The following is a 112,192-nucleotide window of genomic DNA, read 5'->3' as shown; positions in this document are numbered from 1 at the left end:
CCGGCGCCGTGATCACCGGGAAGACGACCACGCCGGAGTTCGCCTGGAAGGGCGTCACCGACTCGCTCCGCCACGGCTCCACCGGCAACCCCTGGGACCCCGGCCTGACCTCGGGCGGCTCCAGCGGCGGCGCCGCGGCGGCGGTCGGCCTCGGCATGGGCCCCTGGGCGCTCGGCACCGACGGCGGCGGGTCGGTGCGGATCCCGGCATCCTTCACCGGCACCGTGACGATCAAGCCGACCTACGGTCTGGTGCCGCTCTATCCCGCCAGCCCGTTCGGCACCCTCTCCCACGCCGGCCCGATGACCCGGACGGTCACCGATGCCGCCGCGCTGCTCGACGTGATCGCCGGCTTCGACTCCCGCGACTGGTCGGCCATGCCCACGCCGCGGACCTCCTTCCTGGCCGGGCTCGACGACGGCGTCGACGGGCTGCGGATCGGGTTCTCACCCACGCTCGGGTACGTGAAGAACGACCCGGAGGTCGAGCGGCTGGTCCGCGCGGCGGCCACGGTGCTGGAGGCCGAGGGCGCCCAGGTCGAGGAGGTCGATCCCGGCTTCGCCGACCCGGTCGAGGCCTTCGACGTGCTCTGGTTCTGCGGCGCCGCGAAGGTGCTCGACGCCTATCCGCCCGGTGCCATCGACAGGATCGATCCGCTGCTGCGCGAGGGCATCGAGACCAAGGGCCGGGGCTCGGCCGCCGACTACCTGGACGCCACCGCGGTCCGGATGGACCTCGGCCGGTCGATGGGGCGGTTCCACGAGACGTACGACTTCCTGATCACCCCGACCATGCCGATCACCGCCTTCGAGCGCGGACTGCAGGCGCCGGAGGGATGGCACTCGCCGTGGTGGCCGAGCTGGACGCCCTACACCTACCCCTTCAACATGACCCAGCAGCCGGCGGCGAGCGTCCCGTGCGGGACCACCGACGCGGGCCTGCCCGTCGGCCTCCAGATCGTCGGCGCGCGCCACGACGACGCTCGCGTGCTGCGCGCGGCGCGGGCCTACGAGCGGGCCGGCGGTGAGCTGTTCGTCCGACCTGTCGACAATCCTCGAGGAGCCCGATGAGCCGCTACATCACCGTCACCCTGGAACGCCGCGGCGTCTCCTGCCTCGCCCGGCTGCTCGACGAGGAGGCACCACGCACCGCGGGCGCCGTCTGGGACGCGCTGCCGCTCAGCGGTCAGGTCTTCCACGGCAAGTACGCCCGCAACGAGATCTACCACCTGGTCCCCGCCTTCGCCGCGAAGGAGCCCGGCAAGGAGAACACCACGGTCACCCCGATCCCGGGCGACCTGTGCTACTTCGCCTTCTCCTCCGACGACCTCGGCAACCCGTCCTACGGCTACCCGGAGGACCGCGGCCCGGGGGAGCTGACCGAGATCGTCGACCTCGCCCTCTTCTACGGCCGCAACAACCTGCTCATCAACGGCGACCAGGGCTGGGTGCCGGGCAACGTCTTCGGCACGATCGTCGACGGCCTCGAGGAGATGGCGCAGGCCTGCCAGGACGTCTGGATGAACGGCGCAACCGACGAGATCCTGACCTTCGCGCGCTCCCACGAGGACGCTCCGTAGGCATGTCGTTGAGGCCCTGGTCGATAGGGTTTGAACATGTCGTGGTCGGAGCGAAACACCCATCACTGGGACGACTGGTCGCTGGCCGAGCTCGTCGAGGCGAAGCAGGGGCAGCGGGTCAGTCTCGTCGTCCCCGCGCGCAACGAGGCCGCGACGGTCGGCGACCTGGTCAGCACGCTGCGCAGCAGCCTGATGGAGACCTCCGACCTGGTCGACGAGCTCGTCGTCATCGACTCCGACTCTTCCGACGACACCGCGCGGATCGCCTCGGACGCCGGCGCCGACGTCTACGCCTCGGCCGCGATCCGTCCCGATCTCGGCTCCTACCCCGGCAAGGGCGAGGCGATGTGGAAGTCGCAGTTCGTGACCACCGGCGAGCTCATCGTCTTCATGGACGCCGACCTGACCGACTGGGACACCCATTTCGTACGCGGCCTGGTCGGCCCCCTTGTCAACAATCCGACGATCGAGCTGGTCAAGGGCTTCTATCGGCGCCCGGGGGAGCACGGTCTGGACGGCGGTCGGGTCACCGAGCTCGTCGCCCGACCGCTGCTGGCACTCCATCGCCGGCCGCTGCGCGACCTCATCCAGCCGCTGGCGGGGGAGTGGTCGATCCGGCGCTCGCTGTTCGAGCGGCTGCGGGTCCCGACCGGCTACGGCGTCGAGCTCGCCGCACTCGTCGACACGCTCGACACCCGCGGGATGGACGCGATCGCCCAGGTCGACCTCGGCCAGCGCGACCACAGCCACCAGGATCTCTTCGACCTCGGTCTGATGGCGACGCAGATCGTGGGGATGATGTCGCGCCGCCTCGGCACCGGTCCGGCGGGCGATGATGTGGAGATGCGTCAGTACATCCCGATCGACGGCTCGACCAAGGTCGTCGACCGGAGCGTGAGCCTCCTGGAGCGGCCGCCGGTGCGCGACGGCTCGGGCGGTATGGTCGCCTGATGCTGCGCCTCGGACGACACGACTTCGGTGATGACGACGCGCTGATGATGGCGATCGTCAACCGCACCCCGGACTCGTTCTTCGACAAGGGAGCGACCTGGGCCGAGGATGCGGCCTTCGAGCGCGTACGCCTGGTGGCCTCCCAAGGCGCGGAGATCGTCGACATCGGCGGGATCAAGGCGGCCCCCGGGGCAGAGATCGACGCGGCGGAGGAGAAGGCCCGGGTGGTCGACTTCGTCGCCCGGGTGCGGGAGGAGTTCCCCGCGCTGGTGATCTCGGTCGACACCTGGCGCGCCGAGGTCGGCGACGCGGTGTGCGCCGCCGGTGCCGACCTCATCAACGACGCCTGGGGCGGGGCCGACCCGGAGCTCGTCGACGTCGCCGCCGCCCACGGCGCCGCGATCGTGTGCACCCACACCGGCGGCGTGACGCCGCGGACGCGGCCCTACCGGATCGAGTACGACGACGTGGTGCGCTCGGCCATCGACGACACCCTGGGCTATGCCCAGCGTGCCCTGGACGCCGGCGTCGCCAAGGACTCGATCGTGATCGACCCCGCCCACGACTTCGGGAAGAACACCTTCCACTCCCTCGAGATCACCCGCCGGCTGGGCGAGATGGTCGCGACCGGCTGGCCGGTGCTCGTCTCGCTCTCCAACAAGGACTTCGTGGGGGAGACCCTCGACCTGCCGGTCGGGGAGCGCCTGCTCGGCACCCTGGCGGCGACGACCGTCTGCGCGATGGCCGGCGCGCGCATCTACCGGGTCCACCAGGTGCCGGAGACCCGGCAGACCGTCGACATGGCCTGGACGATCGCCGGGAGACGGCTACCGGCGCGAGCGATCAGGGGGCTGCAGTGACGCGAGTGGCGCTTGTTCCGGGATGTCTTGCCCTGCTGCCGGAGTACTCCTCGCTCGACGATCCTGTCGACGAGCTCCGCGCGGCCTGCCTGGCCGCGGTGGCCTGGCTGGGGGAGGACGTACGTGTCATCGCCGGTGCGCAGGGCGCCCGGGTGGCCGCCGCGCTGCTGGCCGAGGTCGGCACGGCTCCGGTGAGCAGCGGCGAGGCGGCCCATCTCATCGTCGGCAACGGTTCGGCCCGCCGCAGCGAGAGGGCGCCGGGGCACCTCGATCCGCGGGCCGCCGGGTTCGACGACGTGCTCGGCAAGGCGCTGGCGACCCCCGACCCCGACGCGCTGGGCGCGATCGATCTCGGGCTGGCCGATGAGCTCTGGGCCGACGTCGGCCCGATCGTGGAGGCCGCCGATCTGCTGCGCAGTGTCAGGACGGTGGCGGTCGACTACGACGACGATCCGTACGGCGTGCGCTACTGGGTCGCCCGCTGGGAGTGAGGGTCAGTCGAGCAGGTCGGCGAGCCCTGCCGCGTAGATCTTCGGGGTGACGTCACCCAGCATGATCCGCTGCAGGATGAAGCCCGGCAGCAGGCCGGTGAGGACCATCGCGATCCGTTCGGGGTCGGCGCCTCGGCGGAACTGGCCCGCGTCGATGGCCTTCTCGGCGTAGTTGCGCCAGGCCTCGCGGATCCGGTGGGCCTCGGGCGCCATGATCGCGTGGATCTCCGGGTCGCGCGCGGCCTCGGCCCAGGTCTGCAGGGCGATCCGGGGGAGATCGACGCCCAGCTCGGTGCCGAGATCGAGGAGATGCTGGGTGGCGGCCTCGATCGCCCACTCCGGCGGGGGAGCGTCCATGCCCGAGCCCTCTTCGGGGATGAGGCGGTTGATCGCGGCGGTGACACCGGTCAGGCCGGACTGGGCGATCGCGTGGATGATCTCGTTCTTGCCGCGGAAATAGGTGTAGACCGACCCTGCCGAGAGGCCGGACTCCTTGACGACCGCGGCCATCGTCGTCTTGTGGAAGCCGTCGCGCTCCACGCAGCGCAGCGTCGCCGCGATGATCTGCTGGCGCTTCTCGGCACGGTGTTCGTCGCTGACCTTGGGCATGTGACGAGGATACCTCAAAAGAAAACGAACGTTCATTCTTGATAAATCGGCGGGGAGGGAGGAGAGTTCTCTCAAAGAGAATGAACATTCGTTTTTTTAAGAAGGAGCCGACATGCCGAAGTCAGCGAAAGCCGTGATCAGGGTCAGCCTCGGTCTGGTCACCCTGCTCACCCTGCTCATCACCGCATTCGCCTGGCCCTCCAGCGAGATGGAGCCACGGGAGCTGCCGTTGGCCGTCGCCGGTCCGGAGCAGGCGGTCGCCCAGATCGAGACGCAGCTCGCCACCACCGCGGGCGAGGACGCCTTTGACGTCATCGCGGTCGCCGACCGGGACGCGGCGGTCCAGGCGATCGAGGACCGCGAGGCGTACGGCGCGATCGTCGTCTCCGCGGAGGGTCAGGAGGTGCTGACCGCTACCGCCGCCAGCGCCAACGTCGCCCAGCAGCTCACCGCGATGGCGACGGCGATGGGCGCCGAGACCGGCACCGCCCCGAAGGTGACCGACGTCGTCGCCGCTCCTGAGGACGACCCGCGCGGACTCGTCTTCGGCACCGCCGCGCTGCCCCTCGCGCTCGGCGGCATCATGGCCGGGGCGATCACCTCGCTGGCGCTCAGGCGCACCCGCGACCGCGTCGCCGCCGCGTTCCTGATCGCGATCGGAGGCGGGCTGGCGATGACCGGGATCATCCAGGGCTGGCTCGGTGCCCTCGAGGGCACCTACCTGGTCAACGCGGGTGTCGTCACCCTGGGCATCCTCGCGGTCGCGCTGCCGATCGTCGGCCTGCGCCACTTCATCGGCATGGCCGGCGTCGGGATCATGGCGCTGCTGGTCATGTTGGTCGGCAACCCTCTCTCCGGCATCTCCTCGGCCCCGGAGATGATCCCGTTCGGCTGGCTCGGCCAGCTCCTGCCCCCGGGCGCGACCGGCGCGGCGCTCCGCGGCCTGTCCTTCTTCGACGGTGCCGGCTCCACGACCCCGCTGATCGTGCTCGCCTGCTGGGCTGGTGCGGGTCTGCTCCTCACCCTTCTCCCGCACCGTGAGAAGAGTGGCTCGGAGACCGAGCAGAAGGCGGGTGACCTGGAGCCTGTCGCAGGGTAGAACTGTAGGGATGACTCATCCACACGAGCCGGCCGGCGAGTGGTGGCGCGACCAGGTGGTCGCGCTCCACCGTTGGGGCCGGCTCGTGCTGCGTGGCGAGGACGACTCGGTCCACCAGATGCGCGTGACCGTACGCAGGCTGCGCAGCGTCCTGGCGACGTACCGCAAGTTCCTCGACCCGGAGCGAGTCGAGTCGCTCCGGGTCGAGCTGAGGTGGCTCGCCGACCTCCTCGGAGAGGTACGCGACACCGAGGTGCTCCGCAAGCGGCTGCGCGGTTGGGCGGCCGAGCACGGTCCGGGCCCCACAGGTGTGGACGCGCTCCGGACCGCGCTGGCCGAGCGCCAGGCCCAGGGTCTTGCCCGGCTGCTCCCGGAGCTGGAGGGGGAGCGTTACCGCGCCCTGATCGCGGCCTTGGCCGCCACCGACGGTCTTCCCTGGTCGGACGGTGCTCCCGGCAAGAAGGCGCTGCGCAAACGGGTCCGCCGCACCTGGCGGCGCCTGGCAGCAGCGGTCGATGCCGCCGAGCTCGCCGAAGGTGCCGGTGAGCGCCGCCGACAGCTCCACGAGGTGCGCAAGAAGGCCAAGCGCACCCGCTACGCGGCCGAGTCGCTGCACGAGCTCTTCGGCAAGGATGCCGAGCGCCTCGCCGCTGCCGCGAAGTCGATCCAGTCGACCCTCGGTGACCTCAACGACGCCGCCGTCATGATCCGGACGATCGAGACGGTCCCCGGTCCCGATGACGCGATCCGTGAGCTCCGGGCCGCCGAGGAAGCGGCCGCCGAGGACGCCGAGGAGCGGTTCGCCTCCGTCTGGAAGAAGGCGAACCGCTCGAAGGTCCGCGGCTGGCTGGGCTAGTGGCTAGCCGATGGGGCTCTATTCGACAGGAAAGGCGAAGTAGGTGTCGGGGTAGGGCTCCTCGATCAGCGAGTAGTGCCACCACTCGCTGTCGTAGCGGCTGAATCCGCACGACTCCATCACCGCGCACAGCTGCGCCCGGTTGCGGGCTGCCTCCTCGGAGACCCCCGCGGCGCCGTGGTGGGAGATCTCGTCCATCAGGTCGTGGGGGCCGCCCATGTCCAACAGCTCGCCCGACGCCAGGGAGAAGAGGGTCAGGTCGACGGTGCTGCCGCGGCTGTGGCCGGACTTCCTGGCGACGTACCCCTTCTCGAACATCTCCGGGCGGGTGATCGCGGGATAGTGGACGGCCTTGCGTGCGTCGTCCGGCCCGGAGGGCTCCTCGGCCCAGCGCAGGAACGCGTCGACCGCGCGCTGGGGGCGGTAGCCGTCCCACAGCAGGATCCCGAAGCCGAGGGTGGCGGCCTTGTCGCGCGCCTGGGCGAGCGCGGCGCACAGCTCACGGGTCCCGACGATCCGGTTCACCAGGTAGCCATCGACCGGCTTGCCGGTGAAGTTGTCCCAGGTGGCGTACTTGCTGTCCCAGCGGATGCCCGGCACCAGCTCGTCGACGAAGGCGAAGCCCTCCCTCATCGGGCCGCCTCCTCCAGCGCGAGCGTGACCGCACGGTCGAGGAACTCGGTCATCGAGATCCCGGCGGCCGCCATCATCCGCGGGTAGCGGCTGTAGGAGGTCAGCCCGGGCAGCGTGTTGACCTCGTTGAGCACCACGGTGCCGTCGGCCTTGAGGAACATGTCGACGCGCGCCAGCCCGCGGCAGCCCAGTGCGCGGTAGACTCGCTGCGCCTCGGTCTTGACCAGCTCCTGCGCCTCGGCCGGGATGTCGGCGGGCACGATGAAGGTCGCGTTCTCCGAACCGGTCTCGGGCGCGTCCTCCTGGTGGATCTTGAAGAAGCCGTGCGAGAGGGCGACGTGGTCGACCTCTCCGGTGACCAGCTCGGCACCATTACCGAGGATCGCGCAGCCGATCTCCTCGGCGACGACCCCCTCCTCGACCAGCACCTTCTCGTCGTACTGCCGCGCCGTCGCCACCGCCTCGGACAGCTCCTCGGCCGAGGTCACCTTGCTGACCCCGAACGACGACCCGGAGCGGGCCGGCTTCACGAAGACCGGATAGGGGAGTACGCCGGGATCGATCTCCTCGCCCGGCGACAACGCCCAGAACGTCGGCGTCGGGATCCCGGCATCGGCGACGACGGTGTAGGCAAGCGACTTGTCCATGCACAGCGCCGAGCTCTGCACGTCGCAGCCGACGTAGGGGATCCCGGAGAGCTCGAGGAGCCCCTGGATCGCGCCGTCCTCGCCGAGCTTGCCGTGCAGGACCGGGAGCACGGCGTCGAGCCGGATGGTCTCGTAGCTGCCTTCGTCCAGGACGAGCAGCCCGTGGACGCTGCGGTCGGGGGAGAGCACGACCGGGCGGTGTGCGCTGTCCTCCCAGCTCGGGTCGGGTCCGTCGCACAGACGCCAGTCACCGCTCTTGGTGATGCCGATCCAGTAGGCCTCGTACGCGTCGGCGTCGAGGTTCTTGGCCACCTCCTGCGCCGACTTCACCGAGACGGGGTGCTCCTCGAAGACGCCTCCGAAGATGATGCCGACCTTGCGCTTAGACATGCTGCAACCTGCTTTCGAATTCACGACAGTTCACGATGGAGTTCTCGACCGTGTCCCGCAGGGCATGGTCGGTGAAGTAGGCGATATGCGGGCTGACCAGCACGTTCGGCATCTCCTGAAGCCGTGCCAGCCAGCCGTTCGGGATCTCGCGTCCGCGGAGATCGGCGTAGAAGATGCCCTCCTCGCCCTCGATGACGTCGAGGGCCGCGCCGCCCAGACGGCCCTCCTCGAGGGCGGTGATGAGTGCCGGCGTCTCGATGAGCGCGCCGCGACCGGTGTTGATGACGTACGCGCCGGGGCGCATCCGGTCGATGCGCCGCCGGTCGAGGAGGTGGTGCGACTCGGCGCTGAGCGGCGCGTGGAGCGTGACGATGTCGCTGCGCCCGACCAGCGTGTCCAGGTCGACGTGCTCGACGCCCTCGGCGGCGGGCCGAGGCCGGATGTCATAGGCGAGTACGTCGCAGCCGAAGCCCCGCAGCCGGGCGATGACCGCCGCGCCGATCCGCCCGGTCCCGACGACACCGACGGTCAGGTCACGCAGCTCACGGCCCCGGGTGATCGCCGGGCGGTAGTCGTGGGCGTCGGTGCGACGGATTGTCGACTTCGCCTGGCGCACCGACATCAGCATCAGCATCAACGTGTAGTCGGCGACCGAGTCGGGTGAATAGGCGACATTTCCGACCGTTATCCCGATGCTTGCCGCGAAGTCGACATCGATATGGTTGAACCCGACGCTTCGCGTCGAGATATACCGGGTTCCGACCTTTTCCAGAGCGAGAAGCGTGTCGTTCGATATCGGCGTCTTGTGGCTGACGCTGATGCACCGGTCTCCCTGTGCGAGATCGGCGTTGTGCTCGGAGACGGCCTCGGTCGTCGTGGTCAGCGAGATCCCGAGAGTGGGTGCCAACGAGTCGAAAAGAAGCTTCTCATCAGGGGCGCAGCCGTAGACCGTGATCCCGACGGTCGGCGTGATCACGGGGTGCTCCGACGGCTGGGTCGCTGCCGTCAAGGTCGGCTCTTGGTAGATCATCCACGCCAGCAAACCGCAGGAGCGGTTGCCGGCCCGTATGGAATTTCCGATATGCCGACGATAGGCGGTTCGCCGATCCCGAACAGAGTTATCGTCCGCATATCGATTAGCGCATACACGTCGGCAACGTGGAATTTCGAAGACTGATGGGATGATTCCCCTCAGCTTGGACGAAATCGCCTCGTTGGTCGGCGGGAAGGTCATCGGCGACGGTTCGGTGACGGTGAGCGCCCCGGCCGTGATCGACGGCCGCGAGGCCCACCCGGGCGGACTCTTCGTCGCGTTCGCGGGCGAGCACACCGACGGCCACGAGTACGCACCACAGGCCGCCGAGGCCGGCGCCGTCGCCGTGCTCGGCTCGCGCCCGACGGCGCTCCCGACGGTCGTCGTCGACGACGCACAGGCTGCGCTGCAGCGGTTGGCCGCCCATGTCGTCGCGCTGCTGCGCGACGGGCTGACCGTGGTCGCGGTCACCGGCTCCCAGGGCAAGACCAGCACCAAGGACATGATCGAGGCGGTGCTGGCGAGCGCGGCACCGACCGTCGCGACCTCCGGCTCGTTCAACAACGAGCTCGGCGTACCGCTCACCATGCTCCGCGCCGACGCCACGACCAGGTTCCTGGTGCTCGAGATGGGCGCCCGGCACATCGGCGACATCGCCGAGCTGACCGGCCTGGTCGCGCCCGACATCGCCGTCGTCACCAACGTCGGCCAGGCCCACCTGGGCGAGTTCGGGTCGCGCGAGGCCATCGCCGTTGCCAAGAGCGAGCTGGTCCGCGGCTTGGCGAGCGGTGGCACCGCCGTGCTGCACGCCGACGACCCGCGAGTGCTCGCGATGGGCGACCTCGCCGAGGGTCCGGTGCTGGCCTTCGGCGCCGGTGAGCGAGCGGCCGTGCGTGTCCGCGACCTCGCCCTGGACCGGCTGGGCCGTCCCTCGTTCCGTCTCCAGCACGGCGACGAGAAGGTGACGGTGACGCTCCCGTTCGTCGGCGCCCACTGGGCGCTCAACGCCGCGGCCGCCGCGGCGGCGGGCCTGGCCGCCGGTGTTCCCCTCGAGCAGGCCGCGACCGCGCTGAACACCGCCTCGATCTCCAAGTGGCGCATGGAGCTGAGCGCCCTGGCCAACGGCGCGACCCTCATCAACGACTCCTACAACGCCAACCCCGAGTCCACCCGCGCCGGCCTCGACGCGCTCGCCTCGATCGAGGCCAGGCGCCGCATCGCCGTGCTCGGCGAGATGCTCGAGCTCGGCGAGACGAGCCGCGACGCGCACCACGAGATCGGGACGTACGCCGCTACCCGGGCCGATCTCGTCCTCACCGTCGGCGACGCCGCCGCCGTCATCGCGGACGGCGCGGGCGCGACGGCGGTGCCACTGCCCGACAACGCCACCGCGATCGACTGGCTGCGAAGCCACCTCGCCCCCGGCGACGTCGTGCTCGTCAAGGCCTCACGCGGAGCCCGCCTCGACAAGGTCGCCGCGGCGCTGGTCTGAGGTCGGCGGAACTGATCGCCTGCGGCGCCACCACGGCCACGACAGGATCGCGGCGGCGGTGGCGCCGCCGGCGTTGAGGATGACGTCGTCGACCGAGGAGACGCGGCCGAGGGGCAGAAGGTGCTGCAGCATCTCGATCGACACCGAGGCCGCGCCGGCCAGGATCAGGACCCGCCACACCGAGCGGAGCACCGGGAAACGGATGGGGCCGAAGAAGCCCAGCGCGGCGAAGAGCAGCAGGTTGCCGATCAACCCGAGGGGGCCCATGGTCGACATGTCCTCGAAGGGCACCAGGCTCACGTTGCCCGAGAGGATGCCGTTGTTGCCGGGCAACAGGGTCAGCAGCACACCCGGCACGGTGCCGTAGACGATGGCGACCTCAGCCAGCGAGTGGCGCCAAGCCGGCCGCCACGCGACCCCGAAGACCCGGCGCAGCACCGCCAGCATCGGCACCGCCAGTACCGCCACGGGAAGCGCCAGCACGGTCAGCACGACGATGCCGGTCTCCGTCAGCGAGCCCGATTCGTTCACGATCATCATCCGAGGCCACCTTCCCTGATCTGCCTGATCTTCTTGTTCGACATCTGCTTCATCGACTCCGCCGTCTCATGTAGAGATCGAACGCCCGGTAGAGGATCGGCCGCAGCGGCAGGTCCCACTCGCCGACGTACCTCACCGCCTGCCCGCCGGTGCCGACCTTGAACTGGATCAGCCCGACGTGCGGGTCGTCGGCGGACAGCGTCGGGGTGATCCCGCGCAGGTCGTAGACGTCGCAGCCGCCGGCCAGCGAGTCACGGATCATCGCCCACTGGAGGGCGTTGGAGCCGCGTACGTCCCGCTTCTCGGTCGAGGAGGCGCCGTAGACGTACCAGGCGTGAGCGCCGACGCGGACGTAGATCGTCGCGGCCACCAGGTCGCCGTCGTGGCGCGCGAGATAGAGCGTGATCCGCTCCGGGTCCTCGGCGGAGAGCGCGGTGAACATCTTCTCGAAGTAGGCCAGCGGCCGCGGGGTGAAGTGGTCGCGCTCGGCGGTGTGGACGTAGAGGTCGTGGAACGCCTTCAGGTCCTCGCCGCCGGTGGCGGTGGTGACCTCGACGCCGGCCTTGGCGGCCTTCTTGATGTTGCGCCGCCAGAGCTGGTTCATCCCGGCGAGAACCTCGTCCTCGGACCGGGTGGTCCGATCCGGGTGCCGCAGCCGGATCTCGTACGTGAACTGCGGCTGCCCCGCCCCGAACCCGTCCTCCGGGTTCTGCGGGATCCAGCCGGAGTCGCGCAGGTAGCGGGTCACCTCGGCGCCGACCGGGTCGGCCCGGCCGGGGATGTCGGTGAGCCGCCCCACCTCGGGGTCGGCGATGCCCTCCTTGACCTGTGCGGCGCTCCAGGTGTCGGTGGGCACCGGCGGAGCGACCCGGATCGCGAACGCGCCCTGCGACCGCAGGTAGGCGACGAGCGGCGGGAACCAGACGGTGAGCCCACCGGCCCAGTCGATGTCGGGGCCCCACGGCAGGTACGCGAGCGTGCAGCCCAGCCGCGGCACCGGCCGGTGCAGCACGAGCCCGGTCGCGGCGAGCCGGTCGCCGGCGTACCAACCCAGCGACTCGCTGCGCCACTCGGTCTTGACCTCCGCCCAGGCCGGGGTCTGCAGGAAGCTGACCGACCGCCGCGACCTGACATGGTCGAGGTGCTCGGCGGGGCTGATCGGTCGGACGGTGAAGGTCACCGTGCCAGTCAACCCGAGCAGATGTCGCCAGGGCGTATGGCCTTTCGGATACGTCCGCGATATGTCATCGACACCTAGGATCAGAGCATGCGGGTGCTGGTGGTCGAGGACGAGCCGTTGATGGCCGGGGCGATCCGGGACGGGTTGCGGCTGGAGGCGATCGCCGCCGACGTCGCCGGTGACGGTGATACGGCCCTGGAGCTGTTGAGCGTCAACGCCTACGACATCGCCGTGCTCGACCGCGACATCCCGGGCCCCTCGGGGGACGAGGTCGCGAAGCGGATCGTCGCCTCCGGCACCGGGATGCCGATCCTCATGCTCACCGCGGCCGACCGGCTCGACGACAAGGCCTCCGGGTTCGAGCTGGGTGCCGACGACTACCTGACCAAGCCGTTCGAGCTGCGTGAGCTGGTGCTGCGGCTGCGGGCTCTCGACCGGCGGCGTGCCCACAACCGGCCGCCGGTGCGGGAGATCGCGGGCCTGCGGGTCGATCCGTTCCGCCGGGAGGTCTACCGCGACGGCCGCTACGTGGCGCTGACCCGCAAGCAGTTCGCGGTGCTCGAGGTGCTCGCCGCCGCCGAGGGCGGCGTGGTCAGTGCCGAGGAGCTGCTGGAGCGGGCGTGGGACGAGAACGCCGACCCCTTCACCAACGCCGTACGCATCACCGTCTCCGCCCTGCGCAAGCGGCTGGGAGAGCCGGCGATCATCGCGACCGTGCCCGGTGTCGGATACCGGATCGATGTCGATTCCTAGACGCCCGGGGATGAGCGTCCGGCTCAAGCTCACCCTGAGCTACGCCGGAGTCATCGTGGTCACCGGAGTCCTGCTCCTCGCGGTGGTGTGGGTCTTCCTGCTGCGCTACGTCCCCGACGGGGTGTGGATGGAATGGCCGCAGCAGCCGGGGAGGCCGAGCGCTCCCTTCGTCCCGAACCGCTCCGACCTCGAGCGCGCCTTCGTCCCGCGGGCGGCCACGATGATGGGCTTCCTGCTCGTGTTCGGGCTGTTGGGAGGCTGGATCCTGGCCGGCCGGATGCTGGCGCCGCTGCGGAAGATCACCGAGGCCACGCGTACGGCCGCGACCGGTTCCCTCTCGCACCGGATCGAACTCGAGGGCCCCGGCGACGAGCTGCGCGAGCTCGCCGACGGCTTCGACGACATGCTCGAGAAGGTCGAGTCGCAGGTGGCCGAGCAGCAGCGGTTCGCGGCCAACGCGTCCCACGAGCTGCGCACCCCGCTCGCCATCACGCAGACGCTCCTCGACGTCGCCGGCAAGGACCCGAACCGCGACGTCGACGAGCTCATCGGCCGGCTGCGCCTGATCAACTCCCGCGCGATCGACCTCACCGAGGCGCTGCTCGTGCTCAGCCGCGCCGACCAGCGCTCGTTCGTCCGTGAACCGGTCGATCTGTCGCTGGTCGCCGAGGAGGCGGTCGAGACGCTGCTGCCTCTCGCCGAGCAGCGCGGAGTGCGGATCGAGACCTCCGGCGACCAGGCCTCGGTCAGCGGCTCGCCCGCCCTGCTACTACAGGTCGCGACCAACCTGATCCACAACGCGATCGTCCACAACCTGCCCGAGGGCGGGCCCGAGAAGGGGTCGGTGTCGGTCACCGTCGCCACCGGCGAGAGGAGTGTCGTCCTCACCGTCGCCAACACCGGCGAGAAGCTCTCCCGTGACCTCGTCGCCACGCTCACCGAGCCGTTCCAGCGAGGCACCCAGCGCATCCACGGCGACCACGCCGGCGTCGGTCTGGGCCTGGCGATCGTCAAGAGCATCACCCATGCCCACGACGGCAACCTCGCCGTCCTGGCCCGTCCGGGCGGTGGCCTGCGGGTCTCCGTCGAGCTTCCCCGCGCCGTCTGACCCACGCGTCAGCGCCGCGCCGCTCCGGTGCGCAGCAGGTCGAGGGTGCGCGGCTCGATGAGCGTGGAGAGGGTGACCACGCTGGTCGAGCGGACGACCGCATGGGACTGGTCGATGCGGACGAGCACCTCCTGGAGCTTCGCGTGCGACCCGGTCGCCACCTTGCAGAACACGTCGAAGGAGCCGGTGGTGACGTACGCCTCCAGCACCTCGGGGATCTCGGCGAGATCACGGCGTACGTCCTCGAGCGCTCCCTGGGAGATCTCCAGGGTCACGAACGCCTGGACGGTGTGGCCGGCTGCGGCCGGATCGATCGTCGGCGCCCAGTCGCGGATCACGCCGGCCTCGGCCAGCTTGCGCAGCCGGCTCTGCACGGTCGCGCGGGCGACGCCGGCGACCCGGGAGAGCTCGAGGTCGCCGACCCGCGGGTGGGTGTGCAGGGTCTCCAGGAGGGTGACATCGAGGTCATCGAGGTTCATGGCTCGATGGTAGTCAGATTGCCTAGCCGACGGGAGTGAATGCTGGTCCGATCTGACAGATTGACCAGTGCCCGGTGGTCAACTTGTTTGGTGTGATCCGGCCCACTTGACTTGCCCGCATGACGCTTGCAGACACCCTGACCAACCAAGAGAAGCTCGCCGGACTCGGGCTGGCCGAGCTGGAGCAGCTCGTCGGCCTCGTGGCCTACGACGACACCTCCGACCCCTTCCCGGTCACCGGCTGGGACGCGGTCGTGTGGGCCGTCGGCAACGCCACCCAGACCGCCCACTTCTTCCAGAGCGCCTTCGGCATGGAGCTGGTCGCCTACTCCGGTCCCGAGACCGGCAACCGCGACCACCACTCCTATGTGCTGCGCAGCGGGGGAGTGCGGTTCGTGATCAAGGGCGGCGTCGCGCCCGAGAGCGAGATCATCGCCCACCACGCCCGCCACGGTGACGGCGTCATCGACATCGCCCTCGAGGTGCCCGACGTCGACCGCTGCATCGAGCACGCCCGCAAGCAGGGCGCCCGTGTCGTGGAGGAGCCCCACGACGTGACCGACGAGCACGGCACCGTACGCATCGCCGCGATCGCCACCTACGGCGAGACCCGCCACACGCTGGTCGACCGGTCCGGCTACGACGGCCCCTACCTGCCCGGTTACGTGACCCGCACCTCGACGCTGAAGAAGCCCGAGGGTGCGCCCAAGCGGCTCTTCCAGGCGCTCGACCACGTCGTCGGCAACGTCGAGCTCGGCAAGATGGACGAGTGGGTCGACTTCTACGGCCGCGTCATGGGCTTCACCAACATGGCCGAGTTCATCGGCGACGACATCGCCACCGACTACTCCGCGCTGATGTCGAAGGTCGTCGCCAACGGCAACCACCGGGTGAAGTTCCCGCTCAACGAGCCGGCGATCGCGAAGAAGAAGTCGCAGATCGACGAATACCTGGAGTTCTACCAGGGCCCCGGCGCCCAGCACCTCGCGCTGGCCACCGGCGACATCCTGGCCACCGTCGACGCGCTGCGCGACGCCGGCATCGAGTTCCTCAACACCCCCGACTCCTACTACGAGGACCCCGAGCTGCGCGCCCGGATCGGTGAGGTGCGGGTGCCGATCGAGGAGCTGCAGAAGCGCGGCATCCTGGTCGACCGCGACGAGGACGGCTACCTGCTGCAGATCTTCACCAAGCCGATCGGCGACCGCCCCACGGTCTTCTTCGAGATGATCGAGCGCCACGGCTCCCTCGGCTTCGGCAAGGGCAACTTCAAGGCCCTCTTCGAGGCCATCGAGCGCGAGCAGGAGCGCCGCGGCAACTTCTGATCGCCGAATCTGTAGTTGTGGGCGACGAAACTGTGGTTTCGTCGCCCACTTCTACGGTTTCGGCGGCTGGGACTGGCTGACCAGGCGGACGGGGGCGTTGCCGGCGCCGTAGCCGTCGTAGCGATCCCGCCGCTCGACGAGCTCGAAGAAGACCTCGCCGACGGTCTCGGTGTAGCAGTGCAGGTACTCGCCGTCGGCGTCGCGGTCGTAGAGCAGGTCGAGGTCGCGCAGGGTGGCGACGAGGTCGTCGGGCAGGCCGAAGCGGGCGATGAGGTCGTCGTAGTAGTTGCCCGGCACCTTCAGCGGCCGGAGCCCGCGCTCGCGGGCGGCGGCGACGACGCCGATGATGTCGGGACAGGCGAGCGCGATGTGCTGTGCCTGGCCCTGCTGCCCGGTCGGGAGCAGGTTGAGCGGCAGCCGTACGCCGCCGGCCGGCGAGCTCATCACCTGGCTGCGGACGAGGCCGGAGGGGCCGGCGACCTCCTGGGTCGGTTGCGGGGTCAACGACAGCACGCTGGTGTAGAAGAGGACCGCCTCGTCGAAGCTGTGCCACGGCTGGACCAGGTTGACGTGGTCGATCCGCGCGGCGTGTCCGTCGGGGCTCGACACGCCGCCGTCGAACTCGCCGATCCAGTCCTCGGCGTGGGAGAGGAAGACCTCGGTGCCGTCGGGGGAGGTGAAGGCGCGCAGCGCCTGCTCCCCGGCGTACGTCCGGCGGTGGACCGGCGGCGCCATCAGCCGCGCAGCCCGCTCGGCTGCCGGGTCCGAGTCGGCGACGTCGAAGCCGACGGCCGCGATCCGCGGCTCGGGGGAGGCGCTGGGGACGTCGTTGCAGACGATCCGGGCCGCACCCCAGGTCCACAGGCGCACCTGCTTGCTCCGGTGGCGGCCGCGGAAGTCGAAGCCGAGCTGCTCGAGCAGCACCTCGACACCGGAGGTGTCCGGCGCCTTGATCTCGACGAAGTCGAAGGCCTCCGGCGCGGCCACCTCGGGCAGCCGGGGGAGGGGGCCGGCGGGGAGACCGGCCTCCTCGCCGAGCAGGTCGGCGGTGCGGTCGGCGAGCCAGCGCAGCGAGCGCTGGGCCTGGCGGGCGGTGCGGACCGGATCGGTCTGGCGGAAGGTGTCGTTGAATACCTCCAGCGAGAGCGGTCCGTCGTAGCCGGCGCGCAGCACGTGACCCAGGAAGGCCGGCAGGTCGAAGCTGCCCTCGCCGGGGAAGAGCCGGTGGTGGCGGCTCCAGGAGAGGACGTCCATGCTGAGCGCGGGGGCGTCGGCGAGCTGCAGGAAGAAGATCTTCTCGGCCGGGATCTCCTCGATCTGCTTCGGGTCGTGACCGCGGGAGAGGATGTGGAAGCTGTCCAGGCAGATCCCGACGCCTGCGTGGTCGGCGAGCTCGACGATGCGCCACGAGCGCCGGTAGTCGTCGACGAACCGTCCCCAGGCCAGCGCCTCGTAGGCGAGCCGGATCCCGTACGTCGCCGCGAGCTCGCCCAGCCGCCGCAGCTGTCCCGCGGAGACCTCGTCGTCGTCGACGGTCGCGGTGCCGACGTTGCTGCACACCAGCATCAGGTCGATCCCGAGTCGCCGCATCAGCCGGAACTTCGCCTCGGCCCGGTGCAGCACGTCGGCGAAGGCCGATTCGTCGACGCCCTCGGCGTCGCGGAAGGGCTGGTAGAGGTCGAGGGTGAGCCCGAGCCGGTCGGCCAGCGCCCGGATCTCCTCGGGGGACTGGGGTGCGGCGATGAGGTCGGGCTCGAAGATCTCGATCGCGTCGAAGCCGGCCTCGGCCGCGGCGTACATCTTCTGGACCAGGCCGCCGCTGAGGCAGACGGTGGCGATCGAAGTGCGCATGGGTCTCCGTTCGTCGCTAATGTACGAAACGGTACATACATCGCTGCGCGAAGGGAAGCGGGCCGTGCTCTAGGCTCGGAGCATGGTTCAGTCGCGTGATGCCGAACGCACCCGGTCCGAGCTGCTCGAGGTCGCGACCGAAGTGTTCTCGGAGCAGGGCTACTCGGGCGCCCGCGTCGACGAGATCGCCGAGCGCACCCGCACCACGAAGCGGATGATCTACTACTACTTCGGCGGCAAGGAGGGGCTGTTCCTGGCGGTGCTCGAGGCGGCCTATCGCCGGATCCGCGAGCTCGAGCAGGGTCTGCACGCCGGCGATCTCGAGCCGGTCGACGCGATCCGTCGTATCGCCGAGCTCACCTTCGACCACCACGTCGATCACCCCGACTTCATCCGCCTGGTCTCCGTCGAGAACATCCATCGTGGCCGGCACATGGAGAAGGTCGAGTCGCTGCGTGAGCTCGGCGCCCCGGCCGCCACCGTCCTCGAAGACGTCCTCGCCCGCGGCCGCGCCTCGGGTGAGCTCCGCGCCGACGTCGACGCCGTCGACGTGCACATGATGATCAGCGCCTACTGCGTCTTCCAGGTCGCCAACAGCGCCACCTTCGGCTTCCTCTTCGGTCGCGACATGCTCGCTCCCGACGTGCGTGAGCGCAACCGCCGCATCCTCGGCGACATCGTCGTCGGCTGGCTCACCGCTCGCTGACCTCCGGCCGCAAGAGCCCGTCCCCGCGCCGCGGGGACGGGCTCTTTTCTGTGCAGGGGTTGACGAGCCGGGGTGGAATGTGATGCCCTTCACTCTCGTAACGTACTAGTTCGTACATTAAGGACCATCTGGATGAAGTCTTCGTTTCTTGTCGGCCTGATCGGCGCGGGCGTCGGACCCTCGCTGAGTCCGGCGCTGCACATGCGCGAAGGGTTCGAGCACGGGTTGTCGTACGTCTACAAGACGCTCGACATCACCGCTCTGGGGGTTCCGGCCAAGGGCGTGGGCGACCTGATGAGGGAGGCCCGGCGCCTCGGCTTCGACGCGCTCAACATCACCCATCCGTGCAAGGAGCTCGTGATCGAGCACCTCGACCGGCTCGACGAGACCGCGGCCCGGCTCGGTGCGGTCAACACCGTGGTCTTCACCGAGGAGGGTGCGGTCGGCCACAACACCGACACCACCGGGTTCGGCCACGCACTGCGCACCGGGATGCCGGACGCCCCGCTCGGCACCGTCGTCCAGCTCGGCGCGGGCGGGGCGGGCTCGGCCGTCGCCCACGCGCTCGTGGGCCAGGGCGTCGACCGGCTGGTCATCGCCGACATGGACCTCGACCGTGCCCAGATGCGGGTCGAGGAGATCCGGCGCCACCACCCGGACAGCGCCGTCGAGGCGAGCCACGTCGACAAGCTGACCGCGCTCGTGCCCGAGGCCGACGGACTGGTCAACTGCACCCCGATGGGCATGGCCGATCACCCCGGCACGCCCCTGGACACCAGCCTCCTCCGCCCCGAGCTGTGGGTGGCGGACATCGTCTACCGGCCTCTGGACACCGCGCTGCTGCAGGCCGCGCGTGAGGTCGGCTGCCGGACGCTCCACGGAGGCCATATGGCGGTCTACCAGGCCGTCGACGCCTTCCGGCTGATCACCGGCATCGACCCCGATGCCGGGCGGATGCTCGCCCACCTGCGCGAGCTGGCCGCGGCCGGCTGAATCTCTGAACACATTCATCCCCCCCCACATCCCGCGGTCAGGACCGCGGGACAGACCCCGAGGAGGACCCGATGGCGGGACCTGACACCGAGAACCGAGAAGGCAAGACCCCGGTCCGGGCCGCACTGGCCAGCTTCATGGGCAGCGCGGTCGAGTACTACGACTTCTTCGTCTTCGGCTCTGCCGCGGCGCTGATCTTTCCGCACGTCTTCTTCCCCAGCGCCGGTGACGCCGCGCTGGTGATGTCGTTCGCGACCTTCGCCTTCGCGTACGTCGCCCGTCCTGTCGGCGCGATCTTCGTCGGTCACTTCGGTGACCGGATCGGTCGCCGGAAGGTCCTGCTGTTCACCCTCCTGCTGATGGGCGGCGGCACGTTCCTGATCGGCTGCCTGCCGACGTACGACCAGGCGGGCTGGATCGCGCCCGCACTGCTCATCGTGTGCCGCCTGCTCCAGGGTCTCTCGGCCGCCGGCGAGCAGGCCGGCGCCAGCTCGCTCACCCTCGAGCACGCCCCCGACGACAAGCGCTCCTTCTACACCTCCTGGACGCTGACCGGCACCCAGGGCGGCCAGATCCTGGCCGCGCTCGTCTTCATCCCGGTCGTGGCGCTGCCGGACGAGATCAAGTACGGCATCGGCTGGCGGATCCCGTTCTGGCTCTCCGCGATCGTGGTCGTGGTGGCGTTCTTCATCCGCAGCCGCCTCAACGAGACCCCGGAGTTCGAAGAGGCCAAGGCCAACAACGAGGTCGCCAAGCTGCCCCTCGCGGTGCTGCTGCGTGACCACTGGGTCGACGTGCTGCGGGTCATCTGCTGCGCCTTCATCGCGGCCGTCTCCACGGTCTTCGGCAACCTGGCCATCGCCTACGGCGTCGCGGTCGGCATGGTCGACTCGATCACGCTGTGGCTGGTCGTCGCGGCCAACGTCGTGGCGCTGTTCACCCAGCCGATGTTCGGCCGGCTCGCCGACCGGATCGGGCGCAAGCCGGTGTTCATCTACGGCGCCGTCGCCAGCGCGGTCCTGATGCCGTTCTACCTGCTCTCGATGAGCCAGGGCAGCGAGCTGCTCGTCTTCGCGCTCGCGATCCTCACCTTCTCGTTCGGCTACGCGGCCGCCAACGCGACCTGGCCGTCCTTCTACGGTGAGATGTTCTCGACCCCGGTGCGCTTCTCCGGCGTCGCGATCGGCACCCAGATCGGCTTCCTGCTGGCCGGGTTCACGCCGTCGATCGTCACCGCTCTGGGTGGCGTCCAGGAGGGTGGCTGGGTCGTCACCGCGGGCTACACCGCCGTCGTCTGCCTCGTCGCCTCGGTCGCCGCCCTGACCGCCCGCGAGACCAAGGACGTACGCACCGCCGACCTCGGTCTGCGGACGGTGGCCCCGCAAGGCGCGACGGTCTGACCAGAACCCGCCGAGTCGGCGCGTCATGACGCGCCGACTCGGCGGGATTCTTGGTCAGGATGAGCCGACTCGGCTAGGTCACTGCCCGCGGCGGTGGCGGTTGCGGCGGCGGACGACGTCCTTCAGATCGGCCACCGGGCCGAGGTGGCCGAGCTTCTCGGGGTTGGTGACCGAGCGGATCCGCTGGATCTGGCCGTCGAGGATGTCGAGGGTCCAGGTGCCGAGGATGGCGCCGTCGGCGTCGCGCAGGATGGCACCCGGTTCGCCGTTGAGCTCGCGCTGCTCCAGGCGGGCGCCGATGGCGAGCAGCGGCGGCACGGCCGCGATCAGGATGCGGGCGGCCTTCTCCGCACCGAACCGGCCACCGACCCCACCGGCCACGCCGCCGCCGTCGTTGACGGTCTCGACATCGGCCGCCAGCAGGGCCTGGAGTCGGTCGAGATCGCCGTCGCGCAGCGCCTCGAAGAACCGCGTCGACAGCTCGACCCGCTTGCGGCGATCGGCCTCGAACCGCGGCTTGCCCTCGTCCATGTGCCGTCGCGCCCGGGAGGCGAGCTGACGGCAGGCGGCCTCGGAACGGTCCACGGCCGCGGCGATGTCGGCGAAGCCGAAGTGGAAGACCTCGCGCAGCACGAAGACCGCCCTCTCCAGCGGGCTGAGCCGCTCCAGGAGCAGCAGCGCGGCCATCGACACCGAGTCGGCCAGCTCGGTCGCCCGCTCCGGGCTCGCGTAGATGTCGACCGGCTCGTCGATGTGGGTGTCGGTCGGCAGCGGCTCGGGGAACCACGGCCCGACGTACGTCTCCCGCCGGACCCGCGCGGAGCGCAGCACGTCGAGGGAGATGCGGGTGACCACGGTGGACAGGTAGGCCTTGAGCGACTCGGGCTCGGTCGAGGTCCCCTCCAGCCGGATCCAGGTCTCCTGCACGGCGTCCTCGGCCTCGCTCACGCTGCCGAGGATCCGGTAGGCGATCGAGAACAGCAGCGGTCGCAGCTCCTCGAACTCGATCTCGGTCTCAGGTGTCACGTTCGTCCTCCCTCAGGTCACATCTTCCACCCCTGGGACGAGACGGCGCCCGAGACTGTGACACCGGACGGGAAGTTTCTGGCGGCCTGCACCCGTCCGGCGCGCGAACGGTCCTTGAGGCCGAACGCGGATCCGGGCCGACGCGCCTCCATCCCCAGGGCCCAGACCGTGCTGCGGCAGACCAGCTCCTTGGCCTTCGCCGCGGGCGCGCCACGAAGCCGGGCGCCCACAGCGGAGTCGTCCCGGCGCGAGAAGTTCACCAGCCCCAGCCCACGGCCGATGCTGATGCACTGGCCCACGAACCCGATGCTCACCGGCTGCGGTGTCGCACCGGCGAGCCGGGCGAGCACCGTCTCCGCGGCCAGCGGCCCGAGCTGGTTGGCGGCCTGGCAGCTCATCCGGTACGCCAGTCCCGACGGTGCCGCGGCGTCGCCGGTCGCGACGATCCGGTCGTCGTCGACGCTGGTCAGGGTCTCGTCGGTGAGCAGCCGGCCGAGCTCGTCGGTGGACAGCCCGCTCGCGCGGGCCAGGTCCGGCGCGGCGAAGCCGGCGGTCCAGATGGTCACCGAGCTGGGCAGCTCGCGGCCGTTGTCGAGGCGTACGCGGCCGTCCATCACCTCGGTCACCCGGGCGCCCTCGACGATGTCGACGCCCAGCCGCCGCAGGTCACGTTCGGCAACCGTCCGGCCCTTCTCGTGCAGCCACGGTCCGATTCTGTCTCCGCAGATCAGAGCCACGTTCCGGCCTGTCTCGGCCAGCTCGGAGGAGACCTCGATGCCGGTCGGCCCGCCGCCGACGACGACCACCGGGGCATCGGCCGGAGCCGCGTCCAGCACCGACCGCAGCCGGGTCGCCTCCTCGTAGGTCGAGACCCCGTAGGCGTGCTCCGCCACGCCTGGGACCTGAGCCGTGCCCGCGCTGCCGACGGCGTAGACCAGATAGTCGTACGCCATCTCCTGCCCGCTCCCGAGCGCGATCGTCCGCGCACCCGCGTCGATGGAACCGACGGTGTCGGCCACGAGACGCACCCGCTCGCCGAGCACGTCGACGTAGGCCACCACGGCCTCCGAGGACCCGGCGGCCAGCTGGTGGAGCCGGATCCGCTCGACGAAGTGGTCGCGCGGGTTGACCAGGGTGATCGCGACGTCGTCGCGCTTGGTGAGCCGGTTGGCGGCCATCACGCCGGCGTACCCGCCACCGATGACCACCACGTGGGGCTTGCTCATGGGTTCCTCCTGCTTGTCGAGGTTCATACCCATGGGACACCGGCGGTGCGCTGGTTGTGACAACGCACCGTCGCGGATGATGAGGTCAGCGGAGCAGGTCGGTGACGTCGATCTTGACCGGGAACGGCACCGGGACGTCGAGCCGGTCGCGGAAGATCCCGGTCGCGACGTAGGCGTTGGTGAGGTCGTCGCGCTCGTAGACGTGGATCGCGGGCGCGCCGTCCTCGTTCTCGATGAGCCAGTAGTGGGAGATGCCTGCCTCGGCGTACTTCTGCGGCTTGATCGTCCGGTCCCGGTGCTCGGACTCCGGCGAGACGACCTCGACCACGAGCACCACCGAGTCGGCGTCATAGAACGAAGCCTGCTCGGAGATCCGCGCGGTGCTCACCAGCACGTCCGGCTCGGGCCGGTTTCGCCGGTCGAGCACCACCGTCAGCTCCCGATCCACCTCGAATCCGTCGGGCGCCTGCGCCGTCAGTGCGTTGGTCAGGGCGGTGACGAGCCGACTGTGCCAGCGGCGCTGGGGTGACATGTTGAAGACCAGGGCTCCGTCGATGAGTTCGGTGTGGGGAGGCGCCTCGACAAGCATGTCGAGGTCTTCGGAGTACCAACCCTCTTCACGGGGCGGTTGCATCCAGTCGGGCAACGCGGTCATGTCTTGAGGATACCTGCCTGTCTCGTGCTGGATCTCGCGTAAGCGACTGTACATTCGTGGGGTCGTGCGGGCATCGGCCTGCCGTCCTGAGTCAGGAGGACATGTGCAGCGTGGCGAAGTCTGGTGGGTGGAGTTCGACGAGCGGCGGCCGGTCGTGCTGCTGTCGGGAGACGACCCGTCCGGGATCCAGGTGATGCAGGTCGTCCCGCCGGCGGGCGTCGACATCACCGGTCTGGGCATCGAAGTGGCAGTGGGCACCCCGGAGGGCCTGCCCTTCGAAGGCGTGCTCCGGTTCGCGCTCCCGCGTCCGGGCTTCACCCCGTGCACGTGGCTGACCACGCTGTCCCGGGACGACCTGATCGAGCGCGCAGGCACGCTGACCACCGCGAAGATGAGCGAGATCGACGACGCCCTCAGCCGAAGTCGATGAGTCGCCCGTCCTCATGCATGACGCACCCCCGGCCGATCCAGGCGACAGCGTGCTCCTTGTCGCCCACGGCGATGTGCGAATAGCTGGGCGGAACCCAGACGAGCTCGTAGTCGACATCGCCGAGAGCCTCCTCGGTGGCACGGACGGCGTCGTCGGAGGGGTCGAGGGTGCGAACGGCCTGCTCGACGGAGTCGAAGTATCTTCGGCCGGCCTCGGAGAGCTCCTTCGCGCACCACGCGCAGGTGCCCAACGACTCGATCTGCGCGGGAGTGGCCTTCAACGGGGCGTCGAGGCCGAGGAGCTGGGGGCAGGCCCGGACGTGCAGGAGACGACCCGTCGCGTGTGCCACGAAAAGGGTCTCGGGGGTCTCGGAGGGCATCTGAGGAGCCTAGGGGAAGTGAGGCATGCCCCGGGAGGTACCTGGGGCGAAGTCAGGACGTTCGGCCCCCATGATCGGTGTGGTCAAGGTCACGTACGATCCGGGGTATGGCGCATTACCAACAGCGCGGGCACATCCCGCCCAAGCGGCACACCCAACACCGCGACGGAGAAGGGAATCTCTACTACGAAGAGCTCATGGGCGAGGAAGGGTTCTCCTCGGACTCCTCCCTGCTCTACCACCGCCACATCCCCTCGGCGGTGAAGGACGTACGCATCTGGGAGCTGCCCGACCATGGCACCACCCCCAACCATCCCCTGCGCCCGATGCACCTCGGGCTGCACGACCTCTTCCCGGGGGAGGAGTGGAAGAGCGCCGATGCGATCACGGGCCGCCGGTTGGTGCTGGGCAACGGCGACGTCCGGCTCCACTACGCCGTGGCGGGGGAGGCCTCGCCGCTCTACCGCAATGCGATCGGCGACGAGTGTGTCTACGTCGAGTCCGGGACAGGTGTCGTCGAGACGGTCTTCGGCGACCTGATGGTGGGAGAGGGCGACTACGTGGTGATCCCACGCGCCACCACCCACCGCTGGGTGCCCGTCGGCGACGCTCCGCTGCGGGTCTACGCGATCGAGGCGAACTCCCACATCGCCCCGCCGAAGCGCTACCTCTCCCGGTTCGGCCAGTTCCTCGAGCACGCCCCCTACTGCGAGCGGGACCTCCGGCTCCCGACCGACCCGCAGACGGTCGACGCGAGTGAGGCCGAGGTCTACATCAAGCATCGCGGCCCGGGCGCCGGCGGCATCGCCGGCTCGGTCCACGTCCTCCCGCACCACCCGTTCGACGTGGTCGGCTGGGACGGCTGTCTCTACCCGTACGTCTTCAACATCGCCGACTACATGCCGATCACCGGCAAGGTCCACCAGCCGCCGCCGGCCCACCAGGTCTTCGAGGGCAACAACTTCGTGATCTGCAACTTCGTGCCCCGCAAGGTGGACTACCACGAGCTCGCGGTGCCGGTGCCCTACTACCACTCCAACGTCGACTCCGACGAGGTCATGTTCTACGTCGGCGGTGACTACGAGGCCCGCAAGGGCTCCGGGATCGGCATCGGCTCGATCACCCTCCACCCCGGCGGCCACGCCCACGGTCCCCAGCCCGGCGCCATGGAGCGCAGCCTGGGCGCGGAGTTCTTCGACGAGCTCGCGGTCATGGTCGACACCTTCCGGCCTCTCGAGGTCGGCGAGGCCGGCGCCGCCGTCGACGACGGCAAGTACGCCTGGACCTGGGCTGGGGGTCGCCAGTGACCGGGTGGCTGGACATCGGTGACAGTCAGTTCGGCCTCGAGGCGCTTCCGTACGCCACCTTCCGCACCGCCGCGGATCCGACCCCGCGACTCGGGGTGCGGATCGGTGACCTGGTGCTCGACGTCGCCGCCGTCACGGGCGTCGGCGCAGGAGGCCTCGACGCGCTGCTCGCCGCCGGACCGGCCGTCTGGAAGGACGTACGCGCCGAGGTGACCCGGCTGCTCAGCGACCCGGCGAGTGAGGACCAGGTGCGACCGCACCTGGTGCCGCTCGAGGACGCCGATCTGCTGCTGCCGTTCACGGTGGCCGACTACGTCGACTTCTACGCCTCCGAGCACCACGCCTCCAACGTCGGGAAGATGTTCCGCCCCGACTCCGAGCCGCTGACGCCCAACTGGAAGCACCTGCCGATCGGCTACCACGGCCGCTCCGGCACCGTGGTCGTCTCCGGCACCGATGTCGTCCGGCCGGCCGGGCTACGGAAGACCCCCGACGGGATCGTCGACGGCCCCTCGATCCGCCTCGACATCGAGGCCGAGCTCGGGTTCGTGGTCGGCGTCGCCTCGGAGCGGGGCACCCCGGTCCCGCTCGCCGAGGCCGCCGACCACATCTTCGGGGTCACCCTCGTCAACGACTGGTCGGCGCGGGACATCCAGGCCTGGGAGTACGTCCCGCTGGGCCCGTTCCTCGGCAAGTCGTTCGCCACCTCGATCTCGCCGTGGGTGCTCCCGCTGGCGGCGCTCGAGGCGGCCCGGGTGAGCCCGCCGGAACGAGACGTTCCGCTGGCCGGCTACCTGAACGACTCGTCGCTGGAGCCGTGGGCGCTCGACCTCGCCCTCGAGGTCCGGCTCAACGGAACGCTGGTCGCCGAGCCGCCGTACGCCACCATGTACTGGACCGCCCCGCAGATGCTCGCGCACATGACGGCCAACGGTGCCTCGCTGCGCGTCGGCGACCTGTTCGCCAGCGGCACGATCAGCGGCCCGGAGCCGGGCCAGCGCGGCTCGTTCCTCGAGCTCAGCTGGTCGGGCGCCGAGCCGTTCAAGCTCGACGACGGGTCGGTGCGTACGTTCTTGAAGGACGGCGACGAGGTCACCATCACCGCCACCGCGCCCGCGCCGGGCGGCGGCCGGATCGCCCTCGGCGAGGTCAGCGGGCGGATCCTGCCCGCGAAGGAGCGGCCGTGACGACGGTCTACGAGTTCACGCCCCGCTATCTCGAGGTGGACATGCAGGGGGTGATGTTCAACGGCTGGTACCTCGCCTACGTCGACGAGGCGATGACCCACTTCATCGAAACCTGTGGGGTGCCCTATGCCCGTTGGCAGGAGCTCGGCGTCGACGTCCAGCTCGCCCACGCGGACCTGGACTGGAAGGCGGGAATCGGCCTCGGCGAACGGGTCCAGGTGCCGGTGCGCACCACGCGGATCGGCACCAAGAGCTTCACCCTGGAGTTCGAGTTCCGCCGGGGCGAGGAGGTCGCCTGCGCCGTGTCGGTCGTCTATGTGGTCGTCTCCACCGACGGGTCGGGCTCGACCGCCATCCCGCCGGAGATCGCCGCCGCGATCGGCTGAGCCCGAGCAAGAACGGTCAAGCAACCCGGAGGACGTCGGGGTGAGACTCGTCGGGTGCACGAGACAGACGAAGAGATCGCCGACCTGCAACGCCTCCTGGACGCCTCGATCGGCCGCGCGAGCGGCCATCTGACCGGCATCGTCAACGACGAACGACGCCTGAACGCCCGTCAGCTCGTCACGGAGCTGACGGGCATGAAGGTGCTGGTGCTGGCCACCGTGACCGCCCGGGGCGAGCCGCGGACGAGCTGCGACGACGGCCACTTCCGCCACGGGCGCTGGCTGTTCGGGACCTCTCCCACCGCCGTCAAGGCCAAGCACATGCTCGCTCGCCCGGCTGTCAGCGCGACCCACGTCGACGGTGAGCGCATCGGTGTCTTCACCCACGGCGCGGCGCACGTCGTCAGCGAGGGTCCGGAGTTCGAGGAGCACAACGCCTACTTCACCGAGTTCTACGGCTCCGACCCCCAGACCTGGGAAGGGCCTGGTGTCGTCTACGCCACCATCGAGCCGAGGTGGATGGTGGCATACGCCGCGGATCCGGCCGCCTTTCCGGAGCAAACGAACGCAGACTGATGGTAGTGACAGAAAACGGTGAGTGATGGGGGACATTTCTGACAGCGGCGAGGCGGAGCGTGGTGGGTGTCCGACAGGAACACCAACCAAGGAGATCATCATGAAGCTCATCCGAATCGCTGCTGCCGCCCCGCTCGCCGCTGCCCTGATCGCCGGCGGTGCCCTGGCTACGTCGGCATCCGCCTCGACCGCCGAGGGCGGCTGGGAGTACACCGGCCGCGACTTCTACTGGCAGGACGACTGTGCCGCTGCCGGCGCGGAGATGCTGGAGGACGGCGACATCACCGCATGGCGGTGCGACGGCTCCGAGTCGCCGTTCGACGACTACTCGCTGTTCGTGATCTGGGCGGGCTGAGGGCTTTACGGCCCGAGTGCTTTACGGCCGAGTCGGCGCATCTGCCCCCTCCCGCTCGCTTCGCTTCGCGAGACACGGGGGCAGATCCGCCGACTCGGCCCCATGAGACAGGCTTTTCTTGATCTCGGTCTTGAGCACCTTGCCGACCTTCGAGCGCGGCAGGTCCGGCCAGACCTCGATCTGCTTGGGGGTCTTGACGGCGCCGATCCGCTCCTTGACGTACGCCTTCAGGTCGCCGACATCGACCGAGGCGCCCGGCCTGGGCAGGATGACGGCGGTGACGCGCTCGCCCCACTTCTCGTCGGGGAGCCCGACCACGGCGCAGTCGGCGATGGCGGGGTGGGTCATCAGCGCCTGCTCGACCTCGGTCGAGTAGACGTTGAAACCACCGGTGATCACCATGTCCTTGGCGCGGTCGACGATGTGCAGGAAGCCTTCCTCGTCGAGGAAGCCGATGTCGCCGGTGTGGTGCCAGCCGTGCGCGCTCGCCTCGGCGGTGGCCTCGGGGTTGTCGAGGTAGCCCCGCATGACCAGGGAGCTGCGTACGACGATCTCGCCCCGATCCCCGGAGCCGAGCAGCGCGCCGCGCTCGCCCATGATCGACACCGTTACCAGCGGTGCCGGACGACCGGCCGAGGAGAGCCGCTCGGTGGCGACCGTCCCGTCCGCGTGGAAGTGGTCGGCGGGCGACATGGTCGCGATCATCATCGGCGCCTCGGTCTGACCGAACAGCTGCGCCATCACCGGTCCGATCCGGATCAGCGCCTCCTCCAGGCGGGTCGCCGACATCGGCGCCGCGCCGTACCAGAAGCAGCGCAGCGACCTCAGGTCCGTCGACGGCAGCGCCGGGTGGTCCAGCACCAGGTAGATCAGCGTCGGCGGCAGGAACGTGTGGGTGACGTGGTGGCGCTCGATGTGCTCGAGGAACGACCCCACGTCCGGCGTACGCATCACCACGATCTGGCCGCCCAGGCACATCACCGGGAAGCAGAGCACCCCGGCGGCATGGGTGAGCGGCGCGAGCGCGAGATAGGTGGGACGTTCAGGCGCGCCCTGCCACGGGTAGGCCATCAGCGTGATCGCCGACATCGTCTCCAGGTTGGTGCCGGTGAGCATGACGCCCTTGGGCCGCCCGGTCGTCCCGCCGGTGCCGACGACCATGGCCAGGTCGTCGGTGACCTCGACGGGCTCGAACGCGTCGGGGGAGCCGAGGAAGTCGTCCCAGCCGATCGCCCAGTCATAGGTCGCGTCGAGACAGACCAGGGTGGTCAGCTCCGGGAGGTCGCCGCGGATCTGGTCGACCAGACCGGCGAAGGCCGACTGGAAGATCAGCGCCGAGCAGCCGAAGAGGTCGAGGAGCTCCCGGTTCTCGGCCGCCTCGCTGCGCGGGTTGATCGGGCACCAGACGCCCCCGGCGCGGCTGATCCCGAAGACGGAGGCGAAGGCGACCGGGTCGTTGGCCGAGAGGATGGCGACCTTCGCCCCCGGCGCGACGCCGCGGGCCTGCAGGCCCGCGGCGACGCGCACCGAGAGATCGACGACCTCGGCGTACGTCCAGGTGTCCTCGCCGCAGACGAGACAGGGCGCGTCGCCTCCCAGCGAGGCACCCTTGTCCAGATAGTCGACGAGCCGCATCGGGCCGCCCTCAGCCGCGCTGCCGGGTCACGACCGGCTCCGAGACCAGCCCGAAGGCCTGCAGCTGGCCGAGGAGCTCGCGGTGACCGAACGCCTGGCAGCCCGAGGCGAAGCCCACCCGGCGAGGCGGCTGCTGCAGCAGCGAGTAGGCGACGTACGCCTGCAGCAGCCCGGTCTGCTTGTAGTTCTGGTTGCCGTGGATGACGCAGTGCGCGCGTCCCAGCGGGCCGGAGGCGTGGACCGAGTCGAGCGACTTGTTCAGCCGCGGGTTCTCGCGCGGCGGCATCTGGTTCATCACCTGGGCCGCCGTGGCGGTCAGCGCCTCGTCGCGCTGCTCGGGGTCCATGTCCTTGGTCGCCTCGAGCGCGCCCGCGACGATCTGCGGCACCCCGTTCATCAGCGCGGCGTTGAAGACGCCGCCCTGCGCCTTGCAGCTGGCCACCTTCGGGTCACGGCGGTACCAGACCGGGTGCGAGGTGCCGCCCCACGGCAGCGAGAGCGCCAGCTCGTGCTGGCCGGGGACCACGAGCGGGACCAGTCCGGCGGTCGGGTCGAACTCGACGTACGCGTTCTGCTCCAGGTAGTGCGCCTTCGAGGTGGCCGCGTTGACCAGGATCGTCCGCGTCGAGGCGATCGTGGGGGAGCCGCCCCAGAAGACCGCGATGTCGAGGGTGTCGAGGCCGGGCTGCTCGAGGCAGATCTCGGCGGCGATCTCACCGGTGGTGTACATCTGCGCGATGCCCGGGGCCAGGAGCAGCCCCTTGGCGGCGTAGTCGGCGCCGTACGTCTCGTCGCAGGTGATCAGCCAGTCCTGCTCGCCGGTGGTGTCGGTGTAGTGGACCCCGGCGGCCAGCGCGGCCTCGACGACCTCGGGCCCGTGCTTGGAGAAGGGGCCGACGGTGTTGAGCACGACCCGGGCGCCGGTGAGCAGCTCGGTGAGCGCCTCGACGGTGTGCTCGACCTCGGCGATCTCGTAGTCGGCGGTCTCGATGCCGGGGACATGGGAGGTCATCGAATCGACCAGCTTGTCCTTGGAGCGGCCGGCGGCCACGAACGGCACCCCGAGCTCGCGCAGGTATTCACACACCAGCCGGCCGGTGTAGCCGGAGGCGCCGTAGACGACGACAGGCTTGTTCTCGCTCATCTTCACATCCCCATTCCACCGTCGACCGGCAGGCCGACTCCGTTGATGAACTTCGCCTGGTCGGAGGCGAGGAAGACGACCGCGTCGGCCATGTCCTCGACCGTGCCGAGGCGTCCCGACGGGGTCAGCTCGACGACGCCGGCGACGGCTGCGTCGGGCGACTCGAAGAGCCCGAGGTTGGCGCAGTCGACGGCGAGGCCGACGCCCATCTCGGTCGGCACCAGCCCGGGGTAGATGCAGTTGACGCGTACGCCGTAGCCGAGCTTGCCGCTCTCCATCGCCGCGACCCGGGTCAGCCGGTCGACGGCGCTCTTGGTGGCCGAGTAGACCGAGATGCCGGGGAAGGCGATCGTGGCCGCGACCGAGGCGACGTTGACGATCACGCCGCCGTTGCCGGCAGCGCCGTCGGGCCGCATCGCACGCAGGCCGTGCTTGAGGCCGAGGGCCGTGCCGAGCACGTTGACCTCGAGCATCTTCTTGACGTCGTTCGGGTCGAGCTCGGTGACCAGGCTGGTGATCTCCACGCCGGCGTTGTTGACGAGCACGTCGAGTCCGCCGAGGCCCTCGACCGCGGCGGCGACCCCGGCTTCCCAGGAGGCGTCGTCGGTGACGTCCAGGTGCACGAAGGTGCCGCCGATGGACTCGGCCACCTTGGCGCCCTGGTCGTCCTTCACGTCCGCGACGGCGACCTTGGCGCCGGCCGCGGCGAGTGCACGGGCCATCCCCTCGCCCAGGCCTTGGGCTCCGCCGGTGACGAGTGCGGTGCGTCCGCTCAGATCGGTCATCTGTGACTCCTTCGTCGCTGTGATGTCGCTGTGATCCGGCTCACAGACAATCGCGTATCTTGACGACTGTCAAGATTTCTTTTGACGATTGACCAGAAAATGGTCCGGATGGCGCGAAGGAGCGCACGGGAGGGGGTATCGTTGCGGCCCATGACCCAGGTCGCCGCTCCGAAGGCGTCTCGCCGCACGCCCGCCGACAAGCACGACGAACGCCGCAAGGCGCTCGCCGAGTCGGCGCTGCGTACGTTGGGGGAGCTGGGCTACGCGCGCGCCAGCCTGCGCGAGATCGCCAACAACTCCGAGTTCAGCCACGGCGTCGTGCACTACTACTTCAACGACAAGCTCGAGCTGATCGTCTTCTGTGTGCGCTACTACAAGGAGACCTGCGTCCACCGCTACGACGGCGTGGTGGCCGATGCGACCTCGGCCGAGGACCTCGCCGAGAGGTTCGGCGACAAGCTGGTCGAGACGATCGTCGAGGAAGCGCCGATGCACCGGCTCTGGTACGACCTGCGCTCGCAGTCGATGTTCGAGGAGAGCCTGCGCGAGGCGGTCACCCAGATCGACCAGAGCCTGGAGGACATGATCGCGAGGATCGTGGACCGCTACGCCACGCTCTCCGGCGTCGAGCCCGCGATCGCCGCGCCGGTGGCGTACGGGATGTTCGACGGCATCTTCCAGCAGGCGCTGCTGGGTCACCTCAACGGTCGCGAGGGTGCCCTCGAGGACCTGCGGGCCCAGGTGATCGGGCTGATGCCGATGCTGCTGGCTCGGCCGAAGGGTTAGGGCTCTCGCCCCGTCAGGGCGCGGGGTGCCAGTCCTCCCGGAGCGAGACCAGCGCCTCGCTGATCAGCCGGGTCGGGCGAAGCCCGGTGGGCAGCGAGGCCATCACGGCGTTGCGCGGCGTCCCGTCGGCGAGGGGGCGGTAGGTCAGCGGGCGGCCTTCGGGGCTGTTGCTGGTGGGCTGCATCAGCAGGGAGTAGGCCAGGTTGCGGCCGACGACGTTCTGGATCGCCTGGACGCTGGCGGAGCGCCACACCACCTGCGGGGTCACACCGGCGGCCTCGAAGGCCGCCAGGGTGCGCTGGAGGGCGGGTTCCTCGTCCACCAGGATCGCCGGGTGGCGGGCCAGCTCTGCCAGCGGCACCCGGTCGAGCCTGGCGAGCTCATGGTCCGGGCTGACCGCGACCATTCGCCGGGCGTCGTGCAACAGGGTTCCGGCGCATCCGGCGGCGAGCTGGGCCTCGTAGATCGCGCACAACTGGACGCGGCCGGCCAGCATCTCGTCCTGGATCTTCGGGCCCGAACCCTCGACGAAGTCGAGGTCGACTCCTGGGTGGTGCCGGGTGAACCAGTCGATGAGATGCGGGATGGCGTACATGGCCAGGGTGCGGAAGACGCCCACCACGATCCGCCCCGAGAGCCGGCCGTGGAACTCCTCGACCACCGTCGCGATGTCGGCGACCTGGTCCGTGACCTGGCGCGCACGGGCGGCGACGATGGTGCCCTCGGGGGTCAGGGCCACGCCCTTGCCCCGACGACGGATGACCAAGGTGGCTCCGACCAGCCGCTCGAGCTCGGCCAGTGCGAGGCTCACGGCCCCTTGGGACACGTTGCATCGCTGGGCTGCCGCGGTGACCGTCCCGGTCTCGGCGATCGCGGCGAAGTATTCGAGCTGGCGCAGTGTGACCTCGTGCATTAGCCCAACTTATATGAAACCCAAAGATCTCTAGTTAGACAAATGATGTGGCCGACGTCACGCTGAAGAGGACCTGATCCGAAAGGAACCTCCGTGACAGAACCCATCCCCTACGTCGTCACTCTCGGGACGGCTGGTGGCCCCCGCTGGTGGAGCGACCACCGCGGCGAGCCGCGCGCCGGCATCGCCACGGCCGTCGTCGTCGACGGCGCCTGGTACCTCGTCGACTGCGGCTATGGAGCCGGCCGCCAGGCCAGCCGGGCCGGGCTGTCGATGACGGGACTGCGCGGCGTCTTCATCACGCACATGCACTCCGACCACGTCGTCGACCTGCCAGCGCTGCTGCTCTTCGGCGCCTTCGAGCTCAAGGACGCTGCCCCGGAGGCGATCCCGGTGATCGGTCCCGGCGACCGGGGCAAGCTGCCGCCGCTCTCGCCGCGCGCGGTGCGTACACCTGATCCGATCGCGCCCGATCACCCGACTCCCGGGGTGGGGGGCCTCCTGGACGGGCTGCTGGCTGCGTACGCCACCGACGGCAACGACCGGATCTTCGACTCGCTGGCCAAGTCACCGGCGGACCAGTTCCGCGCCGAGGAGATCGCGCTTCCGGCCGGGTGCGGGTTCGACCCCGACGAGCGAGTGGCGCCGTCGATGGAGCCGATCGTGGTCCACGCCGACGAGCGGGTGACCGTGCGGGCGATCCTGGTCTCGCACCACCCGACCGCTCCGGCCTTCGCCTACCGCTTCGACACCGCGGCCGGCTCGGTCACCATCTCCGGTGACACCGCGCCGTGCGAGAATCTGGTGCGGCTCGCCGCCGGCACCGACCTGCTGCTGCACGAGGCGATCAACCTGGAGTCGCTGGCCCGGCAGTACACCGACGCGGAGATGCTGCAGGCCACCATGGACCACCATCGGCGTGCGCACACCACTCCGGTCGAGGCTGGGGAGATCGCCACCCGGGCCGGGGCGCGGCATCTCGCCCTCCACCACCTGGTTCCCAGCCATGACTCGCCCGACGTGTGGGAGCGAGCCACGGAGACCTACGACGGCATCCTGACCGTCCCCGACGACCTCGCCATCATTCCCTTCGGCCAGCCCGCCGCCGCCACGGCGGTGTCGGCCGCCGCCGGACGTTGAGGAGAAGCCATGACTCAGAACACCTCCAGCTCGGCCGGACCGGCCGGCTACCACGCCTCGCCGGCGGAGATGCGCCGGATCCTCGTCTCCAGCGCGATCGGCACCGCGGTGGAGTACTACGACTTCATCCTGTACGCCACCGCCGCCGGAATCGTCTTCAACCAGGTCTTCTTCGCCGATCTCGACCCCGCGACCGCACTGATCGTCTCGTTCGCCACCCTGGCCGCGGGCTACCTCGCCCGGCCGCTGGGCGGCCTCGTCTTCGGTCACCTCGGCGACCGTCATGGTCGCAAGACGATCCTGGTCGGGACCGTGCTGCTGATGGGTATCGCGTCCACGTTGATCGGGCTGCTGCCCTCCAGCACGCAGATCGGCATCGCCGCGCCGATCCTGCTGGTCTCGTTGCGGGTCGTGCAGGGTATCGCCGTCGGCGGTGAGTGGGGCGGCGCGATGCTGCTGGCCTTCGAGAACTCCAAGAAGGAGTCGCGCGGCTTCGCCTCCGCCTTCGCCTACATGGGCGCCCCGATCGGGACGGTGGCGGGCACCTTGATCCTCTCCGCTATGACGATGCTGCCCGCCGACGCCTTCCTGGCCTGGGGCTGGCGGATCCCGTTCCTGTTCTCGGCGGTCTTCATGTCGCTGGCACTGTTCATACGGATGCGGGTGAGCGAGTCGCGGGTCTTCAAGGAGCTCACCGCCCAGGCGGAGCAGTCCCGGCGGCGTGTCCCGGCGGCAGAGCTGTTCCGGAAGCATCCTCGCTCGCTGCTGACCGCGGTCCTCGTCGGGCTCTCCGGACAGATGACGCAGGGCCTGATGGGCGCCTGGGCGGTCGCGTTCGCGGTGCAGCAGGCGGTGCTCTCCCAGACTGCCGTGCTCAACGTCAAGGCGCTCGGTGGCGTCTGCACGGTGATCGTGATCGTGATCGCCTCGAAGCTCTCGGACCGGCTCGGCCGCCGCCGAGTGCTCATCGCCGGCAACCTCGCGGCGATGGTCCTCGCGATGCCGGTGATGATGCTGCTCGACATGGGTTCGACCGTCGGGTTCTTCCTGGCGATCTTCCTCGGTCTCTCCGTGGTCCAGGGGTTCAACTCCGGGCCGTACGGAGCCTTCGCGGGCGAGCTGTTCCCGACGTCGGTCCGATACTCCGGCACCTCGATCGGCTACCAGCTCGCCTCCACGCTGGGGGCCGGGTTCACCCCGATGATCGCCTCGACGCTGGTGGTTGTGGGTGGCGGGTCGCTGTGGCTGGTCGGAGCGCTGTGGATGAGCTTCTCCGCGATCTCGTTGGCCGCACTGGTCGTCAGCCGGGACCGTGGCCGACTCGACATCCTTCAGCTGGACCGGAGTGTCGCCGGCGCCGCGGACGACGGCCCCGGTGTCGCTGCGCCGGGCGCGGTCGGCGCCGGCGCCAAGGAGATGGGCTGATGCCCGCGGGGTCCGGCGCTCCGAACCGCTGGCCACGCTCGGTCTACGCCGACGGTGAGGAACCGGACCCCCGGTTCAGCCTCGCGAACGAACGGACCTTCCTGGCGTGGCTGCGCACCGCGCTGGCACTCATCGCCGGTGGGGTGGCACTGGAGACGGTGCGCATCCCCGCCGCCGGTGCGCTGCGCACCAGCGTCTCGGTCGCCGTCATGCTTCTCGGTGTGCTCGCCGCCCTCCACGGCTGGCGTTCGTGGGCGCGCGCCGAGTCGGCGCTGCGGCGCCGACAGCCGCTGGGTGGACCCGGCCCAGCGCTGCTGGTCGGGCTCGGTGTGGCCGTGGCCGGACTGGTGCTCGGAGTCAGGGTCGCCCTCGGACATGGCTGAGGACCGACCGCCCGTTCGGGTTCACGACATCGGGCTCCAGCTCGAGCGCACCGCACTGGCCTGGCGGCGCACTGCACTGGCGCTGGTGGCCGCCGCCCTGATCTCCACCAAGGCGATGGCGCTGCGGGAGACGGTGGTCCCCGGCATGGTCGCCGCAACGCTGCTCCTCATCGCCGCGGGCGCGGCCTGGATCGGTCCGTGGCGCTACCGACGCGGGGGAGAGCTCTTCCGCCACACGAAGACCGACGATTCCTCGACGGTGCCGGCAGAGGTCCGCTCCGGGATCGGAGGGTTCTGCCTGGCGGCGAGCAGCGGTTCGGTCGCCCTCGTCGGAGTCGGTGCCATCGTGTGGGTGCTGCTCGGCGGGGGCGGCTGAGAACGCCAGCGTGCTCACACCACCATCGTGACCACGGCCGCCGCGGCGAGGATCGTCGCGGCGACGCGTACCCTCCCGATCGGCTCGCGCAGCACCAGGGCCGCCGCGAGCGCGACCCAGATCAGGCTCGAGCTGCGCACCGCGGCGACCAGCGAGACCGGGGCGTGCAGGGTGGCGTAAAGGCTGAGGACGTACGAGGTGGGGACCAGGACCGCGAGCACGGCCACGGTCCGCGCATGGATCCGGAGCTGGCGCAGTCCCTCGGCGTACTTCCCGCGCACGATCACGCTCCACAGCACCACCTGGACGACGGTGCCGACGGCGTAGTACGCGATCGGGTCGAGTCCGCGCTCGACGACCACCCAGCCGTCGTAGGTCGTGTAGCCGGCGATCGAGGCGGCGATGCAGCCCGACCAGAGCAGCGGTTTCGCCTGCAGCGAGCCCCGGGTGCGGATGGTCTCGAACAGGAGCGCCCCGACCGCCGCCGCCATCAGGAGTACGCCACCCCACTGTGCCCAGCTCAGCCACTGCCCGAGCACGACCATGCCGGTGAGCGCCACGACCACGGGCGCGAGGCCGCGGGAGAGCGGGTAGATCTGGCTGACGTCGAAGTCCTGGTAGGCGACCTGGACCAGGCCCATGGTCAGCGCGTGCATCATGGTGCTGCCCAGGGAGAGCAGGAGGAGCTCCCACGTCACCGTGATGCCGTGCCCGCGCACGATCATCACCACGGCGGTGACCGTGACGACCAGGCAGCACTCCACGATCGCGACCGCCCACAGAGCCGGCCGTCCCGCAGGAGCGATGGTCTTCGACGCCGTGTTCCAGGCGGCGTGGGCGACCGCCGAGCCCAGCGCGAGGGTGACTCCGAGGAGCAGCATTCGGGAGAGCCTACGGCGTCCCTCCGTGCATCGTGCCCGGCCGCCTCCTAGGCTGGGCCGACCACTTTCCACAACAGCGAGGAACCCCTCTGATGGATCCCGTCGATCTGGCCCTGATGCTGCTACGTCTCGCGGTGGGCGGCACGATGATCGCCCACGGCGTCAACCACTGGCGTGGAGGCGGGAAGATCGCCGGCACCGCGGGCTGGTTCGAGAGCCTCGGTCTGCGCTTCGGCACGCTTCAGGCGTGGGCCAGCGTGGTCACCGAGATCGGGGCCGGCGTACTGCTGATCCTGGGTCTGGTCACGCCGCTGGCGGCCGCCGCCGTCGTCGCGGTGATGCTCGTCGCCGCGCTGCTCGCCCACCGCCCCAACGGGTTCTTCGTCTTCAAGGACGGCTGGGAGTACGTCATGATCCTGGCCGTCGTCGCGGTCGTCCTCGGGGTCACCGGGCCCGGGACGATCTCGCTCGACTCGGCCCTCGACATCGTCTACGACGGCTGGGTCGGCGGCGCGGTCGCGCTCGGCGGAGGTGTCCTCGGCACCGCCCTCCTCCTCGCCGCCTCCTATCGACCGCAGCGCGACGACGCTCCCGCCGACGACGCCTGACCCCTCGCCGAGTCGGCGGGGTCAGCGGCGTGAGCGCATCCCGAGCCGGGCGGTCTCGCCGGTGGCGGAACGCTCCAGCTCGGCGATGAGGGTGCGGGCGTCGTAGCGGCCCTCGTGGCGGTGCACGCCGACGAAGAACGTCGGCGTGCCACGCGCGCCGCTGTCGTTGGCCGAGGCCATGTCCTCGCGGACGTGCTCGGCCAGTGCCGGGTCCTCCAGATCGCGGAGGAACTGCTCGACGTCGAGCCCGAGGACTCCGGCGTAGCCGGCCAGGTCCTTGTGCTCGAGCTCGTTCTGATGGTCGAAGAGGTGCTTGTGCATCTCCCAGAACCGGCCCTGCCGCGCGGCGGCCTCGGCGGCGACGGCGGCCAGCTCGGCGTGCGGGTGCTGGGGGAGGGGGAGGTGGCGTACGACGTAGCGGATGCGGGGACCGAAGTAGTCGCGGACCTCGTTGGCGGTGCCGGTGGCGCGGGCGCAGAAGGGACACTCGTAGTCGAGGTATTCGAGCAGGGTGATCTCGGCGTCCTCCGCGCCGTAGATGTGGTCGCGCTCCGGGTCGACCGGAATCGCGAGCACCTTCGGCAGCGCCGCGTCCCGCTGGCCGAGGAAGCGGGCGGCGAGCTGGAAGATCACCCAGCCGAGCGCGGAGGCGATCACCACGGAGAGGAGCACGCCGACGATCGCGTCGCGCTGCAGCGTCTCGGAGTCGAAGGCGAGGGTGGTGATCAGCAGTGCGACGGTGAAGCCGATCCCGGACAGCGCCGCACCGCCGAGGACGTGGCCGCCACCGACGCCCTGAGGCAGCCGCCCGAGCCGCAGCCGGGTGGCCGTGAGCGCGCCGCCGCCGATCCCGAAGGTCTTGCCCAGAACCAGGCCGGCGACGACACCCCAGGTCACCGGCGAGCTCAGCGCCTGCCCGAGGACCCCGTCGCGCAGGTCGACGCCGGCGTTGGCGAGCGCGAAGACCGGCACGATGAGATAGCTCGTCGGCACGTGCAGCGACACCTGGAGCCGCTCGTTGACCGAGATCGTGCGGGTCAGCTCGTCGCGGGTCTCGCGCTGCAGGGTGGGCAGCGGCGACTGCCGGAACGCCCGGAACCGCGAGGTCGCGACCTCCATCTGCGCCCGGGTCGGCTCCGCCGCCGGCACCAGCAGCCCGGCCAGCATCCCGGCGATCGAGGCGTGCAGCCCGGCGCTGAGCGTGGCCACCCAGGCGATCAGGACGAGGACCACGTAGGGCCAGGCCCGCCACACCTTCACCCGGTCGAGCACGAAGATCCCGACCAGGGCCAGCCCGGCCACGACCAGCGGGCCGACCGACAGGTGCTCGGTGTAGGCCACCCCGATGACGCTCACCGCGACGATGTCGTCGATCACGGTCAGGGTGAGCAGGAAGATGCGCAGCTGGGTCGAGACCGCCGGCCCGACCAGGGCGAGCATGCCGAGCAGGAACGCGGTGTCGGTGCCGATCACGATGCCCCACCCGCGGGCCGCCTCGCCCGAGGGGTTGAGCAGCAGATAGATCAGCGCCGGCAGGATCAGGCCGCCCGCTCCGGCGATCAGCGGCACCACCGTGCGGCGGCGGTCGGTGAGCTCGCCGACGGCGAGCTCGCGGCGTACCTCCAGGCCGACGACGAAGAAGAAGACCACCATCAGGCCGTCGTTGACCCAGTGGTGCAGGTTCATCGAGAGCCCGATGTCGCCCAACCGCACCGACAGCACCGTCTCCAACAGATGCTCGTAGCCGTGCGACCACGGCGAGTTGGCCCAGGCCAGCGCCAGCAGCGAGGCGACCACGAGCAGCGCCGCGCTGGTCGACTCCAGATGCATGAAGTGCCGCAGCGCCGTGCCGAGCTGCCCGGTCAGGTCGTCGTCACGCCGGCACTTGGTCTGCTGTGTCCCCACAGGGAGATCCTAGGTGTGCTGTCCCTGCGGTGTGTTGGCGCGCTGCATCTCGGCCACCTCGCTGAGCCGTCGGGCGACGCCGTGCTTGGCGACGACGAGCTGATAGATCACCGCGAGCGGCAGCTCGAGAACCTCGGTCAGGGTGACCGCCGTCGCGGTCAGGGTGCCGCTCTCGCGCAGGAGCGCCTCGGCGGTGACGACCTGGCCGCGGTCGAGGCGCGCCACGACGACCGCGCCGGCCGAGCCGCCCGAGGAGTCGGCGGGCGCGGTCACCTCGACCACGCCACTGGCCACGAACCCGTACGCCGTCGGCACCCGCCCGGGGCGGACGATGTGCTCGCCCGCGCCGAACGTGTTCAGGCGGCATTGCGGGGCCAGCGCCTCGATCTCCTCGTCGGTGAGCTCGAGGGTGGTCGAGACCGACCGGAGCGCCTCCTCCACGTCGGCCGTGGGACGCGGCTCCGGCGCGACGCCGTCGAGGGTGAGACCGGCCCGCCGGGCCGCGTACCAGAGCCGGGTGCGCAGGGTGGAGCCGGCGACACCGGCCTCGGAAGCGGTGGCCAGCGGAAGGGTCACGTCGTAGGTGCCACCGCCGGCGGCACGTACCGTCGCGACGGTGCCCGGACGCAGCGACGGCAGTGCTGCGGCGGTCACGGTCACCGTCTCGACGACCTCGTGCGGGGGGTCGGTCGGACCGAAGGCCAGGCTGAGCGTGTGGTCGTGCGCGCGGGTGGGGCGGCTGTCGTTGGTGAAGGAGGCCGCGGCCAGGGAGGAGTTGGGGATGACCTGCACCCCGCTGCCGGTGTCGAGGTGCGTGGAGCGCCAGTTCATCTCCACGACCCGGCCCCTGACGCCGGCGACGTCGAGGGTGTCGCCGAGCCGGAACGGCTGCTCGAAGAGCAGCAGCAGTCCGGAGACGACGCTGCCGATGGCGTTCTGCAGCGCCAGGCCGATGACGATCGATCCGACGCCGAGCGTCGCCCACAGCCCGCCCACGTCGAAGCCCCACACCATCGAGGCGACGAACGCGGCTCCGGCCACCACCAGGACCAGCCTGGCCAGGTCGATGAAGATCCCGGGCAGTCGCTCGCGCCAGCTACCGCGGACCGCGTTGCCGAAGAGCAGCGCGTTGAGCGCCCCGAGTGCGATGCTCACCGCGAGCACGCCGACAATGGTCGCCACGATGCGTACGCCGTTGTCGTCGGCGGAGAGGTCCCCGACCTGGGTGAGCAGCACCAGCAGCGCGGCCCCCGGCAGCAGCCACAGCCGCAGCCGGTTGACGGGGGAGGCGAGGGCGCTGCCACGGCGCACGAGTCGCAGGTGGACCTCGGAGAGGATCAGCAGGAGGATCGGCAGACCGACGATGAGCACCATCGCCCAGCCGAACCACCGGGCCCCTCCGATGTCGACGATGTGCGTCACGACAGCACCACCCGCCACACCGGGCTGTCCTCGATCGTGCCGACCTGCTCGAAGTCGTACGCCGAGGCGAGCTGCTCCTTGACCTCGTCGGTCACGTAGATCCCCGGTTCGCCGGCGACGGTCCGGACCCGGTACGCCAGGTCGACCGCCTCGCCCCACAGGTTGTAGACCATGTCGCCCTGGCCGACCAGGCCGCCGCGTACGTCTCCGGTGTGGACGCCGGCGCGCATCACCAGGTCGGCGCCGTTGGTGACGTTGAAGCGCTCCACCATCCGGGCCACGTCGACGGCGAAGTCGGCGACCCGGCGGACGTGGTCGACGCGCTGGACGATGAGACCGCTGCTGCCGATGTAGCCGGTGCCGACGCTGCGTACCTTCTCGATGCCGGCCCGGTGCGCGGCGGCGTCGAAGCCGGAGGTGAGCTCCTTGAGCATGGCCAGCGACTCCTCGGCCGGTCGTTTGCCGGCGAAGGCGTCGAAGCCGTCGATCTCGGTGTAGACGACCGAGGCGTTCTGGTGCTCGGCCGAGATGGTGGTCTCGCCGTGCTGGTAGCGGTTGGCGACGGCCTCGGGCATCAGCGAGCGCAGGATGCGGGAGTTCTCCGCCTGCTGCGCGTCGACGAGCTCCTGCTTGGCCGCCAGGCTCGCGCTGAGGTCGTTGAACGCGTGCGCCAGGTCGTCGAACTCGTCACGCGAACCCGAGGCGACCTGGGCGCCGAGGTCGCCCCCGGCGACGGCCCGTACCCCGCTCATCAGCCGTCCGACCGGCCGGGTGAAGACCCGGGCCAGCAGGATCGAGATGGCGCAGACGAGCAGGACGACCGCGGCCGTGGCCAGCAGTACGTTGCGGGCGAAGTCCTGCACCGGCTCCAACGCCTCGTCGGTCTCCATGGTCGCGACCAGCGACCAGTCCAGCCCCTCGACCTCGAGCGGTTCGTAGGCTGCGAGCACGTCCTTGCCCGCGTAGTCGGTCATCTCGGCGACCCCGGTGCTGCCCTCTTTGGCGACCTCGGAGATGTCGGGTCCCGCGGAGAGCAGGCCGACGGCCAGCTTCATCCGGAGCATCTTGTCGACCGTCTCCTCGCTCGCGCCGTTGTCGCGCATCTGTTCGGCGAAGGCCTTCGGATCGGTCAGCAGCCTGCGCGAGTTGGTGCGCAGGAGGCCGTCGGTGCCGACGATGTAGGACTCCCCGGTCTTGCCCAGGCCGGTGACCTTGTCGGCGGTGCCGGACCCGGTGGTGAGCATGGTGATCGCGTTCGAGGAGACCTCGTAGACCAGCACGCCGGCCGCGTCGCCGCCGGTGCCGATCGGGGAGGCGACGAACATCCGCGGCCGGCCGAAGGCCGGCTGATAGCTCTCGTAGTCGGAGATCGCCACGTAGTCGCGGTTGTTGGATCGCAGGGCCTCGCGCCACAGCGACTCCAGCGCCCCGTCGCGGAGCTCGCCGGTGTCGACGTCGCTGCCGAGGTCGGAGCCCTTGTCGGCGGAGTAGACGATGCGCCCGTCGGTGTCGATCATCATCACGTCGTCGAGGCCGAGCGAGTCGCGTACGGCACGCCAGTAGGGGTTCCACTTCTTGTTGGCCGCGGTCCAGGCCGACCCGTCCCCGGCGTCGTCGATGTCCGCGACGGGACGCGAGGTGTCGCTCTCGGTGGTCGCCTTGACCGTGTAGCGCGCCTGGAGATAGGTCCGCGCGGGCGACGTCGGGATGAAGGCCTCGGCGTTGATCTCGCCACCGACGTTCTCCTGCAGGCGTGGCGCGTAGTAGTCGTTGTAGTAGCGGGTCAGCGCCGCGGTGTCCGCCGGGTTCACCTTGCCGCGCGCGAGCTCGTTGTACGCCGCGCTGAAGTCGGCCATCGACTCCGGCCCGACGCCCTGGCTGTCGAGGACCACGCCGCCGGAGACGTTGTTGATCAGCGCCGAGACCCGCGAGGCGCGCTCGTCGAGCACGTCCTGGAGGCGGCTGCGGGTGGAGTCCTCGAGCGCCTGGGTTCCGCTGCGGTAGCCGAAGTAGCCCACCACGATCGAGGACAGCACGCTGGTCAGCACCAGCATCAGCAGCAGCTTGGACTGAATGCTTCCGAACCCGCCGCGGCCGCCACGCCGCCGGGTCGCCAGCGGTTCGCCCGGCCCGCCCGTCTCACCATGTTCGCCGTGCTCGGCCTCGGCTCGGCCGGCTGCCGCCGGCACCTGCCTCTGTGCAGGTCTCGCGTTGCCGCCCGCCCGCTGGACGACTGCGTCACTCTGGCCCATGTGCTCTTCCCCCTTGCCGATGCGCACCCGTGGCGGGGAGTCCCGAGACGAGTGCTCCAGGCACCGTGAGATTTCACTTGTCGATAGGTGTGGGGGAGTTGTCGCGCGAGCGGCACGACCGGGGCGTGCCACCCGGGCGAGCGTACCTATGAACAGAGCCAACGCGCAGCGATCCGCGTCAGATGACGTCATCCGGACGAATCGGGAACCATCGAGCGGATGGATGGGTGATCCGTGTGGCGCTCGCCACAGGCGTCCCACGAATGTCCAACAGATGCGTGACCTGTCACCCACATCGTCGTTAGCCCCTGTGACGGCGGGTAACAGCCGGATGGCACCACCGAAGCACATGGTGGGACCTGGTGCTCAGCCGTTCATGGGGGCTTCCGGTGTACGCGTCCGGGTGTTGACGGGCGCAAACACGCACATCGTGGACATAGCCCGATCGAGCTATGTCCAATAGGTCCTATGACTCATTTTTTGTAGAGGATAAAGTCCTTTCAAGTCTTCCTTGAAAGTCTGGACGGGAGTTAGATGGGCAACATGACAACTAGGCGTTCTCGGCCCGGCCGCCCTAGGCATGTTCCCGACTCAGGTACGACCTCACCGCGCGACCAGATCCTGGATGCCGCATCGCGGCTGTTCGTCTCCCAGGGTTTCGCGGCGACGTCTACTCGCGAGATCGCCGACATGGTCGGCATCCGCCAGGCATCGCTCTACTACCACTTCGCGGGGAAGGACGAGATCCTCGGCGAGCTGCTCCGCCGATCGGTCCGTCCGACCACGGACAAGGTGGAGAAGATCCTCAACCGCGTGCCACCGCTCGACTTCGAGACCGCGCTCTACCTGCTGGTCCTCGTCGACGTACGCACCCTTGCCGACGTGCCGCACAACGTCGGCATGCTCTACCAGCTGCCCGACGTGGCCAAGTGCGAGGTCTACGACGAGTTCCGCAACGAGCACGCCGAGCTGGCCTCCCACTACGCGGACCTGGCCAGCGAGGTCGCCTCGAAGACGGTGCGCTCGACGGTCAGCCGCAAGCAGCTGGGTGACCTGCTGATCCAGCAGGTCGAGGGCGTGATCAACATGCGCACCGAGGACCCGGACCGCAAGATCCCGTGCCGCGAGGCGTGGGCCATCGCGGCGACCTGCCTGCGGATCTGCGACGTGCCGCAGGAGAAGATCGACGCCGCGGCGCCCATCGCCATCGAGCTGCTCCCGCAGTTCATCGACGAGAAGGTCGTCGAGCCGGTCTGACCCCAGCCTGTGTGACCGTCAAAACCCGGTGGACTCGGGTGCGCGCGTAGGTTTCGATGTGGGCATGACCCTCTTCGTCTCGCACACCACCATCGACTGCCACGACGCGTACGCGCTCTCGGAGTGGTGGAAGGCACTGCTCGGCTACGTCGACGTGGAAGGTGACCCGAACCTCCCCGGCCACGAGGAGTGCATGATCCTCGACCCGGAGACCGGCCACCGGCTGCTGTTCATCGAGGTGCCCGACGAGGAGCTGCCCGCCAAGCGGATCCACCTCGATCTGCGCCCGCGCACCGGCACCCGCGACGAGGAGGTCGAGCGGCTCCTCGAGCTCGGTGCGACCCAGATCGCCGACCATCGCGGGAAGTACGGCCCCGGCACCGGTTGGGTGATCTTCGCCGACCCCGAGGGCAACCAGCTCTGCGTGCTTCGCTCCGAGGCGGAGGTCGCCGCCGGGGTGGCTCAGACGTCAGAGGCGTAGGTGGGCGACGCGGGGCCATGGCTGAGGACGGCCCGGTGGAGGGTGCCGTCGGCGGTCGCCCACTCGACCTCGGCCGAGGTGGTCGGGTCGCTGGCCTCGTACGAGAGGACTGCGGTGGTGAGGGCGGACAGGTCCGCCGAGCCGGCGCCGAGCCGCGCGGACGCTCGGGCGGGGCCGGCGGTCATGGTGAGGGCGAAGGTGTCGAGGTGGTCGGGCATCGGAGCTCCTCAGGGTGTCAGTGGTTCCACCCTGGCCCGACCACCTGTGAAACAGCCGTGACCTACATTCGCAGTTGCTGAGATCAGCCGGTCGCGACCGGAAGGTCGTGGTTGCTCCACTGGCTCCACGAGCCCGGGAAGAGCGCGGCGTCGTAGCCGGCGATCGCCAGCGCGGCGACCTCGTGGGCCGCGGTGACGCCGGAGCCGCAGTAGGCGGTCACGGGGGAGCCCGCCTCGACCCCGAGCGACGCGAAGCGGGCCCGGAGCTCCTCGGCGGACAGGAAGCGCCCGTCGGAGGCCAGGTTGCCGACGGTGGGCGCGGAGACCGCACCGGGGATGTGCCCGGCCTTCGGGTCGACCGGCTCGACCTCGCCGCGGTAGCGCTCGGCGGCGCGGGCGTCGAGCAGCACGCCCTCGTACGCCTCGACCTCCTCGAACGGCAGCACCGGCAGGTGGCCCGGGGACAGCGTCACCATGCCGGTCACGGGCACGACGTCGTCGGTGGCCAGCGGGTGCCCGGCGGAGGTCCAGGCGCCGAGGGCGCCGTCGAGGAGGCGTACGTCGGCGACGCCCGCCCAGCGCAGCAGCCACCAGGCCCGGGCGGCCGAGGTGTTGCCGACGGCGTCATAGGCGACCACGCTGTCACCCTCGGAGATCCCCCAGCGGCGAGCGGCTGCCTGCAGGTCCGCGAGCTCCGGCAGCGGGTGGCGCCCGTCGGTCGGCTCGCCGTGGCGGGCGAGCTCGGTGTCGAGGTCGACGTAGACGGCGCCGGGGATGTGGCCCTCGAGGTAGGACTCGTGTCCCGGCGGACCACCGAGCTGCCAGCGTACGTCGAGGAGGACCGGGGGCTGGTCGGACGCGAGCGTGGTCGCAAGCTCGTCGGCGCTGATCAGTACGTTCACGGGCGGATTCTTGCAGGAAGGGCGGTGGCGGGGCGTGTAACACGTCGTTCGTAGGACTTTCCGGTCGTTGCGATAGGGCGAGTAGTCCTACGAACGACGTGTTACAGCGGCGCCGGCCCCGCGCAAGGCGCCAACACCCACCCCTGGCGGTCACGCCGGCAGCGGAAGCACCTCCACCGGGCAGTCCGCCTCTCGCAGCATGGCCCGGGTGACCCCACCCAGATGCGGGTAAGCGTTGAGGTGCGCTGCTCGCCCGACGACGAGGAGCCTGGCGGCGTCGGCGGCGGCGACCAGCGCGTCCGCGGGGGCCTCCGCGAGGACTCGGCCCTCGATCGGCGTCCGGGCTGCCTCGGGAGCGTGTGCTCGGGCCCTGCGGATGAGGTCGTCCACGTAGGCTTCGGCGCGCAACGTCCAGTCGCGGGTGGTGGCGTGGTCGGCCAGCTCGGCGCCCATGGCCATCAGCTCGAGACCGTAGACGACGGTGACCGGTTCGTTCAGGCGGGTCGCCTCGTCCAGGGCGTGGCCCAGCACCTGGTCATCGGTCTTGTCGCCGCTGATGCCCACCACGACCCCGGCGCGTCCTTCGGCCGACCAGCCCTCGGGGACCACGGTGACCGGGCAGCCGGCATGTGCCGCGATGCGAGCCGAGATGGACCCGGTGAACACCCGGCGCACGCGGGAGAACCGTCGGCGCTGGAGCACGACACGGTGTGCGCTCTCCGACTCCTTGATCAGCGCATGGGCCGCGTGGCCGCGCACCAGCTCGCCGGAGACCTCGACCGCGCCGTCGACGACCTCGCGGGCGATCTCGGTGGCGTCGCGGAGCAGTTGGCCGGCAACTCGTCCGACCGCGGAGTCGTCGATGAGCATCGACTGGGGCTGCAGCGCACCGGGAAGTCCGAGGATCGGGTCACCGAAGAGGACGTTGGCCTGGTGGACGTGCACGAGACGCAGAGGGTGCCCGCAGGCGGCTGCCAGATGGCCGGCGTGCTCCAGCAGGGCCGCCTCCGAGGACGGGTCGAGCGTGCCGACGACGATGGGCTCGGAGCCGACGGGCGCGGACGGCGTGGTCATGCCGACACGCAGACGTGGTCGGTGAAGCCGTCGAACCCCTGGTGCATGCCCGGGTTGTGCATACCGTCGAAACCGACGGCCTCGACGCAGTGGACGACGTGCTCCCCGAACTCACGTCCGTCAGCGGCCGCGCCAGGTGAGGGGACGGCGAGTGCGGTGCTGGCCGCTGCGGCGGCCGCGAAGATCAGGATGCGTTTCATGGTGAGATCACTCCTCGGATGTCGGGGTTTCTGACTGATCGATCCGTACGCGGGTGACGCCGGCGACGGTGGCTGCGGCGGTCTGGGCCAGGGCACGATCCTTCGGTGTCTCCGGCCCGGTGATCACGACGCTCCCGTCGGCGACCGCGACGAGCCAGTCGGGGTGACCGAGCTTGTTCACGAGCGCGGTCAGCTCCCGGTCCAGGGTGTCGTCGTCGCGCGCCAGGGCGGCCGTCACATCGCTTCTGCTGATGACGCCGACCAGGGCGTCGTCGTCGTCGAGGACCGGCAGGCTCTTCAGCCCGCGCTGCGCCATGATGTCCACCGCCACGGACACCTCGGCGCTCGCGCGAACGGCGACCGACACCGGGGTCATCACGTCCTCGACGTACGCCGGTGGCCGATCGGTCACGGGCTCCGGCGGGAGCACGTGGGCGCGAGGGTCGGGCAGGACACGGTCGCGGATCAGGTCGATCTCGGCGACGACGCCGCAGAGCCGGTCGGCCGACGTCACCACCGGCATCGCGGTGATGTGGTGGTCGCGGAGCAGGGCGAGCGCCTCCCGGACGGGAGTCTGCCTTCGGGTGGTGACCGGCGACGAGGTCATGATCTCTCGAACGAGCATGCTCATCACCGCCGCGAGTGTTGGATCGTCATGCGGCGAGCCTGGTCCGGCCGGCGAGCAAGGTCATGAGCGCAAGGTCCTGCGGCCAGGAGACCTTCGGCCCACCGCAGGACCTTCGTCATCGTCCCCACGGACGAACGTCGTCGTGGTCGGGACCGCGCGGCACTCCTGCCGGGACCGCGGTCGGGATGTGCTGGATCCGTCCGTGACCCGTAACGAAGGAGAGGGCCATGTCCCTTCTCGACCGAACCCCGTTCCACCGCGATACGCGCGGTGGCTTTGCCGGCAAGGAGACGCCACCGCCCCGGCCCACCGACCGACCGGTCCCCGGCGGCGAGACGCCCGCCGGCCAGCTCCGGCTTCCGTCGGCGACGGCGCTGGTGATGGGCTCCATCATCGGCGTCGGCGTCTTCAGCCTTCCGTACGCCGTCGCCTCCTACGGTCCGATCAGCCTGGTGGCGATGGCGGTCGCGACCGTCGGCGCCGTCGCTCTCGCGCTCGTGTTCGCCGTTCTCGCCCGGCGGATGCCGGCCGGTGGCGGGCCGTACGCCTATGCCCGAGCCGCCTTCGGCGACGGCTGGGGTTTCAGCCAGGCCTGGCTCTACTGGATCACTGCCTGGGCGGGCAACGCCGCGATCGCGGTCGGCTGGGTCTTCTACGTCGAGACCTTCCTCAACGAGGGGGGCGCCACCGGCTGGTCGATCGTGATCGCGTTGACGGGTCTGTGGATCCCGGCGGCGATCAACCTGACCGGCGTACGGTCCATGGGCGTCTTCCAGCTGTGGACGACCGTCTTGAAGTTCGTGCCGCTGGCGCTGATGGCGACCGCGGGCCTCTTCTTCATCAAGGCCGGCAACTTCACGCCGTGGAACACCAGCGGTGAGACGAGCATCTCGGCGATCGGGGGTGCGATGGCGATCTGCCTGTTCAGCTACCTAGGTCTCGAGACCGCGTCCGTCGCCGCCGCCCAGGTGCGTGACCCTGCCCGGAACGTCCCGCGCGCGACGGTGCTGGGCACCGTCGGCAGCGCGGTGGTCTACCTGCTCTCGCTGGTCGCGGTCTTCGGCATCCTGCCGGCCTCGGCGCTTGCTCAGGACGCCAACCAGGCCTCCTACTCCGCGGCCGCGAACGAGGTCTTCGGCGGCAGCGTGGCGGGCGACATCGTCGCGGCCGCGGTGATCATCTCCGGGATCGGCGCCCTCAACGGATGGACCATGATCTGCGCCGAGATGCCGCTCGCCGCGGCGAAGGAGGGTCTGTTCCCACGGCTCTTCGGCCGGATCTCGCGCCGCGGGGTGCCCGCCGTCGGCATCGTCGCCTCCGCGGCCCTGGCCTCGGCCGCCGTGGTCGTCAGCTACCTGGGCACCGACGGGGCCACCGTGTTCACCACACTGGTGCTGATGACCGGGATCACCGCGGCGATCCCGTACGCGTTCTCCGCGCTGGCCCAGCTCAAGTGGCGCTGGCAGGACCACCGCCGTGGCCCGACGCCGCACCTGGTCCTCGACCTCGCGGTCGCGGTCGTCGCGCTGGTCATGTCGATCGCGTTCGTCTACTACTCCCGCAACACCGACAACAGCTGGTACGTCGTGTGGGGCCCGTTCCTGATGACCGCTGCCGCCGCGATCCTCGGCGTGCCCGTCTATCTCACGCAGCGACGCAGGCTCCAGGCTGCGGCCTCCGTCGGCACCACCCCGGAGACGAACGACGGGAGCGACTCGTGAGCGCGGAGCAGCGATTCCACGTCGACTCCGAGGTCGGCCGCCTGCGGCAGGCGATCGTGCACCGTCCCGGCCTCGAGCTCAGCCGGCTGACCCCGAGCAACATCGACCGGCTCCTCTTCGACGACGTCCTGTGGGCCGAGCGGGCCCGGGAGGAGCACGACGGGTTCGTCGCCGCGCTCGAGGCACGCGGGGTGGTGGTCCATCACTTCGCCGACCTGCTGACCGAGGCGCTCGACCAGCCGGGTGCGCGCGAGCTACTCCAGGAGGAGCTCTCCACCGCGCACCGCTTCGGGCCGGCGCTCGACCAGCCGCTCGACGACCTGGTGGCCACCACCCCGGCCGGGGAGCTGGCCGGCTATCTGATCGGGGGCGTGCTCAAGTCCGACGTCGCCGACCGGGTGCATGCCAGCAGCCTGCTGCTGGAGTATCTCCGCGACGACGACTTCCTGCTCGCCCCGCTGCCCAACCACCTGTTCCAGCGGGACAACGTGGCGTGGGCGTACGACGCGGTCTCGCTCAACCCCATGGCGAAGCCGGCCAGGCGGCGCGAGACGATCAACTCGAAGGTCGTCTACGACTTCCACCCGATGTTCCGGGACCGGGTCGCCTACCTCTACGGGCACGACGCCCTCGACCACGGCGGGGCGACCCTGGAGGGCGGTGACGTCACCGTCATCGGCAACCGGGCCGTGATGGTCGGGATGGGGGAGCGGTCCACGCCGCAAGGCGTGGAGAACCTCGCCCGCGCGCTGTTCCGGCGCGGCACGGTGGACACCGTGATCGTCGTCGAGCTGCCCCGCGAGCGCGCGTTCATGCACCTCGACACCGCGATGACGATGGTCGATGCGGACGCCTTCTCGGTCTACCCCTACCTTCCCGACCGGCTGCGTTCTTACTCGCTCTACCGCGTGGGGACGGGCGGAGAGTTCAAGCTCGAGGAGAACGACGCGTTGTTCCCGACCGTCGCCGACGTCCTCGGGCTCGACCACGTGCGGGTGCTGCGGGCGCCGATCGATCGGCTGGGTGCCGAGCGCGAGCAGTGGGACGACGGGAACAACTTCCTCGCCCTGGCGCCCGGTGTCATCGTGGGCTACGAGCGGAACACCACCACGAACGCCTATCTGACGGACCAGGGCATCGAGGTGATCCCCATCGTCGGTGAGGAGCTCGGCCGCGGCCGCGGTGGCCCCCGGTGCATGACCTGCCCCATCGAGCGAGAGGCGGTGCCGTCATGACCCTGCTCGCCCCGCACGCGACGGTCAGGTCGCTGGCCGGCCGCGACTTCCTCAAAGAGGTCGACCTGACCGTCGAGGAATGGCGCTCGCTGGTGGCGCTGGCCGCGGAGCTCAAGATGGAGCGCCGACTGCCCGGCAGGGCTCCGCGTCTCGCCGGACGCTCGATCGCCCTGCTCTTCGAGAAGGCCTCCACCCGGACCAGGTGTGCCTTCGAGGTCGCGGCCTACGACGAGGGGGCGCACGTGACCTACCTCGACCCGTCGAGCTCGCACCTGGGCCACAAGGAGTCGATCGCGGACACCGCCCGGGTGCTCAGCCGGCTCTACGACGGCATCGAGTACCGCGGCTCGGACCAGGTCACGGTGGAGACCCTGGCGGCGTACGCCCGGGTGCCGGTGTGGAACGGCCTGACCGATGCCTGGCACCCGACCCAGTCGCTGTGCGACGTGCTCACCATGCTGGAGCAGTCGAACAAGGAGGCCGCGGAGATCTCGGTCGCGTACGTCGGGGACGCCCGCAACAACGTCGCCCGCTCGCTCCTCGTCGCGGGCGCGCTGATGGGCATGGATGTACGGCTGGTCTCACCGACCGAGCTGGCTCCGGGCCGTGACGCGGTGCGCCACGCCGAGCGTATCGCCGCGGCCACGGGTGCCCGGCTGATGATCACCAGCGACCGCCGCCGTGGCCTGACCGGCGCCGACTTCGTCTACACCGACGTGTGGGTGTCCATGGGGGAGCCGCCCGAGCTGTGGGACCGGCGGATCGCGCAGCTGGCACCGTACGCCGTCGACGACGCGCTGCTCCGGCTCACCGGCAACCCGGAGGTGAGGTTCATGCACTGTCTGCCGGCGCTGCACGGCACCGACACGGAGCTCGGCCGGCAGCTGGCGAGCCGCACCGGGCGTACGTCGCTCGAGGTCACGCCCGAGGTGTTCGAGTCCAAGCGCTCGATCGTCTTCGACCAGGCCGAGAACCGTCTGCACACCATCAAGGCCGTGCTCGTCGCGACGATGGCCGCCGGAGGCCGGCCGGGCGAGGAGGTGGCCGGATGAGGATCGTCGTCGCGATCGGCGGCAACGCCCTGCTGCGCCGCGGGGAGCGGCCGGACGCGGCACCACAGCGCCGGCACGTGGCTGCCGCTGCGGCCGCGCTCGCGGGCCTGGCCCGGGACCACCAGGTCGTGGTGGTCCACGGCAACGGCCCGCAGGTCGGCCTGCTCGCGCTCGAGAGCGGTGCCGACCCGACCCTGTCCGAGCCCTATCCGCTCGCCGACCTCGTCGCCGAGTCCCAGGGCCTGATCGGGCTGTGGCTCCAGCAGGCGCTCCTGGACGAGGGGATCGGCGACGTGGTGACGCTGGTCAGCCAGACGGTGGTGGATCCCGAGGATCCGGCGTTCCAGGAGCCGACCAAGTTCATCGGCCAGGTCTACGACGAACCGACGGCCCGTCGCCTCGCCGACCTTCACGGCTGGACGATCCGTGCCGACGGCGGTGGCTGGCGACGGGTGGTCGCGTCCCCGCTCCCGCGCGACATCGTCGAGCTTTCCGTGGCCGCGTGGTTGCTCGACGCGGGCGCCACCGTCGTGCTTGCCGGCGGCGGTGGGGTCCCGGTCGCGAACCGTGACCACCGCTACGAGAGCGTCGATGCCGTGGTCGACAAGGACCGCGCCGCAGCGCTCGCCGCGGAGCGCCTCGACGCCGACCTGCTGCTCGTGCTCACCGACGTGGAGGGCGTGATCCGGGACTTCGGCGGCCCCGCCGAGAAGGTGCTGCGCGAGGTGAGCGTCGCCGAGCTGTCCTCGATGTCGTTCCCCGCGGGATCGATGGGCCCCAAGGTGGACGCCGTCTGCGCCTTCACCCGCCGGACCGGCCGGCGCTCGGCCATCGGCTCTCTCGACGAGATCAACGGTGTGCTCGCCGGTACGGCGGGCACCCAGGTGCGGGGCTGAGGCCGGTGCCGACGCGTACGGGAACCGAGTCCGGCGGGCTCACCGCGGTCGAGGCGTCGATCCGGTTGGCGCGGGACGGCCCCAACGCGGTGCCGGCTCCTGCCCCGGCCACACTGGTCGGTCGCGTCCTCACCCAGCTGCGGGACCCGATGATCCTGCTGCTCGGAGCCGCGTTCGTGGTCGTGCTCGCCCTGGGCGACGTGCCCGACGCGAGCATCATCGCGGTCGTGGTGCTGGTCAACACCGCCATCGGGGTGGTGCAGGAACGGCGGGCCGAGCAGGCCATGACGGCCCTGGGCCGGATGGCCGCCCCGCGCGCCGGCGTGCTCAGAGACGGCCGGGTGAGCGACATCGAGGCGGCCGGGTTGGTGAAGGGCGACGTCGTACGCCTCGAGGCGGGTGACGTCGTGCCGGCCGACCTGGTGGCCGCCGAGGCGGTCGGCCTCGAGGTCGACGAGTCCTCGATGACCGGTGAGTCCGTGCCGGTCGGACGGGTGACCGGCGACGAGCTGCTCTCCGGGACCGTGGTCACCAAGGGACGCGGCTGGGGCGTGGTCGAGCGGATCGGCGCCGAGAGCGGCCTCGGCCGGATCGCGGCGCTCATCGCGACGACCAAGACCGAGCCGACGCCGCTCCAGGCCCGGCTACGCCGGCTCTCCCGCCAGCTCGTGGTGGCCACCGCGGCCATCGCGATCCTCGTCCTGGTGCTGTCCGTGCTTCGTGGCGCCTCGTTCGGCCAGTCCCTGATCCTCGCGGTCAGCCTGGCGGTCGCCGCCATCCCCGAGTCGCTGCCCGCGGTCGTCTCCGTCGCGCTGGCACTGGGTGCCCACCGGATGGCGAGGCAGTCCGCGATCGTGCGCTGGCTGCCGGCGGTCGAGACGCTTGGCTCGGTGACGGTGCTCGCCTCGGACAAGACCGGCACCCTCACCGAGGGCCGGATGAGGGTGCAGCGGATCTGGACGCCGGACGCCGTCGACGAGCCGACCCTGCTCCGGGACGTCGTGCTGTGCAACGACGCCCGCCTGACTGGATCCGAGACCGACCGGACCCTGATCGGCGAGCCGATGGAGGCCGCTCTGCTGCTGGCCGCCGCCGCCCGGGGCATCGAGGCAGCGCAGCTGCGCGATCAGTGGACCCGCGTCGACGAGGTGCCGTTCGAGAGCGAGAGCCGGCACATGGTGACGGTGGACCGGGACGAGGACGGCGTGCTGCTGGAGGTGGTCAAGGGCGCGCCCGAAGTGGTGTTGGGCATGCTGCCCGACGACGCGGACCGGCACCGTGGAGCAGCGGTCGCCGAGGAGCTCGCCGGTGCCGGGTTCCGGGTGCTGGCCGTCGCACACCGGTCGTGGCGGCCGCCGCAGGAGCAGCCGGTCTCTGTGGTGCTCGCCGGGCTCGTCGGCATCGCCGACCCTCCGCGTACGGATGCCGCCAAGGTGGTGGCCGAGTGCCGGGACGCGGGGATCAGGACCGTCCTGATCACCGGCGACCACCCGGTGACCGCGGGCGCGGTCGCCCGTGACGTCGGCATCCTGGCCGGCGGTCCGCCGGGACCGCGGGCGGGCGTCGAGCCCGACGGCGAGGTGATGGACGGCGCGGCGGTCGACCGTGGCGAGCACGTAGACGCGGTGGACCGGGTCCACGTCTACGCCCGGACCCGGCCCGACCAGAAGGTCGACATCGTCGATGCGCTGAAGGCGCGCGGACACATCGTGGCGATGACCGGGGACGGCGTCAACGACGGCCCCGCTCTGCGTCGTGCCGACATCGGTGTGGCCATGGGGAAGCGCGGCACCGAGGTGGCTCGGCAGGCCGCGGACGTGGTGCTGGCCGACGACAACCTGCGCACCCTCGTCGTGGCTGTGGGTGAGGGCAGGCGCGTGTACGCCAACATCCGTACGTTCCTGCGCTATGGGCTCGCCGGCGGCCTGGCCGAGGTTCTGGTGATCCTGCTCGGCCCCTTCCTCGGTCTGCCGTTCCCGCTCGGCGCCGGGCAGATCCTGTGGATCAACATGCTCACCCATGGCGTACCCGGTGTCGCGTTCGGCGGTGAGCCGCTCGACCGACGGGACATGCGGCGCCCGTCACCCTCGCCCGAGCGCTCGGTGCTGGGCGGCGGGCTGGCCCGCCAGATCGTCATCTCGGGGCTCCTCATCGCCGCGGTCAGCATCACCGCCGGGCTGGTGGCCCAGCGCCAGGGCTGGCACGTGCAGTCCGCCGTGTTCCTCACCCTCGGCGTGGCCCAGCTCGGTCTGGCCCTCGCGTTGCGGGCGCCGCGACGAGGCTGGAGCCTCGCCGGCCGTGGGATCGAGCTCGCCGTGTCGATCGCGCTGCTGCTCCAGCTGGCCGGACTGTGGTTCGGCCCGCTCCGGGCGCTGCTGGGGACGGCGGTCCTCGAGCCACGGGCTCAGCTGCTGCTCCTCGCGCTGGCCTGCCTGCCGGGCCTCGCGATTGCCGTGGGACGCGTCGCCGGGCGTCTGGCCCGTCGTGGTCAGGACGGCTGACCCGCACAGCGACGGGCACTTAGCCTGGCCATGGTCTCGGTTGGCCTGGCGGCTGGCGGCTGGCGGAGCGGGCGACGGCTATTCGCGGTGCCGAGCGTGCCGGCTGTGGTCTGATTTACCCTGCTTGACCGACACAGCCACGGTCCGGGAGTGGTCATCAGCGCGAACAGGGTGCGGGGCGTCCGCGCCGAAGACTGCCTGCTCCCTAAGGGCGTCGAAGACGCGCACGAAGTGGGAGATCGTCTCGGGCCGGGAGGTCTGAAGGGACGCCGACCAATACTCTTGCCGGAGCAGCGTCTCGTCGTAGAGGTAGAACGCTTCACCCGGGAACAGACTCCGCCGCTGCCCCAGCGGGATGATCCCCACCGAGACGTACGGCATCTGCTCGACCTCGAGAAGGTAGTCCAGTTGTCCCCCATCACATCGGGTCCACCGACGTTGCTGTACAGCGCGTACTCCTCCCATCACGAACACGAACGCCGGCTGCCCGTTCAGCCCCTCGTAGATCCGGAACAGTCTTGTGCGGGCGTATCGGTCCATCAGGTCGAGCTGCAGGTTCTGCCCTCGACGCCGGCATCACCGGTGTGGAGAGCGGAGCCGCTTCAACCGCGAGCCGAACGCCCTCTTAGCGGATTCGGACGGATGCTGTTCAGACACGTCGGGCTACGGCGCGTACGTGCCGTTGGGTCTCCCGAGTGACCACGCTTGTTCGAACGCCTCAACGCACAGCTTGACCACCTCGGGGTCTGTGGACAACTGCATGCCCACGGATTCGTTGTTCCCTCCGAGGAGGTTGAACACCACCAGGTCGTCCCTGACGAGACAGTCGTTGACCGGGAGCACGATCGTCGCGGCCTCGGGGCGCGGCAGCCATCGAAGTTGTTCGCCGGTGTTCGCGATCTCGACCGCCATCCGCTGGTACTCCGACAAGGGCTCAGACACGACACGGACCCGCCGGTAGTTGATGCCCTTCTCCTTCAGCCCTTCGATGTCGGCATCGTTGGCGACCCGCCGGCGCTCCAGGAACTCGCGGTCGTTGGTTCGCCACGCGTCGATGAGTTTCCGGTCGATCTCGTAATGGTCCCGGAGTTCCAGTTTCCGGACCTCCCCAGGATGCCCGAATACGAGCTCACCGCGACGCTCAGCCGAGATCAGTTCCATGCCGCTCCTTCACGTACTTCGTCACGAATGCGTCTACCGTGCGACCGGACATCTCGCCGTACGTCTCGTCTGCTGCGAGGCCCACAAGCTGGTCACGGACCTCGGGGCCGGTGACCTTTGCCTGCACGATCCATGAGCCTCGGTCGGTTTCGAAGAACGTCTCACAGTCCCGTCAAGGAACCTTCGGGAACTTCGTTCCGCTGATCGCGCCGGTCACTTTGACGTCGGCCATGCCCGGAACACCGAAGGTGTCCGCCGATACATGGGCCGAAATTCAAGCAATCTGAAGCAACATCCTGTTGCAGTCCCGGGGGAACCGGGCATCCTGGCCCCGGCCTGAGATCCGCGACGGACTCACCAAGGATCAGGCGGCCAACGCCGACAAGTTGGCATACTGACCGCAGATCGGCCCACGAGGCAGGGGCTTCTCGGCAGTTCGACCAGGAGGAAGAACATGGACTACACCCCGACCCAGGACGACAACCTCACTGCTACGTTCTTCATCAAGGACCCCGACTCAGGCGCGCTGGAACACTGTGAGACGTTCTACGAGACGGATCGCGATTCGTGGATCGTCCAGGGCAAGCATCGGGGCTCGGCGGTGGCCGCCCAGCTCGTCAGTTTGGCTGAGGACGAGACGTTCCTGGAGGTCTCGAACCGGACCGTGGACGCGTTCGTCCGCAAGTATGTGAAGGAGAACCATGGAGTCGATCTCGGCTGAGCAGCTCGGAAAGCTGCTCTGGACCGGTACCTCCTCGATCCTCAAGCTCGAGTTGCGCGACCGGTACGCGTTCGACGACGACCTGTTCGATGCGTGGCGCCGTGGTGACCAGGCGGCCGTCGACGGATTCCTCGGTGGCTGGCGCGACAGGATGGCGTCGGAGGCCGCCGCAGGGCGACGTATCCGGCGCATCCGAGTCGTGTCCGAACCACTCTCGGACTACCAGCGAATGCTGGTCGACACCAGCGGCCCCTCGGTAGATGCCGGCGAGGAACTCCGTTGGCTCCCGCGTCGGCTGGTCTCCGCGCTGCCGCTGCCCGGCAACGACTGCTTCGTACTCGATGACTGCGTCATGTTCAACGTGATCGGTGGCAATGACGAGCCCGTCGATATTCAGTTGTCCCGCGAGCCGGGCGTGATGAAGTTCTGCAGGGACTCCTTCGAGTCTGCCTGGGAGATCGCTACGCCTCATCGCGAGTTCGAACCTGCCTGAGGGGCGCGGCCGTGGCCGATACGACACCGTCGAGCGCGGCGAAACGGGCGTTCGCCGTACGTCTGCGAGATCTCCGGCTCGACGCTGGCCTGAGCGGCAGGGTGCTGGCAGAGCGGTGCGGCTGGCACCCCGCGAAGATCTCCAAGATCGAGCACGGCAACCAGAACCCAACAGAGGCCGACGTCAAGGCATGGGCGACAGCGTGCGACGCCGAGGGTGAGGTGGCGACCTTGATCGCGGCTCGCCGCGAGGTCGAGCAGATGTGGCTGGAGGTTCGTCGCGAGCTCCGCGCCGGAATGAAGCACATCCAGCGTCGTGCCATGCCGTTGTATGAGCGGACGAAGCTGCTCCGCGTCTACGAGTCGGTTCATGTCCCGGGCATCTTGCAGACCTTCCAGTACACGGTCGGACAGTTCGAGATCCACGCACGCCACCATGGTCTGCCCATCGAGGACATCGAGGAGGCCGCGAAGAACAGGGGCATGCGGCAGCGGCTCCTCGGCACCGGAACAAACTCATTCGTGTTCGTCATGGAAGCGTTGGCGCTCTACAACAACATCGGTGGCCCCGAGGTGATGAGCGAGCAGTTCGACTACCTGCTAGAGGTAGCTGCGATGCCGTACGTGTCGGTCGGAGTCATCCCGTTGGGACAGAGGCGAGGGGCGCTCTTCCCCGGTGACGGATTCTACCTGTTCGACGACCAGCAAGTCGCGCAGGAGTTCTGGTCTGGTGCCCTCCGCTCCTCGCGCCCCGAGGACATCGCCTACTTCCTGCGCACCTTCGATGCGCTCAAGGAGCAAGCGGTCTTCGGTGCTGCTGCGATGGCGCAGATCGAGGCAGCGCGAGCGCGACTTCAAGCAACCTGAGGCAATTTTCTGGCTGTTGGTTCGCGGGCCGGACAAGACTGGCGGAGCCCCGGGGCGCCGAAGGGTCTCCTAAGAACTTGCGGCGGCGGCCCGGGCACCATCCCGCCAACCACTCGCGACGGAGTCTCATGAGTTCCGCAGTCCGTACCAGACGTTCTCGTCCAGGCCGCCCGCGACACGTCCCAGCCGTCGACGACACGCTGTCGCCCCGTGACCAGATCCTCGACGCATCCGCGCGGCTCTTTGTGGGCAGGGGGTTTGCCAACACCTCTACGCGGGAGATTGCCGATGCGGTCGGCATCCGCCAGGCGTCGCTCTACTACCACTACGCAGGCAAGGAAGAGATCCTCGGGGAGCTGTTGTCGAGGACCGTGCGACCCACCCTGGACCAGATCGAGAAGATCGAGGACATCGCTGCCGAGAGCGGGTGGGCTGCGGCGCTCTACGCACTGGTGATGATCGACTCCAAGACCCTGGTCGATGCCCCGCACAACTCTGGCCTGCTGGCGATCTGCCCCGATGTGACCAGCTTGGAGATGTTCAAGCCGTACAGGTCGACGTTGCGCGATCTGTGTGCCGCGTACGAGCGCTTCGGCCGTGCCGTCGCCAGTGTTCCTTACGTCTCCGGGGTACGGCTGGAGCACGAGGTCTCCATCGTCGTGAGGTACCGCGCTGAGGGCGATGTCGTCTCCGTGAGGGACCGTCACGTGATCGCCGCGGGGGTGCTCCGGGCCTGTGGTGCTACCCGAGAAGAGATCGAAATCGCGGCCGCCGTCTCCTGGGCCGAGCTGCTCGAGGACGAGTAACTCCACAGACCCCCGGCCGGGCCGCCACTGGCTCTCGTGTGGCGGTTCGGCCGGGTCAACGTCCGCACATGCCAACAACGCGGACGTGACGCGGGAGCGCGCCATGCCTGAGTACACACTGCGTATGAGGAGAAGACTGTGTCGACGATGATCGCGACTGACCTGGAGGAGTTCTACGGAAGCCGCTATGACGAGAGCCTGAGGTTGGGCTCGAGTGTCAAGGGCCGGTTGGAGCTGGCCAGGGTCCGCGAGCTGGTGACCCGGCACCTGCCTGTATCCGCCACCAGGGTCGCCGACATCGGCGGTGGGACAGGCGCGCACGCGCGGTGGTTACGGGCGGAGGGCTACGAGGTCGACCTCATCGACCCCATCCCTCGTCACGTCGAGGCAGCCCGTGCCGCAGGGATTCGGGCACTCCTCGGTGATGCTCGGGATCTCCCCTGGAACAAGGACCAGTTCGACGTCGCCCTGATGGCTGGACCCCTCTACCACCTGACCGACCCGGAGGACCGTCGCGCCGCTCTCCTCGAGGCTGCACGGGTGGTCCGGCCAGGCGGCTTGGTCGCCGCGGTGGCGTTCAACCGTCACGCCAACTTGCTGGGCGCGACCTTGGCGAACCAGTTCTTGGAGCGGCGGCCGGTCATCGAGGACATCGAGGCCGCCGGGTTCAGCGACCGCAACGACCGGGTCTCACCCGCGACGTACTACACGACGATCCCAGAGTTGACCGACGAGATGTCGAGCGCCGGCCTGACCAACATCGCGATCCTTGGGCTGACCGGCCCTGGTGGATGGCTCGGCATCGTGATCGACGCCCACTTCCCCAACCCCGCCGACTGGCCCCAGACCCTCACTAACCAAGGCCCCTTGAAGACAGCGCTCGCCAGCGCACGCGCTGCCGACGAGCACCCGGAGCTGGTGCCCGCCTCGACGTTGTGGCTGGCGGTCGGAACGGTCGCGTCGTGACCCCGCGGGTCGGAGTGATGCCGCAGCCGCCGAAGCGGTTGGCCCGCATCGCAGCCGAGTACCTTGCCCGCGGCTGGCCCGCGGTCAGGCTCGCCGCACCACGCAATGGCCGCTGCCAGTGCGGCGACACCTGCGCGCAGCCGCACCTGCTCGACGAGGAACCGATCCGAACGTCCGACGAGGCCGAACAGAACTGGGGCGAGTTCGAGATCGCATTCACCACCCAGTTGTTCGAGGTCCTCGACCTGCCCGCCCACCCGGGCGTGGCGCTCAACGCTGCCCTGACCAACCGGTGCCCCACGGCGGTCGCGAGGCCGGGTAGGAGGTTCGACACCCTCCTGGAACCGGGGCCAGTGCGGTGGCACTTCTATCTCAGTCGCGGCTCGGTTGACCCCGAGAAGGTGACCCGTGCCGGCGGGAGACTGCATTGCGGCCCGGACGGTTGGATCGCTGCGCCGCCCTCGCGCACACCGGCGACGGGCCGCGTGAGATGGAATGTCCACCCGATGCAAACCCTGTGGCGACCCCACCGTCCTGCCAGCATCTTTGAATCCTGAACGCGTCCCTGCGCGGCCTGGCCTAGGCCAGCGGCCTACGTCGCTAGGACCCTGGGGTCGTTCAGCTGGTGGGCGGCGGGCTGGTCGGCGCAGCTGATCCTTCTTGCGGTCGCTTGCTTGCCCGGCGGGCGTTGCGCCAGGCCTTGTGGACCCTGTCGCCGAGCAGGAGGGCGAACCCGGACCCGAGCGCCCACAACCAGCCCTCGCCCGAGGGCCAGCTGCCGCCGAGCGTCTCGGAGAGCCATGGCAGGCCGAGGAATCCCGCGAGCAGGACCAGCTCGACCGCGACGGCGGCCACCACCAGCGGGTTGCGGCGGGGGTCGACACGCCATGCCGGCCGGGACTCGCTGCGGCAGGCGAACGCGTTGGCGACCTGGCCGACCGCGATCACCGCGAACGCCGTCCCCGACGCTTGGCTGAGCAAGGTGGTACCGGGGGTCTCGCCGAGCCCCCAGCCTCCGCTGGTCAGGACCCAGAGGAAGGCGGCGACGGCGGTGACCGCCTCGATCGGTCCCAGCACCAGGAACGCGCGACGCAGCACCGATCCGCTGGCCACCCGCTCCTCGCTCCGGGGACCCGCCATCGTGCGCCTGCTGGGTGGCTCCGCCCCGAGTGCGAGTGCCGGGAGCATATCGGTGCCGATGTCCAGCGCAAGGATCTGGAGCACGCCGATCGCGGCCGGGATCGAACCGCCCGAGAGCGCCCACACGGCGAACGGAGCGAGCTCGGCCACGTTGTCGGTCAGGTGGAAGGTGAGGAACCGGCGGATGTTGGCGTAGGTCGCCCGCCCGAGCTCGATCGCCTTGACGATGGTCGCGAAGTGATCGTCGAGCAGCACCAGGTCGGCGGCATCCCGTGCCACGTCGCTGCCGCTGAGCCCCATCGCGACGCCGACGTCGGCGCCGCGCAGCGCAGCGGCGTCGTTGACCCCGTCGCCGGTCATCGCGACGACGTGACCGTGCAGCCGGAGCGCGTTGGCGATCCTGAGCTTGTCGGCCGGGGTGACCCGGGCGACGACTGCGCCCCGGGGATCGTCGAGCAGGTCCGCCAGCGCGGTGTCGTCGGTCGGCAGCCGGTCGCCCTCGACGACGACGCCGCCCGGCCGCAGCAGGCCGACCTCCGTGGCGATCGCCGCAGCGGTACGCCCGTTGTCGCCGGTCATCATGGCCACCCGGATGCCCGCGGTGCGGCACGACTCCAGCGCCTCGCGTACGCCGTCCCGCGGAGGGTCCTCGATGGCCAGCAGCGCCAGCAGCTCCAAGGGCTCGTCCAGGAGGCGGGCGAGCTCGTCGGGGGTGGTGGGCCGGCGGTGACCGGCGGAGCGGGCGACGGCGACCACGCGCCGTCCTTCGTCGGCATAGGTGTCGAGGACCTCGGTGGCTGAGCCTTCCGCCTCCCCGCAGCTGGGCAGGATCCGCTCCGGAGCGCCCATGAAGTAGCTCCGACCCGCGACGACGGCGGCGCTGAAGCGCCGCTCCGTGACGAACGGGACGTGGATCGTCGCCTCCGCCGGGTCCGTGCCCAACCGGGCGGCCACGACGTCGATGGCGACCTCCATCGGGTCGCCCGACGGCTGCCAGATGCCGTCCTGGAGGACGGCTCGCCCGGTGACGCAGGCCCGCGCCGCGACAGCGGCCTCGGCCGCGACGCGTAGCGCGGCCGGCCCGCCGGACACGGTCCCCGTGGGCTCGTAGCCCACCCCCTGCGGGACCACGCGCCCGTCCGGCGTCCAGAGCTCGACCACCGTCATCTCGTTGCGCGTCAGCGTACCGGTCTTGTCGGTGCAGATGAACGTGGTGGACCCGAGCGTCTCCACCGCCTCCAGATGCCGCACCAGCGCCTTGCTCTCCGCCATCCGCTGCGCGCCCCGGGCGAGAGACAGCGTGACGGTGGGCAGCAGCCCCTCGGGGACGAGCGCGACGCTGACGCCGACGGCGAACAGCAGGGCGCCGGTCGCGGTGCCGCCGAGCAGCAGGGAGACCACGCCCAGCACGATTCCCACCGTCAGCGCGACGACGGCGATGATCCTGACCAGCCGGTCGAGCTCGCGGGCCAGCGGGCTCGGCGGCCGGTGGGCGCCGGCGATGAGCCCGGCCATGGACGCGACCTCGGTCCGGGCGCCGGTGGCCGTGACCACGGCCCGCCCGCTGCCCTGGACCAGGAACGTGGCAGCCCGGACGACGGCGCCCACCGGCTTGCGTACGGGCACGCTCTCGCCGGTGAGCATCGACTCGTCGGCAGCGACCTCCTCGCTGCGCAGGAGCGTACCGTCGGCAGGCACCCGGTCTCCGGCCTCGAGCAGGACGACATCCCCCGGGACCACCTGGGACGCCGGAACCTCCTGGGTCCGGCCGTCCCGGATCACTCGCGTGTCGGCCGGCATCAAGGACCCCAGCTTCTGGGCGGCCTGGTCGGCGCGGTGCTCCTGGGCGTACGCGAACACGCCGTTGAGCAGGACGATGACCGCGATCGCCAGGGCGAGGGTCGGCATCCCGGCCAGCAGGGCGAGCGCGGCGGCGCCCCACAGCAGCACCGCGAAGAAGTGGGTGAGCTGGGCGACCAGGAGCCGCCACCAGGGGCGCCGCGGCGGACGGGGGAGCTCGTTGGGTCCGACACGGGCGAGCACGGCTGCGGCATCGCCCGAGGTCAACCCGTGTTGCTCGTCGGTCACATCGCTCTCGGCCTGTCCAGCGGTCAAGGTCTCCTCCTTCGGGCCACGCTCGAGTCCCTTCGCTCGACTCTTCACGACGGCAGTGGCGTGCCGCAGGTCCATTGGTCCCCGGGCGAGCAGACATCCGTCCCGGCCTCCGGCGGGGGAAGCGGTCGGTGCCCGGCCGGACTCGTGGCGCCGAGCGGACCTAGGTCCTCCGCTCGCGGCACCGATGACCCTGACCGCTGCGCGGCCGGTCCGACGACAGTGGAGACGCCGGGCCGGCCGGAGGTGCCGAGCCCATGAGGAGGGCAGATGTCCGAGCGTGAGCGGATCATGGTCGCTGTCGACGGGGGAGAGGGCGGCCGGGCGGCAGTCCGCTACGCGGCGGGCAGAGCCCGCCGAAGCGGTGCTGACCTGTGGCTCGTCCACGTGGTCGACCTCGCCATCGCGACCGGCGTCTTCTACCCGTACGGCTATACGGGCCTGGCGGACCAGATCCGCGAGGCCGGTGCGACCGCGCTGGCCCACGCGGAGAAGGAAGCCGCCGAGATCGTCGGGGCGGAGCATGTGACCTCGACGCTCCGCGACGGCGGAGTGGTGACCGAGCTCGTGCACGCGGCAGCCGAATCCGCGATGGTGGTGCTCGGCGACGAGCGCCACCACGGCCTGGCCCGCATCGTGACGGGCTCGGTGACCGGCCGGGTCGCCTCGCGCGCGCCGGTGCCCGTCGTGGTCGTGCCGGCCGACTGGCCTGCCGAGCGGGACACCCGCATGGTGGTCGTCGCGGTCGCGGACTGCGATGCCTCGACCGAGCTCGTCGTCCGGGCCCTCGGAGAGGCGGTGGACCGTGACGGCGGCCTGGTGATCGTCCACTCCTGGGAGGTCCCGGCCGTCTACTACGAGTCGACGCTGGGACAGCTGGACGCGGCCGGCGTGCTGGCGGACGCACGGCACCGGCTGATGCAGACCCTCGAACGGGCACGACAGCTGGTCCCGAACTCTGCCGGGGTCGACGCCTGGATCGAGGTACGCCGCGGCCAGGCCGCCCAGATCGTCACAGAGGTATCGAAGGACGCGGCGCTTCTCGTCATCGGCCGGCGCGGGCACGCCTTCCCGCTGCGCCGTATGGGTGGCACCGGCCACGCTCTGCTGCGCGAGTCCAGCTGCCCCGTCGAGGTGGTCCCGCCGGCGCCCGAGACGCCATGAACGTCGAGGCCTCCTCGCTGCGCGCGGCCGACGCCGCGCCGGTGAGGACGCAGGAGGTGCTTCGGTGCACCGACCTGGCCCGGTCATTCGGGTCGGTCAGAGCGGTGGACGGGATCTCGTTCCGGATCGAGCGCGGGGAGACGTACGGCCTCCTCGGGCCCAACGGAGCCGGCAAGACAACCGTCATCTCTATGGTGTCGGGAGTGCTCGCGGCCGACTCCGGGTCGATCCTGGTCGACGGTCTCGAGATGCATCCCGGTGCGCTCAGGGCTAAGGCGGATATCGGCTACGTCCCTCAGGACGTTGCGCTCTACCCCGACCTGACCGGCCGGGAGAACCTCTTCTTCTTCGCCTCCCTGTACCGGATCGGCCGCCGTGAGGCGCGCAGCCGCGTCGCGGAGGTCCTCGACATCGTCGGGCTGGCCGACCGTGCCGGCGACCGCGTCCAGAAGTACTCCGGCGGCATGAAGCGCAGGCTCAACATCGCGGTCGGCCTGATCCACCGGCCCCGTCTGCTGGTGCTCGACGAACCCACGGTGGGCGTCGACCCGCAGAGCCGCAACGCCATCCTCGACAGCGTCGAGCGACTCAGCACCGAAGGGATGGGCGTCCTCTACACGACCCACTACATGGAGGAGGCCGAGCGGCTCTGCGACCGGGTCGCGATCATGGACCTCGGCCGCCTGGTCGCCGAAGGGACGCCGCGGCAGCTGACCGCGCGGCTCGGCGAGTCCGAACACATCCGCCTCACCCTCGACGGGGACCCGACCGGTGCGGCCGCGGCCCTGCGCGCGCTCCCGATCACCGGCGGGGTCAGCGGAGTCGACGACGTGGTCGACGTGCTCGTGCAAGACGCGGAGTCGGCGCTCCCGCAGGTCATCCAGGTGGCGGCGGCACATGGCTCGGTTCGCTCGGTCACCGCGGAGGAGCCGGACCTCGAGACGGTCTTCCTCCAGCTCACCGGTAAGCGGCTGCGGGACTGAGGATGCATCCCGCCCTCCAGATCGCGGCCAAGGATCTGCGACAGCGTGTCCGAGACCGGTCCGCCTTCGTGCTCGCGATCGTGGTGCCGTTCGTGCTCACCGCGATCTTCAGTCTGCTGTTCGGGCCGGCCGCGACGCCGCGGGCCTTCGCGTACGCCGTCGTCGACCAGGACCACACAGCGGTGTCCCGCACCTTCACCGACGACGTCCTCGGCGCGTTGGAAGCGCAGGGCGTCGCCCAGGTGAGCGAGCTCGAGGAGGCGGAGGCCAGGGCCGGTGTCCGCGAGGGGGACCTGGACGTGGCGTTCGTCCTGCCGCCCGGGTTCGCCGCGGACGTCGCGAGCCCCCGTCCCGCCGAGCTGCGGGTGGTGGGCAGCGCCGACGCGCCGACGGCTACCACGGTGGCGCGTTCGGTCGCCCGGTCCTACGTCGGAGGTCTCGACGCAGCCCGGGTGGCGGCGGCCGCGGTCGGGGCCGCGCGGCCCGGAGTGGCACCGGCCGAGATCGAGCGGGTCGCGCAGGAGACCGTGCACGGGGTCCCACCCGTGACGATCGACGACGTCTCGGCGACCACCCGAGTGCTCGACGTGAAGACCTACTTCGCGGCCGCGATGGCGGTCTTCTTCCTGCTGTTCACCGTGCAGTTCGGGGTCTCCTCCTTGATCGACGAGCGAGGCGAGGGCACCTTGGCGCGGCTGCTGGCCGCACCGGTGCCGCGATGGGCGATCCTGGTCGGGAAGCTGCTCACCAGCATCGTGCTCGGCATCGTCAGCCTGACGGTCCTGATGGTCGCCAGCACGCTGATGCTCGGCGCGGACTGGGGCGATCCGCTGGGGGTGGCGCTGCTGGTCGTCGCCGGCGTGCTGGCCGGAACCGGCATCACCTCCGTCATCGCCTCGCTGGCCAAGACCTCCGAGCAGGCAGGGACCTGGCAGGCCGTCGTCGCGGTCTCCCTGGGGCTGCTCGGTGGCTCGTTCTTCCCGGTACGTCAGGCCGGTGAGGTGATCGCGAACCTCAGTCTGGTGACACCGCATGCGTGGTTCCTGGGTGGTCTGGGCGCCCTCGCGGGCGGTGGTGGAGCCGTCCAGGCACTCCCGTCCGTCGCGGTGCTGCTCGGCATGGCCGCGGTCACGACGGGCGTCGCGCTGCTGCGGATCGGGCGGGTGCTGGCGCCATGACCGCGTTCACGATCGCGTGGACGAACGTGCGACGCTCCCTGCGGGACCGCACCAGCGCCTTCTTCTTCGTGCTCTTCCCGTTGCTGATGATCACGGTGCTGGGCATCGCATTCGGTGGGACGTACGAGCCCCGGCTCGGCGTGGTGGAGCCCGCCACCGGCGCGCTCGCGGACAACCTGGTGGCTGCCTTCGAGGACGCCGAGGGCATCGAGGTGATCCGCCTCGATGATCGGGCCGCGGCCGTCTCGGCGGTCGAAGGAGGCGACGTCGAGGCGGCGGTCGTGATCCCGGAGACGTACGACGCCCGTCTCACGAGCGGGGACGAGACCGCGTTGCAGTACCTGTCCAGGTCCGACCGGAGTGCTCAGCAGATCGGCATGATCGTCCGTGCCGTCGTCGACGACCAGGCGGCGCGATACCGGGTGGCCAGGACGCTGCAGCACGAGCTCGGCGGCGACTTCCGGGCGAACCTCGACCGCGGGGACGCGTTCGCGGACCGGGTCGCCGACGTGGGCGTCTCGACCACCACGGTCGGGGCAGCGCCGTTTCCCGAGGACTTCGGCCGCTTCGACCTCGGGGCGAGCAGCCAGCTGCTGCTGTTCACCTTCGTGACGTCCATGACGACGGCCGCGTCGCTGATCGAGACCCGGCGGCTCGGGGTCTCCCGGCGCATGCTCGCCACGCCCACCCGGGCCTCGACGATCGTGGCGGGGGAGGCGCTCGGGCGCGTGGCCATCGCGGTCGTCCAGGGCCTGGTCATCATGATCGGGGCCGCCGTGCTGTTCGGTGTCTCCTGGGGAGATCCGATCGCCGCAGCGCTGGTGATGCTGCTGTTCGCCTCGGTCGCCGGCGGTGCCGGCATGGTGCTTGGAGCCGCTGCCACGAACACCCAGCAGTCCACCGCGGTCGGCCTGTTGCTCGGACTCGGCATCTCCGCTCTCGGCGGTTCGATGATGCCGCTCGAGTTCTACTCGCCCACGCTGCTCACCGTCGCCCATCTGACCCCGCACGCGTGGGCGGCCGACGCCTTCGCGACCCTGGTGCGCCACGACGGCACGGTGCTCGACATCCTTCCCGAGCTGGGCGTGCTCGCCGCGTTCGCGGCCGGTCTCTTCGTGGCGGGGTCGTGGGCGCTTCGTCGCCGGATCCTCGCAGGTTGAGGCGATCCGTCCGAGCACGCCTCGCCTCAAGGACGAAAGGCCCCGAGCCTTCGGACTCGGTTCTCTGCAGGCCGGTGGGCTCTTGGCGGTTCGCTGGTGGACATGGCCCATGGATCGGCAGCAGGAGGTAGCGCGGTGACCGCGAAGACGGAGGCAGACGTGGAGAGATCATCCGGGGTGGACGTGCTCCTGCGGGACGGCACGATCGCCCGCGTACGTGATGCGGTTCCGGAGGACCGGGACCAGCTGGTGGACCTGCACCTCCAGCTCTCGGACCTCGGCCGCTACCGGCGGTTCTTCCACGTCGGCCACTTCGACAGCGCGCACTTCGTCGACCAGCTGCTGCCGCAGCTGACCCGCGGGGACGCGGTCGCGAAGGTCGCGGTCGTCGACGGCCGGATCGTCGCGCTCGCGAGCGCCACGAGCACCGGCGGTGGGACGGCGGAGCTCAGCCTGGTCGTCGCCGACCAGCACGCCCACCGCGGCCTGGCGACCCTGCTCCTGGAGCACCTGGCCGTCGCCGCGACGGAAGCGGACATGACCGAGCTCGTCGCGTACGTGCTGGCCGACAACGCTGACGTGTTCGACGTCCTGCACCATGTCGGGTTCGAGGTCACCTCGACCTCACACCAGGAGACCGTCGAGGTGCGGTTCCCGATCCGGCTCACCGAGCGTGTCCTGGAGGCGATGAGCACCCGTGAGCAGCGGGCCGACGCCGACTCCATCCGGGCCCTGCTGCGGCCGGGTTCGGTGGCCGTGATCGGCGCCAGCCGTCAGGAGGACCACCCTGGCCACCAGGTCGTACGCAACCTGCTGCGGGCCGGGTTCACCGGCAAGGTCCACCCCGTGAACCCGCACTGCGACTACCTGCTCGGGCTCAAGTGCCACGGCTCGATCCGCGAGGTCGCCCCGGTGGACATGGCGATCATCGCGGTGCCGGCGGCCCAGGTGCTGCAGGTGGTGCGCGAGTGTGCCGAGAGCGGCGTACGTGACCTGGTGATCCTCTCCACCGGCTTCGCCGAGGCCGGTCCCGACGGGCGTCGTCGTCAGGACGAGATGCTGGCGATCGCCCGCCGAGCGGGGATGCGCGTGGTGGGCCCCAACTGCCTCGGCGTCGCCAACACCGACCCCGATATCCGTCTGGACGCCACCTTCTCACCCACCTCCGCAGGACACGGGCGAGTGGCGCTTATGGCGCAGTCCGGCGCGGTGGGCATCGCCGTGCTGCAGCGGGCCGAAGAGCTAGGCGTGGGGCTGTCGGCTCTCATCTCCGCGGGCAACAAGGCCGACGTCAGCTGCAACGACCTGCTCATGTACGCCGCCGAGGACGATGCCACCGACGTCGTCGCGCTCTACCTGGAGTCCTTCGGCAATCCGCGCAAGTTCTCGCGGCTGGCCCGACGGCTCGCCGCACGCAAGCCGATCGTCGCCCTGATCGGTGGCAGCAGCCACGCCGGGCGGCAGGCGGCCATCGGCCACACCGCCTCGGCCGTCACGTCCTCGACCGCGGTGGACGCGCTCTTCCAGCAGTGCGGAGTCATCGGCGTCCAGGGCCTCGAGCAGCTGCTGCAGACCACCAGCGTGCTGGCCAACCAGCCGCTGCCGGCTGGGCGGCGGGTCGGGATCATCAGCAATGCGGGCGGTCCGGCCGTCCTGGCTGCCGACGCGTGCGAGAGCGTCGGTCTGAGCCTGGCCACGCTGAGCGCCGAGACGATGGCGCGGATCCGCGAGATCGTGCCCGATGCGTCCTCGGAGCGGATGCCGGTCGACCTGGGATCGGGTGTCGGCTGGGAGGCGTACGCGGAGGTGGTCTCGACCGTCGCCCGCAGCGGTGAGGTCGACATGCTGGTCGTGATGCGTACGCCGCTCCCCGCGCTCTCGTATGCGGCCTTCGCACGCGCCCTGCGCACGTCGTTGCGTGCCGGCCCGGGAGAACAGGCCCTGCCGGTCACCACCGTCGCGGTCATGCTCGACACGCAGGGTCCGAGCCGGCCGATCAGGGCGGGGAGCCACCATGTGCCGGTCTTCGCGTTCCCCGAGGACGCCGCCCGCGCACTCGGCCCGATCGCCACCTATGCGGAGTGGCGGGCGGCACCGCGCGTCCCCGTCGCCGAGACGGCGGCCGGCAGCCGGGCAGCGGCTCGCGACGTGGTCGTCCGGACACTGCGGGCGATGCCCGCGGGTGGCCGGCTCGCGGAGCCCGACGTACGGCAGCTGCTCGCTGCCTACGGGATCGGTGTCCTGCCGAGTGTTGTCGCCGGCGGCGTCGAGGAGGCGGTCGACGCCGCCACGTGGGTGGGTTATCCGGTCGCGGTCAAGATCGCCGACCCGGACATCGCCCACCGCACCGATGTGGGAGGCGTACGCCTGGGGCTCACCGGTCCGGACCAGGTGCGCGCCGTCGCGCAGGAGCTGCTCGGCGTCCCTGTCGATCACCCCGGCCTTCTCGTCCAGCGGCAGGTCGGCGCCGGGATCGAGCTGATCGCCGGCGTCACGCACGACAAGGTCTTCGGGCCACTGGTCATGGTCGGTTACGGCGGCATCTACACCGAGCTGATCGGTGACCGCAGCTTCCGGCTCACCCCGCTCAGCCGCGCCGATGCCGCCTCGGCCCTCGCGGAGCTGCGTACCGCGCCGCTCCTGTCCGGCTATCGCGGTGCCCCGCCGCCGGACGCCGCTGCCGTCGAGCACCTGCTGGTCTGCCTCGGCCGCCTCGCCGAGGACATTCCCGAGATCGCCGAGATCGACCTCAACCCGGTGATCGTCCACGAACGCGGTGTCTCGGTAGTGGACGCGAAGGTTCGCCTGCACCCGGCGGCGCAGGCGCCCGACCCCGACCTGAGGCGACTGTCCCCGCCGATCGGGCCGGTCGGGTCCGGCGGGAGCACCTGATGGCGAAGATGCTCGGGTGGCGTACGACAGGTGGGGGCCGCCTGTCGGCCGGCCAGATCGATGTTCCCGAGCCGGACCCCGGGGAGGTCCTGATCGCGGTGGAGGCGTGCGGCGTGTGCCGGACCGACCTGCACGTGATCGACGGTGATCTTCCCCGCCACCGCAGCCCGGTGGTGCCCGGACACGAGATCGTGGGCCGGGTCCTGGCCCGCGGCGACCACGAGGTGGGCGCGCCCGAGGTCGGCGCCCGGGTCGGGGTGCCGTGGTTGCGCTCCACCTGCGGTCGGTGCCGATGGTGCCGCAGCGGCGCCGAGAACCTCTGCGAGCAGTCTCGCTACACCGGGTGGGACGCCGACGGCGGCTACGCCGAGTACGCCGTCGCGCCGATCGACTACACCTACCTGATCCCGGAGTCGCTGACTCCGCTCCAGGCGGCGCCGCTGCTGTGCGCGGGGATCATCGGCTATCGGGCGCTGCGCCGCTCCTCGCTGCCACCCGGCGGCCGGCTCGGGCTCTACGGGTTCGGGGCGAGCGCCCACCTGACCGCGCAGATCGCGATCCATCAGGGCGCCGAGGTGCACGTCGTCACCCGCGGAGCTGAGGCGCGCCGGCTGGCGCTGGATCTCGGCGCCGTCACCGCGGTCGAGCCTGGCGGTGACGTCCCGCCGCTCGACTCGGCGATCGTGTTCGCGCCGGCCGGTGAGGTCGTACGCGAGGCGCTCGCCGGCCTCGAGGCGGGTGGCACCTGTGCGGTGGCCGGTATCCACCTCTCCGACATCCCGCCGCTCGACTACCAGCACCATCTCTTTCGCGAACGCACGCTCACCAGCGTCACCTCCAATACCCGGTCCGACGGGGTCGAGCTGTTCAGGCTCGCCGGCCGGCTGGGGCTCCACGCCGAGGTCACCCGCTACTCCCTGGGCCACGCCGACCAGGCGCTCGCCGACCTCGCCGAGGACCGGGTGCGGGGTGTCGCGGTCCTGGAGACGAACGGCCCGACCAGAACCGCGGTGCCGTCGTGACCGCGACCGAACCGATGCTGGTGGGGATCGATGGTGAGGCGTACGGAGGGCTGCGCGAGACCCACTCGGGGCTCGTCGTGTTCGTCGGGCAGACTGCGTACAAGCTGAAGAAGCCCGTCGACCTGGCGTTCCTGGACTTTCGCGAGCCGGAGGTCAGGCGCCAGGTCTGTCGTCGGGAGCTGGAGCTCAACCGCCGGCTCGCGGCGGACGTGTACGTGGGGCTGACCGAGCTGCCACTGGCGGACGGCTCGTCCGAGCCGGCGATCGTGATGCGGCGCATGCCCGACGAGCGGCGTCTCGCCACGCTGGTGCGCCGAGGAAAGCCCGTCACGGGGGAGGTGCGCAGGATCGCGCGGGTCATGGCCGCCTTCCACGCCCGCGCCGAGCGAGGACCCGAGATCGTGGCCGAGGGCGGCATGCCGGCGCTCCGGTCGCGCTGGCGGCACAACCTGGACGAGGTCGCCCGGTTCCGAGGCACGCTCCTCGACGAGGCTCTCGTCGACGAGGTCGACCGCCTCAGCAGCTCCTACCTCGACGGCCGTGAGCCGTTGCTGGCCGAGCGGGCCGGCGCCGGGCGAGTCGTCGACGGCCACGGCGATCTCCTCGCCGATGACATCTTCTGTCTGCCCGACGGCCCGCGCATCCTCGACTGCCTCGAGTTCGACGACCGCCTGCGCCGTCTCGACGGTCTCGATGACGTCGCCTGCCTGGCGATGGACCTCGAACGGCTCGGTGGGCCCCATCTCGCGGCGGAGCTGATGGCCGCCTACGGCGAGTTCGGCGCCGACACCTACCCCGACTCCCTCGCGGACCACTACATCGCCTACCGCGCGTTCATGCGGGCCAAGGTGACGGCCCTCCGTGCCGAGCAGGCTCACACCCGTCAGGAAGCCGGCGCGGCAACCGCGGAGGCCGTACGTCTCGCAGAGCTCGCCCGCGACCACCTGCGCCGCGGTGAGATCAGGCTCATCGCCGTCGGTGGGTCTCCGGGAACCGGGAAGTCGACCCTGGCACGAGGTCTTGCCGACCGGCTCGGCATGGTGGTGCTCAGCAGCGACCGGCTGCGCAAGGAGCTGGCCGGCATCGACCCCGAGCACCACGCGGCGGCCGGGTGGCAGGAGGGCATCTACGACCCGGCGTGGACGGCACGGACCTACGCCGAGCTGCTCGAGCGCGCGACCACGCTGCTGGCCCACGGAGAGTCCGTCGTGCTCGACGCGTCCTGGACGGACCCGGAACATCGGGTCCTCGTGGAGAACACCGCGCGCGCGGCGTACGGCACTCTCACGGTCCTGCGCTGTGACGTCGCCCCCGAGGTGGCGGCAGCCCGGATCGCCGCTCGCGTCGACATCTCGGATGCCGACGACATGGTCGCGGCCAACCTGAGGCGTGCCGAGAGGCCCTGGCCGGGCGCCGTCACGATCGACACCGGTGGCTCCGTCGCGGAGACCGTGGAGATCGCGATCGCCACCGTGCTGGGTCCGCGAAGCGATGTCGGGAACGCGCTCCGATGAGGCGTGGCGCGGGGTCTCCGGGTATGGACAGGTCGCCCAGACCGGTCGAGGAGCTGTTGCTGCGCGGCGGCCGCCGTCCCGAGGCGGCGGCCTACGGCGCGGCGACCTACTTCGCCGACACCCGGGCGCCTCGTGGCGACCGGCATGTGCGGCTGTGCACCGGGACCGGCTGCTTCGTCGCCTCCGGCGGACGCCACGTCGAGGAGGTCGAGGCGGCCTTGGGGGTGGGCGTCGGCGAGTGCTCGGCCGACGGCCGCGTGTCCTTACAGGCGGTGCACTGCCTCGGCTACTGCTATGGCGGCCCCGCTGCGCTCGACGGTGACCTTCCCCGCGTCGGCCCGGGCCTGGCCGGGCAGCTCGCCGGGCGGGAGGAGCCGCAGGACCCACCCCTCCCCGTGGTGCCCGGGGAACGGTCGGTGCTGCTGGACGAGCGGCGAGCGTCGTGGCAGGTGTGGCCGGCGATGGTGGGCGCGGCCGATGGGGCTCAACGGGTCCGGGACGAGGTCGACCGGGCCGGGCTGCGCGGTCGCGGCGGCGCGGGGTTCCCGACGGCCCGCAAGTGGGCGTCGGTGACGGCCTCGAACGACGGCGGCCCCCGGTTCGTGGTGGCGAACGGTGACGAGGGCGACCCCGGTTCGTTCGCGGACCGGATGTTGATGGAGTCTCACCCGGACCTGGTCCTGGAGGGGCTGGCCCTGGCCGGCCTGGCCTGCGGCGCCTCGTCGGGATACGTCTACGTACGCTCGGAGTACCCGCGTGCCCACGCCTCGATGAGCCGGGCCGCCGCCGAGGCCCGGGCAGCGGGGCACCTGGGGGCCGACATCCACGGAAGCGGCCTCGACTTCGACGTCACCGTCGTCTCCGGACACGGGTCGTACGTCGCGGGGGAGGAGACGTCGCTGCTGCGCTCGCTCGCCGGGCTGCGGGGCACGGTCACGGCGCGCCCGCCCTACCCGACCCAGCAGGGCCTGCTCGGACGTCCGACCGCGGTGAACAACGTCGAGACGCTGGCGGCGGTGCCGGCCGTGGTGGCCGGGGGCGGGGCGGTCTATGCGCGCCTCGGCAGGGGTGCCGAGACCGGCACCCTGCTGGTGAGTCTCAACGAGCGGTTCCTCCGTCCGGGCGTGTTCGAGGTCGAGTTCGGCACTCCGCTGCGGGCGATCGTCGAGGATCTCGGTGGTGGCCTCCGAGGCGGGGCGGTGTTGCGCGCGGTGCAGATGGGAGGTCCGCTGGGCGGGTTCCTGGGGCCGGACCAGCTCGACGTCCCGCTGCTGGCCTCGGAGCTGGAAGCGGCTGGGGTGTCGCTGGGCCACGGAGGCATGGTCGCAGTCGACGACCGGACCTCGCACGCCGCGCTCCTGCAGCATCTGTGGCGGTTCGCCGCGAGCGAGAGCTGCGGGGCGTGCACTCCCTGCCGTGAGGGTACGCGTCGGGGCGCCGCCGACCCGCAGACGACAGCCCTCGACGACGCCCTGCTCGGCACGATGGAGCAGGCGAGCCTGTGCGCCTTCGGCCGCCGGGTCCCCGCCGCGATCCGCAGCCTGTCCGCGGTGCGGTGGGGGTGAGGTCATGGACCTGAGAGTCGACAGCCGACCGGTGACGGTCCCGGACGGGGCCTCGGTGCTGGATGCGACGAGGGCCGCCGGAGCCGCCGTGCCCACGCTCTGCCACGACGACCGGTTCAGCCCGCAGGGCGTCTGCCGGCTGTGCATGGTGCGCGCCGACGGGACACCGGTCGCCGCATGCCTCACCCCTGCGCGCGAGGGGATGCAGATCCACACCGACGATCCCGATCTGGCCGAGCAGGCTCGCCTCCTGCTCGAGCTCACCGTCGAGCGGCTGCCCGGTCGAGCGCTGGACCAGCCCTCCGAGCTCGCCGACCTGTGCCGAGGTCTCGGAGTCGGCGCCGACGCCTTCGGCCGCGACGGACGCGGCCTGGCCTCCGACGACTCCCATCCCTACCTGCTCCTGGACCGTGACCTGTGCGTCGCGTGCGGCAGGTGTGTGCGGATGTGCGACGAGGTTCAGGGCGCCTTCGCGCTCACGCTGGTCGGTCGTGGTGCGGAGACCACCGTGACCGCTGGAGCCGGAGGCCCCTGGGTCGACTCGGCCTGCGTCAGCTGCGGAGGCTGCGTCGACACCTGCCCCACCGGGGCGATCTCGCCACGGTCGACGACAGCCGAGGCGGCCCCGGACACCAGGATCACCCGGACCACGTGCGGCTACTGCGGGGTCGGCTGCACCCTGGACGTACACACGGCGGGCGATCAGGTCGAGTCGGTGACACCGGCGCTCGACGGCGCGGTCAACCGGGGCCATGCCTGCGTCAAGGGCCGCTTCGCCCACGCCTATGTCCGTTCTCCGGAGCGGCTGACCACACCGCTGCTGCGTCGGGACGGCCGGCTGGAACCGGTCTCGTGGCCGACCGCGCTCTCGTACGTCTCCTCGGAGATGACCCGGATCCGCGGCAGTCATGGTCCGGACGCGATCGCCGCGATCTCCTCGGCCCGGGCGACCAACGAGGAGAACTACCTGATGCAGAAGCTGATGCGGACCGTCATCGGCACCAACAACGTCGACAACTGCTCACGGATCTGCCACGCGCCGTCGGCGGCGGGCCTGACCGCGGCCTTCGGTCTCTCCGGGGGCACCAACAGCGCCGACGACATCGACGGCGCCGACATGATCCTGATCGCCGGCAGCAACACGACCGAGGCCCATCCGGTCATCGGTGCGCGGATCAAGCAGGCGGCGCTACGCGGCGCTGCCCTCGTCGTCATCGATCCGCGCCGCACCGAGCTCGCCGGGCTGGCCGACGTACACCTACGGGGCCGCCCCGGCTCCAACGTCGCCGTGTTCAACGGTCTCGCCCGGTTGCTCCTGGAGGGAGGCTGGGCGGATCTGGACTTCCTGGCTGCGCGCGCGAACGGCCTGGACGCTCTCCGTGAGCTGCTCTCGGACTTCCCGCCCGAACGCGTGGAGCAGATCAGCGGCATCCCCGCCGAGCTGCTGTGGCGAGCCGCCGACCTGTACGGGCGCGCGGAGCGTCCGGCCATCGTCTACGGCCTCGGCGTGACCGAGCACGCTCACGGCACCGACGGCGTCCGGACCCTGGCCAACCTCGCGATCCTGCGCGGCGCCGTGGGCACCGACCGCGGCGGAGGCGTCAACCCGCTCCGAGGCCAGAACAACGTCCAAGGAGCATCCGACATGGGTGCGCTGCCCGACCTTCTGCCCGGCTACCAGAAGGTCGCGGACCCCGACGTACGCCGCCGCTTCTCCGCGGCCTGGGGAACGGCGGTCCCGGAGAGTCCCGGCCTGCGGATCCCGGAGATGTTCAACGCCGCGGTGGCCGGCCGGGTGCGAGCGCTGTACGTGATGGGCGAGGACGTCGCGCAGACCGACCCCGACTCCGGTCATGTCCGGGCTGCCCTGGAGGCGTGCGAGCTCCTCGTCTGCCAGGAGATCTTCCTCTCCGAGACCGCACGACTCGCCGACGTGGTCCTCCCCGCCGCGACGTTCGTGGAGAAGGACGGCACGTTCGTCAACTTCGACCGGCGGTTCCAGCGGGTCCGGCCGGCGCTGCCCCCACCGGGGGCGGCTCGTACGGACTTCGACATCCTGCGTGCGGTCGCCGCCTCGCTGGGCAGCGACCTGGGCCCGGCAACGCCGGCGGCGGCACTCGACGAGTGCGCCCGGCTCGCCCCCTTGTTCTCCGGCATCTCCCACCGTCGGCTCGATCGGGAAGGCGGCCTGCACTGGCCGTGCCGTGGCGAGGACGACCCCGGCGAGGCGCGTCTCTACCGGGACTCCTTCGCGACGCCGTCGGGACGGGCCGAGCTGGCCGCACGGGACTGGCTGCCGCCCGGCGAGGAGCCGGACAGCGGCTACCCCTACACCCTCATCACCGGACGCCGGCTCGCCCACTACAACGCCGGCACGATGACCCGGCGCACCCCGAACATCGAGATCGACGCCGCCGAGCACCTCGACATCCATCCCGACGACGCCGCCCGCCTCGGCCTGGGCGAGGGCACGGGTGTCCGGGTCACCAGCCGGCGCGGATCGATCGTCGCCCTCGTCCGGCGCACGGACGAGGTCTCGCCCGGTGAGGTCTTCATGAGCTTCCACTTCCCCGACGTGCCCGCGAACGTGCTCACCTCCGAGAACACCGACGAGGTCACCGACTGCCCGGAGTACAAGGTGACGGCTGTACGGCTGGAGCAGGCTGACTGGTCGGAGTCACCGCTGGGTCACCGGGGCGGCGACCGGTGAGGAGTGGGCGTCGGTGCCCGTGGTCATGAGCTGGACCACGCTGGGGATGTCGAGCTCGGTGGTCGGGCGCACGGCGACGAGGCGGCCGAGGTAGAACACCGCGATCCGGTCGGCGACGCGGAAGACATCGTTCATGTTGTGAGAGATCACGATGACGCCGATTCCCCGGCCGGCGAGCTGCTGGATCAGGTCGAGCACGACCTCGGTCTGAGCGGTGCCCAAGGCTGCGGTCGGCTCGTCCATGATCACGAGCTTGGCGTGCCAGAGCACGGACTTGGCGATGGCCACCGACTGGCGCTGACCGCCGGAGAGGGAGCCGACCGGCTGCCGCACCGAGCGGATCGTGGTCACGCCGAGTCCACGCAGCGTCTCCCTGGCGGCCCCTTCCATGTCGTCCTCGTCGAGCAGCCGGTGGTGGAGTCGCTCGCGCCCGAGGAACATGTTCTGCACGACGTCGAGGTTGTCGCAGAGCGCGAGATCCTGGTAGACGGTGGCGATTCCGAGGTCGGCGGCCTCACGCGGCGTTCGCGGGTCGACCTGCCGGCCCTCCCACAGGATGCGCCCGCTGCTGGGCCGGTGGATCCCGGCGACGCACTTGATCAGCACCGACTTGCCCGCGCCGTTGTCACCGGCGAGCGCGGTCACCTGGCCGGCTGGGATGTCGAGGGTGACGTCGGTGATCGCGTGAACGGCACCGAAGTTCTTGGACAGGTGCTCCAAGCGGAGCAGCGGCTCGTCCATCAGATCTCCTCCGGCACCATCTCGACGGTGAACACCGACCTATCCCTGAGACGCTAGGCGGTTGCTTCTGCGGCGTCACGGGACGTACGGCCCGAGCCCGCGAGGCGTACGTCCGGCGGCTTCCGGCGTGAGGCCGAAGGTCACCTCCGCGCGGGCCATGTGCACCTGCACCCACGACGCCCGCGGGGAGAGGCTGGCAGCACCGACGAGATCCGAGGAGGGATCATGAGTGGAATCGGCTACGCCGCGCTGGGCGCGGCGATCCTCGTCGTCGTGCTGGCTCTGGCGATCAGGGTGGTGCGGCAGTACGAGCGCGGGGTGCTGTTCCGGCTCGGCAAGGTGATCGGGGTGCGTGAGCCGGGGCTGCGGCTGATCATTCCCGTGGTCGATGTGCTGCAGCGGGTGACGCTGCGCACGGTCACGATGCCCATCCAGTCGCAGGGCATCATCACCAGGGACAACGTGAGCATCGACGTCGCCGGTGTCGCGTACTTCCACGTCGTCGATCCGGTCAAGTCGGTCGTCGCGATCGAGAGCGTGACCACGGCGATCGACCAGATCGCACAGACGACGCTGCGCAACGTGGTCGGTCAGCACACCCTCGACCAGACCCTCTCGGAGACGGATGCGATCAACGCCAACATCCGGGAGATCCTCGACCGGACGACGACCGAGTGGGGCATCGTCGTCACGCTCGTCGAGCTCAAGGACATCCAGCTTCCCGAGAGCATGAAGCGGGCGATGGCCCGGCAGGCCGAGGCCGAGCGGGAGAAGCGTGCCAAGATCATCGCCGCCGAGGGCGAGGCGGCAGCGGCCGCGGCGCTCGGTCAGGCGTCGGACACGATGATGGAGCACCCGCTGGCGCTCCAGCTCCGCAACCTGCAGAGCCTGGTCGAGATCGGGGTGGACAAGAACACGACCGTCGTCTTCCCGGCACCGCTGATGAGCACGATCGCCGACCTCGGTGCCTTCCTGCGGCGCGAGAGCGTGGCCGCGGAGGCCCAGCGCGGGCCGTCGTTGGCGCCGCTGGCCGGCGACGGAGAGCTTCGGCACGAGCCAGCGGCTATGCCCCGGTAGTCGTTGCTGCTCCGACTCCCATGCGAGAAGGCTCGCCTTCGGCTGCGGGCGCCGGCAACCGCAGGCGCCGCAGCAGGAGCGCGTTGACGGCGACCAGGAAGCTCGAGCCCGACATCGAGAGGGCGGCGATCTCGGGACGTAGCATCAGCCCGAACGCCGGTACGAACACGCCGGCTGCGATGGGCAGCGCGATGGCGTTGTAGCCCACCGCCCAGCCCAGGTTCTGGCGCATCTTGCGCAACGTGCCGCGCCCGATGACCAGGGCGACCGGAACGTCGAGCGGGTCGGACCGCATCAGCACCACGTCGGCGGCCTCGATGGCCACGTCGGTCCCGGCTCCCACCGCGATGCCGACGTCGGCCTGGACCAGCGAGGGGGAGTCGTTCACGCCGTCACCCACCATCGCGACGACCCGGCCGTCGGCCTGGAGCCTGGTGATCTGGTCGGCCTTGTCCTCGGGCAGCACCTCGGCGATGACCGTGTCGATGCCGAGCTCGGCGGCGATCCGGTCGGCGGTCGCGCGGTTGTCGCCGGTGAGCATGACGACGTGGATTCCGGCCTCGTGCAACGCTGCGACGGCAGCCGCCGAGGTCTCCCGGACGGCATCGGCGATGCCGATCACCGCGACGGCCCGCCCGTCGACGGCGACGAAGATCGCCGTGCGGCCGCCGGCGGCGATCTCGTCGCGCCGCGACCCGAGGTCTCCCGCATCGACGCCTTCGGACTCGAGCAGGCGGCGGTTGCCGACGGCGACGCGGTGTCCGTCGACCTCGGCGACGGCGCCGATGCCCGTGAGGTTGTGGAAGCCGGTCGCGCGCAGCTGCGGGACGGCGGCCCGGTCGACGTAGCGGACGACGGCGCGGGCGAGCGGGTGCTCGGACTCGCGCTCCACGGCGCCGGCCAGGGCGAGGAGTCGGGTGCGGTCGATGTCACCGAGGACGTTGCCCAGGACGAGGTCGGTCACCTCCGGCTCGCCCTTGGTGAGGGTGCCGGTCTTGTCCATGACGACCGTGTCGATGCGGGCCGAGGTCTCGATGGCGGTCGCGTTCTTGAACAGGATCCCGCGTTTCGCGCCGAGGCCGGAGCCGACCATGATGGCGGTCGGTGTCGCGAGCCCGAGGGCGTCGGGGCAGGTGATCACCACGACCGTGATCGCGAACAGGAGGGCTGTCGTGACCGCAGCGCCACTGGCCCACCAGACGAGGAAGGTGGCGGCTCCGCCGACCAGCGCGACGAGCACGAGCCAGAAGGCGGCCCGGTCGGCCAGCCGCTGACCCGGCGCCTTGGAGTTCTGGGCCTGCTGCACCAGCGCCACGATCTGCGCGAGCGCGGTGTCGGCGCCGATCTTCGTGGCACGCACGCGCAAGGTGCCGTCGGCGTTGACGGTGGCACCGATGACCGCGTCGCCCGGTGCCTTGTGGACCGGCAGGCTCTCTCCGGTGACCATCGACTCGTCGACCTCGGACTCGCCCTCCTCCACGGTGCCGTCGGTGGCGACCTTCGCGCCAGGACGGACCAGCAGGAGATCTCCGACCCGAACCTCGGAGGTCGCCACGTCGACGGGCCGGCCGTCCCGGATCACCGTGGCCCGGGGCGGGGCGAGGTCCAGCAGCGTACGGATGGCGTCGTTGGCTCCGCCGCGGGCGCGCATCTCGAACCAGTGGCCGAGCAGCACGAACGCGGCCAGCACGGTGGCGGCCTCGTAGAAGACCTCGCCGCCGCCGGTCAGGGTGACGCCGAGGGAGTAGAGCCAGCCGGCGCCGATCGCGACCGCGACCAGCACCATCATGTCGAGGGTGCGCGCACGCAGTGCGCGCCAGGCGCCGTCGAAGAAGATCCAGGCCGAGTAGAAGACCACCGGGATCGACAGGATCAGGCTGAAGACGTCGTCGCGCAGCCCGAACGGCGCCGGTGCCTCGAAACCGAGGACGTCGCGTCCGATCGGCGACCACAACAGGATCGGGACCGAGAGCACCAGGGCCACCAGGAACCGGTTGCGCATGTCGCGGACCATGTCGGCCATCGACATGCCCGCGTGGCCGCCGTGACCCATCGCCTCGTGCGGCGACATCGTCGGGGCGTGCTCGTGGTCCGCGTGGTCCGCGTGGTCAGCGTGATCGGCGTGGTCGCCAGGAGACGCGAGCGGGTCGCAGATGTGGCCGGGCACCGACTGCCCGGAGCAGTGGTAGCCGCACTCGACGATCCAGTCGCGCAGCTGCGTCACGTCGGTCAGCTCCGGGTCGAAGGTGACGGTCGCCGTCTGGGCGACCGGGTTGGCCTCGACCCCGAGGACACCTTGCCGCCGCCCGAGGACCGACTCGGTGACCGCCTTGCTCGATGCCCAGTGGACTCCGGAGACCTCCAGGACAACTGTGCTCGTCATCCCTCGACCATACCCCATGGGGGTAATATGGCAAGCCGCAAAGGTCCTGGTCGCCCGCGGACCTTCGGACTCTGGTCGGGGTACGTGGTGCCCTGCTGTCAGCTCCCGGTCGCTTGTGACGATGGCGCGGAGGGGCCGGCCGAGAGGAGCAGAGCCATGCGGTGGACCACGACCGACGTCAGTCGCCGGAGTCTTGTGCTCGGCTCCCTCGGCGTCCTGGCGGCCGGAGCCCTGAGCTCCTGCGACGGCGAGCTCGGTCCGGCCACGTCCCGGCTCATCGGGCCGGACGCGAGGGAGGTTCGTGCGGCCGAGCGGCTGCGGCGTACGTCGTCCCAGCATGTCGTGACCCGGCGGATCACCGCTCGGCCGAGCGCCGTCGACCTGGGCGGCCGGACGGTGCGGACCTGGGCCTACGACGACGCGCTACCCGGACCCGAGCTGCGGACGAAGGCCGGCGACCTGCTGCGGGTCGAGCTGGCCAACGAGCTTCCGGCCGAGACGAGCGTCCACTGGCACGGGCTGGCGCTGCGCAACGACATGGACGGCGTGCCCGGCATCACCCAGGACCCGATCGGCGCCGGTTCGAGGTTCGTCTACGAGTTCACCACCGCCGACCCGGGCACCTACTTCTTCCACCCGCACACCGGGGTCCAGCTCGATCGCGGCCTCTACGGCGTGCTGATCGTCGAGGACCCCGCGGAGTCGGGCGGGTACGACCAGGAGTGGGTGGTCGTTCTCGACGACTGGGTCGACGACACCGGCCGGAGCCCCGACGACGTGTACGCAGACCTGGTCTCGTCATCGGGCATGGGTCACGGCGGGATGATGGGTGGGATGCGCTCCGACCTGCTCGGCGGTGCCGGAGATGTCGACTACCCGCACCACCTGATCAACGGACGCACGCCTCAGGCTCCGGTGACCTTGACCGGCCGGCCCGGGCAGCGCGCCCGGATCCGGATCGTCAACGCCGGCTCCGACACCGCCTTCCGCGTCGCACTCGGCGGCCACCGGATGACGGTCACCCACTCCGACGGGTTCCCGGTGACACCGGTCGCCACCGACGCCCTGCTGATCGCCATGGGCGAGCGCTACGACGTGATCGTCGACCTCTCCGACGGGGTGTTCCCGTTGATCGCGCGGGCCGAGGGCAAGACCGGGGCCGGCATGGCGGTGGTGCGCACCGGCGCCGGCTCGGCGCCCTCACCCGGAGCGACCGTTCGCGAGCTCGACCGGCAGGTCCTGCTGGGCACCGACCTGGCTGCGGCGGACAGCGTGCGGCTCGACTCCCGGAGCATCGACCGGGACCTGGACCTCGTGCTCGGCGGCGGTATGATGTCGTATCGGTGGACGATCAACGGAGCGACGTACCCCGACACCGAAGCCTTGGCGGTCGCGCCCGGCGAACGGGTCCGGCTGCGTTTGCGGAACACCTCGATGATGTTCCACCCGGTGCATCTGCACGGCCACACCTTCGCGCTGTCCCAGGGTGGGACCCGCAAGGACACGGTCATCGTGCGCCCGCGCCAGCGTGTCGACGTCGACCTCCAGGCCGACAACCCGGGGCAGTGGGCGCTGCACTGTCACAACGCCTACCACGCCGAGGCCGGCATGATGACCGTGCTCTCCTACCGCAGGTGAGGGCTCGCCTCACACCAAGGCCAGGACCACGATCACCACGGCGACGGCCACGCCGGCGATCCCGGCCGCGGTGACCGCGGCCACGGGCGTACCGGCGGAGAAGTCATGGGCGGGCGTCACCGCCTGTGGCTCGGTGTGCCGACGGCGCGCGATGAACAACCCGGCCCCGACGAGCAGCGCGCCCACGACGAGCATGACGATCGGCGCGGCCAGCTCTCCGGGGAACAGCTCGATGACGGAGGACGGCAGCACCATCAGCGTGCCGAGCGCGCCGACCGCGAGCATCAGCAGGTCGCGGAAGACGACAGCTGTCGCGACGACGGCGACCGACGTCGCGAGAGCCAGGACGATGCCGGCGTGCGTCGGGATCGTCGTCAGCGCGCCGGCGAACATCCCGGCAGCCCCGAACGCCATGGCGAGCCGCCTCGGCTCCAGTACGCCGCCCCAGCCGAGCAGCAGCCAGATGAGAGCGACGCCCCAGACGGCGAACCCGGGCAGTGCGTCATTGACCTCGAGCTCGTTGGTGAGCGCCGCAGCGGTCAGCATGAGGCCCACCATCATGGCCAGCTGCTGCACGGGGGTGCGGCCGACGACCCACAGGCCGGTGGCGTACGCCGCGACACCCGCGCTCACCATCAGGAACACGTGCTCGCCGGCCAGATCCAGCGCGTCCCCGCCGAGCAACCCCAGGAATCCGGCGAATGCCCCGGTGGAGGCCAGCCACAGCACCGAGCGGAGCCGGAGACCGACGTCTCCGATCCGCTGCGGGATGGCGAATCCGGCAGCGAGCAGGACGGCGGCGACGCCGCCGACGATGACGAGCCGCGCGGTGGTGCCGACCTGGTCCCAGTACAGCGACGCGATCAGGATCGACGCGACGACGATGATGACACCGCCGAGGTAGCCGAGGGCCTCGGTGACGAGGGACGAACGCTCGTGCGGGAGCTCCTGCACAGCAGGCGGCTGGGCGAGGACGTCGCCCCGGAGGCGGATCCGGTCGGCCTGTTCGGGGGTGATGAGCTGATCCGCGACCCAGGTCTCGAGAAGGGTGGTCAGCGGCACGGGCCTTCGCGTGGCAGCGTGGTGAGACATGGTCTGCCCCTTTCTTCAGAACTTCAGTCTTCGCCGCGCGCGCCGCGCCGCTCAGTGTCGAAGGTCCCCTCGGTCGGGGAAGGAAGCCACCACGTCGGCAAGGGGCTTGTCGGGAAGGTCGTCGGTGAACCTGGCGAGATCGTCCAGGGAGAAGACCGAGGTGCCTGCCGTGGCGATCATGGCCGCGCTGCACGACAGGCCGAGCCGGGCCGCCCGCGGCTGGTCCCAGCCGTGCACGAGCCCGGCGACGATCCCGGCGACGAGCGCATCTCCGGCGCCGACGCCGCTGACCACCTCGCCCGCCACGGCCGGGAGGAGCCGGTCGCCCGCGGGCGTCACCAGTGCGATCCCGAGGTGGCCGCGAGAGAGCACGACGACACCCGCCTGAGCGGTCTCGAGCAGCTCGCGTGCGCCGGCCAGCTGCTCCTCCACGGACGGCAGCCGGCGCCCCAGGTGGTCCTCGAGCTCTCGTACGCTCGGCTTGAGCAGGAAGGCGCCATGGGCTCGGTCCAGGGCGCCTCCGGACGCATCGAGGACCAAGCGCGCACCGAGCGAGTCGGCCAGGCACCGCACCTGGGAGACGGTGTCGGGCGAGGACCCGGGCGGCAGGCTGCCGCTCAGCACGACGTACGCGGCGTGGCGTCCCTGACGACGCACGACCTCCAGGCAGCGGCCCAGGTCCACGGCGGTGAGCGGCTGCCCCGGGAGCACGAACCGATATTCCAGACCGGTGTCGAGCGCGGTCACATGGTGGCTGAGACGGGTCTCGCCGGCGACCTCGATCGCCTCGAACGGAAGCCGCTCGCTCTCCAGCAGCTCCGTCAGCGCCTGCCCGATGTGACCCGCCGCGGGGAACACCGCCAGCGTCCGAACCCCGAGCACGTGCAGCACCCGGGCGACGTTGATCCCCCCGCCGCCGGGGTCGATCCGAGGCGCGCTGCTCCGCATCTTGCTGCCCGGGACCAGTCGCGGCACGGAGAAGGCGTAGTCGAGCGCCGGGTTCAGCGTGATGGTCACGACGTCGGATGAGGCGGGCATCAGGGGTCCCTTCGGGGCCGTCGAGGTTGCGTTCCCTAGGCAACCATCGTCCGCTCGGTGCGACAGGTGGCGGAGGTCCCGGCGGAGATGACCAAGGTCTCGTGAGATGTGGTCCGGCGACTACAAGAGTGGGGGATGGACGAGGGTGCCCGACGGGCATCCGTTATTCAGGGAGGACAGATGAGCGCCATCATCAAGCGCCCGACCAACCCGTTCGCGGACCTGCTCGGCTGGCTGGAGACCGAGTCGGCGGCGATGCGATCCTTCGGGTCGGCGCCGTACATCAGGGTCGAGGACTTCGTCGAGGCCGACAACTACGTCGTGCGTGCGGAGATGCCCGGCGTCGACCCGGACAAGGACATCGAGATCGATGTCATGGGCGACGTCCTGACGATCCACGGCGAACGCCGTGAGGAGGAGCACGACCGCAACCGCAGCGAGCTGCACTACGGGTCGTTCGAGCGAACCCTGCCGCTGCCGCGCGGGGCCAAGGCCGAGGAGATCAAGGCGACCTACACCAACGGCGTGCTCGAGGTGCGGGTGCCGTACGCCGCCGACGAGCCGAAGGCGACCCGGGTCGCCATCGAGCACAACGGGAGCTGATCGGTGCGATCCGAGGCGTCACCCGAGATGCTCTCCGACGTGGAGCGCCGTGCCGGCACCGTGTGGGCGATGGACGTGTTCCTCGACCATGACGACGGCACCGTCTATGCCGAGGCGAAGCTCTACGCGGATGGCCGGGAGGTCCTGGTCGGAACCGGGGAGGCGGGGCTGTGCCCGGGCCAGGACCTGGCCGCGGGGGAGGAGCTGGCCGCGAGCCGCGCTCTGGAGCGGCTCGCGGCCACCCTCCTCACCGACGCACGCCACCGGATCGACGGTTCTGTGCAGCAGGGGAGCACGAAGCCCGATCAGCGGGCGCGCCCGCCGCGTTCGGTGCCGAGGATGCTCGTCGGCACCGACCGGCCGTTCCGCATCACCCCGGCGATCGACTGGTCGGTGGCGCACGCGGGGTCGAGCGGCCTCGGGATCGAGCTGTGCCACGTCGTCGACGACTCCGGCCCGACGTGGGAGGGCACGCTGCGCACCTCCGTCTCGGACGCGAACGAGGAGATGGCCGGGCTGCAGGAGGAGGTCCGTGAGGGACACCCGGGCGTGAACGTATCGTCCTCGGTCCTGGTCGGCTCGGAGAGTGCCTTCCTTGCCCGGTCGGCGGACAGGGAGCTGGTCGTCATCGGGCGTGCGGACGTCGAGGGCGAGGATGTCGCCTACGTGGGCGCGACGGCGATGACCATCGCGCAGGACGCGAGCGTCCCGATCGTGGTCGTGCCGTCCGGATGGTCGCCCCACCCGGGCGCCGATCATCCGGTGATGGTGGCGATCGACGCGCTCGAGCCGCATCTGGAGGCGGTGGAGTTCGCGCTGGCGTACGCCCACTGGCGGGGCCTCCCGCTCCTCGCGGTCTCGGCGTGGGCGCCTCCGACAGGCCCCGACGCCCGGATGCTGCTCGACAGCGAAGAGGAGTGGATGGAGCGCATCGCCGATGGCCTGGACGCCGCGTTGAGGCCGCTGCGCGCGCTCTACCCGGACGTCTCCGTGGTCCAGCGCTCGCCGCACGGCCAGCCGATCGACGTCATCCTCAGCCTCGCCGAGGACGTCTCGCTCCTGGTGGTCGGCAGGCCCGGCCACGGCCGGCACTGGCGGATGCCGCTCGGCTCGGTGAGCCGGCGGGTGCTGCACCGTGCGAAGGTGCCGGTCGCGGTCGTCCCGACCGACTGGCACGCCATGGACAGTGCCATGCCCCATCGCTCGCCGAGCTGACCGGAGGGCAGGTCGGCGGGACAGGTCACGTCGGAGGGTCAGGTCACGAGGACGCCGCGCTCTCGTGGTGGAGGACGTCGTCGACGGCGCGTCGCGGGGTCGGCGGCAGCGGCGGGTGGTGACGCCGGGGCCAGCCGATCCGCACCAGCACCTGCGGGGAGGAGTTGTCGCCGAGCAGGTCGTGCTGCAGCGTACGCCGGGTCGAGCCGACCTCGATCGGCTGCGTGTAGGGCACCAGTGCCAGCCCCGAGGTCGTGCAGGAGAGCCAGATCGCGTCCAGCGCCTCGCCGGTACGCAGCCAGGAGAGCGGGTCGTCGGAGGCGGTCGCGAGGACCAGCCATTCCTCTGCCGGCGGGCCGTCCTCGTCGTGGACGTCGGCGAGCGTGCCGGCGGGGAACCGGGTGTGGGAGTCCGGTGTGCTCTCGGCCGAGAGGAGGCTGGACTCCGGGATTCCCTCCTCGCTGCCTCCGCGGCTCCAGGAGTAGAGCTCGGCGAGGTAGGCCTCGTCGGTCGACTGGTGGGCGCGGGCGGTGTCCAGCGCCGTCTCGAGGACCGGCCGCAGGTGGTCGGGCACGGTGCTCGCCACGACCCCGTACTCGCGGACGAGGCCGATGAGATGCTCGAGCCGCTGACGCGGCACCGGCCAGGACGAGACCCGGCGCCGGTCGGTGCAGCGCTGCTCGAGGGCGGCGAGCCGGCTGAGGTCGGCGACGTCGGGATCGCGGTGTGCGAACGTCACCACCGCGAGAAGGTCGGTGCGTCCTCCCTCGGGGGTGTGGTGCACGGTGCATGCCCAGCCCATGCCGGCCGCGGCCACGACGAGCTCGTGCAGCGCGGCACCGCAGCTCATCACCAGGTCGCGCTCGTTGGGGTCGGCGTGGAGCAGCTTGCGGTGCGGATCGGCTCGGAGCAGCAGCATCGTGTCGCGTACTGCCCACGCCCAGGGCTGGGTGTTGTGGACCGACGGAGCACGGCAGGCCAGCTCCAGGATCGCTCGCAGGGTCGTCTCGTTGGGGAAGGCAGACATCTCAGACCCTCACCTGACGCATCATCTGGTGGCCCAGATCCGCGGCCCAGTCCCCGGCGCGGGCCTCTTCGTCGTAGCCCAGCGGGCCCTCCAGGCCGCCGACGTAGAAGCTCACCGCCGGGGCGACGTCGTAGCCACGGCGGCGCAGCAGGTGGGCCACGTGCTTGGCGGCCGAGCCGGGGAGGTGACGCATCGCCCGTGACCGGGTGTCGAAGGCGGCGATACGCACCGAGTCCGCGTCCTGGAGATCCTCGAGCCACTCGCGGACGCCGCGGGCCTCGACCTCCGCGGGAGCGCCCCGCAGGACCGCGTCTGCTCGGGTGCTCGGTCTGCTCATGCCGAGGGCGTGCGTCGGTGCCCCGATCACGACCAGGTCATGGGTGCGGAGCACGTCACTGCCGGCCAGTGCCACCGGGATCACCTTGACCTCCATCCCGGCGCGTCGAAGAGCGTTGGCGACCGAGGTCGCGAGGGTGGCGGTGTTGCCGAACATCGACTCGTAGACGACGGCTGCTCGCATCTGCTTCACGTCCTTCCGTGGCGCCGCGCCCCCTGCGTGGTGCCTGTGGCACCACGCTGCGGCGGAAGGAGTACGCAGGTTCAGTGGCACACGTCCCCGACCCAAGGACCTTGGTCCGATGCCGTCAGGTCCGGTCACGCGGAGGGTGGAGGCATGAACTCAACCGAATCACCGGTGGTGCTGGAGGGCCGGCTCGACCCCCAGGTCAGTCGAGCCCTGTGGCTGGTCAAGTGGCTGTTGCTGATCCCGCACTACATCGTCCTGTTCTTCCTGTGGATCGCCTTCACGGTGCTCAGCGTGGTCGCCTGGTTCGCGATCCTGTTCACCGGGCGCTATCCGCGGGCGATCTTCGACTTCAACCTCGGTGTCCTGCGCTGGACCTGGCGGGTGGACTACTACGGCTACGCCGCCCTCGGCACCGACGCCTACCCGCCGTTCACCCTGGCGGACGTGCCCGGCTACCCGGCCCGCCTCCACATCGCCTACCCCGAGAAGCTCTCCCGTGGCCTGGTGCTGGTGAAGTCGTGGCTGCTGGCGATCCCGCACCTGCTGCTCCTCAGCTTCTTCATCGGCGGCGGGCTGTACGTCACGCAGGCCAACCAGGACCCGGACGCCTGGACCTGGGGGAGTGGCATCGTCGGCCTCCTGGTCCTCTTCGCAGGAGTGGCGATGCTGTTCGGCCGGGGCTACCCGCGGGGCATCTTCGACCTGGTCCTCGGGATGGACAGATGGGCGGCGCGCGTCGCGGCGTACGTCTTCCTGATGACCGACACCTACCCACCCTTCCGGCTCGACCAGGGCGGCAGCGACCCAGCCGGACCCGTGCCGCCGGAGCCGGCCGCTCCTGCGGGCGAAGCTGCAGCGGCGCCGCGACCGACCGAGAACCCGGTCGCGACCGGACAGCCGTGAGCTGGACCTGGCGGGCGCGGCGAGGGACTTTGGTCCTCAGCGCACGGGTAAGACGTGCATTGGCGGGCGTCGTCATCGGTCGTAGGTTTGTCGGGTGACCGATTCAGTAGCGCCCGATGGCGCAGCCGAGCCCATCCGGGTCTACCTGCTCGACGACCATGAGGTGATCCGCCGCGGGATCAGGGACCTCCTCGAGGACGAGGACGACATCGTCGTCGTGGGCGAGTCCGGGCTCGCCGAGGAGGCCCGGCGACGTATCCCCGCGCTGCGGCCCCATGTCGCGATCCTCGACGGCCGGCTCCCCGACGGATCCGGCATCGACGTGTGCCGCGACGTACGCTCCGTCGACCCGAGCATCGCCGCCCTCATCCTGACGTCCTTCGACGACGACGACGCGCTGTTCTCCGCCATCATGGCCGGCGCGGCCGGCTATCTCCTCAAGCAGATCCGCAGCGCCGATCTGGTCGACACCGTGCGCCAGGTCGCGGCCGGTCGGTCGACGCTCGACCCCGCGGTCACCGCACAGGTGCTGGAGCGGATCCGCAGCGGGCCGAAGACCAACTCGGTCTTCGAGCACCTGACCAACCACGAGCGCCGGATCCTGGAGCTGATCGGCGAGGGGCTGACGAACCGGCAGATCGGCAAGGAGATGCACCTGGCCGAGAAGACGGTCAAGAACTATGTGTCCTCCCTGCTCGCCAAGCTCGGGCTGGAAAGCAGGACGCAGGCTGCGATTCTGGTCACCAAGACCTTGCAGGGTTGATAGGTTGGGGGGTGTACCACGCATGCGGCATAGGGGGTCGACGTGGGGCGTACGCCACCGAGACAGCGCCGTGCACCAGATGACACGGTCGGTGGGAGCCTGCGCCAGACACCGCTCGACGAGCTGCTGACCGAAGTGCTCGACAGGGTCACCGACGCTCGAGACGAGCAGGTGCGGTGGCGGCTTCTGCTCGACGCCATCGTCACGATGGGTGCGGGTCTCTCGACCGACGACCTGCTGGACCGGATCGTCGAGGTCGCCCAGGCGCTGGCCGGCGCGAAGTACGCAGCCCTCGGCGTGCTCGCCAGCGGTGGCGAGCGGCGGCTTCGTACGTTCATCACTCGAGGCCTCACCCCGGAGCAGCAGCTCCGGATCGGAGACCTGCCCAGCGGTCACGGTGTGCTCGGTCTGCTGATCGACCATCCGGAGCCGGTCCGCATGACCGACATCACCGAGCACCCGTCCTCCTACGGGTTCCCGAAGAACCATCCGCCGATGGGTTCCTTCCTCGGTGTGCCCGTGCGCATCGGAGAGAAGGTCTTCGGCAACCTCTATCTCACCGAGAAGGCCGACGGTCAGGACTTCACCGACCAGGACGAGAGCATCGTGGTCGCCCTGGCCGCGGCGGCCGGCGTCGCGATCGAGAACGCCCTGCTCGCCGAGGAGGCGGCCCGTCGCGGCCGCTGGCTCGACGCACGCGCCGAGATCACCAGTGCGCTGATGGGCGACGTCGACCGCAACTCCGCTCTGCAGCTCGTGGTCGACCGGGCGCGGGAGATCGCCGGCGCCGACCTCGCCTGGATCGTCACCGGCCCGGAAGCCGACCGGCTGCGGGTCGAGGTCGTCTCCGGCACCGACATCGAGGCCGACGTGCTCAAGCACGCTCCGCTGCGCGAGTCGGTCGCGGGCCAGGCGATCAGGGACGGCGTACCGATGATCGTGGAGGACATCGGGGGCGCGGCCACGGGCGGAAGTGCTGCTGCGGTGATCGACCTGAGCGACATCGGCCCGGGCGTGCTCGTGCCGCTGGGACGCACCGACTCGTCCGAGGAGATGAATGCGGTGGGTGCGCTCGCGCTCGCCTGGCGGCGAGTGAACGCCGAGCAGGCCCAGTATGTCGATCTGGCGGTCGCCGACGCCTTCGCCGGCCAGGTGGCGGTGGCCATCCGGCTGGCGCAGAGTCGTGAGGAGCGGCAGCGGCTGGCCGTCTACGACGACCGCGACCGGATCGGCCGCGACCTGCACGACATCGTCATCCAGCGGCTCTTCGTCATCGGCCTACGTCTCCAGGGTGGCCTCAACCTGGCCGACAACCCGAAGCTGCGCGGCCGTCTGGACCAGGCCGTCGAGGACATCGACGAGACGATCCGCGACCTTCGCCGCGCGGTCTTCGAGCTCGGCACACCCGATCACAGCGGTGACATCCAGTCCCAGGTCACCGACGTGGTCAACCGGGCAGCGGCGTCGCTCAAGTTCCGTCCGAGGCTCGTCTTCGACGGCCCGATCAGGCTGCGCGCCACACCCGAGATCACCAAGGACGTCATCACCGTCCTCGGCGAGGCGCTGTCGAACACGGTCCGCCACGCGCACGCCAGCTACGTGGACGTGTCGCTGTCGGCGGGTGCCGATCTCGTGCTCCAGGTGCGGGACGACGGTGTCGGGATCCCCGACGACGTGGTGGAGAGCGGGTTGGCCAACATGCGCCACCGCGCCGAGGAGCACGGTGGTCGGTGCACCATCGAGGCGGCGACGCCGAAGGGCACCGTGGTGGAGTGGTCGGTGCCGCTGAGCTGACCGCTCACGCGCCGGTGAGGTCGGCCTCGTCACCGAGCATCACGACCTTCATCGCCCCGGTCTCCTGGGCATCGGCGAAGGTGTCGTACGCCTCCTGGATCTCACCCAGGCCGAGCCGGTGGGTCACCAGATCGGGAAGCGCGATCCGCCCGGCGGCGAGCATCGCCATGAGCATCGGTGTCGAGCTGGTGTCGACCAGCCCGGTGGTGATCGTGACGTCACGGTCCCACAGGGACTCCAGGCCGAGGACCGCGCTGCGTCCGTGGACGCCGACGTTCGCGACGTGCCCGCAGGGCCGGACCAGCTCGGCGCACAGCTCGAAGGTCTCGGGGATGCCGACCGCCTCGATGCTCACCTCGACTCCGTCGGCGGTGTTGTCCCGGACCCAGGCGCGGGCCTCCTCGGCATCTGCCAGGGTCACGTCGGCGCCGAAGACCTCGGCCGCCTTGCGCCGCGACTCCGCCGGGTCCACCACGACGACCCGCAGCGGGCTGTAGAGCCGGGCCGTCGCGATCGCGGCGAGCCCGATGGGGCCGGCGCCGACGATCAGGACGGTGTCGCCGGGACCGACGCGGCCGTTGCGGACACCCACCTCGTACGACGTCGGCAGGATGTCGGCGAGCAGCACCGCGGTCACGTCGTCGATCTCGCGGGGAAGGTGGTGCATCGAGTGGTCGGCGAACGGCACCCGGACCCGCTCGGCCTGGGTGCCGTCGATCAGGTGGCCGAGCACCCAGCCGCCGCCCCCGGTGCACCGGCCGTAGCTGCCGGTGCGGCAGTAGCGGCAGCGCCCACAGCTGCTGATGCAGGAGATGAGCACCCGGTCACCGGCTGTGAAGTCACGTACGCCGGATCCGGTCTGCTCGACCACCCCGACCGCCTCGTGGCCGAGCACCGTGCCGGGCGCCACGCTCGGCACGTCCCCCTTGAGGATGTGCAGGTCGGTGCCGCAGATCGTGACCGCGTCGACGCGGACGATGGCGTCCTCGGCATCGCCGATGACCGGGTCAGGGACATCGGTCCACTTGCGTGATCCGGGGCCGTCGTACACGAGTGCTTTCATGGTTCCCCTCCTGGGATCGGTCTTGTGTCGATCCTCGGCGTGGCCGGCACACGACAGGAGTGGCCATCGGCCACCGGCCGTGGGGCCTTGGTCCTGCCTGGGGCGCGGCGGGGGAGTCTCGTGCGAAGGTGCTGTCATGGACGTACGCGACCTGATGCCGTCGTGGACCCGCGGCTACCAGCGGCGCTGGCTGTGGGCCGATCTTCTCGCCGGGGTGACGATCACCGCCTACCTGGTGCCTCAGGTGATGGCGTACGCCGAGCTGGCCGGTCTCCCGCCGGAGACGGGACTGTGGGCGTGTGTCGGAGCGATGCTGGTCTATGGCCTACTCGGCACGTCCCGGTTGCTCTCGGTCGGCCCGGAGTCGACCACGGCCCTGATGACCGCGGCCGCGATCGGGGCCACCCCGGCAGCGGCGCAGGATCCGGCCTCGTTCGCCTCGACGCTGGCGCTCGTGGTCGCCGCGATCTGCGTCGTGGGCTGGCTCGCCCGGGTCTCGGTGCTGGCCGAGCTCTTCTCCCGGCCGGTGCTGGTCGGCTACATGGTCGGCATCGCGGTGCTGATGGTCGTCTCCCAGCTCGACAACCTCACCGGTGTCCGGGTCGAGGGCGACGGTGTGCTGGCTGAGCTCGCGAGCTTCGTGCGCAATCTCGACCAGGTCCATCTCCCGACCCTGCTGCTCGGTGGCGGAGCGGCCGCCGCGATGATCCTCGGCTCCGCGCTCGCTCCGCGCGCGCCGGTCGCGTTGCTCGGGATGCTCGCCGCCACCGGCCTCGTGGCACTCCTGGGTGAGGGACACGGGCTCCGGCTCGTGGGCGAGATCCCGATCCGGCCACCGGTGCCTGGACTGCCGGAGCTCGACCCGGGCGTCCTCGTCTCGATGCTCGCGCCGGCGCTCGGGGTCGCCTTCGTGGGCTACACCGACAACATCCTCACCGGACGGGCCTTCGCCGGCCGCGACGATCACGTCGACGCGCACCGGGAGCTGCTCGCGCTCGGTGGGGCCAACGTCGGATCGGCGCTGCTGCACGGGTTCCCGGTGAGCAGCAGCGGAAGCCGCACCGCCATCGGTCACGCCGTCGGCGGGCGTACGCAGCTGACCTCGTACGTCACGGCCGCCGCGACCGTGGCCGCCGTCCTGCTCCTGGCGCCGGTCCTGGAGGCCTTCCCTCAGGCCGCGCTCGGGGCGGTCGTCGTCTACGCGGCCACCAAGCTGGTCGAGGTGGGCGAGCTGCGCCGCTTCGCCCGGTTCCGGCGCAGCGAGCTCGTGCTGGCCCTGGTCGCGACGGTGGCCGTGCTCGCCGCGGGGGTGATGTGGGGCGTGCTGATCGCGGTGGGTCTCTCCGTGCTCGACCTGCTGCGCCGGGTCGCGCACCCGCACGACGCGGTCGAGGGCTACGTCCCTGGTCTGGCCGGTATGCACGACGTCGACGACTATCCCGACGCCGAGGAGGTGCCCGGGCTGCTCGTCTACCGCTACGACTCGCCGCTCTTCTTCGCCAACGCGGAGGACTTCCGCACCCGTGCGCTGGCCGCGGTCGACGATGCCCAGTGGCCGGTGGAGTGGTTCCTGCTCAACGTCGAGGCCAACGTCGAGGTCGACATCACCGCGGTCGATGCGCTCGAGTCGCTGCGCAGGGCGCTGACCGAACGTGGCGTCGTCCTCGCGCTCGCCCGGATCAAGCAGGAGCTGCGCGCGTCCCTGGCGCCGTCCGGGATCTTGGACAGGATCGGCGAGGATCATCTGTTTCCCACCCTCCCCACAGCTGTCGAGGCGTACCGCCGGCGCGAGGGGTGAGCGGGCGGACCAAGGTCCTCGGGGAGGGGCCCCGACGTCCCTGCCCCACCGACGCCACGTGGATGAGAGTGGAACCGTGGCTCGGCCGGATGTGCCGCGCCCGGGAGGAGACGACATGTCCGAGAACGACCGGATCCTGGTCGGGGTAGACGGGGGAGAGGGCGGACGGGCGGCGATCAGGTACGCCGCTGCCGAAGCCGGTCTCGACGACGCCGACCTCTGGCTCATCCACGCGACCCTGAGCGAGCCCGCCGACGTGGTCCATCCCTATCCCTGGCTCTCGCAGGACAGCCGTCACTCCGGGATGGAGGTGCTGCGGAAGGCAGCTGACGAGGCTGCCACCTACGTGGGGGCCGACCACGTCAGCGGGACCCTCCTGGAGGGCAGAGTGGTCCACGGGCTCGTCCACGCCGCCGCGAAGGCACGCCTGGTGGTGCTCGGCGATGACCGCAGGCATGGTCTGGAACACATCGTGACCGGGTCGATCACCCATCGGGTCGCGGGCCATGCGCCGGTCCCGGTCGTGGTGGTGCCGACCGGCTGGTCGGCGGAGGACCCCGCACGCCGGGTGCTGGTCGCGATCAAGGACTGCGAGAGCTCGGCAGGACTGATCGCGCAGGGGTTGAGGCACGCGGCCGACCGCGACGCGGAGCTGGTCGTCCTGCACGCCTGGCAGCTGGACACGGTCTACGACGACATGACCCTGGGGCACCTGGACGTGACCGGGTTCGAGAGCGCCGCCCGCCATGCCCTCGAGGAGGGGCTCGGCCGCGCCCGCAGCAAGGTGCCGCACGCATCCGGGGTGGACGTACGCATCGAGGTGCGGCACGGACAGCCCGCTCGGGTGATCGCGGATGCGGCGGCGGACGCGGACCTCCTGGTCATCTGCCGCCGGCTCCACTCCTTCCCGTTGGGGCGCCTGGGCAGCACGGGGCGTGCGCTGATGCGCGAGAGCCGGTGCCCGGTGGAGATCCAGCCTCCCGTTCCGGACGTCATCACCGTCGAGGACCTCGTCCTCGAGCACGAGGGCCGGATCGAGAAGGCCGAGGAGGCGCCCGCCCTCTGAGCTCGGCGAGACGGAGAACGGGAGCGAGGGGAGCGATGACCACCACGGTGATCGAGATCGAGCGGAAGTACGAGGTCGGCGAGGACGTCCGCCTCCCCGACCTGGTGGGACTGCCCGAAGCCGTCCAGGTCGACCCCCGGGCGCCGTTGACGCTGTCCGCGACGTACTACGACACCGAGGAGCTCGACCTGATCCGTGCCGGGATCACGCTGCGCCGCCGCACCGGTGGTGAGGACGCGGGGTGGCATCTCAAGCTCCCCGTCGGCACCGATCGGCACGAGGTGCAGCTGCCGCTGCATGGCTCGGGCGAGGAGCCACCGGCCGAGCTGATCGCCATTCTCCGCGGCGTCGTACGTGACCGACCGCTGATCCGGGTCGGTGCCATCGACACGCAGCGCGCCTCGACGCTGCTCCTGGCCGCCGACGGTCGTCTGCTCGCCGAGGTGTGCGACGACCGGGTGACCGCGCGGCGACTCGTCACCGGATCGGACGCGGCCGAGAGCTGGCGGGAGTGGGAGGTCGAGCTCAACGTGGAGCGCGCGGGGCTCGCCGACGAGCTGGAGCGTCGTCTGCTGGCTGCCGGCGCCCATCCGTCTGCCCGTCGGGCGAAGCTGGCCCGAATCCTCACCGCCACGCAAGCGGCCGTTCCCGACGGCCCCGCCGTCCCTGGCCGGACGAAGAGGAAGCAGCTGACGGCGGGGGAGGTGCTGGCGCCGTACCTCGCGGGCCAGGTGGCCGAGCTCGCCCGGCTCGACCCCCTGGTCAGGGCCGACGTTCCGGACGCGGTGCACCGGATGCGCGTCGCCGGCCGGCGGGTCCGCGCAGTCCTGGGAACCTACCGTGGCCTGTTCGACCGGCGGCGGACCGAGCCGCTGCGGGTCGAGGTCAAGTGGCTGGTCGACGAGCTCGGCCACCCCCGTGACCTGGAGGTCCTCCGCAGTCGCCTCGACCTCCTGCTGGACGGCGAGGACTCGCGGATCGGTGCTGACCTCGACGCCGCGCACGAGGCCGCACACCGGGTGGCGGTCGAGGCGATGACGTCGTCTCGATACTTCTCGCTCGTCGACTCGCTTCGCAACCTCGTCGAGGCGCCGCCCTGGTCACCGCGTGCGGACAAGCCCGCGCGCAAGCAGCTTCGCGCCGCGCTCCTCGAGGACATCCGGCGCCTGCGGCGGGCCGTGGCGAAGGCGGGGCGGACCGCCGAGGTCCACGACCGGGCGCTGCGGCTGCACGACGTCCGGAAGGCCGCCAAGCGGATCCGTTACTCGGTCGAGGCGGTGGTGCCGGTCTTCGGGGCCGACGCCGAGAGGTTCGCCGCCAAGCTGGCCGACCTGCAAGACGTGCTCGGAGAGCACCACGACGCGGTCGTCACTCGGCACGAGGTGCTTCGGCTCGCCGAGCGGCACCCGGATCTCGCGGTCTCGGTGGCGTTGTCCGACCTCGACACGGCCACCGATGCCGACGAGCAGGCATACGAACACATGGTGCGCCGGCTGCTGAGACCGAAGTCGAGCCGTTGGCTGCGATGACCGGCCGACCGCTCCTGGACCGGTCGTCCTTCATCCGGTGGACCGTGACGGTCACGGCAGCGGAGAGTGCGGGATTCGTCGCTCCCGCGGTCGTCGGCGCCCTCACGACGGATCTGCCCTGGTACGCAGCTCTTCCGGCGCTGCTCGCGGCCGGCGCCGTCGAGGGCGCCGTTCTCGGCTGGGCGCAGGCGTCGGTGCTGCGGCGCGTGCTGCCGACCGTGCGCGGGCGGCGCTGGGTGATGCTGACGGCGGGGGCGGCGGTGGCGGCGTACGTGCTGGCGACGGTTGCCGTGCTCGCGGCGACAGCGTCAGGGTGGGTGCGGATCGTCGTGCCGGTCGTCTGCGGAGCGCTTCTGCTGATCTCGATCGGTGGAGCGCAGTGGCTCGAGCTGCGTCACCACGTGGCGCGCGCGGCCAGCTGGGTTCCGGCCACGGCACTCGCCTGGCTCCTCGCACTGGGCGCCTTCCTCGCGATCGCCTCCCCGCTGTGGCACGAAGGGCAGCGACTCTGGGTCACCGTCCTGATCGGAGTGGGCGCCGGAGTCGTGATGGCGTTCGTCCAGGCAGCACTGACCGGATGGTGGTTGCTCCGCCTGCTCCTGCCGTCCTGGCAGTCGGGGAGAGGGGCCTGAACGTGGGACTCGTTGGCCGCGGTGACGGTCTTGCCATGAGCTCGCTGGACTCCTGGGCCCTCGGCAGCCATACCGCAGCGGGCGTCACGCACCCGATCTACCGCAAGGGCAGCGGTCCCGGCGTGATCGTGATCCACGAGATTCCTGGCATCACTCCCGCGGTTCTCGGCTTCGCCGAGGACGTCGTGGCCCGTGGCTTCACCGTTGTGATGCCGTCGCTGTTCGGACATCCGGGAGCCCCCGCTACGGTGCTCGAGTCGGTCCGCAGCATTGCAGGTGTCTGCATGAGCCGGGAGTTCACCCTCTTCGCCCTGGCACGCACGGCACCGTTGGCGACCTGGCTGCGGACGCTGGCTCGCGAGCTGCACATGGAGCTGGGCGGACCGGGCGTCGGCGCCGTCGGCATGTGCCTGACCGGTGGCTATGCCCTCGCGATGCTCGCCGATGCGCCGATCGCCGCACCCGTCGTCGCCCAGCCGGCCTCCCCAGCGCCGGTCGGTAGAGCCCGCGGGGCTGACCTGGGGCTCAGCCCGGACGATCTCGAGTCGGTCAGGTCGAAGGTTGCCGCCGGCTGCCAGGTTCTCGGGCTGCGCTATGTGGATGATCCCGCAGTCGGGACGCGCTTCGACACGCTCCGTCGCGAGCTCGGCGCCAACTTCATCGCCGTGGAGTTCCCCGGTCGCAAGCACGCGACCTTGACCGAGCACCGGCAGCAGGAGGGCGTCGACCGAGTCCTGGGGTTCTTCGAGGAGAAGCTGAAGGCTGCGACGCCTGACGCGGACCCTGACTCGGACCCTCGGGCCTCCGACCCGGCCGACTGACGATACGAGTGCCGACTGTCGGACGGCTCGCTCACGAGAGGAGTACGCCGCCGTCCACCACGATCTGGGTGCCCGTCATGTAGGAGGACAGGTCGGAGGCGAGGAACAGCGCGGCCCTGCCGATGTCGTCCGGCTCGCCGAAGCGACCCATCGGGATCCGAGCCGTGAACCGCTCGATCACCTCGGCCATGTCGACGCCCTGGGGCACCTGCGCACCCTGCTGGGCATGCCTGACCCCGGGGGTCGCGATGCCGCCGGGAGCGATCGCGTTCACCCAGATCCGGTGCGGCGCGAGCTCCAGGGCGACGTTCTTCGTGAAGCCCCACTCACCGTGCTTGGAGGCGTCGTAGTGGGCGAGGCCGGCAGAAGACGGGTGCAGCGCGTCGACCGAGGTGATGTTGATGATCCGGCCGCCCTGACCGCGCTCGATCATCCGCTCGGCGACCACCTTCGTGCACAGGAAGACGCCCAGCAGGTTGATGTCGAGCACTCGGCGGAAGTCGTCGGCGGTCATGTTCATGACCAGGATGTTGGGATAGATCCCGGCGTTGTTGACCATCACGTCGATCGCGTCGTACGCCTCGACCACGGCGTCGACCATCTGCCGGACACTGGTCTCGTCGGACACGTCGACGGCCACAGGCATCGCCTCGAAGCCGTCGGCCACCAGCTGCTTCGCGGCTGACGCGGCAGCTTCCTCCTCGATGTCGGCCACCGCCACCCGTGCGCCCGCCTCCGCGAGCCGGTGGGCGATGCCGAGGCCGATCCCCATCGCGCCACCGGTGACGACGGCGGTCTTGCCCGTCAGATCGATCAGGTCGTCGATGGGTCGCAGCTCTTGCTTCATCTCGTACTCCCTCTGTGCGTGACGATCAATGGGGCCCGGGGATCTTGCGTGCCCGCAGCGTCGCCATCCGTCGCTCGTACTCGTCCTCGTCGATCTCACCGCGCGCCAGGCGCATCGCGAGCACGTCCTCGGGCGTGCTCGGTCCGCCGCCGACGGGCTGGTCCTCGCGGAGGAACCGGCGCCCCAGCACGACCGCGGTGGTGATGACCAGTCCCCAGAACAGGACCATGCTGATGGTCATCAGGACGTAGCCCCAACCGCTCATTCCCGAGCCGTACCAGTACATCATCGTGGCCTCCGCGGTGCGTGGTTGTGGGTATGCCTCGACGGTGCTCCGACCGGTTCGGCGCAGCGAGTGGCCAACGACCGGGGAAGCCGGGGCCTTGGTCCCGTGGCGTCGGGATCGTCGCCCCTTCGCGCGGCTGTGGCCGGCATGGACATTGATCTCATGAGACGTTGGGTCTGGAGCGTTTCGGCCGCCACAGCAGTCGGCTGTGGACTGGTCGCACTGGTGTCGTGGTCGATGGCCGCGACGATCGGATGGTGGTTCGCTGGGGCATTGATCGTGGTCTCGTTCCTGGTGTGCCGCTCACCCGACGAGACTCCGATCCGCTGGAAGCCGGTGCTCAGGCGAAGCCTGATGTGGCCGACGATGGTGCTGGCCGTCGGAGGACTCTTCCTGACGCTGGAGCCGGCGACCGCGCTGCTGGTCTCGGTGGCGGCCCTGGCCGCGGCCTGGGAAGCCGGATGGTTCGGCGGGAGCGTCCGTGGTGAGCTGTCGGCCGGAGCGCGCCGTCGGAGTGGATGGCGGGGGTGGCAGCATCGGAGGGCGGGCCAAGCCGGAGCCGCGATGGTCCTCAGCCCCGTGGTGGCCGGTCCGGTCGACGTCGATCCGGTTGACGTCCTCTCGGTCACCGACGGGCTGACGGACGCCGACCTGTGCAGGGCCTGGCGCTCCAGCTACGTCGCGCTCGACCGGGCGGCAGACCCGAGCGAGAAGCTGCGCGCCGTGGAGATCCGCGAGGTGATCCTCGACGAGCTCGGTCGCCGCGACGCGTCGGGTCTGGAGGCGTGGTTCCGCTCCGGTGCCCGAGCGGCCGGGTGGCCCGACCGCTATCTCCGAGGCGAATCGCCCCGGCAGCGCCGCGAGGCGCACTGAGCACGGCAGGCAAGGGACCTTGGCCCCGACCTGCCCGACCTACTTCCCTGGCACCGCGGGCACGGACGGGATTCGCTGGAGACCACTGCAGTGACGACCCGATCTCGTGATGGAGGGGGATATGACCGCAACCGTGAGCCCACCGACTCGTCCGTCACCTCCGCTCGAACCGAGGGTCGTGGTCGGGGTGGACGGCTCCGAGCCCAACCGAGCCGCGGTGGCGTACGCGATCGCGGAAGCGGCCGCCTCGGGCCGGCCGCTGGTGCCGGTCGTCGCCGTCCAGCACCCGGTGCGACATCAGGACGGCGCCGTGGACGGGCGACGATGGCCTGTGCTGAGGGAGATCGAGCGTCAGGCCGAGGCTGCCGATGCCGGGATCAGGACGGTGTCGTTGATCGAGTTCGACCACCCGGTGCCGGCTCTGCTCGGGTACGCCGACGTGGAGGATCTGCTGGTCGTGGGCAAGCGCGGTCTCGGGGGTTCTCGCCGGTTCCTGGTCGGGTCGACGGCGATGAGGGTCGCCGGACGCTCCCTCGGGACGGTGGTGGTCGTGCCGCCAGGGTGGAGCCCCGCGGAGCATCTGAGGGAACCGGTCCTGGTCGGCGTGGACCCGGACACCCACTGCGAGCCGGTGCTGCGCGCGGCCTTCGAGCGAGCCCGGCGCGACCGGGTCGAGCTGGTGGTGCTGCACTCGGTCAACCTGCGACCCGTGCTCGTCTGGGACCCGACCGTCAACGCACCGCTCGTACGCGACGGCCAGGAACGCAGCGATGTGGACCTCGATGCGACGATCAAACCGTTGCGCGACCTGTATCCGCAGGTCCGCGTCACGATCGAACGCGACCGCGGGCGTGCCGCCGGCATCATCCTGGCCAGGTCGGTCGGCGCGCAGCTGATCGTGCTCGGACGACGCCACGACGCTCGGGGCACCTGGGGGCTCGGACCGGTCGCACGCGAGGTGATCCATGGCGCCGAGGTGCCGGTCGCGGTGGTGCCCTGCCAGGCCCAGCCCGACGACCGCGAGGGCTGAGCGGGCCCATGGTCATGGACCTTGATCCCGATCCGTTCGGACCATCGCCTCTCCGGGCGGGTCACGAGTGGAGGGTTTGCTGGAGATGTCAGTGAGAGCACGTCGTAGGAGTTCTGTCATGTCCGCCTTCTCGAGCACCGGCTGCCGCCGTCGGCGCCTGGTCGGAGTGCCGCGATGAGGAACGAGGTCGATCGGACGAAGGTCGTGGTCGGTGTCGATGGCTCCGAGCGCAACCGCGCGGCCATCTACTACGCCGTCGCCGCGGCGCTGGCGACGGGCCGGCCGCTGATGCTGGTGGGGGTGGTCGACGTCGGCCTCCCGGACCAGCCGGAGGCCGATGAGGCCCCTGGCCACGAGTGGCTGCTGCTGGAGGACATCCGCGAGGGCGTGATGGCTGAGCACCCGCGGCTGAGCGTGCGTACGCTCGTCCGGTTCGGCCATCCGGTATCCGCGTTGCTGGCGAGCGTCGGCGAGGATGACCTGCTCGTCGTCGGGAAGCGCGGCATGGGCCCCTCGCGCAGCATGCGTATCGGAACGACCGCACTCCGGATTGCCGCCCGCGCGTCGTCGCCGCTGGTCGTGGTGCCGCCATGGTGGCGGGTCGGATCCCATCACGTGGGCACCGTCGTCGTCGGCGTCGATCCGGCGGCGGACGAGGAGAAGGCGCTTCGGATGGCCTTCCTGGAGGCGATGCGATCGGGGGCAGCGCTGCGTGTCGTGTCCGCGGTGGACCTGCGGCCCATGCTCGTCTGGGACAAGGTCCTCGGGGCACCCCTCTACCGGCAGTGGGAACAGCGCAGCGTGGCGTCGTTGGCGCAGCTGGTCGGTCCGTTCCGCGAGGAGTTTCCCGGCGTCGCGATCACGGTGGTGCGCGACCACGGTCACGCGGCCGACGTGCTGACCGACCATTCCGGAGACCCCCAGCTGATCGTCCTGGGTCGAGATCACCCCGACGGTCTCTCCATCGGCCTGGGTGCGGTGGCGCGGGAGGTGCTCAACGTGGCCGATGTCCCGGTGCTGGTCGTGCCCGTGGTGCGACCGAAGGGCTTCGACGGATCGGCACCGATGTCGGACTCGACCGCCGGGGCGGTGAAGAGCCTCCGGGAGCCGGCCACATAGGGGGTGGGCCGGAGCCGGGGAAGACGCCCGGCGGGGATGATCACGCATCTTTCCCCGCCGGGCCGTTCACGTATCGAGCGGGGCGCGCCAGTCCAGCTGGGTCTGGTCCGGGTCGACGTCGGCGATCTCGACCGTCCCGCCGAGCTCGGTGACGCGGTCCCGGATGTTGCGCAGCGCGCTGGCGGCGTCGCCGACGCCTCCGCCGTCGTCGGTGATGCGGAGCCCGAGCCACTGCTGGCCGTCCGGGTCGGTCTCGACGCGCAGTTCCACAAGGGCCCGGGTGGCTCGTGCCCGCCGGGCGATGCTCGAGAGGACCTGGCGGAGCACGCCGAGCATATCGTCCTCGATCGCCCTCGGCACGGTCGGGTTCAGCGCTCCGGTGAAGCGCAGGTCCGGGGCGAAGCCGAGCGGGTCGGCGTACTCGGCGATCAGCGCGTGCAACGAGTAGTGGATCCCCTCGGATCCGCTCGGGCGGAGCTGGAAGACGGTGGCGCGGATGTCGCGGATGGTGCTGTCGAGGTCGGCGATCGCCTGGTCGATGCGGTGCTGCACCCCGGGCCCGGTCGCCTTCGCCCGGGTGCCCTGGAGGAGCAGGCCGGTCGCGAAGAGGCGCTGGATCACCAGGTCGTGCAGGTCGCGGGCGATCCGGTCACGGTCGGTGACCAGAGCACGTGCCTGACGGTCGGAGACGGCCTGGACCCGGTCCAGCGCCACCGCCGCCTGGTCGGCGAACGTGGCGAGGAGATCGTGCTGGACCAGGGCGGTGCGGAGGTCGGGGAACACCGCGAGGACGACCGCAGGGCCGTACAGATGTCCACGCATGGGCGCCAGCAGAACCGCGGACCCGCAGGACACCGTCACCGGCGGCACGCTCTCACCCTTGGCGGCGATCTCGAGCGCGTCGTGGACCTCGACGCAGGTCGCGAGGAGCTCCGTGGCCGTGAGCCCGTCCGTGGCCAGCACCTCGGGCCCCAGACTGCCGTGCCGCACCACGGCGGCGCCCTCGGCGCCGCAGGCCGGGCGTACGCAGGTGGCGACCAGCTCGACCGCGCGCTCGGTCGTGGTCGGCAGCTGGAGGGCGTCGTACATCTGCGACGACGCGGCCAACCAGGCGCGCTGTCGCTCGGAAGCCGCATGCACCCGCGCGTTCTCGATCACCGTGCCGGCCGCGGAGGCCAGAGCGGTGACCAGGACCTCGTCCTCGTCGGTGAAGGGCCTGCCGTGGGCCTTCTCGGTGAGATAGAGGTTGCCGTAGACGGTGCCACGGATCATCACGGGTGCGCCCAGGAACGAGGTCATCGGCGGATGGTGGGGCGGGAAGCCGTAGGAGGCCGGATGATCCTGGAGGCGTTCGAGGCGGATCGGCCGCGGCTCGTTGATCAGCAGGCCCAGGATGCCGCGTCCGTGGGGGAGCGGCCCGATCCGGGTCCGGGTGGGCTCGTCGATCCCGTGGTTGACGAACTCCACGAGCGTACGATCCTCGCCGAGGACGCCGAGCGCGCCGTAGCGGGCGTCGGTGATGGCGCAGGCAGAGCGCACGATCCTGTCGAGGACCCCGGGGAGGTCCAGGTCGGAGTTCATGACGTTCACGGCGTCGAGCACTGCTCGCGCAGCATCCGGCAGGCCGGCGTGCGGCGATGCCATGAGGATGAGTCTAGTCCGGCCTTGGGCGGGCCGTGTCGGTCGTCGTTGGACCAAGGTCCCGGAGATCGGCACCGACGCCCCTGTTCCCATGCCGGCGACTCCGGTGAGAGTCGGATCGGGCCGGGCCGGAGGTGCCTGTGCCGAAGGAGGGTGACATGTCCGAGACAGAACGGATCCTGGTCGGCATAGACGGCGGGGAGGGCGGCCGAGCGGCGCTCAGATACGCAGCCGCCGAGGCCGAACGCAGTGGGGACGAGCTGTGGCTGGTGCATCTGGTGCCGCCGGCGACCGTCCCCGGCGTCATCGACCCGTACGTCGCCCAGGCCGCCGTCGGAACCAACCATGACATCGGCGCCGGGCTGCTGGAGCGAGCGACGAAGGAGGCGATGACCCTCGTCCCGGCCGACCGCGTCACCTCGACGCTGGTGCGGGGCGACGCCGCCGACGGTCTCGTCCAGATGGCGGCCGCGGCACGGCTCGTCGTGCTGGGCGGCCAGCACCGCCCGGCCCTGGAGCGGATCTTCACGGGCTCCGTGGTCAACCGGGTCGCGGGCCACGCGCCGGTGGCGGTCGCCGTGGTGCCGGACCTGTGGCCTTCGGGTGCCGGTGCCGACCGTGTCGTGGTCGCGGTCAAGGACCTCGACGACGCTGCCGGGCTGGTCGCCCGGGCGATGAGCCAAGCCGCAGACCGCGGGGCCGAGCTGGTCATCCTGCATGCCTGGGAGGTGCCCACGCCCTACGACGGGGTCTCCCTCTCCCGGGGTGATCTGGCCGAGTGGGAGACCTGGATCCGACAGGACCTCGAGCGGACGCTCGACCGGGCCCGGCACCATCGGGCCGCGCCCGAGACGCTCGTGGAGGCCCGGATCGAGGTTCGTCGCGGTCAGCCGGCGAGGGTGATCGCCAACGCGTCGGCCGAGTCCGACCTGCTGATCATCGGGCGCCGTCGGCACACCTTCCCCGTCGGCCGCCTCGGGAGCACCGGCCGCGCGCTCCTGCGTGAGAGCCACTGCCCGATCGAGGTACTGCCTCCTGTTCTCGACGTCATCGAGATCGAGGAGACCGAGGAGACCAGGGAGACCGGGCAGACCGACGACATGACGTCGTCGCAGCCGGTCGGGATGATCGGCGCGTGAGACGTCACGGTCCCTCGTCCTGACCCGCCGGGGACGAAGGGCCCGCCCCGTGCGGACCCCGTTCCCTCACCCCGACGGGCCGCCGGCGGTTGGCTGAAGGCGTCCGGCCACGTCGGCCGGCGAGACCGATGGAGGAATCATGACCTCAATCTCCACGCCCGGCTCCACGACATCGCTGCCCGGGCACTTCCCGATGCCCGCCGCGCGGATGCTCGCGGCGCTGAGGATCGCCTTCGGGCTCACGTTCCTGTGGGCGTTCTTCGACAAGCTGCTCGCGCTGGGCTTCCACACCGGTGCGATCACCAACGACGCGGGCACCCGCACAGGCATCGACTTCTTCGCCAAGGATGCGGCCTGGATCAACGGCGGCAGTCCTACCGATGGCTTTCTTTCCAACGTGCCCGATCACAACTGGCTGCAGGGCACGTGGAACGACATGGCGGGTCAGGCGTGGGCCGACTGGCTGTTCATGCTCGGTCTGCTGGGGGTGGGCCTCACGCTCACGTTCGGCATCGGGATGCGGGTCGGGGCCATCGCCGGCGCGGCGATGTACGCCCTGATGTGGTTCGCCAGCTTCCCGCTCGACAACAACCCGATCATCGACGACCACCTGCTCGGCGCGCTGACCGTTGGCGTCCTGGCGATGACCTACGCCGGCGACACCTGGGGCTTCGGCAGGCAGTGGGCCCGGATTCCGGTCGTCATGCATCACCCGTGGCTGCGATGACGGCCCACGCGGAGCTGTGAATGCCGTCGACCACCGGGACGTCCGTCCGCGAGACGTCCCCCGGACAGTGAAGGTCTGATCATGAGCTACACACGTACGTTCGGGGAGGTCGGCATCGCCGACGTCCCCCTGGTCGGCGGCAAGAACGCCTCCCTCGGCGAGATGTATCGCCACATCCACGATCGCGACATCCGCGTGCCCGACGGGTTCGCCGTCACGGCCGGCGGCTATCGCCACTTCCTGCGCGCCTCGGACATCGACACCGCACTGGTGACGGTCTTCGCCGACCTCGACGTCGACGACCGCGAGAACCTCGCCGAGCGGGCGGAGCAGGCGCGGAAGCTGCTGCTCACCGCGGCGCTTCCGCAGGACCTGGCCGACGAGATCCTGGCGGGCTACCGGGCGCTGCGGCAGGAGTACGGCGACGACGTCGCGCTCGCGGTCAGGTCCTCGGCCACCGCCGAGGACCTGCCGGACGCGAGCTTCGCCGGCCAGCACGAGACCTACCTCCACGTCCAGGGTGAGGAGGCGCTCCTCGACGCCGTACGCCGCTGCTTCGCCTCGATCTTCACCGACCGGGCGGTCGACTACCGTGCCCGGCACGGCTACGACCAGCTGTCGGTGGCGCTCTCGGTCGGGGTGATGAAGATGGTGCGCTCCGACCTCGCCTGCTCGGGGGTCTCGTTCACGCTCGACACCGAGTCGGGGTTCCGGGACGTCGTCTTCGTGACCGGCTCCTACGGCTTGGGCGAGAACGTCGTGCAGGGTCTGGTCGAACCCGACGAGTTCTACGTGCACAAGCCGACGTACGCAGCCGGCCACCGTGCTGTGCTGAGCCGTCGTCTCGGGAGCAAGGCGGTGCGCATGGTGCTGGGGGAGACGGCACAGGAGGGGCCCGTGCGGAACGAGCCCACACCGCCGACCGACCGGGACCGCTTCTGTCTGACCGACGAGGAGGTGCTCGAGCTGGCCGGTGCCGCGATGACCATCGAGCGACACTACGGCAAGCCGATGGACATCGAGTGGGCCAAGGACGGCACCGACGGCCTGTTGTACGTCGTCCAGGCCCGTCCCGAGACGGTGGCCGCCACGAGACGACCGACCGTGACGACCCGATTTGTGGTCGAGGCGCACGGCGACCTGCTCACCTCCGGCCGCGCGGTCGGCGCGAGGGTCGGCGCGGGCACGGCCCGGATCGTGCGCAGCATGAGCGACGACGTCGGGTTCGCGTCCGGCGACGTGCTGGTCGCGCCCAGCACCAGCCCCGACTGGGAGCCGCTGATGAAGATCGCCTCGGCGGTCGTCACCGAGCACGGCGGGCGCACCTGTCACGCCGCGATCGTGGCTCGCGAGCTCGGCATCCCGGCCGTGGTCGGCACCGGCGACGCGACCAGCACGATCGTCGACGGCGAGGAGGTCACCGTCTCCTGTGCGGAGGGCGACGAGGGCCATGTCTACCGCGGTCTGGCCGACTTCCACGCGAACGACGTCGCCACCGAGCTCACCTCACGCCCGCGAACCCACGTCATGCTCAACCTCGGCAATCCCGGGATCGCCTTCGAGTCGTCCTTCCTCCCCAACGACGGGGTGGGCCTGGCCCGGATGGAGTTCATCCTCGCCGAGCACGTGCGGGTGCACCCGCTCGCCGCGCTCCACCCCGACCGCATCACCGACGCCGACCAGCGCGCGGAGGTCGAGCGCCTGGTCGGCGCCGACGGCGCGGCGTACGTCATCGAGAAGCTGGCCGAGGGCATCGGCACCATCGCCGCCGCCTTCCATCCCAAGCCTGTCGTGGTGCGTCTGTCCGACTTCAAGACCAACGAGTACGCGACCCTTCTCGGTGGTGCGGCATTCGAGCCCGCCGAGGCCAACCCGATGCTCGGGTTCCGCGGAGCCGCGCGCTACGCGCACCCCGCCTACACCGAGGGGTTTGCTCTCGAGTGTGCCGCACTGCGCCGGGTCCGTGAGGAGATGGGCCTGGAGAACGTCGTCGTGATGGTGCCGTTCGTGCGCCGCCTCGACGAGGCCGACCGCGTGCTGGCCCGGATGGCGGAGCTCGGCCTGCGCCGCGGCGAGAACGGCCTGAAGGTGTACGCGATGTGCGAGATCCCGTCGAACGTGATCCTCGTCGACGAGTTCGCCGAGCGGTTCGACGGGTTCTCGATCGGCAGCAACGACCTGACCCAGCTCACGCTCGGGGTCGACCGTGACAGCGAGCTGGTCGCCTTCGACTACGACGAGCGTGACCCGGCGGTGCAGAAGATGATCGCCCTCGCGGTCGAAGGCTGCCGGCGCCACGGCATGCACTCCGGCATCTGCGGCCAGGCGCCGTCGGACCACCCCGACGTAGTCCGCTTCCTCGTCGGGCTCGGGATCGACGCGATCAGTGTCACGCCCGACTCGATCATCGCCGTCACCCAGACGGTGCTGGCCGCAGAGAGCTGACCGGCCGTGGGTATCGACCAAAGGCCCTGTGACGAGGACGGCGGTCCCTGTCGGGCCAGGGCCTCACGGAGCGAGTGTTGAGTCATGAACGAGAGCACTGGACTGATCCTGGCCGGGGTCGACGGCACCGCGGCAGGGCTTGCTGCGGCCCGCTACGCCGCCACCGAGGCCGTCCGCGCCGGCGTCGCGCTGCACCTGGTCTACGTGGTCGACCCGTTTGCGCCGCCACTGCCGACCTGGCCACCGGCTCCTACGGACCCCGACTCGAGGATGGGCAAGCTCGGACGAGCGATCCTCGCCGAGGCGGAGGAAGCCGTCGAGACCACTGGAGCGGTGGTGAGCACCTATCTGCTGCTCGGCAAGCCCGCCTCGGTGCTCGTCCAGGCGGCGGCCAAGGCTCGCCTGCTCGTGCTCGGCGACCAGCGACGCAGACTGCTCGACCGGATCATCACCTCGTCGATCCTCGGCCCGGTCGCGGCTCACTCGGCGGTGCCGATGGTCGTCGTCCCGTCCGGCTGGACGGGTGTGGACAGGCCCCGCGAGATCGTCGTCGGGGTCCATGACGTCGCGACCTCCACAGCCCTCGTACGCCGCGGGCTGGAGGTCGCGGCCGAACGCGGCGCCCGGCTACGGCTGCTGCACGCCTGGCACGCGTTCGGTGCCTACCAGGACTACCTCACCGTCGGCAGCGAGGAGCAGGCGTGGGTCGATCGGGCCGAGCGCGAGCTCACCGCGGCCCTCGAGGCCGCCCGCGACGCCTCTGACCCGGCGGCTGCCGAGGTGGAGGCGCAGATCGGCGTGGTGCATGCCCAGGCCGCGTACGCCCTGGTGGATGCCTCCCGGAAGGCCGAGCTGCTGATCCTGGGCCGGGGCCGGCATCTTCTCGGCCTCGGTCAGCTGGGCGGCACCTCCCGGGCGGTGCTCCGGGAGAGCAGCTGTCCGGTCGAGATCGACCCGCACGTGGCTCCGGCGTTCGAGGGGGACGCCGGAGCCATCGGGGCTGCACCGGGCCTCGGCACCGCAGATGACCAGCCGGCCCGTTCGGGGCGAGCGTGAAGAAGGAGCAGACGATGTACTTGGCAGCACGATGGTTCCCGGGTCACCTGACCACGATCGACCGCGACGAGTGCCTGGAGCTGTTGAACCAGAGCGAGGTCGGCCGGGTCGCCTTCGGCGACTCGGAGGGACCGCTGGTCCTGCCGGTCAACCACGTCATGGTGGGTGAGCGGATCGTGTTCCGCACCGCGCCGCGCACGGCGATCGCGGACCACATCGGCACCGGGCCGGTGTCCTATCAGGTCGACGAGTTCGACTCCTACACCTCCGCGGGCTGGAGCGTCCTGGTGCGGGGGACCGCGGAGTTCGTCGACGGTGTCTGGCTGAGGGCGCATGACCTCGAGCCCGAGCCGTGGGCGGACGGCCGACGGTCGCTGCACGTGTCCATCACGCCGACCCAGATCACCGGCCGGCGCGTGGTGCCGACCTGAGTCGCACGGAGCAGACGAGTAGAGCCGAAGGAGTCGAGATGACGTACGTATCCATGCCCGAGGGCGCCGTCCTGGTCGGGGTCGAGAACTGGCCGGCAGCGGCCGAGAGCGTGT

Annotated in this window: 107 protein-coding genes (2 of these 107 running past the window's edge); 69 read left to right on the top strand and 38 right to left on the bottom strand. The window is 70.6% G+C overall.

Annotated features, from left to right (window positions below; all coding sequences use genetic code 11):
• The 5 genes in view from ACIA03_RS09665 to ACIA03_RS09645 are tightly spaced (at most 36 nt apart) and all read left to right on the top strand, a layout consistent with a single transcriptional unit that may run on beyond the window.
• Positions 1-1,070, top strand: partial view of an amidase gene (locus ACIA03_RS09665; protein WP_396981616.1) — the 3' portion only. The gene continues 346 nt to the left of window position 1, outside the view; the window shows 1,070 of its 1,416 coding nt (coding positions 347-1,416); its start codon lies beyond the left edge, outside the window; it ends in the stop codon at positions 1,068-1,070.
• Positions 1,067-1,579, top strand: a complete 513-nt coding sequence (locus tag ACIA03_RS09660) for a DUF3830 family protein (RefSeq protein ID WP_141793875.1) — start codon at positions 1,067-1,069, stop codon at positions 1,577-1,579. Before ACIA03_RS09665 ends, ACIA03_RS09660 begins: the two co-directional genes overlap by 4 nt.
• A gap of 36 nt (positions 1,580-1,615) precedes the next feature.
• Entirely contained in the window at positions 1,616-2,530 is a 915-nt protein-coding gene (locus ACIA03_RS09655; RefSeq protein WP_396981613.1) for a glucosyl-3-phosphoglycerate synthase, read from the top strand.
• Positions 2,530-3,390, top strand: coding sequence for a dihydropteroate synthase (gene folP, locus ACIA03_RS09650; protein ID WP_396981611.1), 861 nt, complete (start codon positions 2,530-2,532; stop codon positions 3,388-3,390). The genes ACIA03_RS09655 and folP overlap by 1 nt, the downstream gene beginning before the upstream one ends.
• Before the next feature lie 5 nt (positions 3,391-3,395).
• Positions 3,396-3,881 (top strand): hypothetical protein, encoded by a 486-nt coding sequence (locus ACIA03_RS09645; protein WP_396981609.1) that lies wholly within the window; start codon positions 3,396-3,398, stop codon positions 3,879-3,881.
• A gap of 3 nt (positions 3,882-3,884) precedes the next feature.
• On the opposite strand, the gene ACIA03_RS09640 is transcribed toward ACIA03_RS09645, so the two are convergent.
• Complete coding sequence (locus ACIA03_RS09640) at positions 3,885-4,490, bottom strand: TetR/AcrR family transcriptional regulator (RefSeq protein ID WP_160146593.1); 606 nt, start codon at positions 4,488-4,490, stop codon at positions 3,885-3,887.
• Positions 4,491-4,602: 112 nt separating this feature from the next.
• Here ACIA03_RS09640 and ACIA03_RS09635 point away from each other — a divergent pair, with 112 nt between their 5' ends.
• Together ACIA03_RS09635 and ACIA03_RS09630 are read left to right on the top strand one after the other, a co-directional pair.
• Positions 4,603-5,589 carry a hypothetical protein gene (locus ACIA03_RS09635; RefSeq protein ID WP_396981607.1) on the top strand — a complete coding sequence of 329 codons (987 nt, stop codon included), beginning with the start codon at positions 4,603-4,605 and terminating at the stop codon, positions 5,587-5,589.
• 10 nt (positions 5,590-5,599) lie between these two features.
• On the top strand, positions 5,600-6,445 hold the full coding sequence (locus ACIA03_RS09630; RefSeq protein WP_396981605.1) for a CHAD domain-containing protein: 846 nt from the start codon (positions 5,600-5,602) through the stop codon (positions 6,443-6,445).
• A gap of 18 nt (positions 6,446-6,463) precedes the next feature.
• Here ACIA03_RS09630 and vanX read toward each other — a convergent pair whose 3' ends face one another.
• The 3 genes from vanX to ACIA03_RS09615 are packed head-to-tail and all read right to left on the bottom strand — an operon-like array spanning position 6,464 to position 9,088.
• On the bottom strand, positions 6,464-7,078 hold the full coding sequence (gene vanX / locus ACIA03_RS09625) for a D-Ala-D-Ala dipeptidase VanX (RefSeq protein WP_396981603.1): 615 nt from the start codon (positions 7,076-7,078) through the stop codon (positions 6,464-6,466).
• On the bottom strand, positions 7,075-8,115 hold the full coding sequence (gene vanA / locus ACIA03_RS09620; protein ID WP_396981601.1) for a D-alanine--(R)-lactate ligase: 1,041 nt from the start codon (positions 8,113-8,115) through the stop codon (positions 7,075-7,077). The genes vanX and vanA overlap by 4 nt, the downstream gene beginning before the upstream one ends.
• Positions 8,108-9,088 (bottom strand): D-isomer specific 2-hydroxyacid dehydrogenase family protein, encoded by a 981-nt coding sequence (locus ACIA03_RS09615; protein ID WP_396981808.1) that lies wholly within the window; start codon positions 9,086-9,088, stop codon positions 8,108-8,110. Before ACIA03_RS09615 ends, vanA begins: the two co-directional genes overlap by 8 nt.
• Positions 9,089-9,311: 223 nt before the next feature.
• Here ACIA03_RS09615 and murF point away from each other — a divergent pair, with 223 nt between their 5' ends.
• Positions 9,312-10,640: a UDP-N-acetylmuramoyl-tripeptide--D-alanyl-D-alanine ligase gene (murF, locus tag ACIA03_RS09610; protein ID WP_396981600.1), complete on the top strand. Its 1,329-nt coding sequence runs from the start codon at positions 9,312-9,314 to the stop codon at positions 10,638-10,640.
• Here murF and ACIA03_RS09605 read toward each other — a convergent pair.
• Positions 10,596-11,180 carry a VanZ family protein gene (locus ACIA03_RS09605; protein WP_396981598.1) on the bottom strand — a complete coding sequence of 195 codons (585 nt, stop codon included), beginning with the start codon at positions 11,178-11,180 and terminating at the stop codon, positions 10,596-10,598. The genes murF and ACIA03_RS09605 overlap by 45 nt on opposite strands.
• 49 nt (positions 11,181-11,229) lie before the next feature.
• Positions 11,230-12,360 (bottom strand): lipid II:glycine glycyltransferase FemX, encoded by a 1,131-nt coding sequence (locus tag ACIA03_RS09600; RefSeq protein ID WP_396981596.1) that lies wholly within the window; start codon positions 12,358-12,360, stop codon positions 11,230-11,232.
• Between the two features lie 87 nt (positions 12,361-12,447).
• Here ACIA03_RS09600 and ACIA03_RS09595 point away from each other — a divergent pair, with 87 nt between their 5' ends.
• Together ACIA03_RS09595 and ACIA03_RS09590 are read left to right on the top strand one after the other, a co-directional pair.
• The gene (locus ACIA03_RS09595; RefSeq protein WP_396981594.1) at positions 12,448-13,113 is read left to right on the top strand and encodes a response regulator transcription factor; all 666 of its coding nucleotides are present in this window, start codon (positions 12,448-12,450) and stop codon (positions 13,111-13,113) included.
• Between the two features lie 10 nt (positions 13,114-13,123).
• Positions 13,124-14,221 carry a sensor histidine kinase gene (locus ACIA03_RS09590; protein ID WP_396981592.1) on the top strand — a complete coding sequence of 366 codons (1,098 nt, stop codon included), beginning with the start codon at positions 13,124-13,126 and terminating at the stop codon, positions 14,219-14,221.
• 8 nt (positions 14,222-14,229) lie between these two features.
• Here ACIA03_RS09590 and ACIA03_RS09585 read toward each other — a convergent pair whose 3' ends face one another.
• On the bottom strand, positions 14,230-14,700 hold the full coding sequence (locus ACIA03_RS09585; RefSeq protein WP_396981590.1) for an Lrp/AsnC family transcriptional regulator: 471 nt from the start codon (positions 14,698-14,700) through the stop codon (positions 14,230-14,232).
• Between the two features lie 119 nt (positions 14,701-14,819).
• Here ACIA03_RS09585 and hppD point away from each other — a divergent pair, with 119 nt between their 5' ends.
• The gene (gene hppD, locus ACIA03_RS09580; RefSeq protein WP_396981588.1) at positions 14,820-16,025 is read left to right on the top strand and encodes a 4-hydroxyphenylpyruvate dioxygenase; all 1,206 of its coding nucleotides are present in this window, start codon (positions 14,820-14,822) and stop codon (positions 16,023-16,025) included.
• A gap of 51 nt (positions 16,026-16,076) precedes the next feature.
• Here the strand turns inward: hppD and ACIA03_RS09575 are convergent, their stop codons facing one another.
• Complete coding sequence (locus ACIA03_RS09575; RefSeq protein ID WP_396981586.1) at positions 16,077-17,876, bottom strand: bifunctional sugar phosphate isomerase/epimerase/4-hydroxyphenylpyruvate dioxygenase family protein; 1,800 nt, start codon at positions 17,874-17,876, stop codon at positions 16,077-16,079.
• A gap of 82 nt (positions 17,877-17,958) precedes the next feature.
• On the opposite strand from ACIA03_RS09575, the gene ACIA03_RS09570 reads away from it, so the two are divergent.
• The 3 genes from ACIA03_RS09570 to ACIA03_RS09560 all read left to right on the top strand — a co-directional run bounded on the left by ACIA03_RS09570 (position 17,959) and on the right by ACIA03_RS09560 (position 20,975).
• Positions 17,959-18,582, top strand: a complete 624-nt coding sequence (locus ACIA03_RS09570) for a TetR/AcrR family transcriptional regulator (RefSeq protein ID WP_396981584.1) — start codon at positions 17,959-17,961, stop codon at positions 18,580-18,582.
• Positions 18,583-18,714: 132 nt separating this feature from the next.
• A complete protein-coding gene (locus ACIA03_RS09565) occupies positions 18,715-19,575 on the top strand; it encodes a shikimate dehydrogenase (RefSeq protein ID WP_396981582.1) in 861 nt (286 codons plus the stop codon).
• A gap of 71 nt (positions 19,576-19,646) precedes the next feature.
• Positions 19,647-20,975 (top strand): MFS transporter, encoded by a 1,329-nt coding sequence (locus ACIA03_RS09560; protein ID WP_396981580.1) that lies wholly within the window; start codon positions 19,647-19,649, stop codon positions 20,973-20,975.
• Positions 20,976-21,053: 78 nt separating this feature from the next.
• On the opposite strand, the gene ACIA03_RS09555 is transcribed toward ACIA03_RS09560, so the two are convergent.
• From ACIA03_RS09555 to ACIA03_RS09545, 3 genes are all read right to left on the bottom strand, one after another.
• On the bottom strand, positions 21,054-22,001 hold the full coding sequence (locus tag ACIA03_RS09555; protein WP_396981578.1) for an RNA polymerase sigma-70 factor: 948 nt from the start codon (positions 21,999-22,001) through the stop codon (positions 21,054-21,056).
• Between the two features lie 17 nt (positions 22,002-22,018).
• On the bottom strand, positions 22,019-23,227 hold the full coding sequence (locus tag ACIA03_RS09550) for an NAD(P)/FAD-dependent oxidoreductase (RefSeq protein ID WP_396981576.1): 1,209 nt from the start codon (positions 23,225-23,227) through the stop codon (positions 22,019-22,021).
• An 85-nt stretch (positions 23,228-23,312) separates the two neighbouring features.
• A complete protein-coding gene (locus tag ACIA03_RS09545) occupies positions 23,313-23,882 on the bottom strand; it encodes a Uma2 family endonuclease (RefSeq protein ID WP_396981574.1) in 570 nt (189 codons plus the stop codon).
• 103 nt (positions 23,883-23,985) lie between these two features.
• Between ACIA03_RS09545 and ACIA03_RS09540 the strand changes: the two genes are divergently transcribed.
• On the top strand, positions 23,986-24,312 hold the full coding sequence (locus ACIA03_RS09540; protein WP_396981572.1) for a type II toxin-antitoxin system PemK/MazF family toxin: 327 nt from the start codon (positions 23,986-23,988) through the stop codon (positions 24,310-24,312).
• Here ACIA03_RS09540 and ACIA03_RS09535 read toward each other — a convergent pair.
• On the bottom strand, positions 24,296-24,691 hold the full coding sequence (locus tag ACIA03_RS09535) for a hypothetical protein (protein WP_396981570.1): 396 nt from the start codon (positions 24,689-24,691) through the stop codon (positions 24,296-24,298). The genes ACIA03_RS09540 and ACIA03_RS09535 overlap by 17 nt on opposite strands.
• 107 nt (positions 24,692-24,798) lie before the next feature.
• On the opposite strand from ACIA03_RS09535, the gene ACIA03_RS09530 reads away from it, so the two are divergent.
• From ACIA03_RS09530 to ACIA03_RS09510, 5 genes are all read left to right on the top strand, one after another.
• Positions 24,799-25,998 carry a homogentisate 1,2-dioxygenase gene (locus ACIA03_RS09530; protein ID WP_396981568.1) on the top strand — a complete coding sequence of 400 codons (1,200 nt, stop codon included), beginning with the start codon at positions 24,799-24,801 and terminating at the stop codon, positions 25,996-25,998.
• Positions 25,995-27,185: a fumarylacetoacetase gene (gene fahA / locus ACIA03_RS09525; RefSeq protein ID WP_396981566.1), complete on the top strand. Its 1,191-nt coding sequence runs from the start codon at positions 25,995-25,997 to the stop codon at positions 27,183-27,185. The genes ACIA03_RS09530 and fahA overlap by 4 nt, the downstream gene beginning before the upstream one ends.
• Positions 27,182-27,571, top strand: a complete 390-nt coding sequence (locus tag ACIA03_RS09520; protein ID WP_396981564.1) for an acyl-CoA thioesterase — start codon at positions 27,182-27,184, stop codon at positions 27,569-27,571. Before fahA ends, ACIA03_RS09520 begins: the two co-directional genes overlap by 4 nt.
• A gap of 54 nt (positions 27,572-27,625) precedes the next feature.
• Positions 27,626-28,147 (top strand): pyridoxamine 5'-phosphate oxidase family protein, encoded by a 522-nt coding sequence (locus tag ACIA03_RS09515; protein WP_396981561.1) that lies wholly within the window; start codon positions 27,626-27,628, stop codon positions 28,145-28,147.
• Between the two features lie 100 nt (positions 28,148-28,247).
• The gene (locus ACIA03_RS09510; protein ID WP_396981560.1) at positions 28,248-28,502 is read left to right on the top strand and encodes a hypothetical protein; all 255 of its coding nucleotides are present in this window, start codon (positions 28,248-28,250) and stop codon (positions 28,500-28,502) included.
• A 21-nt stretch (positions 28,503-28,523) separates the two neighbouring features.
• Here the strand turns inward: ACIA03_RS09510 and ACIA03_RS09505 are convergent, their stop codons facing one another.
• From ACIA03_RS09505 to ACIA03_RS09495, 3 genes are read right to left on the bottom strand one after another with little or no spacing between them, the layout of a single operon-like run.
• Positions 28,524-30,137: an AMP-binding protein gene (locus tag ACIA03_RS09505; protein WP_396981558.1), complete on the bottom strand. Its 1,614-nt coding sequence runs from the start codon at positions 30,135-30,137 to the stop codon at positions 28,524-28,526.
• A 10-nt stretch (positions 30,138-30,147) separates the two neighbouring features.
• Positions 30,148-31,281 carry a DUF5938 domain-containing protein gene (locus tag ACIA03_RS09500; RefSeq protein ID WP_396981555.1) on the bottom strand — a complete coding sequence of 378 codons (1,134 nt, stop codon included), beginning with the start codon at positions 31,279-31,281 and terminating at the stop codon, positions 30,148-30,150.
• A gap of 2 nt (positions 31,282-31,283) precedes the next feature.
• On the bottom strand, positions 31,284-32,066 hold the full coding sequence (locus ACIA03_RS09495) for an SDR family NAD(P)-dependent oxidoreductase (protein ID WP_396981553.1): 783 nt from the start codon (positions 32,064-32,066) through the stop codon (positions 31,284-31,286).
• A 150-nt stretch (positions 32,067-32,216) separates the two neighbouring features.
• On the opposite strand from ACIA03_RS09495, the gene ACIA03_RS09490 reads away from it, so the two are divergent.
• Positions 32,217-32,852 carry a TetR/AcrR family transcriptional regulator gene (locus tag ACIA03_RS09490; protein WP_396981551.1) on the top strand — a complete coding sequence of 212 codons (636 nt, stop codon included), beginning with the start codon at positions 32,217-32,219 and terminating at the stop codon, positions 32,850-32,852.
• A gap of 13 nt (positions 32,853-32,865) precedes the next feature.
• On the opposite strand, the gene ACIA03_RS09485 is transcribed toward ACIA03_RS09490, so the two are convergent.
• Positions 32,866-33,765, bottom strand: coding sequence for a LysR family transcriptional regulator (locus tag ACIA03_RS09485; RefSeq protein WP_396981549.1), 900 nt, complete (start codon positions 33,763-33,765; stop codon positions 32,866-32,868).
• Between the two features lie 93 nt (positions 33,766-33,858).
• Here ACIA03_RS09485 and ACIA03_RS09480 point away from each other — a divergent pair, with 93 nt between their 5' ends.
• From ACIA03_RS09480 to ACIA03_RS09465, 4 genes are read left to right on the top strand one after another with little or no spacing between them, the layout of a single operon-like run.
• Positions 33,859-34,905, top strand: a complete 1,047-nt coding sequence (locus ACIA03_RS09480) for an MBL fold metallo-hydrolase (RefSeq protein WP_396981547.1) — start codon at positions 33,859-33,861, stop codon at positions 34,903-34,905.
• A 9-nt stretch (positions 34,906-34,914) separates the two neighbouring features.
• A complete protein-coding gene (locus ACIA03_RS09475) occupies positions 34,915-36,330 on the top strand; it encodes an MFS transporter (RefSeq protein WP_396981545.1) in 1,416 nt (471 codons plus the stop codon).
• Positions 36,330-36,713, top strand: a complete 384-nt coding sequence (locus tag ACIA03_RS09470) for a YidH family protein (protein ID WP_396981543.1) — start codon at positions 36,330-36,332, stop codon at positions 36,711-36,713. Before ACIA03_RS09475 ends, ACIA03_RS09470 begins: the two co-directional genes overlap by 1 nt.
• On the top strand, positions 36,706-37,089 hold the full coding sequence (locus ACIA03_RS09465) for a DUF202 domain-containing protein (RefSeq protein ID WP_396981541.1): 384 nt from the start codon (positions 36,706-36,708) through the stop codon (positions 37,087-37,089). The genes ACIA03_RS09470 and ACIA03_RS09465 overlap by 8 nt, the downstream gene beginning before the upstream one ends.
• 14 nt (positions 37,090-37,103) lie before the next feature.
• On the opposite strand, the gene ACIA03_RS09460 is transcribed toward ACIA03_RS09465, so the two are convergent.
• The gene (locus ACIA03_RS09460; RefSeq protein WP_396981539.1) at positions 37,104-37,970 is read right to left on the bottom strand and encodes a hypothetical protein; all 867 of its coding nucleotides are present in this window, start codon (positions 37,968-37,970) and stop codon (positions 37,104-37,106) included.
• Positions 37,971-38,062: 92 nt separating this feature from the next.
• Between ACIA03_RS09460 and ACIA03_RS09455 the strand changes: the two genes are divergently transcribed.
• Positions 38,063-38,578: a DoxX family protein gene (locus tag ACIA03_RS09455; RefSeq protein ID WP_396981537.1), complete on the top strand. Its 516-nt coding sequence runs from the start codon at positions 38,063-38,065 to the stop codon at positions 38,576-38,578.
• A 21-nt stretch (positions 38,579-38,599) separates the two neighbouring features.
• Here ACIA03_RS09455 and nhaA read toward each other — a convergent pair whose 3' ends face one another.
• The 3 genes from nhaA to ACIA03_RS09440 are packed head-to-tail and all read right to left on the bottom strand — an operon-like array spanning position 38,600 to position 44,157.
• Complete coding sequence (gene nhaA, locus ACIA03_RS09450) at positions 38,600-40,483, bottom strand: Na+/H+ antiporter NhaA (protein ID WP_396981535.1); 1,884 nt, start codon at positions 40,481-40,483, stop codon at positions 38,600-38,602.
• Positions 40,484-40,492: 9 nt separating this feature from the next.
• Positions 40,493-41,905, bottom strand: a complete 1,413-nt coding sequence (locus tag ACIA03_RS09445; protein WP_396981533.1) for a mechanosensitive ion channel domain-containing protein — start codon at positions 41,903-41,905, stop codon at positions 40,493-40,495.
• Entirely contained in the window at positions 41,902-44,157 is a 2,256-nt protein-coding gene (locus ACIA03_RS09440) for an adenylate/guanylate cyclase domain-containing protein (protein ID WP_396981531.1), read from the bottom strand. The genes ACIA03_RS09445 and ACIA03_RS09440 overlap by 4 nt, the downstream gene beginning before the upstream one ends.
• Positions 44,158-44,700: 543 nt before the next feature.
• Here ACIA03_RS09440 and ACIA03_RS09435 point away from each other — a divergent pair.
• Entirely contained in the window at positions 44,701-45,414 is a 714-nt protein-coding gene (locus ACIA03_RS09435; RefSeq protein ID WP_396981529.1) for a TetR/AcrR family transcriptional regulator, read from the top strand.
• Positions 45,415-45,478: 64 nt separating this feature from the next.
• The gene (locus ACIA03_RS09430) at positions 45,479-45,895 is read left to right on the top strand and encodes a VOC family protein (RefSeq protein WP_396981527.1); all 417 of its coding nucleotides are present in this window, start codon (positions 45,479-45,481) and stop codon (positions 45,893-45,895) included.
• On the opposite strand, the gene ACIA03_RS09425 is transcribed toward ACIA03_RS09430, so the two are convergent.
• From ACIA03_RS09425 to ACIA03_RS09405, 5 genes are all read right to left on the bottom strand, one after another.
• On the bottom strand, positions 45,877-46,113 hold the full coding sequence (locus tag ACIA03_RS09425; RefSeq protein WP_396981525.1) for a hypothetical protein: 237 nt from the start codon (positions 46,111-46,113) through the stop codon (positions 45,877-45,879). The two genes, ACIA03_RS09430 and ACIA03_RS09425, sit on opposite strands and share 19 nt — an antisense overlap.
• Before the next feature lie 83 nt (positions 46,114-46,196).
• Complete coding sequence (locus tag ACIA03_RS09420; RefSeq protein WP_396981523.1) at positions 46,197-47,015, bottom strand: sulfurtransferase; 819 nt, start codon at positions 47,013-47,015, stop codon at positions 46,197-46,199.
• A 150-nt stretch (positions 47,016-47,165) separates the two neighbouring features.
• Entirely contained in the window at positions 47,166-48,089 is a 924-nt protein-coding gene (locus tag ACIA03_RS09415) for a universal stress protein (RefSeq protein ID WP_396981521.1), read from the bottom strand.
• On the bottom strand, positions 48,086-48,289 hold the full coding sequence (locus ACIA03_RS09410; protein WP_396981519.1) for a hypothetical protein: 204 nt from the start codon (positions 48,287-48,289) through the stop codon (positions 48,086-48,088). Before ACIA03_RS09410 ends, ACIA03_RS09415 begins: the two co-directional genes overlap by 4 nt.
• A 7-nt stretch (positions 48,290-48,296) precedes the next feature.
• Entirely contained in the window at positions 48,297-48,914 is a 618-nt protein-coding gene (locus ACIA03_RS09405; protein ID WP_396981517.1) for an HPP family protein, read from the bottom strand.
• Between the two features lie 230 nt (positions 48,915-49,144).
• On the opposite strand from ACIA03_RS09405, the gene ACIA03_RS09400 reads away from it, so the two are divergent.
• From ACIA03_RS09400 to ACIA03_RS09380, 5 genes are read left to right on the top strand one after another with little or no spacing between them, the layout of a single operon-like run.
• On the top strand, positions 49,145-50,638 hold the full coding sequence (locus ACIA03_RS09400) for an amino acid permease (protein WP_396981515.1): 1,494 nt from the start codon (positions 49,145-49,147) through the stop codon (positions 50,636-50,638).
• The gene (locus ACIA03_RS09395; protein WP_396981513.1) at positions 50,635-51,873 is read left to right on the top strand and encodes an arginine deiminase; all 1,239 of its coding nucleotides are present in this window, start codon (positions 50,635-50,637) and stop codon (positions 51,871-51,873) included. The genes ACIA03_RS09400 and ACIA03_RS09395 overlap by 4 nt, the downstream gene beginning before the upstream one ends.
• Positions 51,870-52,925 (top strand): ornithine carbamoyltransferase, encoded by a 1,056-nt coding sequence (argF, locus tag ACIA03_RS09390; protein ID WP_396981511.1) that lies wholly within the window; start codon positions 51,870-51,872, stop codon positions 52,923-52,925. The genes ACIA03_RS09395 and argF overlap by 4 nt, the downstream gene beginning before the upstream one ends.
• Positions 52,922-53,821, top strand: coding sequence for a carbamate kinase (locus ACIA03_RS09385; RefSeq protein WP_396981509.1), 900 nt, complete (start codon positions 52,922-52,924; stop codon positions 53,819-53,821). Before argF ends, ACIA03_RS09385 begins: the two co-directional genes overlap by 4 nt.
• 5 nt (positions 53,822-53,826) lie before the next feature.
• Positions 53,827-56,322 carry a cation-translocating P-type ATPase gene (locus ACIA03_RS09380; RefSeq protein WP_396981507.1) on the top strand — a complete coding sequence of 832 codons (2,496 nt, stop codon included), beginning with the start codon at positions 53,827-53,829 and terminating at the stop codon, positions 56,320-56,322.
• Positions 56,323-56,400: 78 nt separating this feature from the next.
• On the opposite strand, the gene ACIA03_RS09375 is transcribed toward ACIA03_RS09380, so the two are convergent.
• Positions 56,401-56,862: a Scr1 family TA system antitoxin-like transcriptional regulator gene (locus tag ACIA03_RS09375; protein ID WP_396981505.1), complete on the bottom strand. Its 462-nt coding sequence runs from the start codon at positions 56,860-56,862 to the stop codon at positions 56,401-56,403.
• Between the two features lie 123 nt (positions 56,863-56,985).
• The gene (locus tag ACIA03_RS09370) at positions 56,986-57,483 is read right to left on the bottom strand and encodes a DUF6879 family protein (RefSeq protein ID WP_396981503.1); all 498 of its coding nucleotides are present in this window, start codon (positions 57,481-57,483) and stop codon (positions 56,986-56,988) included.
• 454 nt (positions 57,484-57,937) lie between these two features.
• On the opposite strand from ACIA03_RS09370, the gene ACIA03_RS09365 reads away from it, so the two are divergent.
• The 6 genes from ACIA03_RS09365 to ACIA03_RS09340 all read left to right on the top strand — a co-directional run bounded on the left by ACIA03_RS09365 (position 57,938) and on the right by ACIA03_RS09340 (position 61,892).
• The gene (locus tag ACIA03_RS09365) at positions 57,938-58,204 is read left to right on the top strand and encodes a hypothetical protein (RefSeq protein ID WP_396981501.1); all 267 of its coding nucleotides are present in this window, start codon (positions 57,938-57,940) and stop codon (positions 58,202-58,204) included.
• Entirely contained in the window at positions 58,185-58,697 is a 513-nt protein-coding gene (locus ACIA03_RS09360; RefSeq protein ID WP_396981499.1) for a DUF6879 family protein, read from the top strand. The genes ACIA03_RS09365 and ACIA03_RS09360 overlap by 20 nt, the downstream gene beginning before the upstream one ends.
• Positions 58,698-58,708: 11 nt before the next feature.
• Positions 58,709-59,563, top strand: a complete 855-nt coding sequence (locus ACIA03_RS09355) for a helix-turn-helix domain-containing protein (protein WP_396981497.1) — start codon at positions 58,709-58,711, stop codon at positions 59,561-59,563.
• Between the two features lie 128 nt (positions 59,564-59,691).
• Complete coding sequence (locus ACIA03_RS09350; RefSeq protein WP_396981495.1) at positions 59,692-60,369, top strand: TetR/AcrR family transcriptional regulator; 678 nt, start codon at positions 59,692-59,694, stop codon at positions 60,367-60,369.
• Positions 60,370-60,516: 147 nt separating this feature from the next.
• On the top strand, positions 60,517-61,335 hold the full coding sequence (locus tag ACIA03_RS09345; protein WP_396981493.1) for a class I SAM-dependent methyltransferase: 819 nt from the start codon (positions 60,517-60,519) through the stop codon (positions 61,333-61,335).
• Complete coding sequence (locus ACIA03_RS09340; RefSeq protein ID WP_396981491.1) at positions 61,332-61,892, top strand: bifunctional DNA primase/polymerase; 561 nt, start codon at positions 61,332-61,334, stop codon at positions 61,890-61,892. The genes ACIA03_RS09345 and ACIA03_RS09340 overlap by 4 nt, the downstream gene beginning before the upstream one ends.
• Before the next feature lie 61 nt (positions 61,893-61,953).
• Here ACIA03_RS09340 and ACIA03_RS09335 read toward each other — a convergent pair whose 3' ends face one another.
• A complete protein-coding gene (locus ACIA03_RS09335) occupies positions 61,954-64,590 on the bottom strand; it encodes a cation-translocating P-type ATPase (protein WP_396981489.1) in 2,637 nt (878 codons plus the stop codon).
• A 267-nt stretch (positions 64,591-64,857) separates the two neighbouring features.
• On the opposite strand from ACIA03_RS09335, the gene ACIA03_RS09330 reads away from it, so the two are divergent.
• The 9 genes from ACIA03_RS09330 (at position 64,858) to fdhF (ending at position 78,775) form a co-directional block, all read left to right on the top strand.
• Positions 64,858-65,751: a universal stress protein gene (locus tag ACIA03_RS09330; protein ID WP_396981487.1), complete on the top strand. Its 894-nt coding sequence runs from the start codon at positions 64,858-64,860 to the stop codon at positions 65,749-65,751.
• Positions 65,748-66,734, top strand: coding sequence for an ABC transporter ATP-binding protein (locus ACIA03_RS09325; protein WP_396981485.1), 987 nt, complete (start codon positions 65,748-65,750; stop codon positions 66,732-66,734). The genes ACIA03_RS09330 and ACIA03_RS09325 overlap by 4 nt, the downstream gene beginning before the upstream one ends.
• A 2-nt stretch (positions 66,735-66,736) precedes the next feature.
• A complete protein-coding gene (locus ACIA03_RS09320) occupies positions 66,737-67,912 on the top strand; it encodes an ABC transporter permease (protein ID WP_396981482.1) in 1,176 nt (391 codons plus the stop codon).
• Entirely contained in the window at positions 67,909-69,072 is a 1,164-nt protein-coding gene (locus ACIA03_RS09315) for an ABC transporter permease (RefSeq protein ID WP_396981480.1), read from the top strand. Before ACIA03_RS09320 ends, ACIA03_RS09315 begins: the two co-directional genes overlap by 4 nt.
• A 135-nt stretch (positions 69,073-69,207) precedes the next feature.
• Entirely contained in the window at positions 69,208-71,964 is a 2,757-nt protein-coding gene (locus ACIA03_RS09310) for a GNAT family N-acetyltransferase (RefSeq protein WP_396981478.1), read from the top strand.
• Positions 71,964-72,986 carry a zinc-dependent alcohol dehydrogenase family protein gene (locus ACIA03_RS09305; protein ID WP_396981476.1) on the top strand — a complete coding sequence of 341 codons (1,023 nt, stop codon included), beginning with the start codon at positions 71,964-71,966 and terminating at the stop codon, positions 72,984-72,986. Before ACIA03_RS09310 ends, ACIA03_RS09305 begins: the two co-directional genes overlap by 1 nt.
• Positions 72,983-74,500 carry an AAA family ATPase gene (locus tag ACIA03_RS09300; protein ID WP_396981474.1) on the top strand — a complete coding sequence of 506 codons (1,518 nt, stop codon included), beginning with the start codon at positions 72,983-72,985 and terminating at the stop codon, positions 74,498-74,500. Before ACIA03_RS09305 ends, ACIA03_RS09300 begins: the two co-directional genes overlap by 4 nt.
• A 23-nt stretch (positions 74,501-74,523) precedes the next feature.
• Positions 74,524-76,065: an NAD(P)H-dependent oxidoreductase subunit E gene (locus tag ACIA03_RS09295; protein WP_396981472.1), complete on the top strand. Its 1,542-nt coding sequence runs from the start codon at positions 74,524-74,526 to the stop codon at positions 76,063-76,065.
• A gap of 4 nt (positions 76,066-76,069) precedes the next feature.
• Positions 76,070-78,775, top strand: a complete 2,706-nt coding sequence (gene fdhF / locus ACIA03_RS09290; protein WP_396981470.1) for a formate dehydrogenase subunit alpha — start codon at positions 76,070-76,072, stop codon at positions 78,773-78,775.
• On the opposite strand, the gene ACIA03_RS09285 is transcribed toward fdhF, so the two are convergent.
• On the bottom strand, positions 78,743-79,516 hold the full coding sequence (locus tag ACIA03_RS09285) for an ATP-binding cassette domain-containing protein (RefSeq protein ID WP_396981468.1): 774 nt from the start codon (positions 79,514-79,516) through the stop codon (positions 78,743-78,745). The genes fdhF and ACIA03_RS09285 overlap by 33 nt on opposite strands.
• 225 nt (positions 79,517-79,741) lie before the next feature.
• Here ACIA03_RS09285 and ACIA03_RS09280 point away from each other — a divergent pair, with 225 nt between their 5' ends.
• Complete coding sequence (locus ACIA03_RS09280; protein ID WP_396981466.1) at positions 79,742-80,593, top strand: SPFH domain-containing protein; 852 nt, start codon at positions 79,742-79,744, stop codon at positions 80,591-80,593.
• On the opposite strand, the gene ACIA03_RS09275 is transcribed toward ACIA03_RS09280, so the two are convergent.
• Complete coding sequence (locus tag ACIA03_RS09275) at positions 80,580-82,976, bottom strand: heavy metal translocating P-type ATPase (RefSeq protein WP_396981464.1); 2,397 nt, start codon at positions 82,974-82,976, stop codon at positions 80,580-80,582. The genes ACIA03_RS09280 and ACIA03_RS09275 overlap by 14 nt on opposite strands.
• Positions 82,977-83,132: 156 nt before the next feature.
• Here ACIA03_RS09275 and ACIA03_RS09270 point away from each other — a divergent pair, with 156 nt between their 5' ends.
• Positions 83,133-84,614, top strand: a complete 1,482-nt coding sequence (locus tag ACIA03_RS09270) for a multicopper oxidase family protein (RefSeq protein ID WP_396981462.1) — start codon at positions 83,133-83,135, stop codon at positions 84,612-84,614.
• A 9-nt stretch (positions 84,615-84,623) separates the two neighbouring features.
• On the opposite strand, the gene ACIA03_RS09265 is transcribed toward ACIA03_RS09270, so the two are convergent.
• Together ACIA03_RS09265 and ACIA03_RS09260 are read right to left on the bottom strand one after the other, a co-directional pair.
• The gene (locus tag ACIA03_RS09265) at positions 84,624-85,706 is read right to left on the bottom strand and encodes a DUF2157 domain-containing protein (RefSeq protein ID WP_396981460.1); all 1,083 of its coding nucleotides are present in this window, start codon (positions 85,704-85,706) and stop codon (positions 84,624-84,626) included.
• Between the two features lie 51 nt (positions 85,707-85,757).
• Positions 85,758-86,744: a 1-phosphofructokinase family hexose kinase gene (locus ACIA03_RS09260; protein ID WP_396981458.1), complete on the bottom strand. Its 987-nt coding sequence runs from the start codon at positions 86,742-86,744 to the stop codon at positions 85,758-85,760.
• 180 nt (positions 86,745-86,924) lie between these two features.
• Here ACIA03_RS09260 and ACIA03_RS09255 point away from each other — a divergent pair, with 180 nt between their 5' ends.
• Positions 86,925-87,347, top strand: a complete 423-nt coding sequence (locus tag ACIA03_RS09255; protein WP_396981456.1) for an Hsp20/alpha crystallin family protein — start codon at positions 86,925-86,927, stop codon at positions 87,345-87,347.
• A 3-nt stretch (positions 87,348-87,350) separates the two neighbouring features.
• Positions 87,351-88,562, top strand: coding sequence for a universal stress protein (locus tag ACIA03_RS09250; RefSeq protein WP_396981454.1), 1,212 nt, complete (start codon positions 87,351-87,353; stop codon positions 88,560-88,562).
• 43 nt (positions 88,563-88,605) lie between these two features.
• Here ACIA03_RS09250 and ACIA03_RS09245 read toward each other — a convergent pair whose 3' ends face one another.
• Together ACIA03_RS09245 and ACIA03_RS09240 are read right to left on the bottom strand one after the other, a co-directional pair.
• Positions 88,606-89,589 (bottom strand): Acg family FMN-binding oxidoreductase, encoded by a 984-nt coding sequence (locus tag ACIA03_RS09245; RefSeq protein ID WP_396981452.1) that lies wholly within the window; start codon positions 89,587-89,589, stop codon positions 88,606-88,608.
• A 1-nt stretch (position 89,590) separates the two neighbouring features.
• A complete protein-coding gene (locus tag ACIA03_RS09240) occupies positions 89,591-90,109 on the bottom strand; it encodes a flavodoxin family protein (RefSeq protein ID WP_396981450.1) in 519 nt (172 codons plus the stop codon).
• A gap of 153 nt (positions 90,110-90,262) precedes the next feature.
• On the opposite strand from ACIA03_RS09240, the gene ACIA03_RS09235 reads away from it, so the two are divergent.
• The 3 genes from ACIA03_RS09235 to ACIA03_RS09225 all read left to right on the top strand — a co-directional run bounded on the left by ACIA03_RS09235 (position 90,263) and on the right by ACIA03_RS09225 (position 93,575).
• Positions 90,263-91,018: a DUF4389 domain-containing protein gene (locus tag ACIA03_RS09235; RefSeq protein WP_396981448.1), complete on the top strand. Its 756-nt coding sequence runs from the start codon at positions 90,263-90,265 to the stop codon at positions 91,016-91,018.
• A 94-nt stretch (positions 91,019-91,112) separates the two neighbouring features.
• Positions 91,113-91,781: a response regulator gene (locus tag ACIA03_RS09230; protein WP_396981446.1), complete on the top strand. Its 669-nt coding sequence runs from the start codon at positions 91,113-91,115 to the stop codon at positions 91,779-91,781.
• A 42-nt stretch (positions 91,782-91,823) separates the two neighbouring features.
• The gene (locus tag ACIA03_RS09225; RefSeq protein WP_396981444.1) at positions 91,824-93,575 is read left to right on the top strand and encodes a GAF domain-containing protein; all 1,752 of its coding nucleotides are present in this window, start codon (positions 91,824-91,826) and stop codon (positions 93,573-93,575) included.
• A 4-nt stretch (positions 93,576-93,579) separates the two neighbouring features.
• On the opposite strand, the gene ACIA03_RS09220 is transcribed toward ACIA03_RS09225, so the two are convergent.
• Positions 93,580-94,638, bottom strand: coding sequence for an alcohol dehydrogenase catalytic domain-containing protein (locus ACIA03_RS09220; protein WP_396981442.1), 1,059 nt, complete (start codon positions 94,636-94,638; stop codon positions 93,580-93,582).
• A 136-nt stretch (positions 94,639-94,774) separates the two neighbouring features.
• Between ACIA03_RS09220 and ACIA03_RS09215 the strand changes: the two genes are divergently transcribed.
• The 5 genes from ACIA03_RS09215 (at position 94,775) to ACIA03_RS09195 (ending at position 100,484) form a co-directional block, all read left to right on the top strand.
• Complete coding sequence (locus tag ACIA03_RS09215; RefSeq protein WP_396981440.1) at positions 94,775-96,436, top strand: SulP family inorganic anion transporter; 1,662 nt, start codon at positions 94,775-94,777, stop codon at positions 96,434-96,436.
• A gap of 115 nt (positions 96,437-96,551) precedes the next feature.
• Positions 96,552-97,502, top strand: coding sequence for a universal stress protein (locus ACIA03_RS09210; protein WP_396981438.1), 951 nt, complete (start codon positions 96,552-96,554; stop codon positions 97,500-97,502).
• A gap of 35 nt (positions 97,503-97,537) precedes the next feature.
• Positions 97,538-99,031: a CHAD domain-containing protein gene (locus ACIA03_RS09205; protein ID WP_396981436.1), complete on the top strand. Its 1,494-nt coding sequence runs from the start codon at positions 97,538-97,540 to the stop codon at positions 99,029-99,031.
• A complete protein-coding gene (locus ACIA03_RS09200; protein ID WP_396981434.1) occupies positions 99,028-99,663 on the top strand; it encodes a hypothetical protein in 636 nt (211 codons plus the stop codon). The genes ACIA03_RS09205 and ACIA03_RS09200 overlap by 4 nt, the downstream gene beginning before the upstream one ends.
• Before the next feature lie 35 nt (positions 99,664-99,698).
• Positions 99,699-100,484: a dienelactone hydrolase family protein gene (locus ACIA03_RS09195; RefSeq protein ID WP_396981432.1), complete on the top strand. Its 786-nt coding sequence runs from the start codon at positions 99,699-99,701 to the stop codon at positions 100,482-100,484.
• 31 nt (positions 100,485-100,515) lie between these two features.
• On the opposite strand, the gene ACIA03_RS09190 is transcribed toward ACIA03_RS09195, so the two are convergent.
• Both ACIA03_RS09190 and ACIA03_RS09185 read right to left on the bottom strand, forming a co-directional pair.
• Positions 100,516-101,331: an SDR family NAD(P)-dependent oxidoreductase gene (locus ACIA03_RS09190; RefSeq protein WP_396981430.1), complete on the bottom strand. Its 816-nt coding sequence runs from the start codon at positions 101,329-101,331 to the stop codon at positions 100,516-100,518.
• A gap of 25 nt (positions 101,332-101,356) precedes the next feature.
• A complete protein-coding gene (locus tag ACIA03_RS09185; protein WP_396981428.1) occupies positions 101,357-101,620 on the bottom strand; it encodes an SHOCT domain-containing protein in 264 nt (87 codons plus the stop codon).
• Positions 101,621-101,779: 159 nt separating this feature from the next.
• On the opposite strand from ACIA03_RS09185, the gene ACIA03_RS09180 reads away from it, so the two are divergent.
• The 3 genes from ACIA03_RS09180 (at position 101,780) to ACIA03_RS09170 (ending at position 104,639) form a co-directional block, all read left to right on the top strand.
• Complete coding sequence (locus tag ACIA03_RS09180) at positions 101,780-102,490, top strand: hypothetical protein (protein ID WP_396981426.1); 711 nt, start codon at positions 101,780-101,782, stop codon at positions 102,488-102,490.
• 121 nt (positions 102,491-102,611) lie between these two features.
• The gene (locus tag ACIA03_RS09175) at positions 102,612-103,520 is read left to right on the top strand and encodes a universal stress protein (RefSeq protein WP_396981424.1); all 909 of its coding nucleotides are present in this window, start codon (positions 102,612-102,614) and stop codon (positions 103,518-103,520) included.
• Positions 103,521-103,694: 174 nt separating this feature from the next.
• On the top strand, positions 103,695-104,639 hold the full coding sequence (locus ACIA03_RS09170) for a universal stress protein (protein WP_396981422.1): 945 nt from the start codon (positions 103,695-103,697) through the stop codon (positions 104,637-104,639).
• A 66-nt stretch (positions 104,640-104,705) separates the two neighbouring features.
• Here the strand turns inward: ACIA03_RS09170 and ACIA03_RS09165 are convergent, their stop codons facing one another.
• On the bottom strand, positions 104,706-106,283 hold the full coding sequence (locus ACIA03_RS09165) for a GAF domain-containing protein (protein WP_396981420.1): 1,578 nt from the start codon (positions 106,281-106,283) through the stop codon (positions 104,706-104,708).
• 155 nt (positions 106,284-106,438) lie between these two features.
• Here ACIA03_RS09165 and ACIA03_RS09160 point away from each other — a divergent pair, with 155 nt between their 5' ends.
• From ACIA03_RS09160 to ACIA03_RS09135, 6 genes are all read left to right on the top strand, one after another.
• On the top strand, positions 106,439-107,419 hold the full coding sequence (locus ACIA03_RS09160) for a universal stress protein (RefSeq protein WP_396981418.1): 981 nt from the start codon (positions 106,439-106,441) through the stop codon (positions 107,417-107,419).
• 139 nt (positions 107,420-107,558) lie between these two features.
• Positions 107,559-108,146 (top strand): hypothetical protein, encoded by a 588-nt coding sequence (locus ACIA03_RS09155; RefSeq protein ID WP_396981416.1) that lies wholly within the window; start codon positions 107,559-107,561, stop codon positions 108,144-108,146.
• 81 nt (positions 108,147-108,227) lie between these two features.
• Positions 108,228-110,591, top strand: coding sequence for a phosphoenolpyruvate synthase (gene ppsA / locus ACIA03_RS09150; RefSeq protein ID WP_396981414.1), 2,364 nt, complete (start codon positions 108,228-108,230; stop codon positions 110,589-110,591).
• An 84-nt stretch (positions 110,592-110,675) separates the two neighbouring features.
• Positions 110,676-111,647: a universal stress protein gene (locus ACIA03_RS09145; protein ID WP_396981412.1), complete on the top strand. Its 972-nt coding sequence runs from the start codon at positions 110,676-110,678 to the stop codon at positions 111,645-111,647.
• Between the two features lie 14 nt (positions 111,648-111,661).
• The gene (locus ACIA03_RS09140; protein WP_396981410.1) at positions 111,662-112,078 is read left to right on the top strand and encodes a pyridoxamine 5'-phosphate oxidase family protein; all 417 of its coding nucleotides are present in this window, start codon (positions 111,662-111,664) and stop codon (positions 112,076-112,078) included.
• A gap of 38 nt (positions 112,079-112,116) precedes the next feature.
• Positions 112,117-112,192: the beginning of a universal stress protein gene (locus ACIA03_RS09135; RefSeq protein WP_396981408.1), read on the top strand. Its footprint extends 809 nt past the window's final position; 76 of the gene's 885 nt are visible here — the first part of the coding sequence; the start codon lies at positions 112,117-112,119; its stop codon lies beyond the right edge, outside the window.

Origin of the sequence: Nocardioides sp. NPDC051685 (assembly GCF_044453405.1) — a bacterium.
Classification (GTDB): Bacteria; Actinomycetota; Actinomycetes; order Propionibacteriales; family Nocardioidaceae; genus Nocardioides.
Note: the sequence above shows the minus strand (reverse complement) of the source record. Positions and strands in the feature narration are given on the sequence as shown.

Bases quoted from the DNA above. Each gene is read 5' to 3' on its own strand.
- ACIA03_RS09660 (WP_141793875.1), top strand. From the start codon at position 1,067: ATGAGCCGCTACATCACCGTCACCCTGGAACGCCGCGGCGTCTCCTGC.
- ACIA03_RS09655 (WP_396981613.1), top strand. From the start codon at position 1,616: ATGTCGTGGTCGGAGCGAAACACCCATCACTGGGACGACTGGTCGCTG.
- folP (WP_396981611.1), top strand. From the start codon at position 2,530: ATGCTGCGCCTCGGACGACACGACTTCGGTGATGACGACGCGCTGATG.
- ACIA03_RS09640 (WP_160146593.1), bottom strand. From the start codon at position 4,490: ATGCCCAAGGTCAGCGACGAACACCGTGCCGAGAAGCGCCAGCAGATC.
- ACIA03_RS09635 (WP_396981607.1), top strand. From the start codon at position 4,603: ATGCCGAAGTCAGCGAAAGCCGTGATCAGGGTCAGCCTCGGTCTGGTC.
- ACIA03_RS09630 (WP_396981605.1), top strand. From the start codon at position 5,600: ATGACTCATCCACACGAGCCGGCCGGCGAGTGGTGGCGCGACCAGGTG.
- vanX (WP_396981603.1), bottom strand. From the start codon at position 7,078: ATGAGGGAGGGCTTCGCCTTCGTCGACGAGCTGGTGCCGGGCATCCGC.
- vanA (WP_396981601.1), bottom strand. From the start codon at position 8,115: ATGTCTAAGCGCAAGGTCGGCATCATCTTCGGAGGCGTCTTCGAGGAG.
- ACIA03_RS09605 (WP_396981598.1), bottom strand. From the start codon at position 11,180: ATGATGATCGTGAACGAATCGGGCTCGCTGACGGAGACCGGCATCGTC.
- ACIA03_RS09595 (WP_396981594.1), top strand. From the start codon at position 12,448: ATGCGGGTGCTGGTGGTCGAGGACGAGCCGTTGATGGCCGGGGCGATC.
- ACIA03_RS09590 (WP_396981592.1), top strand. From the start codon at position 13,124: ATGAGCGTCCGGCTCAAGCTCACCCTGAGCTACGCCGGAGTCATCGTG.
- ACIA03_RS09585 (WP_396981590.1), bottom strand. From the start codon at position 14,700: ATGAACCTCGATGACCTCGATGTCACCCTCCTGGAGACCCTGCACACC.
- hppD (WP_396981588.1), top strand. From the start codon at position 14,820: ATGACGCTTGCAGACACCCTGACCAACCAAGAGAAGCTCGCCGGACTC.
- ACIA03_RS09575 (WP_396981586.1), bottom strand. From the start codon at position 17,876: ATGCGCACTTCGATCGCCACCGTCTGCCTCAGCGGCGGCCTGGTCCAG.
- ACIA03_RS09570 (WP_396981584.1), top strand. From the start codon at position 17,959: ATGGTTCAGTCGCGTGATGCCGAACGCACCCGGTCCGAGCTGCTCGAG.
- ACIA03_RS09565 (WP_396981582.1), top strand. From the start codon at position 18,715: ATGAAGTCTTCGTTTCTTGTCGGCCTGATCGGCGCGGGCGTCGGACCC.
- ACIA03_RS09560 (WP_396981580.1), top strand. From the start codon at position 19,647: ATGGCGGGACCTGACACCGAGAACCGAGAAGGCAAGACCCCGGTCCGG.
- ACIA03_RS09550 (WP_396981576.1), bottom strand. From the start codon at position 23,227: ATGAGCAAGCCCCACGTGGTGGTCATCGGTGGCGGGTACGCCGGCGTG.
- ACIA03_RS09545 (WP_396981574.1), bottom strand. From the start codon at position 23,882: ATGACCGCGTTGCCCGACTGGATGCAACCGCCCCGTGAAGAGGGTTGG.
- ACIA03_RS09535 (WP_396981570.1), bottom strand. From the start codon at position 24,691: ATGCCCTCCGAGACCCCCGAGACCCTTTTCGTGGCACACGCGACGGGT.
- ACIA03_RS09530 (WP_396981568.1), top strand. From the start codon at position 24,799: ATGGCGCATTACCAACAGCGCGGGCACATCCCGCCCAAGCGGCACACC.
- ACIA03_RS09510 (WP_396981560.1), top strand. From the start codon at position 28,248: ATGAAGCTCATCCGAATCGCTGCTGCCGCCCCGCTCGCCGCTGCCCTG.
- ACIA03_RS09505 (WP_396981558.1), bottom strand. From the start codon at position 30,137: ATGCGGCTCGTCGACTATCTGGACAAGGGTGCCTCGCTGGGAGGCGAC.
- ACIA03_RS09500 (WP_396981555.1), bottom strand. From the start codon at position 31,281: ATGAGCGAGAACAAGCCTGTCGTCGTCTACGGCGCCTCCGGCTACACC.
- ACIA03_RS09495 (WP_396981553.1), bottom strand. From the start codon at position 32,066: ATGACCGATCTGAGCGGACGCACCGCACTCGTCACCGGCGGAGCCCAA.
- ACIA03_RS09490 (WP_396981551.1), top strand. From the start codon at position 32,217: ATGACCCAGGTCGCCGCTCCGAAGGCGTCTCGCCGCACGCCCGCCGAC.
- ACIA03_RS09485 (WP_396981549.1), bottom strand. From the start codon at position 33,765: ATGCACGAGGTCACACTGCGCCAGCTCGAATACTTCGCCGCGATCGCC.
- ACIA03_RS09475 (WP_396981545.1), top strand. From the start codon at position 34,915: ATGACTCAGAACACCTCCAGCTCGGCCGGACCGGCCGGCTACCACGCC.
- ACIA03_RS09470 (WP_396981543.1), top strand. From the start codon at position 36,330: ATGCCCGCGGGGTCCGGCGCTCCGAACCGCTGGCCACGCTCGGTCTAC.
- ACIA03_RS09465 (WP_396981541.1), top strand. From the start codon at position 36,706: ATGGCTGAGGACCGACCGCCCGTTCGGGTTCACGACATCGGGCTCCAG.
- ACIA03_RS09460 (WP_396981539.1), bottom strand. From the start codon at position 37,970: ATGCTGCTCCTCGGAGTCACCCTCGCGCTGGGCTCGGCGGTCGCCCAC.
- ACIA03_RS09455 (WP_396981537.1), top strand. From the start codon at position 38,063: ATGGATCCCGTCGATCTGGCCCTGATGCTGCTACGTCTCGCGGTGGGC.
- ACIA03_RS09440 (WP_396981531.1), bottom strand. From the start codon at position 44,157: ATGGGCCAGAGTGACGCAGTCGTCCAGCGGGCGGGCGGCAACGCGAGA.
- ACIA03_RS09435 (WP_396981529.1), top strand. From the start codon at position 44,701: ATGACAACTAGGCGTTCTCGGCCCGGCCGCCCTAGGCATGTTCCCGAC.
- ACIA03_RS09430 (WP_396981527.1), top strand. From the start codon at position 45,479: ATGACCCTCTTCGTCTCGCACACCACCATCGACTGCCACGACGCGTAC.
- ACIA03_RS09425 (WP_396981525.1), bottom strand. From the start codon at position 46,113: ATGCCCGACCACCTCGACACCTTCGCCCTCACCATGACCGCCGGCCCC.
- ACIA03_RS09415 (WP_396981521.1), bottom strand. From the start codon at position 48,089: ATGACCACGCCGTCCGCGCCCGTCGGCTCCGAGCCCATCGTCGTCGGC.
- ACIA03_RS09410 (WP_396981519.1), bottom strand. From the start codon at position 48,289: ATGAAACGCATCCTGATCTTCGCGGCCGCCGCAGCGGCCAGCACCGCA.
- ACIA03_RS09405 (WP_396981517.1), bottom strand. From the start codon at position 48,914: ATGCTCGTTCGAGAGATCATGACCTCGTCGCCGGTCACCACCCGAAGG.
- ACIA03_RS09400 (WP_396981515.1), top strand. From the start codon at position 49,145: ATGTCCCTTCTCGACCGAACCCCGTTCCACCGCGATACGCGCGGTGGC.
- argF (WP_396981511.1), top strand. From the start codon at position 51,870: ATGACCCTGCTCGCCCCGCACGCGACGGTCAGGTCGCTGGCCGGCCGC.
- ACIA03_RS09385 (WP_396981509.1), top strand. From the start codon at position 52,922: ATGAGGATCGTCGTCGCGATCGGCGGCAACGCCCTGCTGCGCCGCGGG.
- ACIA03_RS09375 (WP_396981505.1), bottom strand. From the start codon at position 56,862: ATGGACCGATACGCCCGCACAAGACTGTTCCGGATCTACGAGGGGCTG.
- ACIA03_RS09370 (WP_396981503.1), bottom strand. From the start codon at position 57,483: ATGGAACTGATCTCGGCTGAGCGTCGCGGTGAGCTCGTATTCGGGCAT.
- ACIA03_RS09365 (WP_396981501.1), top strand. From the start codon at position 57,938: ATGGACTACACCCCGACCCAGGACGACAACCTCACTGCTACGTTCTTC.
- ACIA03_RS09360 (WP_396981499.1), top strand. From the start codon at position 58,185: ATGGAGTCGATCTCGGCTGAGCAGCTCGGAAAGCTGCTCTGGACCGGT.
- ACIA03_RS09350 (WP_396981495.1), top strand. From the start codon at position 59,692: ATGAGTTCCGCAGTCCGTACCAGACGTTCTCGTCCAGGCCGCCCGCGA.
- ACIA03_RS09345 (WP_396981493.1), top strand. From the start codon at position 60,517: ATGATCGCGACTGACCTGGAGGAGTTCTACGGAAGCCGCTATGACGAG.
- ACIA03_RS09330 (WP_396981487.1), top strand. From the start codon at position 64,858: ATGTCCGAGCGTGAGCGGATCATGGTCGCTGTCGACGGGGGAGAGGGC.
- ACIA03_RS09325 (WP_396981485.1), top strand. From the start codon at position 65,748: ATGAACGTCGAGGCCTCCTCGCTGCGCGCGGCCGACGCCGCGCCGGTG.
- ACIA03_RS09320 (WP_396981482.1), top strand. From the start codon at position 66,737: ATGCATCCCGCCCTCCAGATCGCGGCCAAGGATCTGCGACAGCGTGTC.
- ACIA03_RS09315 (WP_396981480.1), top strand. From the start codon at position 67,909: ATGACCGCGTTCACGATCGCGTGGACGAACGTGCGACGCTCCCTGCGG.
- ACIA03_RS09305 (WP_396981476.1), top strand. From the start codon at position 71,964: ATGGCGAAGATGCTCGGGTGGCGTACGACAGGTGGGGGCCGCCTGTCG.
- ACIA03_RS09295 (WP_396981472.1), top strand. From the start codon at position 74,524: ATGGACAGGTCGCCCAGACCGGTCGAGGAGCTGTTGCTGCGCGGCGGC.
- fdhF (WP_396981470.1), top strand. From the start codon at position 76,070: ATGGACCTGAGAGTCGACAGCCGACCGGTGACGGTCCCGGACGGGGCC.
- ACIA03_RS09285 (WP_396981468.1), bottom strand. From the start codon at position 79,516: ATGGACGAGCCGCTGCTCCGCTTGGAGCACCTGTCCAAGAACTTCGGT.
- ACIA03_RS09280 (WP_396981466.1), top strand. From the start codon at position 79,742: ATGAGTGGAATCGGCTACGCCGCGCTGGGCGCGGCGATCCTCGTCGTC.
- ACIA03_RS09275 (WP_396981464.1), bottom strand. From the start codon at position 82,976: ATGACGAGCACAGTTGTCCTGGAGGTCTCCGGAGTCCACTGGGCATCG.
- ACIA03_RS09270 (WP_396981462.1), top strand. From the start codon at position 83,133: ATGCGGTGGACCACGACCGACGTCAGTCGCCGGAGTCTTGTGCTCGGC.
- ACIA03_RS09265 (WP_396981460.1), bottom strand. From the start codon at position 85,706: ATGTCTCACCACGCTGCCACGCGAAGGCCCGTGCCGCTGACCACCCTT.
- ACIA03_RS09260 (WP_396981458.1), bottom strand. From the start codon at position 86,744: ATGCCCGCCTCATCCGACGTCGTGACCATCACGCTGAACCCGGCGCTC.
- ACIA03_RS09255 (WP_396981456.1), top strand. From the start codon at position 86,925: ATGAGCGCCATCATCAAGCGCCCGACCAACCCGTTCGCGGACCTGCTC.
- ACIA03_RS09245 (WP_396981452.1), bottom strand. From the start codon at position 89,589: ATGTCTGCCTTCCCCAACGAGACGACCCTGCGAGCGATCCTGGAGCTG.
- ACIA03_RS09240 (WP_396981450.1), bottom strand. From the start codon at position 90,109: ATGCGAGCAGCCGTCGTCTACGAGTCGATGTTCGGCAACACCGCCACC.
- ACIA03_RS09235 (WP_396981448.1), top strand. From the start codon at position 90,263: ATGAACTCAACCGAATCACCGGTGGTGCTGGAGGGCCGGCTCGACCCC.
- ACIA03_RS09220 (WP_396981442.1), bottom strand. From the start codon at position 94,638: ATGAAAGCACTCGTGTACGACGGCCCCGGATCACGCAAGTGGACCGAT.
- ACIA03_RS09215 (WP_396981440.1), top strand. From the start codon at position 94,775: ATGGACGTACGCGACCTGATGCCGTCGTGGACCCGCGGCTACCAGCGG.
- ACIA03_RS09210 (WP_396981438.1), top strand. From the start codon at position 96,552: ATGTCCGAGAACGACCGGATCCTGGTCGGGGTAGACGGGGGAGAGGGC.
- ACIA03_RS09205 (WP_396981436.1), top strand. From the start codon at position 97,538: ATGACCACCACGGTGATCGAGATCGAGCGGAAGTACGAGGTCGGCGAG.
- ACIA03_RS09200 (WP_396981434.1), top strand. From the start codon at position 99,028: ATGACCGGCCGACCGCTCCTGGACCGGTCGTCCTTCATCCGGTGGACC.
- ACIA03_RS09195 (WP_396981432.1), top strand. From the start codon at position 99,699: ATGAGCTCGCTGGACTCCTGGGCCCTCGGCAGCCATACCGCAGCGGGC.
- ACIA03_RS09190 (WP_396981430.1), bottom strand. From the start codon at position 101,331: ATGAAGCAAGAGCTGCGACCCATCGACGACCTGATCGATCTGACGGGC.
- ACIA03_RS09185 (WP_396981428.1), bottom strand. From the start codon at position 101,620: ATGATGTACTGGTACGGCTCGGGAATGAGCGGTTGGGGCTACGTCCTG.
- ACIA03_RS09180 (WP_396981426.1), top strand. From the start codon at position 101,780: ATGAGACGTTGGGTCTGGAGCGTTTCGGCCGCCACAGCAGTCGGCTGT.
- ACIA03_RS09175 (WP_396981424.1), top strand. From the start codon at position 102,612: ATGACCGCAACCGTGAGCCCACCGACTCGTCCGTCACCTCCGCTCGAA.
- ACIA03_RS09170 (WP_396981422.1), top strand. From the start codon at position 103,695: ATGAGGAACGAGGTCGATCGGACGAAGGTCGTGGTCGGTGTCGATGGC.
- ACIA03_RS09165 (WP_396981420.1), bottom strand. From the start codon at position 106,283: ATGGCATCGCCGCACGCCGGCCTGCCGGATGCTGCGCGAGCAGTGCTC.
- ACIA03_RS09160 (WP_396981418.1), top strand. From the start codon at position 106,439: ATGTCCGAGACAGAACGGATCCTGGTCGGCATAGACGGCGGGGAGGGC.
- ACIA03_RS09155 (WP_396981416.1), top strand. From the start codon at position 107,559: ATGACCTCAATCTCCACGCCCGGCTCCACGACATCGCTGCCCGGGCAC.
- ppsA (WP_396981414.1), top strand. From the start codon at position 108,228: ATGAGCTACACACGTACGTTCGGGGAGGTCGGCATCGCCGACGTCCCC.
- ACIA03_RS09145 (WP_396981412.1), top strand. From the start codon at position 110,676: ATGAACGAGAGCACTGGACTGATCCTGGCCGGGGTCGACGGCACCGCG.
- ACIA03_RS09140 (WP_396981410.1), top strand. From the start codon at position 111,662: ATGTACTTGGCAGCACGATGGTTCCCGGGTCACCTGACCACGATCGAC.